The organism is Pectobacterium peruviense, assembly GCF_002847345.1.
GTDB lineage: Bacteria > Pseudomonadota > Gammaproteobacteria > Enterobacterales > Enterobacteriaceae > Pectobacterium > Pectobacterium peruviense.
The window spans coordinates 114519-229861 of record NZ_LXFV01000013.1 but is presented as its reverse complement, the minus strand read 5'-3'; the positions used below and the strand labels follow the sequence as shown (position 1 = coordinate 229861).

The window sequence follows — 115343 nt, the reverse complement described above, 5'->3', positions numbered from 1 at the left end:
TCGGTCGGCCAACAACGCCGCTGTCAGCCGTAGTGAAAGCGACGCTGAAATAACGCCTCAAAGTAATGTTAAAAAATCGGCTCAGCGGTAATGCTGGGCCGATTGCTTTCTATTGTTAGTATGTACTCACAATCAATAGTCGGCTTTTTTATCAGGATATTGGGCGATTCTTTTGCTCTGGGTTGCTAATGTTTTTCCTCATTTTGTCAGTAAGCAGATTGCCGACAGGTTGTTCGATGAATTGATAAAGCAACCAGCCAGCGATAAGGCTAACCGCCCCGGCGGCTATGATTAGCTGCACCGCGCCTATCACATCGTATTGATTGCCATCGGTCCATTCATTTAGCAAGCGAAGCACTAAGAAATGGATCAGGTAAAAACAGAAAGAAATGCTTCCTAACCATTGCATTGATTTGGCATGTAAAAATGAACGTTTCCCTTGTAGATCACTCACCGTAAGTGAGCCTATCAATAATGTCAGCGGAATGAGAGTAACCAAATTAAAGCTAAGCAGGAACGGTATAAAAAGATCAATACAATATGTCAATGTGGTCAGTATCATACTGGTGGTAACTGAAACACGAATCCACCTTCCTTCTTGGATAATACGTGACAGTAATATACCAATGGTGAATTCAAAAATACGTGTTGGCGGGAAGGTATAGGAAAACCACCATTGAATTTCACCCACCTCAAAAGGCCAACCCTCAACCAGTGGGGCGGTGGGCAATAACGTATAGATTGCACCATTAGCCGCGATTAAAGCGACATAGCACAACATTATGGATATCCATAAGGATTCAGTCGGTATTTTTTTGACTATATTGAGTAAGAATGGATAAGTAATATAAAGAAAAAAAATAACAGATAGGAACCAACTGGGGACGTTTCCGCCAATATAAATATCACCTTGCGGTATCCATGTCTGTATCAATAATAAATTGGGTAACCAGACATCAATGCGCCCAATGCTTATTATACCAAGGCTTATAAGTAGTATAATAATGAATATGCTTACAGGGTATATCTTTGCGAATCGTTTTTTATAGAATTGGATCGGACTGCTAACTGATGGCGATGACCAGTTCATGACAAACCCACTCAGGATAAAAAAGAACGATACACTTACCCACCCAGCCTTACTGAGGACAAAGGAGTAGGCTTCACCGACAGATTCATCTGAGAACAAGTTCAACATATTCCCAATCGATGTATGAAAGAGGTACACAAAAAGGGCAGCAATAATTCGAGTACCGTTCAGCGATGGTAAATTAGGTAGATGCCCTTTTGATGTTCTCTTTATAATTATATTATTCTGATAATAATGTGAATTTTCCTTTTTTACTATGAGGTTACTATCCATTTCTTTCTCCTATTCAAATTCGATGCGAAAAAATGAGAAAAGATAGCTTTCATGAATATACAAATAGAAAGGTGTCTATGAATTTATTTTTGCTGAAGAAATAAGAAGACTAATTCCCCCCTGATTGATTATAAATAATGCCCGCTCGATGAGAGAGTAAAAATTAATTCTTCAATGAAGGAACTGGGTGTGGATTGCCAGATAGCCGCGATAGCAACGCTAGCATTTCTTTTTGTGGCGAATATATCCGCGATCTTTAACTGAACAGGGTCTATCAGCCAACTGCTGACCGAGAGAGTATCCTGTTAATTCAGCAATGTTGAGATTATCAAACCGCACTACGTGTTCAATATCTCCCTTCATCTGGTTCAATGTACCCTGTACAGAGCGACTACACTGAGTATCGACTTGTAGTGGGCGCAAATAACCTTGGGCAACGTTGAGTTGCATTTCATCCGCACCACACTTGAGAAGCGTATTGATGAATGCATCAACAAAGTGGTTGTTCAGCTCTACGAAATCCTTCTTGATCAATGCTGGGAGTACTAAAGGAAATCGGGTGGTGTCATGCACCAGCAACACACAATTCCGGCGCTGTAAGGTGATCAGATTTCCGTGCCAGTTGCTCAGCGGGTTGATATCTATTGTTGGCTGTATAAAGAGCCACTGACTACGAGGCGTCACGGCAAGTTGACCACTGTCATCCAGTGGCAACCTTTTGAACAACTTATGTGTGGCATGAAGTTGAATCATCTTATCACCCCCCGTTCTTCTGTTTCAGTCAGTTGCGTAACGCGTAAGTGGATGAGGGTAGATTAAGCGATCACTTCCCAATACAAAAACTCGAAAAGATACGGCCTAATAGGTCGTCAGAGGTGAATTCACCGGTGATTTCACTCAGGGACTGCTGTGCCAGTCGCAGTTCTTCTGCCAGCAGTTCGCCTGCGTAGGCGCTCACTAATTGCTCTTTGCCCTGAATCAAATGCTGTGCTGCCAGTTCCAGTGCCTGTAGATGACGGCGTCGTGCCAAAAAACCGCCTTCCGTGTTGCTGGTGAACCCCATGCTTTGCTTGAGGTGATCGCGCAGCGTGTCCACGCCTTCACCCGTGCGGGCGGAAAGTCGAATAAGTGAGTGAGTATTTACATCTTCGATGCCGAGCGTTTCACCAGTTACGTCAGCTTTGTTACGCACCACGGTAATTGGCAGCGTTTTTGGCAGGCGCGCCATAAATTCGGGCCAGATCTGCTCAGGCTCAGTTGCCTGCGTCGTGGTGCCGTCTACCATGAACAGCACGCGATCGGCCTGTTCAATTTCCTGCCAGGCACGCTCGATACCAATGCGTTCGACTTCGTCGCTGGCATCGCGCAGCCCGGCGGTGTCGATGATATGCAGTGGCATGCCGTCAATATGGATGTGTTCACGCAATACGTCGCGCGTAGTTCCCGCGATAGCGGTGACAATAGCGGCTTCACGACCGGCTAACGCATTGAGTAAGCTAGATTTACCGGCATTAGGACGACCCGCAATCACGACCTTCATCCCTTCACGCAGCAGGCTACCCTGATGCGCTTCGGCTCGGACGGCATCCAGATCGGCCATCACGCCATTTAGCTGCGCTTCAATTTTGCCATCGGAGAGAAAGTCGATCTCTTCATCCGGGAAGTCAATGGCAGCTTCGACGTAGATTCGCAGGTGAGTAAGTGCTTCCACTAACTGATTTATACGGGTAGAAAATACGCCTTGCAGAGAGTTTAGCGCTGAGCGAGCGGCTTGTTCCGAGCTGGCGTCAATCAGATCGGCGATGGCTTCTGCCTGCGCGAGATCGAGCTTGTCATTTAGGAAGGCGCGTTCAGAGAATTCGCCGGGACGCGCAATGCGCACATCGGGCAGCGTCAGAACGCGTTGCAGGAGCAAATCAAGAATAACCGGACCGCCATGGCCCTGAAGCTCCAGCACGTCTTCACCCGTAAAGGAGTTCGGGCCGGGAAACCAGAGGGCAATACCTTGATCAAGCGTGGTGCCGCTGGTATCACGGAACGGCAGATAATCGGCGTGACGAGGTTTAGGAAGCTTACCCAGAACAGCACGTGCCACCTCTGCGGCTGCCTGTCCTGAAACCCGTAAAATACCCACGCCTCCGCGTCCCGGTGGCGTGGCTTGGGCGACGATGGTGTCGGTATTGCTCATGATATTCTCTCTGCGTTGATGCCTGTCTGTCAGGCTATTTTACGTATCGTTAGGGGATAAAACAGCTTATAAAAAAATAAGGCGGTCAATGACCGCCTTACTCTTTCTATCGGTTAGCCATCAACCGGATTATTTTTTCTCGCGGCTATGCAAGCCACGTTTTTCCAGACCGCGGTAGATCAACTGCTGCTGGAGAATGGTAACCATGTTGCTGACGATGTAGTACATCACCAGACCTGACGGGAACCACAGGAAGAAGACGGTAAAGATGACTGGCATGTAAGTCATGATCTTCTGCTGCATTGGGTCGGTCACGGTGGTTGGTGACATCTTCTGGATGAAGAACATCGTCACGCCCATCAGGATCGGCAGAATGTAGTACGGGTCTTGTGCAGACAGGTCATGAATCCACAGCGCGAACGGCGCATGGCGCAGCTCTACGGAACCCATCAGCATGTAATACAGCGCCAGGAAGATTGGCATCTGAATTACCAGCGGCAAGCAGCCGCCCAGCGGGTTCACTTTCTCTGACTTATACAGCGCCATCATTTCCTGACTCATGCGCTGTTTGTCATCACCAATACGCTCACGCATTGCCTGCAATTTAGGTTGCAGTAAGCGCATTTTCGCCATAGAGGTGTATTGCGCTTTCGTCAGCGGATACATCACACCACGCACGATAAAGGTGATGGCAATGATGGAGAAGCCCCAGTTGCCGATGAAACCGTGCAGGAATTTCAGCAGCTTAAACAGCGGCTGAGAAATAAACCACAGCCAGCCGTAATCCACTGTCAGATCCAGATGCGGTGCGACAGCAGCCATCTTGTCCTGAATTTCCGGGCCGACCCACAGGGTAGCGTTCAGATTTTGTTGACTGCCAGCGGCAACAACAACGGGCGCAGCCTTGAAGCCAATCGCAGCCTGACCGTTACCCAGCTTACTGGTATAGAACGTGTTCGCGCCAGTCGTCGTCGGAATCCACGCGGTTGCGAAGTACTGTTGCAGCATCGCCACCCAACCACTGTTGGTCGTGATGTTCAGGTTTTCGTCCATGTCGCTGAAGCTGTACTTTTTGTACTTGTCTTCGCTAGAAGAGAACGCCGCGCCACGATAGGTGTGCAGTGCAAAGTTGCTGCTGCCTGTATCGCGGTGCTTAGGCAACTCCGTAGACTGTTTTAACTGACCGAACAGCGTGAGTTCCAGAGGCTGAGCGCTGGTGTTATTGACGCTATAGTCAACGTTCAGTGCGTAGTCGCCACGTTTCAGAACAAACGTTTTGGTATAGGTCACGCCGTCCGCTGCGGTGTACGTCATCGGAATGCGCAGTTCGCTCTGGCCATCAGCCAGCTCGAAGCTATCTTGTGTGGCGGTAAACAGCGGACGTGGACCGTTAGCCGGGTTGTCTGGGCCGTTTTTGCCGGTCAAACCGCTCTGAGCCTGATAAACAAACTCCGATGTGGTTTCCAGCAGATGGAAAGGCTTATCTGAACCTAATGTGTCTGGGTAAGCCAGCAAGTGTGCTTGCTCGACGTCGCCGCCACGCGTGTTGATTGTCAGCGCCAGAACATCAGTTTTCACCGTGATCAGTTTGCCTTGACCGCTAGCGGGTACACCCTGGTTGGTAGCATCACCGGTTACTGCGTTCGTCGCCTGCTGTATGGTCTGCGTGGTTGCTGGCGGATTTTTATCCGTCTCCCAAGCCTGCCAAAGCATAAAGGTTACGAATAGCAGAGCGATGAGAAGAAGATTGCGTTGCGAATCCATCGTTAATGTTCTCTGTTATTGTCGGTTTTTGGCGGTACGGGATCATCACCACCAGGGTTCAAAGGATGGCATTTTAATACGCGTTTAAGCGTCAACCAACAGCCTTTTATCATGCCGAACCTGCGTATTGCTTCAATACCGTATTGCGAACACGTTGGCCGGAACCGGCAATGCGGTCCGAGTAACGGGCTGATAACGAGTTGATAACCGCGTATCAACCCGATCAGCAGTCGGGAGCCAAACGACAGTGCCGACGCCATAGTTTTTCCAATGCTTCCGTCAGAGTGCGGTTATCCAGTTCAGACACCCCCTTTTTCACCAGCACCACAAAATCCATTGAAGGCAATGAATGTTGATGCAGGCGAAAGCTTTCGCGCGTCAGGCGTTTAATCCGATTGCGTTCATGAGCACGTTTTACATGCTTTTTGGCGACGGTAAGACCGATGCGGGGATGCCCCAGCGAGTTCAGGCGGCCGAGGATGGTGATTTGCGGCGTGCCAGCCCGTTGTGGTTGCTGGAAGACGAAAGTGAAATGACTGGGAGTTAACAAACGTAACTCCCTGGGAAATGCTAGCTTAACCACTCGGTGGGTTAGCTTTTGTTACTTAGAAACAGACAGACGAGTACGGCCTTTCGCACGACGGCGGGCCAGAACTTGACGACCATTTTTGGTGGCCATACGAGCACGGAAACCATGGCTACGGTTACGCTTCAATACGGACGGTTGGAAAGTGCGTTTCATGGCGATTTCTACCTAAACTTGGATAATTATAACTTTACAGTAAACGCGTTTGGCTGTTCGGCGTGAAGATGACCGACGCCTCAATCGCATATCACAGCTATATAACGGAAAGAGGCAGGATTGTAATAATTGTACAGTCCTGAGTCAATTAACATCACACTTAACACGCCAGCTATTCCCATTATTTTTGGTATTTCTGCCTGGCAGAGCACAGAAAAGGCGTAGACGCGCGGGCAGGGAATTATACGGACTCTATTGCAAAGCGCAAGGATCCTTCAACGATCTGTCCCGCAAGATCATGATCGATGTCACCGTAACGATCGTGTCTCCGAGGGTATGCTTGGGTGCGCTTCATATAGGGTGGGTAAAATGTGCGCTAGCCGCCCCTCTGCCGTGTTGCAGGGAGTCACGATAAGAATAGCCTGTGGATAAAAAGGATCGAAACTGTACAGAAGGGGAAGATCTCTTTGGCGGATTAGGTTATGATCCGCGGTTCCGTTAGCGATCCTTTTGACGGGATCGTCGGAGTAAACCGCCGCGCTACGTGGTGTGTCTGCTGTCTGAATTGTGAATGAAACAATCGTGTATGACGCAGGCGCCAAAAAATCATGAGTCACATAAATAACGTCTTATTCTTTTCTTTTTGATCGTTCTTGTTCGAGTGGAGTCCGCCGTGTCACTTTCGCTTTGGCAGCAGTGTCTTGCCCGTTTGCAGGATGAGTTACCTGCCACAGAATTCAGTATGTGGATACGCCCGTTGCAGGCGGAGCTGAGTGATAACACTCTGGCGCTCTACGCTCCCAACCGCTTTGTGCTGGATTGGGTTCGTGATAAATACCTAAATAATATCAATGTCCTGCTGAATGATTTCTGCGGGATGGATGCCCCTTTACTGCGTTTTGAAGTGGGGAGCAAACCGCTGGTTCAGGCCATAAGCCAGCCCGCGCAGTCGCACCATAATCCTGTTAGCGTTGCACGACAACAGCCAGTACGCGCGGCACCGGTGCGCCCAAGTTGGGATAACTCGCCGGTACAGGCAGAGCATACCTATCGTTCCAATGTGAACCCGAAGCATACGTTTGATAACTTCGTTGAGGGTAAATCGAACCAGTTAGCCCGCGCAGCGGCACGTCAGGTGGCTGACAACCCAGGCGGCGCCTATAACCCGCTGTTTCTTTATGGCGGCACTGGCTTGGGTAAAACGCACCTGTTGCACGCAGTGGGGAACGGCATCATTGCCCGTAAACCTAACGCGAAGGTGGTCTACATGCACTCCGAGCGTTTCGTGCAAGATATGGTGAAGGCGTTGCAGAACAATGCGATTGAAGAGTTCAAACGCTACTACCGTTCTGTTGATGCACTGCTGATCGATGATATTCAATTCTTTGCTAATAAAGAGCGTTCGCAGGAAGAGTTCTTTCATACCTTTAACGCGCTGCTGGAAGGCAACCAGCAAATCATTCTGACGTCTGACCGCTACCCGAAAGAGATCAACGGTGTGGAAGATCGCCTGAAATCCCGATTCGGTTGGGGATTAACGGTCGCGATTGAACCGCCAGAGCTGGAAACCCGCGTGGCGATTCTGATGAAAAAGGCAGATGAAAATGACATTCGCCTGCCTGGTGAAGTCGCATTCTTTATTGCCAAACGCCTGCGTTCTAACGTGCGTGAGTTGGAAGGCGCACTGAACCGCGTTATCGCGAATGCCAATTTTACTGGCCGCTCGATCACCATTGATTTTGTGCGTGAGGCGCTGCGCGATCTGCTAGCGTTGCAGGAAAAACTGGTTACTATCGACAATATTCAAAAGACTGTGGCGGAATACTATAAAATAAAGGTAGCCGACCTGCTGTCTAAACGTCGTTCCCGCTCGGTGGCGCGTCCGCGCCAGATGGCGATGGCGTTGGCGAAAGAACTGACGAATCACAGCCTGCCGGAAATCGGCGATGCCTTTGGCGGGCGTGATCATACGACGGTGTTGCATGCCTGCCGCAAGATTGAGCAGTTGCGTGAAGAAAGCCACGACATCAAAGAAGATTTTTCCAATTTAATCAGAACTCTATCGTCATAACACTATGAAATTTATTGTTGAACGCGAACGTCTGTTAAAGCCATTACAACAGGTCAGCAGCCCGCTGGGCGGCCGACCGACTTTACCGATTCTGGGCAACCTGCTGATTCAGGTAACGGAAGGCGCGCTGTCGCTGACTGGTACCGATCTGGAAATGGAGATGGTGGCGAAAGTGGCGCTGACGCAGCCGCATGAGCCGGGTGCCACGACCGTCCCTGCCCGTAAACTGTTTGATATTTGCCGGGGTCTGCCGGAAGGCGCGGAAATCACCATCATGCTGGATGGCGATCGCATGCTAGTGCGTTCTGGCCGCAGCCGTTTTTCGCTGTCCACGTTACCCGCAGCGGATTTCCCTAACCTCGACGACTGGCAGAGCGACGTTGAATTCTCCTTGCCGCAGGCGACGATGAAGCGTTTGATTGAAGCGACGCAGTTTTCGATGGCGCATCAGGACGTTCGTTACTACCTCAACGGTATGTTGTTTGAAACCGAAGGTGAAGAGCTGCGCACGGTCGCGACCGATGGTCACCGTCTGGCGGTCTGTTCGATGCCGGTTGGACAATCTTTACCCTCACATTCGGTGATCGTGCCGCGTAAAGGTGTGATGGAGCTGGTGCGTCTGCTGGATGGTGGCGATACGCCGCTGCAGCTTCAAATCGGCAGTAACAACATCCGTGCGCATGTCGGTGATTTTATCTTCACATCGAAGCTGGTAGACGGTCGTTTCCCTGATTATCGCCGCGTATTGCCGAAGAACCCAGATAAAACGCTGGAAGCGAGCTGTGACTTGCTTAAACAGGCTTTCTCCCGTGCGGCGATTTTGTCGAATGAAAAATTCCGCGGTGTGCGTCTGCATCTGATTCAAAATCAGCTCAAAATTACGGCTAACAACCCAGAGCAGGAAGAAGCGGAAGAGATTCTGGATGTGCAGTATGACGGCACCGAGATGGAAATCGGCTTTAACGTCAGCTACGTATTGGATGTGCTGAACGCGCTGAAGTGCGAAGGTGTGCGTTTACTGCTGACTGATTCCGTTTCCAGCGTGCAGATTGAAGATAGCGCCAGCCGGGCGGCGGCCTATGTTGTCATGCCAATGCGGTTGTAGAATTATCGGGCTATTTTACTTGCCCATTTGCGATTGGGCAGTGCTCGCAATCCTCACGTACTCTGTGTACGCTCCGGTTGCTGTGCGCTGGCCGCACGCAACTGGCCTGCGACAATAACGCCCTCCCATATAAGATATCTGCAACATGGCCCTCACTCGTCTTCTCATTAAAGATTTCCGCAATATCGAAGCGGCCGATTTGGCGCTAGTTCCCGGCTTTAATTTTTTGGTCGGCGCCAACGGCAGCGGTAAAACCAGCGTGCTGGAAGCGATTTATACGCTAGGGCACGGGCGGGCGTTTCGTAGCATCCAAACTGGGCGGGTGATTCGTCACGACCAACCGGAATTTGTGTTGCATGGTCGGATTGACGGCACGGAAACAGAGCGCTCGGTTGGGTTAAGCAAAAACCGTCAGGGCGACAGTAAGGTGCGGATTGACGGCAGCGACGGCCATAAAGTCGCTGAGTTGGCGCAACTGTTACCAATACAGCTGATCACTCCTGAGGGATTTACCCTGCTCAACGGTGGACCGAAATTTCGGCGTGCCTTTCTTGATTGGGGTTGTTTCCATCATGAACCTGGTTTTCTTGTCGCTTGGAGCAACATGAAACGCCTGCTGCGCCAGCGAAATGCGGCGCTGCGTCAGGTGAGCCATTACGGGCAGCTTAGAGCCTGGGATCAAGAGTTGGTGCCGCTGGCTGAACGTATCAGCGAGTGGCGTGCGCAATACAGCGCCGCGATTGCGAATGATATCGCCGCGACCTGTACGCAATTTTTACCTGAATTTTCTCTCAGTTTCTCTTTCCAGCGTGGCTGGGATAAAGAAAGTGAGTATGCAGAACTGCTGGAACGGCAGTTCGAACGCGACCGTATGTTAGGTTATACGGCGCTGGGGCCGCATAAAGCCGACTTCCGCATCCGCGCCAGCGGCGTGGCAGTTGAGGATATGCTGTCCCGTGGCCAACTCAAGCTGCTGATGTGTGCGCTGAGGTTGGTTCAGGGTGAATTTCTCACCCGTCAGAATGGGCTACGCTGCCTGTATCTGATCGATGATTTTGCTTCCGAACTGGATAGTACCCGCCGCCGTTTGCTGGCTGAACGGTTAAAAGCCACCCATGCACAGGTATTTGTCAGTGCGGTTAGCGCTGAGCAGATAGAGGACATGATTGGTGAAAAGGGCAAGATGTTCCGCGTGGAACAGGGTAAAATAACGGTTCAATCACAGGACTAAAATGAGCGAGAAACGTTGATGTCGAATTCTTATGACTCCTCAAGTATCAAGGTATTGAAAGGGCTGGATGCGGTACGTAAACGCCCAGGTATGTATATCGGCGATACGGACGACGGTACCGGCCTGCATCACATGGTATTCGAGGTTGTGGACAACGCTATCGACGAAGCACTCGCTGGCTATTGTAAAGACATTATCATCACCATCCATGCCGATAACTCGGTGTCGGTGCAGGATGATGGCCGTGGTATTCCAACCGGCATTCATGAAGAAGAAGGGATCTCCGCTGCTGAAGTCATCATGACTGTGCTGCATGCGGGCGGTAAGTTCGATGATAACTCGTATAAAGTCTCCGGCGGCCTGCACGGCGTAGGGGTTTCCGTGGTTAACGCCCTGTCGGAAAAACTGAAGCTGGTTATCCACCGCGAAGGGAAACTTCACGAACAGACCTATAAACACGGCGTGGCGCAGGCTCCGCTGGCGGTCACGGGTGAAACCAACAGAACCGGTACGACGGTGCGTTTCTGGCCGAGCCACGAGACGTTCACCAACGTGGTGGAATTCGAGTATGAAATTCTGGCCAAGCGTCTGCGCGAGCTGTCGTTCCTGAACTCAGGTGTTTCTATCCGCTTGATCGACGAGCGCGAGAAAGATAAAGCCGATCATTACCATTATGATGGCGGTATCAAGGCGTTCGTTGATTACCTGAACCGCAACAAGACGCCAATCCACCCGAACGTGTTTTATTTCTCGACGATGAAAGATGACATCGGCGTGGAAGTGGCGTTGCAGTGGAACGATGGTTTCCAGGAAAACATTTACTGCTTTACCAACAACATTCCGCAGCGTGACGGTGGTACACACTTGGCCGGCTTCCGTGCCGCGATGACCCGTACGCTGAATACTTACATGGATAAAGAAGGCTACAGTAAGAAATCCAAAATCAGCGCGACCGGTGATGATGCGCGTGAAGGGCTGATTGCCGTAGTTTCCGTGAAAGTACCTGATCCGAAGTTCTCCTCACAGACCAAGGACAAGTTGGTTTCTTCTGAAGTAAAAACCGCTGTCGAATCGCTGGTGAACGAAAAGCTGGTGGATTACCTGATGGAGAATCCGTCAGACGCCAAAATCGTGGTCGGTAAAATTATTGATGCTGCACGTGCCCGTGAAGCGGCGCGTAAAGCGCGTGACATGACGCGTCGTAAAGGTGCGCTCGATCTGGCTGGTTTGCCGGGTAAACTGGCGGACTGTCAGGAACGCGACCCGGCGCTGTCTGAACTGTACCTGGTGGAAGGGGACTCAGCGGGCGGCTCTGCTAAGCAGGGACGTAACCGTAAGAACCAGGCGATTCTGCCGCTGAAGGGTAAAATCCTGAACGTTGAGAAGGCGCGTTTTGACAAGATGCTTTCCTCGCAGGAAGTGGCGACGCTGATCACCGCGCTGGGCTGCGGCATTGGCCGTGATGAGTACAACCCAGACAAACTTCGTTATCACAGCATCATCATCATGACCGATGCTGACGTCGATGGTTCGCACATCCGTACTCTGCTATTGACCTTCTTCTATCGTCAACTGCCTGAAATTGTTGAGCGTGGCCACGTTTATATCGCGCAGCCGCCGCTATACAAGGTGAAAAAAGGCAAGCAGGAACAGTACATCAAAGATGATGAAGCGATGGATCAGTACCAGATTATGCTGGCACTGGACGGCGCGACGCTGCACACCAATGCACAGGCACCAGCGCTGGCGGGTGAACCGCTGGAGAAACTGGTTTCTGAACATTACGCTGTGCAGAAGCTGATTGGTCGTATGGGACGTCGCTTCCCGCGTGCGTTTTTAAACTGTCTGATCTATCAGCCTACGTTGTTTGAAGCTGATTTGGGTGAGCGTGAAAAAGTGCAGGCGTGGGCGGAATCGCTGGTTAGCAGCCTGAACGCAAACGAAGTGCACGGCAGCACCTACAGCTTTGTGGTTCACCACGATGAAGAGCGCGGCGTATTTGAACCGGCACTGCGCGTGCGTACGCACGGTGTGGATACCGATTATCCGTTGGGTGCGGGCTTTGTGGCGGGTGGTGAATATCGCAAGCTGAATCAGCTGGGCGAAAAACTACGTGGCTTGATTGAAGAAGATGCGTACATCGAGCGTGGTGAACGTCGTCAACCGGTTGCCAGCTTTGAGCAGGCGCTGGAATGGCTGGTGAAAGAGTCCCGCCGTGGTCTGACCGTGCAGCGTTATAAAGGTCTGGGTGAAATGAACCCAGATCAGCTGTGGGAAACCACGATGGACCCAACCAGCCGCCGCATGCTGCGTGTGACGGTGAAAGACGCCATTGCTGCCGATGAGCTGTTTACGACTCTGATGGGTGATGCCGTTGAACCGCGTCGTGCGTTTATCGAAGAGAACGCCCTGAAAGCGATGAACATCGATATCTGATTCGGTCTACGTTGTTATCGTTATCTGAGCCAGCTCCCTGCGGAGCTGGCTTTTTTATGGCGAGCTTCCTGCCCGCCACCCTTTGGGCCGTCGCGAGCGACGTTGAAAAACGTTCCCTACGTTTTTTTATGATGAATGTTCCGCTTGCTGCAACGTTGAAAACGCTTTATCAGGCCAACGCACGGCGTTTGGCGCTGCGCATTTCCTGTAGCAGCGTGATGAAAGCAGTGATCAGCATAAAGATGACGGCAGACCAGAAAATGGCGCGAGGGTGACCGTTATCCAGCATCCAACCAAACAGCACTGGCCCCGCGGCTCCGCCCAGATTAAATCCCGTGGAAACAATACCAAACACCCGTCCTTCCGCTCCCGGTGGTGAGGCGGCACGTACCAGCATATCCCGGGACGGCGCGATCATACCGGAGAGGAAGCCCGCGGCAGCTAGCAAAGGCACTAGCACGATGGTCGGTAAGGAATACATGGCAACGATACTGACCAGCACGGCGGTGAGAGCCAGCGCCGCTGTCGCCACTAGCCCGTGGCGTTTGGTTTTATCTGCCAGTGAACCGCCAGCCAATACGCCAAAGGCGCTAGCGAACAAAAAGGCGGTAAGCGCCACGTTAGCCTGTGAAAGCGACAAATCGTAGCCTGTGACTAACGCCGTAACCGAGAAATTCTGGATCGAGCCCGTACTTAAATTTAGCAACAGGAACAAAATCAGCAGTGCCAAAATTGGCAACGTGAAAACAGGTGCGCGCGATTTGCCCGGCTGGGCACTCGTTGCCGCCTGCGCTTTCAACCGGCTGGGTTCATCACGATCCGTCAGAAGCAGTGGGATCGTCAGCAAACCGATGATGCCAGAAATGATGAATGCGCTGCTGATACCAGAAAAAGCGGCAACGGACAGTAAAATTCCGGGGGCGATGGCCGTGCCCAGAAAGCCGGAGAACGTATGCACCGAGAACGCGCGACCCATGCGTTTTTCATCAATTCCGCGCGACAGTAAGGCATAGTCCGCCGGATGATAAACCGCGTTCGCCACCCCAGCGAGCCCCATCGCAGCGATTAACCAGGTATAGCTTTCTGAAAACCCTAGCGAAAGAAAACAAAGGCTTCCAAGCGCTAAACCCGCGGTTAACGTGCGGCGTGCGCCGATGCGGTCCACCATAAAACCAATCGGCGTCTGCACGCAGGCAGAGACAATGTTGAATACGCTGAGCGCAAACCCGAGCTCGACAAAGCTGATATCGCGCTGGGCTGACAGCAGCGGAATGAGTGCAGGCAGCACCATCATATGGAAGTGGCTCACCAGATGTGCCGATGATATTTGCGCCAGTAGCGGTAGTCTTATGAGTTTCATATTATCTTTGCAGCTTACGGGTCTGTAGATTTTATTATCGTGGGAGCTGGCGCAGGAACAGGCAGTCACTCACAGACAAAGGGATCATAAGGTTAGCATACTACTGGTTTCATTCATGTCTAACTGAAGCCAACGTCACATTCGTTTGAGGATTGCTGTCCGCGCTGGGAATAACTCACAGGCTGTTGCCAACCTGTGAGGGGCTATTGGTTGTGAAATACGTTGATTAAGAGAGCTTGAAGACCAGTACTGTTTGCGCGAGCTGTCTGGCCTGTTCTTCCAGCGACGCAGCGGCAGCGGTCGCTTCCTGCACTAATGCCGCGTTCTGCTGGGTGACGCCGTCCATCTCGTGAACGGCCTGCGTGACCTGACTGATTCCGCGCGATTGTTCATCCGACGCGGAGACGATCTCATCCATGATGTCTTTTACCGAGGTTACGGCATGCAGCATGTCCTGCATGGTTGAGCCTGCACTCTGAACCAGTGTGACGCCGCTGTTGACGCGGCTGGCGGACTCCGTAATCAGCGCGGTGATGTCTTTTACGGCACTGGCGCTACGCTGCGCGAGATTACGCACCTCGTTGGCAACAACCGCGAAACCACGACCTTGTTCACCCGCTCTGGCCGCTTCCACCGCCGCGTTGAGGGCCAGAATATTGGTCTGGAACGCGATGCTGCTGATGATGCTGGTAATGTCGGCAATCTTCTTCGAACTGTCGTCGATCTCACTCATGATGTGAACAACCTGACCGACTATCTTGTCGCCTTTCTGAGCGATGTGCGCGGCATTCTGCGCCAGTGTTGTCGCGTTATGGGCGTTATCCGCATTCTGTTTCACCGTTGCCGTAATCTGTTCCATGCTGGCAGCAGTTTCTTCCAGCGCCGCGGCCTGTTGTTCGGTGCGAGAAGCCAAATCGATGTTGCCTGCCGCAATTTCCGTCGCACCATGGCTGACGGATTCGCTGGTTCTAATCAACTGCTCGGCGATATCTCTCAACTGCGTCTGCATGGCGTTCATGGCGTAAAAAATACTGCTGTCGTCTTTCGGCTGTACGGGGATAGTCTGCGTTAAGTTCCCTTGCGCAACGGACAGGGCGATCTGCGCGGCCTGAGCTGGCTCCCCACCGATAGGACGGGCAACCTTGCGGTTAAAGATAATACCCAGCACGCTGGAAACCACCACGATACTCAGCACCATAAGCAGTAGCGCCATGTTGCGCTGCTGTACGGTTTCCGCCATCACCACATTGACGGGGGCGGACAGGCCGAGCATCCAGGGCGTACCGGTATTGCCGATGGTGACCGGCACATACACGTTAAACGCCGGCGTGTTCAGCACGGCATTGTCACGTTCAATCTGATAGGGCTGACCAGTGGTGACATGCTCAAGTAGTGTCGGATCGTTTTCAATTTTTTTGGTCACCCGAGCTTTGTCGGGATGAGAAATATAAGCGCCAGTATGTGACAACAGCTGCGCGTAGCCCGTGCCTTGATAGGGTTTGATGTTGTTGGTGAGCTGTTGCAGCGTATCTAGCGAAAAATCGGCGGTAACGGAGCCGTAAAATTTGTTGTTGATGATGATAGGCACGGCAATGGAGGTCAGTAGTACATCGACGCCGTTGTAAGGGTAGCTATACGGTTCCAGAATGACTTCTTTCTGGAGCTTCTTCGGCAGCAGATAGTAGTCGCCGCTGCCGGGCGTTTCATAATCCACCAAATTATGCAGAGCAACATTGCCAGCGGTATCGCGGTCGACATAGCGGACAAAGCGACCTTGCGGGTCCTGATCGGGTTGGCTAGCGTACTCCCGATCTTTGCCGTCAAACGCATCAGGCTCCCATGCCAGCGACATGGAAAGGAAATCAGGGTGACTCTTCAGCGCATTCTTCAGCAGCGTCTCTGCGGTTTTTCGGTCGGCGTTACCCGCTTCTTGCAGGCTGACAACGCTTTGCACCAGATTACGTGCCGCATGGAGTGCGACATCCAGCTTCTGCTGAATGAGGTAGCTATTGGTATACGCCGTTTGCTCAAGATACTGCTGGGCGATGGCCTTTTGTTGCTGACCAGATTGCCAGATCAACAGACCGATAGTGACAATAAAACCGAGTGCGATGGTGGTGATGCCAGCGAGTAACATCAGCGTACGTGTGCTGAGCTTTTTTTTGAGCGTTGTTGGTGAGGAGTGAATCGGTAGATTGCTGTGGTTAACCGGTAACAGTGTTGTAGACATATGCATAATATCCCCTGGGATATAAGCGCCGATAGGCGCCTTTTTCATAAAATAATCAATCGATTGTCTTCCTTTCTGTTTTTGGGTCATTCCCTTGCGCGACTCGTCATTTTTTGTGATGTAAGTCACAAATAAATTATCGGCGGGAAACCGTATGTCTTTAGGCTATTCACGAAAACGTCATAAAGCGGAATGGTGTCGCAAATCGGTGTCGTGTGGGATCACACCACACCGAATGGGTGAGGGATTAGGCGGCGGGGCCTTTGCTGACGGAATCGCGGATCATCAACTCGCCTTTGAAGGCAGGTGCAGGCACGACGGTTTCCCCCTCCAGCCGACACAGCAGTTTCTCGAGGGTATAGTTGATCATCTCGGCGACAGGCACATGCACGGTAGTGAGCGGTGGGTAGAACCACGAGGCCATCGGTAAATCGTCGAACCCCAGTAGCGAGACATCTTGTGGAATCGCGAGGCCGTGTTCACGCAGCGCTTTTGCCGCGCCGATCGCCATATCGTCATTGCTGGCGACCAGCGCGCTGAATGTGGTCGATCGCTCAAGCAGGGCTTTTGCCGCCGTGTAACCACTGTCATGGGTCCAGTCACCTGACGCAACTAACCTGTCATTATAGGGAATCCCGTTGTCCGCTAGCGCCTGTCGGTAACCTGCCAATCGGCTTGTGCCAGTGGGGGAGTTCGACGATCCGCAGATAAACGCGATATCACGGTGACCCTGCGTAATCAGGTAATTGACGGCATCATGGCAGTGCTGCTGATGATCGGCGCAGATACCGTTATCACCGTGCTGATGCAGTGTGCGGTTCACGACCATGATCGGCTGCTCATGTTGTTCGATAATACTTTCCAGCGCCTCGATAGACAGAAAGCGCGGATAGATAATGACGGCATCGCAGCGTAAATCGAGCAGGAACTGGATCGCTTCCCGTTCTTCTTCCGCGCTGTGCTTGCCATCCGCCATGATGAGCTGCCGTCCGTATTTTTCCGTCATGGTTGCCGTTTGGAACAGCAATTCGCTGAAATAAGGGCCGCTGTATAGCGTATTGGTCACGACCAAACCAATAATTTGCGATTTGCTGGTGGCGAGTTGGCGCGCCAGCAGGTTGGGTCGGTAGCCAATCTCTTCAATTGCCTGAAATACCCGATCCCGAGTGGTTTTACTGACGTAGTTATTCCCTGTCAGCACGCGTGATACGGTGGCCTTGGATACACCGGCTTTTTTCGCTACATCGAGCATGGTTACCATCGTACTTCCCGTTCTCCTGTACTGCCTGATGTCGTCATTATAGGGAAAAATCCTTCTTTTTTATCACCAATAACAAGTGTAGGGATAAAAATATTCCCCGATTGCGCTATTTATGATCGCCTTCAAAAAACAGTAAAAACAATATGAAACCGGTTGCATATTATTTTATGTCTTGCTTGAATAATAAGAAAACGGACGGTGAGGTGCAGTATGAATAAGATTTTACTCTGTTGCGCAGCAGGAATGTCTACCAGCATGCTGGTACAGCGGATGGAAAAGGTCGCCGAGAAAAATGCGATCGCTGTTGAGATAAAAGCCGTAGGTTTTGAAGAGTTTAATGAACTGATTGATGAGTACGATTGCTGCCTGTTGGGGCCGCAGATTAAATATAAACTGCCTGAATTCAAAGCAATAGCCGACGAAAAAGGGAAGCCAATTGCAGTCATTAATATGGTTGATTACGGCATGATGAATGGGGAAAAAGTCCTCAATGATGCCTTGGCGATGATCAATTAGTGTAACGGGAGGAATAATGAGTAAATTAAGCGAGTCATTATTCAGCGTTATCGAAAACCGTATTAGTCCGATTGCAGCAAAGCTCTCCAGCCAACGCCATGTTGTGGCAATTAAGGATGGATTCATTGCATCCATGCCTTTTTTAATTGTCGGTTCTTTTATGATGTTATTCGCCCATCCGCCTTTTAGCCCGAATAGTGAATGGGCTTTCGCACAGTGGTGGCTGGGAATGGTGGAACGCCACGGCGAACAGATCATGATGCCCTACAATATGACGATGGGCATTATGGCGGTGTATATCACCAGCGCCATCGCTTATAACCTGGCACAGAGCTATAAAATGAACGGTTTTATGGCGGCCAGTCTGGCGCTGATGTCGTTTATGGTCGTTGCAGCGCCACAAATCGACAAAAGCCTGCCAGTTGGGTCGCTGGGTGGCGAGGGGATTTTTACCGCGATTATCGTGGCCATCTATTCGACGGAGCTGATGCATTTTTTGCAGAAGCGCAATATTGGCATTCGCCTGCCGGAACAGGTGCCGCCGAAAATTCGCCAATCCTTCGATTTACTCATCCCGATCCTTGCCATCTTCCTGACGCTGTTCCCACTTAGCCTGTTTATGCAGAGCCAGTTCGGCATGCTGTTACCGCAGGCGATTATGGCGATGTTTGCGCCGATTATCTCAGCATCTGACTCGCTCCCCGCCATCCTGATCGCGGTGCTGCTCTGTCACCTGCTGTGGTTTGCCGGGATTCACGGTGCCGTTATTGTCGGCGGCATTTTGCAGGCGTTCTGGCTGACTAATTTAGGGATCAATCAGGAAGCGTTTAACACAGGTGCACCGATCACCAAAATCTTCATCGAACCCTTCTGGCAATTCTTCATTACGGTGGGCGGCTCGGGTGCGACCATGGGGCTGGTCTTTCTCTATCTGCGCAGCCGTTCTGCCCATTTGCGCTCCATCGGCAAGCTGGCCGTGGTGCCGAGTATGTTCAACATCAACGAGCCAGTGATTTTTGGTTCACCCGTCGTGATGAACCCGCTGTTGTTTATTCCGTTTATTACCGCGCCGTTGGTGAACGCCACTCTTGCTTATATTGCGTTAAAAACCGATTTGGTACACCGCGTGATCTCTCTTGCACCTTGGACGACGCCGGGGCCGATTGGTGCTGCCTGGTCTACGGGATGGGACTGGCGGGCGGTGGTGCTGGTGGGGGTACTGATTATCGTGTCGTCCTTAATCTATTACCCCTTCTTCAAAATGTATGAACGTCAGCTGATTACACAGGAAGTGGGTACAGCAGAGGAGGCAGTAAGTGATGCTCGATGAAACCACGGTAATGGAACTGATTATCTATGCGGGAGAAGCGCGCTCAAGCTCGATGGAAGCGTTGAGCGCTGCCAGAAAATACGATTGGGACAAAGTTGAGGAACTGCTGAACATGGCTTCAGTGGCGGCGCGCAAAGCCCATCAAATTCAGACGGCTTTGATCGGTGCTGATGAAGGCAGCGGAAAAATCCCGGTCAATCTGATTCTGGTTCACGCACAAGATCACCTGATGAACGCGATGTTATGCCGTGAGCTGGTGGAGGAGCTGATTCAGCTGCATCGGGAAATCGCCTCCCTGAAACAATCTATCAATGAAACCGTTTGTAAATGAACAACATGTAAACTTGAAATGAGAAGGAAATGAGATGTCTATTGAACAATTACCGAAAGACTTTCTGTGGGGCGGCGCGGTAGCGGCGCATCAAGTTGAAGGTGGTTGGGATCAAGGCGGCAAAGGCGTCAGCATTTGTGATGTCCTGTCCGGCGGTGCGCACGGCGTTGATCGTGTGATTACTGATGGCGTACAGCCTGGTGTCAGTTATCCAAACCATCAGGCGGTGGAGTTTTATTCCCACTATAAGCAGGATATCGCCCTGTTCGCCGAAATGGGCTTTAAATGCTTCCGTACCTCGATTGCCTGGACGCGTATTTTCCCCAATGGCGATGAGCTGGAACCGAATGAAGCGGGTCTGCAATTCTATGACGACCTGTTCGATGAACTGCTGAAATACAACATTGAGCCAGTGATTACGCTGTCTCACTTTGAGATGCCGCATCATCTGGTGAAGCAGTACGGCGGCTGGTTGAACCGCAAAGTGGTGGATTTCTTTGTTCGCTACAGCGAAGTGGTCATGAAGCGTTATCAATCTAAAGTGAAATACTGGATGACCTTCAATGAGATCAATAACCAGCGCAACTGGCAGTATCCGCTGTTTGGCTATTGCTGTTCCGGCGTGATTTTTACCGATCACGACAAGCCAGAGCAGGCGATGTACCAAACGCTGCACCACCAGTTTGTTGCCAGTGCGAAAGTGGTGAAGCTGGGTCATGAGATTAATCCGGATTTCAAAATTGGCTGCATGCTGGCTCTGGTGCCGCTCTATCCGTGGTCATGCCACCCGGATGACGTGATGTTTGCGCAGGAAGCTATGCGTGAACGCCACCTGTTCGGTGATGTGCAACTGCGTGGTTACTATCCGTCTTACATCCTGAAAGAGTGGGCGCGTAAAGGCTATCAGATTGATATGCAGCCGGAAGATGAACAGACGCTGCGCGAGGGTTGCACGGATTATCTGGGCTTCAGCTACTACATGAGCAACGCGGTGCAACTGGCGGCGAAAGGTCGGAAAACGGAAGACGCGATCGCAGGTTTTGACGGCGGCGTGAAAAACCCGCATGTGAAAGCATCGGAATGGGGCTGGCAGATCGACCCAGTTGGCCTGCGCTATACCCTGAACAGCTTCTACGAGCGTTATCAGAAGCCGATGTTCATTGTCGAAAACGGCTTTGGTGCGGTGGATAAGGTGGAAGCCGATGGCAGCATTAATGACGATTACCGCATTGAGTACCTCAAAGCGCATATCGATCAGATGAAGAAAGCTGTTGTAGAGGATGGCGTGGAGCTGATGGGCTACACCCCGTGGGGCTGCATCGACTGCGTGTCGTTCACCACCGGCCAGTACAGCAAACGCTACGGTTTCATCTACGTGGATAAACACGATGACGGCACCGGCACGTTCAATCGCTCGAAGAAAAAGAGCTTTGACTGGTATAAGAAGGTGATCTCCAGCAACGGTGCCGAGCTATAACGGCGATTGAAGGAAACATTTTTCACAGAGCCGTGCTTAACCGCACGGCTTTTTATGTTGCGTGTCATATGCCTGTCACCCTGCCGTATTTCACTAACGACTTCATCGCTGAATCGCGTTAGCATGAAAACAGATAACTTGATGCTGGAAAAACTATGTCTGTAAAACTGATCGCTATTGATATGGACGGGACGTTACTGACGCCCCAAAATCAAATTTCACCTGCGGTAAAAGCCGCGATTGCTGCCGCCAGAGAGAAAGGTGTGCAGGTCGTGCTGGCAACCGGCCGCCCCTACATCGGCGTTGAACGCTACCTGATGGAGCTGGATTTGCAGCAGGAAGGCTGTTACTGCATCACCAACAACGGTGCGCTAGTGCAGCGTACGGTCAACGGTGACTGTGTGGCGCAAACCGCGCTGAGCTTCGACGATTATCTCTATTTCGAAGCGCTGGCCTGCAAATTGGGCATCCATTTCCACGCGCTGGACTTCAATTTCGTCTATACCGCCAATAAAGACATCAGCCCTTACACCATCCATGAATCTCACCTGACCGGGATGCCGTTGAAGTATCGTGCGGTAGAGGAAATGGATCGCAGCCTGACGTTCCCGAAAGTGATGATGATTGATGAGCCAGAGATCTTGGATCGCGCCATCAGCCAACTGCCACCGGAAGCGTTTGAACGCTACACCATCATGAAGAGCGCCGAATACTATCTGGAAATTCTGGATAAGCGCGTGAACAAAGGTGAAGGCGTGAAGATGCTGGCGGAGCACCTCAATATCCCACGCGAAAGCGTCATGACTCTGGGCGACCAGCAGAACGATCTGGCGATGATTCGCTATGCGGGAATCGGCGTCGCGATGGGCAACGCTATCGATGAAGTGAAAGAAGCCAGCCAGTTCGTCACCAAATCCAACATGGAAGACGGCGTCGCCTACGCGATCGAGAAATTCGTGCTGAATGCTTAGAGGTGATAAGAATATCGAAGAACTATAAGGCTACTTTTAACGTAGCCTTATAGGGTAGTTATTATTTCAATTCATTGCTTGAATGTTTTTTATTTCAGCAATGAAATCTACAACACTTTGCAAATCGCTAATGAATGACACTGGATATATTGACTGAACAGAATAAGGAACAACTAACTGAAGTGATTTATTCTTCATTTCTGTTAACTGTTGCTCACTAATTCCTGGTTGTATAGTAATTAGATGCTTACGTCCGATCTTATCTCCTTCGGCCAGAACTTGTCTCCATCTATCCTTGCATGTCGTTTTAGCGCCAAGCAGTCTTAGTTTTTCTTTGGGGAAAAATGGATCATGGTAAGCAGAAAAATCAGGAAAGAGAAAGTCTGGTTTAGATTTATTTTCAGTCGTATTTTTTGACGAACCTTGCTGAAATTTTAACCCATGCAGACTAAATAAATAGTTCAAATGGTTTTCAAACGCAAAGCCAACACGGGACTTGCGTCTATTTTGTACACTTAGGGAAAAATCAATAAAATCATCAACATTATTGCCATTTTCACCAAATCCCTGAGCAAGTTTTTTAGCTACTTCAAAACGTTCGTATGTTCTGAACAATTTTTCTTCTTGCTCCAGCCATAACATTAAGGTTTCATCAGGCTCATATAATGGTTCTCCTGGCATTTTCTCCCTTGCTAAAAAAGAGAATTCTTTTGATTTTGGAAAACCATCAGGAAAACGTCTCAGCAATATTTCGAGTAAGTTATCATTCTTGCTTTCTGATTCTTCAAGCTCTATTCCCAAATCTTCAAATAGCATTCTTACTGGAAGAATAAGAGACTTTCCTTCGATAGACGATTGAGAAAATTCATTACTGATATTATTAATTCCAAATAAATTTTTTAGCTGGAATTCTATAGCAGAACCTGACGGAGTAATAATTATTAACAAATCCTCGTTAATTTTTTTTATAATAAGAAAGAAATCCCCTTCATTCATCATTGAAGATACGGGATTGGTTTTATAATACATTCTATATTCTGGATTTCTATTCTTTTGATTATGGCGGGTATCGTACCATGTTAGCGTATCCTCATAAGAAATGGGATCGCTTTCTTCACCTGATATATAAATAAGGTTAGCATTAAATAATATCTTTTCACCATTTTTTGGAACGGGAAGGTATCGGGAAAATCCTGCTTTTACTAACCCACCAATTTCGTGCTGATTAGATTTTTTAGAATCAACATCGACGGCAGAAAGGTATTTAGCAACAGCGACTTCAAAATGGTTAGATAATTTTTCAAGCATATTTATTATGTATCCCTTTAGTATCTATTTCTACTGAGCCACTTCCAGCACAAATCCATTCTTCTATCCTTTCTGATAGATCTTGAAAAGATAGTCTTTGTTTACCTTTTATAGCACATTCCCAAATAATCATAATATGCCAGTTTTCATTATTGAGTTCTTTGTATATATTATTATCTCTGGTAACATTTTTTCCAATTTTCTCCATCCAAAATTCAGTTCTAGTTTCTGGAATTTTGAAAAGATAACACTCATGATGATGCCAAAAACATCCATGCGTAAAGATAATTTTTTTATACTCATCAATAACAAAGTCAGGTCTTCCAGGTAAATCTTTTACCTGTTTTCGAAACTTTAAGCCTAAGTCCTCAAGGATTTTTTCCAGTTTAACTTCAATGGCTGTATCACAGTTGCGGATCGCCTTCATATTTTTACTACGAATCGCGGGGTTATGAACATCAGCCATTTTTATACCTTACGCGACTTTTTTGCTGTTTTTTGACTTAATTGCATTAGCAATATAAGGCTTTAGCAGTTTTGCAACAGCTGCAAAGACAGGAACAACGACAGAATTCCCAAATTGCCGATATGCTTGGGTATCTGATACAGGGATACAGAATGATTTTTCACCAGGAGACTCGAATCCCATTAAGCGAGCACACTCACGAGGAGTTAACCTTCTTGGTCTATTTTCCAGATTTTTTTCATTATCGAAATCTTTTTCTCCTAGCTCCCGATCCCATCCACGGTCTATCAGTATTTCTGAGCCATCTTTGTGGTAACGAGCTGACAAAGTTCGGGCGACACTATCTGGATTACCAGGTGATACCAAGCCAAACCCAAACCCATTTCCCTTGGCCTGATGTTTTTTTGCGTAATTATATAAATATTTCCACAAAGTCGGAGTAAGGATATATTTTTTATCAACATTTCCGTCGAGTAACTCTTTGATAGTTAATTTTTTATCTGGAAAGAATTTGTTAATTTCTTTCAGATAAAATCCTTTGTGAATGTTGAGATCACGTCTAAATCCCACAAGAACAATGCGTTCTCTATGTTGAGGTAAGAAGTTCTTACCATCAATAACTTTAGGATCATGCGCTCCTGAATGTTCAGCGTCAGCAACCACATATCCCAGTTCATCCAGTGTTTGCATGATGACCCGAAATGTTTTTCCCTTATCATGGCTTTTCAGGTTTTTCACATTTTCTAATAAGAAAATAGGCGGTTTTTTGGCCGCAATAATTCTTGCAACATCAAAGAATAAAGTCCCTTGTGTGTCACATTCAAACCCATGGGCACGGCCTAAAGCATTTTTCTTTGATACACCAGCAAGCGAAAAAGGCTGGCAAGGGAAACCCGCCAGCAATACATCATGGTCTGGGATTTCTCTATCTATGTTTTCATATGCTTCTTTTTCACTGACTGAAGAAGCATTACTTAGTGTAATGTCTCTGATATCAGAGTTAAAAATATGACTTTTGGGGTCACAGTACCAATTCGCTTTGTAAGTTCTGGCTGCATTTTTGTCCCATTCACTGGTAAAAATACATTGCCCGCCAATATCTTCAAATCCTTTTCTTATCCCGCCTATACCAGCAAATAGATCGATAAATTGGAACGAATAGTTAGGATGGTGGGCAGGGGGGGATGGGAGCAAACTGTTAAGCATTTTTACTTCCAGATCGGTCAGTGGCTTTTGTGGCATTTTCCCGTTCAGCCAGCGATTGAGAGTTTCACGAGTCCATTCACTGTGACTAATAGCACGAAGCGCTTCAGAGACATGTTTTTGATCATAAATATCAACAAGTTTTTTGACCAGGTCTTTATCTTCCTTTCTTTTCTGAAGCTGATCTTGCTCATTATCTTTAATTAATTTTTGTGCAATCAGTTCAACATTTTTCATTTTCAACACCATTTAAAAGGGAGATACTAGTGACAGGGTATCACTAAATGGCTCCATTATGAATGAAAAGTTTAAAGAAAATTACATAATGGTTGAAACTAGCTTTGCGCCTTAAAGCCATTTTCAAGCTAAACTCAATGGCAGATCGCATTAATGAAAAATAATTCTATTATTTCTTGATGTTAGTTTATTCGCAGTTACTATAATTCCTTTTCTTAATACCAATTTTTACGGATTTTATAAGAGGTTATATATGTCAAAATCCCCTTTTTATCTTGAAAGGTCATGTATCAAAACATTGTCAGCAGTAGAAGCAGAAAGAAATCGCTCAAATCAGCATGAATTTAATGGTGTTAGAGCACTGAAGAATATTTTTGGATTAGATAGATTTAAACAGGATGCTTTGTTTTTTATAAGAGGTGAGAGTGTAAATTGTATAGAATCTGTTACCTGGTATGATGCCAGAGAAGAGCACAGCACAAGAACAGAACATAGACTATATTTTAGTGGGAATATTGTGATGGATAAGGCTCAGGAAGGAGATAATATTGTAATCGGTTTTGATAAAAATAATAAAATCAATATAATATTAATTAAGAGAGGCACTCTTGAACATAAAGGTAATATACCTAATTGGGAGTGAGTTTGTTTTTTATATAAAATAATAACCCTGAAATTCATTATTCAATAAATACATTAATAAAAATAAAGGCTTCGGCTGGAAATTATTTTAATGCCAGACTCTCCGCTATTTTTTCTTTCATAACCTGAGTGATGTGATTAACCACTTGGCTGCGAGGAATTTGTGGGGGATATACCGCGCAATACGCCATTTTTATATCAGGATTGAAAGGCTTAACGATAACCGGAGAAGGGCTGTTCAGCGCAGTAATAAAATCCACGACCCCGATACCGACGTTTCTTGAAGCCAGCACGCAGCAGTTAACCATTGAGGTTTCGATAGGGTTATGCAGATAGCTCTGTTCTTTTCTGATGGCAATATCGAGCTGTGCCCGTAGCGGCGTGGTTCTGCCCGGCAAAATGGCGCGGGTGCCAGCCAGATCGACAAGCGTAATTTCATCCGCTGTGGCAAGGGGGTGATCCACCGCTAACACCGCGACAGCACTGGCGTCCGCCAGGGGTTCGGCTTCCAGCCCTTTGATGCCCGGCTGGCCAAAAATAAAACCAACGTCATAGTGATTTTCAGAAATAGCATTCGTTATGCGGCTGCTGCTTTCGATGTCTAAAAACAGGGAAAGATCGGGGTATTTCTTGAGTAAAGTAGGGAGAACCTGGTCTGAGCAAAGAAACGAGAGCGCCTGAACGGCAGCGATGCGCAGTATGCTGCCTCTGGCGTGGCGAATTTCATCGGCAATCATCCCGATATGATCCAACCCCAGATAAAGACGCTCCACTTCCCGATATAGCTTCATCGCCTCAGCGCGCGGAATCAGGCCGCGTCCGTCTCTATCGAACAGCTTCAGATTCAGTGCGTCTTCAAAGTCTTTAATGAGCCGACTGACCGCGGGCTGGGTGATGAACATCATGTTGGCGGCAGCGGTGATGCCTCCGGTGAGGATGACTTTATGAAAGGCTTCAACCTGACGGGGATTGATACGCATGCTCGTCACCTTAAAACATAACATTTAGTTATCAATTTAACACAAAATGCAATTTTTCATTATCCAATCTGGCGCATAGACTCACAATCATAAGATTTAATACACTTCATCAGTACTCAATCATGGAATAGAGGGTTAGTGAATGAAGAAATCAACGCTGGCGTTATTGTTTACCGTTTTATTTTCATCTTCACCTTTGGTTTATAGCGCGGACCTGAATATCGGTTTGGCTTCCTCCACCACATCAATGGATCCGCAGTTTTATGTGAGTGGGGCGAATAGCGCAATGGCGCGCAATATTTTTGACGGTTTGGTTGTACAGGATGAAAAACAGCAGATTGCACCTGCCCTGGCAACCAGTTGGAAAGTGATTGACGACAAGACGTGGGAGTTTGTATTGCGTCCTGGCGTTAAGTTTCACGACGGCAGTGATTTTACGGCTAAAGATGTGATTGCCAGCATTAAGCGTGTTGCGCTGGCATCAAAAAACAGCCCTAGTTCTTACGCACCTTACGTCAGCGACATTGCTGAAGTAATAGAAGTTAATCCACTAACGGTGCGGATAAAGACAAAAGAGGCTTCGCCACTGCTGCTGAATAATTTAAGTCGGATTTCCATTTTACCGGCCCGACTTGAGAACGTCCCAACGGAAACGTTGAATTCAGGAACAGATGTGATTGGTACAGGGCCATTCAAATTTGTTTCCTGGGTGCCGGACGACCGGGTAGTCCTTAGTCGTAACGACGATTACTGGGGAGGAAAAGCAGAGTGGGACAACGTTACTGTCCGTGTATTTAAAAACAGTAGTGCACGTGTAGCAGCAGTGTTATCCGGTGATGTGGACATGATTGAAAACGTTCCAACAGCCGACAGCAGTAATATTGAAAAAAATAAGCAGTTAAAAACGATTTCAACACCAGGGAATCGTGTTATTTACCTTCATATGGACCAGCAGCGAGATGAATCACCGTTCGCTAAAGGTCCTGATGGTAAAAACCCATTACTAAAAAAAGAAGTACGCCAGGCGATGTCTTTAGCTCTTAATCGTCAGGCAATCGTCGACCGTGTGATGGAGGGGCAGGCTGTTGTTGCTTCTCAGCTTGTACCGAAGGGGTACCTAGGCTATTCCGCTTCCATTCCTGCGCCGGTTTATAATCCGGAGAAAGCCAAACAGGAACTGGCAGCGGCGGGTTACCCCGACGGCTTCACGCTGACCTTCCACGCGTCGAACGATCGTTATCCTAATGATTCTAAAATTGCTCAGGCCATTGGCCAAATGTTCACACGCGTCGGCATCAAAACCGAAGTGGTTACGATGCCCGGCAGTGTGTACTTCTCACGTGCGTCCCGTCTCGAATTCAGTTTGATTATGGGCGGGGCCGCGATTGAAACCGGGGAAGCTTCTGGAGTATTGGGGCCATTGCTAGAAACCTTTGGCCCCAATGCAGGACAGGGTAATCGTGGTCGCTATTCCAATCCTGTCTTTGATAAAACGCTGAACGAAGCACGTGTCACGCTGGATGAAACCAAGCGTGATGCGCTGCTGGCAGAGGCGATGAACATCGGTATGAACGATTTAGGTGTCATTCCGGTGATGTTCCTGTCCAACACCTGGGCGATGAAAAAGCAGTATACCTATGTGGGCCGTTCCGATGCCTACACGCTGCCGTACTTCGTCCGTTCCGCGAAATAGTTACCTTTCAGTTATGATCCAAAAGGGGTGAGGCTTCACCCCTTATTACCAATAACAAGGAGAGCGGTGTGAATACGTTTAGCGGTGTTTTTCCCTATCTGGTGTCACCCGTCAGGCCCGATGGTCAGGTTGATAAGCCTGTGTTGGCGCAACTCACTGAGCATCTGATTCAATGCGGTGTGCATGGCGTCGTGCCGTTAGGTAGCACCGGTGAATTTGCCTATCTCTCTGCGGCTCAGCGTCTGGATGTGGTCAAAACCGTCATTGAGACGACGGCGGGTCGTGTGCCGGTGATCGCCGGTGTCGCTTCCACAACGATTCAGGATGCCGTTGAACAAACGAAACGCTACGTTGAACTCGGTGCAGATGGCATTCTTGCGGTACTCGAAGCCTATTTTCCACTGAAAGACGAAGGCGTCGAACAGTATTTCCGCGCTATTGCCGAAGCCGCACAGGGCAAACCGGTTGTGCTTTACACCAATCCTCAGTTCCAGCGCTCCGATTTGAGCTTGCCCGTTATCGAACGCTTGAGTCATGTCAGTAATATCCTCTATATCAAAGACGCCTCGACGAATACTGGGCGTTTGCTGTCCATCATTGAACGTACCCGTGGCCGGATGGACGTGTTCTCCGCGTCCGCTCATATTCCCGCCTGTGTGATGCTGATTGGCGGTGTGGGTTGGATGGCTGGCCCGGCGTGTATCGTTCCCAAACAGAGTATTGCTTTGTATGAAGCCGCCCGTGCGGGTGACTGGAACAAAGCAATGGAGCTTCAGCGTCCGCTGTGGCGCATCAATGAAATCTTTGCCCGTTATTCCATTGCCGGCTGTATTAAAGCGGCGCTGCAATTGCAGGGATTTGCCGTAGGCGACCCGTTGCCGCCTCAGCAACCGCTGGATGAAAAGGCGCGTAAGGAGATCGCTGACGTTTTAGCGTCTGTCGATTCCCTCTAACGCAAACCAGATTTGTTATTTTTCACGCTGTAGAGGTGTGGGGTTTTCTGCACCTTGAAATTTGGCAGTACCTATTAAAAAGAGAAAAGGAATCATCAGGGGATGAGCGCGTTACCTATTATTATTGATTGTGATCCGGGGATAGATGACGCCATTGCGTTATTAAGTGCATTTGTGGCGCCAGAGTTGGATATTCGCGGCATTTGCACGTTGTGCGGTAACCAGTCGCTGGAAAAGACGGTGCGTAATGCGCTGCAAATTGTTGAGCTGGGTCAGCGCATGGATATCCCTGTTTTCGCTGGCTGCCACCGGCCGCTGTTGCGTGAACCCATTCATGGCCAGTTTCACGGCGAAAGCGGACTGGGCCAGACGGTGTTGCCCGCACCGCAAAAACAGGCCGAAGCGCAGCATGCCGTGAGTTTTATTATTGAGCAGTGTCGGCAGGCGATAGCTGACGGCACGACGATCACGCTGTGTACGTTGGGGCCATTAACCAATGTGGCGATGGCGCTGCGTATGGCACCCGAGATTGCCGACGGTATTGCGCGCATTGTGATGATGGGCGGCGCGTATCGGGAAGCGGGCAACCGCAGCCTGACATCTGAATTCAATATGATTGCCGATCCGCAGGCCGCGAAGGTGGTATTTGACTCGTCGATTGCCCTTGTTGCGCTGCCGCTGGATGTTACGCATCAGGTGATTTTAACACCGGAATTAGTGGCACGTTTCGTTGCGCTATCTGGGCGAATTTCCGCGCCGCTGGGTGAAATGATGGCGTTTTGGGATCGTAATGATATCCGTCGCTATGGTTCACGCGGTGGTCCGCTACACGATCCGTTGGTCATTGCCTGGGTTCTGGCGCCGCACTGTTTCACGACGGAAAAAGCCAGCGTTTACATTGAGCAGGAAAGTGAGCTGTGCATGGGGCAAACCGTTGCCGACTGGTATGGAAAAACCGATCGTCAGCCGAATGTGGATGTGGTGACAGGGGTTGATGCCAAACAGGTTGTCGAGCTGTTTGCTGACCTATTGAGCCGCTACAGAGAGGGTGTCTGACATGGTTCGAGAGCGCATTATTATTGATACCGATCCCGGCGTTGACGATGCAATCGCCATCTGGCTGGCATTGGCATCGCCCGAATTAGACGTGCTCGGTATCACCGTTGTAGCAGGTAATGTGCCGCTTGAAGCGACGTTGCCAAATGCGTGCAACGTTGTTGGCCTGACGGGCAGAACCGATGTACCCATTTTTGCTGGTGCCTCGCGTCCGCTCATTCGCGATCAGGTGTTCGGTAAGTACGCCCATATCGGCGAATTTTCTTCTGAGTGGGTGCCGCAGAGCACGTTATCGCCGGAACAGGAACACGCCGTCGATTTTCTAGTGCGGATGACGCGTCAGGCCGCTGCCGACAATAATCCGATCACCATTTGTTCACTCGGCCCGATGACGAATCTGGCGTTGGCGCTGTGTTTCCACCCTGATGTCGCACGCGGCATCAAACAGATTGTTTCCATGAGCTGTGCCTTTACCGCGATGGGGAATCGCGTGCCGTGGGCAGACTTTAACGTCTATGCCGATCCGCATGCGGCGGAAATCGTATTTTCCTCCGGTGTTCCCGTTGTCGTCATGCCGTTGGATGTGACCTTTCAGGCACTGATTCAGACAGAACAGGTTGATGACATCGAACGCAGCGGCGGTGCGCCGGGTAAAGCGATGGCGGCACTGTTGCTTATGTTTGACCGTAACGAGGTCGAACGCTTTGGTCGTGAAGGTGGACCGATTCATGATGCGACCGTCATTGCATGGCTGTTGAAGCCAGAGCTATTCAAGTCAAAATACGCGCGTATCGGGGTCGAGGTTTCCGGTAAGACCGCGGGTTACGTGTTCGCCGATTTTTATAACAAGCTGGGTGAGTCTGCGAATGCGCTGGTCATGCGGGAAATCGACGAACAGGGATTTCTTGGGCTGATTGCTGACCGTCTGCGCCACTACGATGTTGATACATTAAACGGTTCTGGGGGGCGCTGATGATAGCCTACCTGCTGAGCCGAATCGGACAAACGCTGCTGACGCTTGCTGTTATGTCGGTGCTGGTGTTTGTGGGTGTTTATCTGGTCGGTAACCCGGTCGATATGCTGTTGGGCGCAACAGCCACGCCAGCGGAACGGCTGGCGGTGATTCAGTCCTTTGGTCTGGATAAGCCCGTCTGGGAACAGTACGGGCTGTTTGTCTGGAACGCCTTTCATGGCGATATGGGCAAGTCTTTTATCTTTAACCAACCCGCGCTGACGCTGATTTTTCAGCGGATGCCCGCGACGCTCGAACTGGCGATGGTAGCGTTCGTCATGGCGCTGGTTGTCGGTATCCCGCTGGGGATTTACGCTGGCCTGAAGCCGGACAGCGCGGTGTCCAAATCCATCATGACCTTCTCCATTCTGGGCTTTAGCCTGCCCACGTTCTGGATCGGGCTGGTGATGATCATGCTGTTCAGCGTGAAGCTCGGCTGGCTGCCCTCGTCGGGCAGGGGCGATACGCATGATCTATTGGGTATCCCGTTCAGCTTTCTGACTCGCGACGGCCTCGAACATCTTCTCCTGCCTGCGTTTAACCTCGCGCTGTTTAAAATCTCGCTGGTCATCCGCCTGATGCGTGCGGGGGTGATGGAATGCCTGCAACAAGATTATGTGCAGTTTGCACGCGCGAAGGGGCTGTCAGAAATCCGTATCGTGCTGGTGCATGTGCTGCGCAACACGCTGATTCCCTTAATTACCGTGCTGGGTCTGGAGCTGGGATCGCTGATCGCGTTCGCCGTCGTCACGGAAACCATTTACGCCTGGCCGGGTATGGGCAAGCTGATTATCGACTCGATTGCTGTGCTCGACCGTCCGGTCATCCTTGCTTACCTGATGATTACCGTCGTGATGTTCAGCGTGATTAACCTGCTGGTCGATTTGCTGTATGTCATGGTCGATCCGCGTGTGCGGCTGGAAGGAGACAAGGGATGACAGGCAATACGATACACCAGCCCGCCGTCGTGCAAAAAACCGTACATCCAGTGATGCGCGTGGTGATGGCGCTGATCAACGATCGGTTGGCGCTGTGTGGGCTGATTATGTTGGCGATTTTTGTGCTGCTGGCGCTGCTTGCCCCACTTCTGTCGCCGCAGAATCCCTACGATCTGATGCAACTCGACATCATGGATGGTCGGCTTGTGCCGGGTTCCTCCAGTATGGCGGGCATGACGTACTGGCTGGGGACGGACGATCAGGGGCGCGACCTGTTCAGCGCCATTCTTTACGGCACTCGCATCAGCCTGATAGTCGGCTTCTCTAGTGCGGTGTTTGCGCTGCTGATTGGTGCCTCACTGGGCCTGATTAGCGCCTACGTCGGTGGAAAAACGGATGCCACGATCATGCGCATCGTGGATATCCAACTCAGTTTCCCTCCCATCCTGATTGCCCTGATCCTGTTGGCAGTGTTGGGGCAAGGGGTCGATAAAATCATTATGGCGCTGGTGGTAACCCAGTGGGCTTACTACGCGCGGACGATTCGCGGCTCGGCGCTGGTGGAACGTCGCCGCAGCTATGTGGACGCCGCGCGCAGCATGGCGTTGTCCAACCGCCGCATTCTGTTTCGCCATATTTTACCGAACTGTCTGGCACCTCTGATCGTCGTCGCGACGATGCGCATCGCTTACGCCATCATGTTAGAAGCCACGCTCTCGTTTCTGGGGATTGGGCTGCCTGTGACGGAGCCGTCGCTGGGGCTGCTGATCTCAAACGGTTTTGAGTACCTGATGTCGGGCGATTATTGGATCAGCTTCTTTCCGGGGCTGACGCTGTTGCTGCTGATTGTGGCGATCAATCTGGTGGGGGATGCGCTACGCGACATCCTCAACCCACGGAATTAATCAGTGGGAACGCCCATGGAAATAAGGGGTAACGAACACATGACAGCGCCGATTATGTCCGTTTCGCATCTGACCACTGCCTTTCAGGTGAACGGCGAGTGGATGAATGTGGTGCGGGATTTATCCTTCACGATTGGCGAGAAAGAAACGGTCGCCGTGGTGGGGGAATCCGGCTCAGGAAAAAGCGTGATGGCGAAATCGATCATGCGCTTGCTGCCACCCGGCCAAAGTCGGACTGAGGGGCAGATTTATTTCGGCGACACTGAACTGTTGTCGCTTCCCAATAAAGCGATGCAGGATGTGCGCGGCAACCGCATTGGCATGATTTTTCAGGAGCCGATGACCAGCCTGAATCCGGTCTTGCCGATTGGCTACCAGATTACGGAAGTGCTGCGCCGTCATCGCGGCATGGGGAAAGCCGAAGCACGCGCCGAAGCGATACGACTGCTGGAAAAAGTACGCATTCCGGCGGCCAAATCACGGCTGAACGAATATCCGCAAAGTTTCTCCGGCGGGATGCGCCAGCGCGTGGTGATTGCGATTGCGCTGGCCTGTCACCCGAAGCTGTTGATCGCCGACGAACCGACAACGGCGCTGGATGTCACCATTCAGGCACAAATTCTGACGCTGATAAAAACCCTTCAGGAAGAAGAAGGGATGTCGGTGCTGTTTATTACCCACGATATGGGCGTGGTGGCGGAAGTCTCTGACCGCACGCTGGTGATGTATCAAGGCGAAATGGTAGAAAATGCCGTCACGCGGGAAATCTTTCATCATCCGCAACAGCCCTATACCCGCATGCTGCTGTCTGCCGTGCCCAAGCTTGGCTCGATGTCCGGCAGCGCATGGCCGCAGCGCTTTCCGCTAGTGGATCTCAAGACAGGCGAGCGCCAGCCAGTGCCGGATGCGGTGAATACGGTGTCGGGCGAGGAACCGGTGCTGACGGTAAAAAATCTGGTCACCCGATTTGATATCCGATCAGGGTTTTTCCGTCGGCTGTCTGGGCGGGTTCATGCGGTGGAGAATGTTTCGTTCGAGCTTTGGCCGGGAGAAACGCTTGCGCTAGTTGGCGAATCGGGCTGTGGTAAATCCACCACCGGTCGGTCGATTATTCGTCTCAACGACGCCGTCAGCGGTGATATTCAGCTTCTGGGAAAAAATATCCTGACGGCGGATAAGCATGCGCTGATCGATTCACGGCGACAGATTCAGATGGTGTTTCAGGACCCGTATGAAAGCCTGAATCCGCGTATGCGGATAGGGGAAGCGATTGCCGAACCGATGCTGCTGCACGGGCTGGCGACCCGACAAAATGTGAATGCGAGAGTCAGCGCTCTGTTGGAACAGGTGGGTTTATCCGGCGATATGGCCACGCGTTTCCCGCATCAGTTCTCTGGTGGGCAGCGGCAGCGCGTATGTATTGCCCGCGCACTGGCGCTGGAGCCGAAAGTGATTATTGCCGATGAGTCGGTGTCGGCGTTGGATGTGTCCGTCAAGGCGCAAGTGATCAACCTGATGCTGGATCTCCAGCAGAAGCTCGGGCTGTCATTCCTGTTTATCTCGCACGATATGGCGGTTGTCGAACGTATCAGCCATCGCGTAGCGGTGATGTATCTTGGCGAAATCGTGGAGATCGGCCCACGTTCGGCGATCTTCGACAATCCGCAGCATGACTACACTCGGCGTTTGATTTCTGCGGTGCCTGTGCCTGACCCGGACACCCGTCCGGTGCGTAATATCACCAATGATGAACTGCGCAGCCCGGTACGCGCCCCCGATTTCCATCCTCCGGCACGCAGCTATAAGCAGGTCGGAGAGGGACATTTTGTTCTGGAGTAGGTGGCACTTAGCCATTATCTGAATTTGCCATTAATGACGGTTCTGTTACATGCGCATTGCGTAGGGTTTGAACCGTCATTCTTTTTCTTCTGATCTCTCTGCTTCCTTTCTTTCTTTCTTTCTTTCTTTCTTTCTTTCCTTATCAATACTGCTGGCGTGCTTTTGTCGCCTTCCCGCCTCGCGCGCTCAATTCCTCTGATGTTGAAATCCGGTAATACATGATGTTGCCAAATTGTATTTATTGTCCGTTTTGTGATCCAGATTGTAGTACAACACGCATTAATGGTACTACAATCAAGCCAAGAAAAGAGGGAATGATGCGGTTATTGTGCAACAGTTCGACGACGTCAGGCGGCATGGCGGGTAAAGTAAGTGCAGTGATATCAATCCGTTTTGTCTCGTTGAGGTGATGATGAATAAGCAGGAATTAAGCAAAACCGACCGCATCATTCTGGATATTGGCCAACAGATCGTTGGTGGGAAATACGCTCCGGGTATGCCGTTACCCGCAGAAGCTGAGCTGTGTGAAGAATTTCAGACCTCGCGCAACATCATTCGTGAAGTGTTCAGAGCGCTGATGGCGAAAAGGCTGGTGGAAGTGAAGCGGTATCGCGGCGCGTTTGTGGCTGCGCGTAATCAGTGGAATTACCTGGATACCGACGTTCTGCAATGGGTTCTGGCAAGCGACTACGACCCACGCTTGATTAGCGCGATGAGCGAGGTGCGTAATCTGGTGGAGCCGACGATTGCTCGTTGGGCTGCCGAACGCGCGACCTCAAGCGAGCTGGCGGTGATTGAAGCGGCGCTGAACGACATGATTTCCAACCATCAGAATCGTGATGCGTTCAATGAAGCAGATATTCGCTTCCATGAGGCGGTGCTGGCGGCGGTGCACAATCCCGTGCTACAGCAGTTAAGTGTCGCGATCAGCTCGTTGCAGCGTGCGGTGTTTGAACGCACCTATATGCCAGACGACGACAACATGCCACGGACATTGCGTGAGCATCAGGATCTCTACGATGCCATTCGGCATCAGGATATTGAAGCAGCAGAGCGGGCGGCGTTGACCATGATTGCCAGCTCGACCAAACGGTTAAAGGACATTACATGAGTGAAAGCTATATCGCCGTTGACTGGGGTTCGACCAACCTACGGGCGTGGCTGTATCTGGATGGCGTCTGTATCGACAGCGTGAAATCTGAAGCGGGCGTCACGCGTTTGAACGGCCAGACACCGCAGCAGGTTTTTCAGCAGATCGTTGCGCCGTGGCAACAGCACAACGTGCCAGTTGTGATGGCGGGTATGATCGGCAGCAATGCGGGCTGGCTTTCCGTGCCTTATCTGGCATGCCCGACTCCTCTGACGGATGTTGCCCATCGGCTGACGCGCGTGGAAGAAGCCCAGCCGCTAGCCGCCTGGATCGTGCCGGGGCTGAGCATTGCGCAGGACGATAACTGCAATGTGATTCGTGGTGAAGAAACCCAGTTGATTGGCGCGTATAGCGAATGTCCTTCCTCTCTTTATTTGATGCCGGGAACCCACTCGAAATGGGTTCGGGCCGATGACAGCACCGTGCTGGATTTCCGCACGGTAATGACCGGTGAATTGCACCATCTACTGATGACGCAGTCGTTAATCGGCGTGGGGCTGACTGAACAGCAGCCGTCTCCCGATGCTTTCCAGAAAGGGCTGGAACTGGGCTTTGCCGACGACAACATTATCCGTTGCCTGTTTGAAACCCGTGCGGCGCATGTGCTGGGGCGTCTGGATAAAAGCGCCGTTAGCGACTGGCTGTCCGGGCTGCTGATTGGCAACGAGGTCTCACAAATGCAGCGCCACTATCAGGTGGCGGCGGGAGATACCATTACATTAATCGGCTCCCCTGCGCTGACAGCGCGCTACGAAAAAGCATTACAACAAGCTGGATTGCGCTGGCAGCAGCTGGACGGCGATCGGGCTTTTCAGGCAGGAATAAGGAGCATTGTTAATGAGTTGGAATACTAATCTTCCCTTGATTGCGATTCTGCGCGGTATCACGCCGGATGAGGTGCTGGAACATATCGCGGCGCTACTGGATGCCGGATTCGATGCGGTGGAGATCCCGCTGAATTCGCCGAACCCGTATGAAAGCATTCAACTGGCGGTGGAGCATTTTGGCGATCGCGCCCTGATTGGCGCAGGAACGGTATTGAAAGCCGAATATGTCGACAAGTTACAGGAAATTGGCAGCAAGTTAGTGGTCACCCCCAATATCTCTCCTGAGGTGATTCGTCGGGCGGTGGGTTACGGAATGACGGTGTGCCCAGGCTGTGCCACCGCGACGGAAGCCTTCACGGCGCTGGATGCGGGTGCGCAATCTCTGAAAATTTTCCCGTCATCGGCGTTTGGACCGGACTACATCAAAGCGCTGAAAGCGGTATTGCCAAAGGACGTTCCCGTCTTTGCCGTCGGTGGCGTCACGCCAGAAAACCTGAAGGATTATCTTAGTGCGGGCTGCATCGGTGCCGGGTTAGGCAGCGATCTGTATCGAGCCGGTCAGTCGGTTGAAGTTACCGCGCAAAAAGCACATGCATTTGTTAACGCCTATAAGGACGCTGTTCAATGAAAATTACCAAAATCACCACGTATCGGCTGCCGCCACGCTGGATGTTTCTGAAGATTGAAACCGATGAAGGCATTGTCGGCTGGGGCGAACCGGTTATCGAAGGCCGCGCACGCACCGTTGAAGCCGCCGTTCACGAGCTGTCTGACTATTTGATTGGGCAAGACCCGGCACGTATCAACGATATCTGGCAGGTGTTATACCGCGCGGGCTTCTACCGTGGCGGCCCGATCCTGATGAGCGCCATTGCTGGTATTGATCAGGCATTATGGGACATCAAAGGCAAGGCGCTGGGTGTACCGGTTTATCAGTTACTGGGCGGGTTGGTGCGCGATAAGATCAAGGCCTACAGCTGGGTCGGCGGCGATCGTCCTTCCGAAGTGATTGCGGGCATCAAGAAGCTGACCGAAATTGGCTTCGATACCTTCAAGCTGAACGGCTGTGAAGAGATGGGCATCATTGATAACTCGCGCAAAGTAGATGCGGCGGTGGCCGTGGTTGCTGAAATCCGCGAAGCCTTTGGTAACAGCATCGAGTTCGGTCTGGATTTCCACGGTCGTGTTGATGCGCCGATGGCGAAAATCCTGATCAAAGAGTTGGAACCGTACCGTCCGCTGTTTATTGAAGAGCCGGTGCTGGCTGAACAGGCGGAATACTATCCTCGTCTGGCTGCACAAACTCACCTGCCGATTGCCGCGGGCGAGCGCATGTTCTCACGCTTTGATTTCAAACGCGTACTGGCTGACGGCGGACTGGCAATTATTCAGCCTGACCTGTCGCACGCGGGCGGTATTACTGAGTGCTTTAAAATTGCTGCAATGGCGGAAGCCTACGATGTTGCGCTGGCACCACACTGTCCATTAGGTCCAATTGCACTGGCTTCCTGTTTGCATCTCGACTTTGTTGCGCGTAATGCCGTATTGCAGGAGCAAAGTATGGGCATTCATTATAATAAAGGTGCCGAGCTGTTGGACTACGTCATTAATAAAGAAGACTTTGCTATGACTGACGGCCATTTCTATCCATTAAATAAACCGGGCCTCGGCGTGGAAATTAATGAAGAGCTGGTTATCGAACGTAGTAAAAATGCGCCAGACTGGCGTAACCCGGTATGGCGTTATCCTGACGGTGCTGTCGCCGAGTGGTAAGACCCGTCATGCCTCAAGCTGCATGGGTGTTGAATAACCGGTAATACATAACGCATTTCCCCGGCGCAATGGAATAGAACAGTCATGGATTATCACGAAATCGATTATTTCGTGAGGGATTACTGTTTTATTTTTTCTGGGTCGGGGAATGTAATCTTCCACTTATCATGAGTACGCCACCACCGGGATTATTAAAATAAAACGCCATTATAAATAGGGAAATATAGTGAGCGGGCGCAGTTATTTATTTCATTAGAAAAAATAAAGCATACCAACTGCTGGTGTTGTTGAACATTAAAAATAGCGGGCAACAAATGTATACCCTAAATAATTCGAGTTTCAGGAAGGCGGCAAGTGAGGGAGTCCCGATGAGCTTACTCAAGTAAGTGATTCGGGTGACTAAGCGAAGCCAACGCACATGCAACTTGAAGTATGACGGTTATGGTAGTCCGTTTAATAAATAACAGGAACATAAGATGGATATGACATTAACTACCCGTCCTACAAAACGGCGTTATTTCACCTTGCTGATGATTTTTATTACGGTCGTCATCTGCTACGTGGATCGGGCCAACCTGGCTGTGGCGTCGGCACATATTCAGGAAGAGTTCGGCATTACAAAAACACAAATGGGTTATATTTTTTCCGCGTTTGCCTGGACCTATACGTTATGCCAAATACCCGGCGGCTGGTTCCTTGACCGCGTCGGCTCAAAGGTTACCTATTTTATTGCCATCATGGGATGGTCGATTGCCACGTTACTGCAAGGTTTCGCCACAGGTCTGGCATCGTTGATTGGTTTGCGTGCCGTGACCGGGCTGTTTGAAGCGCCTGCGTTTCCGACGAATAACCGTATGGTGACCAGCTGGTTCCCTGAGCAAGAACGTGCTTCTGCCGTTGGATTTTATACGTCAGGGCAGTTTGTTGGTCTGGCATTCCTTACGCCATTACTCATCTGGTTGCAGGAAATCCTAAGCTGGCACTGGGTGTTCATTGTTACCGGTGGCGTTGGGATTGTTTGGGCAATGATCTGGCATTTCGTTTATCAGCCACCGAAGAAAAGTAAAGGCATCAATCAGGCTGAGCTGGATTATATTGCCGAAGGCGGCGGTATTGTTGATGGTGATGCGCCGAGCGACAAAAAAGCACGTACGCCATTGACGGCGGCTGACTGGAAACTGGTGTTCAACCGTAAACTGGTGGGCGTATATATCGGGCAGTTTGCCGTAACCTCTACGCTGTGGTTCTTCCTGACGTGGTTCCCTAACTACCTGACGCAAGAAAAACACATTAGCGCACTGACCGCTGGTTTTATGACGACGGTACCTTTCCTGGCGGCGTTCGTTGGTGTGCTGCTGTCTGGATTTGTTGCGGACCGTCTGGTGCGTAGCGGGAAATCGATCGGTCTGGCGCGTAAAACGCCGATTATCTGTGGCCTGTTGATTTCAACCTGCATCATGGGAGCGAACTACACGAACGATCCGGTATGGATTATGACCTTGATGGCCGTAGCATTCTTTGGTAATGGCTTTGCCTCCATCACCTGGTCACTGGTGTCGTCGCTGGCTCCCATTCGTCTGATTGGCCTGACGGGCGGGGTATTCAACTTTGTCGGCGGTCTGGGCGGTATCACGGTACCATTGATTATCGGTTATCTGGCACAGGATTATGGTTTTGCTCCCGCTCTGACCTATATTGCTGGCGTGGCGCTGGTCGGCGCGCTGTCTTACATCTTACTGGTGGGTGAAGTGAAGCGTGTAGGATAACTCTCGTCACTTGCGTGCAGTAGGGTTCGGGCGAAAGCCATAAAAAAACGGACTTTCCTCTTGAGTGAGGAAAGTCCGTTTAATTTTTTGATTGTCTATCGGCAGACATTATTTGTAGATAACGGCGGTGCCGCGCAGTTGGTTGTCACCGGTTGCAGACGTGATGGTGAAGGCACCCGCACCCGCTTTTTCTGCTTTCTGAGCTAACTGTGCTTGCAGTGAATCCAGACTGTGTGCAGTCGCGGTGACTACGCCGACTTTCTCCAGACTCTGTGCCTGTTGTGAAGACACTTGATCGGCCGCGAAAGCACCGAAAGACAGAGTAGAAAGTACGACAGCAGCAGCGAAGAATTTTACGTTTTTCATGTGATGTATCCTGTTCAATGTTGTTTGGAGTGAAAGGTTATTTCCTTTCGATGAAGAGGATACTACGCTGATACTTTGAGGAGATAAAACGGAGTGTTTTGAGAATATTTGTCAATATTTTTGATGTTAATTCTGGCGATAAGATGCACAGTCTCGCTCGCCAGAATGAAGGTTATATCGCCGCCTGCTGAGGTAAGGGCGATGAGGTCGGAGCCAGTACGCGCTCCAGCACGCGGGCTTCCAGTTCCGCTAGCTTCGCCGATCCACGGCGTCGTGGTCGTGGCAAATCAACCGTGATATCCAGCCCCACGCGTCCTTCTTCAATCAGAATAACCCTGTCGGCCAGCGCAATGGCTTCGGAGACATCGTGCGTGACCAGCAGTACGGTAAAGCCGTGCTGGAGCCAGATATTTTCGATCAGGCTTTGCATCTCGATGCGGGTCAAGGCATCCAGCGCCCCCAGCGGTTCATCCAATAGCAGCAGGCGTGGATGGTGAATGAGCGCACGTGCCAGCGCAACGCGCTGTTTCTGACCACCGGACAGCGCCGCTGGCCAGTCGTTAGCGCGATCCGCCAGCCCGACAGAGGTCAGCGCATCCTGCGCTTTCTCACGCCAGTTGCCACGCAGCCCCAGCCCGACATTATCGATCACCTTTTTCCACGGCAGCAGTCGTGCTTCCTGAAACATCAGCCGCGTGTCGTCTTTCGCGCTGCTGAGCGGTGCAGTGCCGGTCAGTAGTTCACCGCTGCTGGCGGCTTCCAGCCCCGCGAGCAGGCGTAGCAGGGTGCTTTTGCCGCAGCCGCTGCGGCCGACGATGGCGACAAACTGCCCAGAAGGAATGCGTAACTGCACGTCATTCAGTACGGTGCGGTGGCCGTAGTGCTTGGTGATGGCATCCAGCGCCAACGGCGTCCCTTTGGTGAGTGGCGACGGCGAATGCGCGTGCGTTATAGAATCGGTAAAAGCGGTCATGATGCGTCCCCCGATGAGGTTTGATAAGCCGGATTCCAGCGCAGCCAAATGCGCTCCAGCCCCTGAGCGCTGACATCAGCCAGCTTGCCGAGCAGGGCGTAAAGGATGATGGCAACTACCACCACGTCCGTTTGCAGGAACTCGCGGGCGTTCATGGCGAGGTAGCCGATGCCGGAGTTGGCAGAAATGGTTTCCGCGACGATCAGCGTCAGCCACATAAAGCCCAACGCAAAACGGATACCGACCATGATGGACGGCAGCGCGCCGGGCAGCACCACCTGATAGAACAGGCTAATGCCGGACAGCCCGTAACTGCGTGCCATTTCCAGCAGGCCGCGATCGATGTTTTTAATACCGTGATAGGTGTTGAGATAAACTGGGAACAGCGTACCCAGCGCGACCAGAAAGATTTTGGCCGCCTCATCAATGCCAAACCACAGAATCACCAGCGGAATCAGTGCCAGATGAGGAACGTTACGAATCATCTGTACTGAACTGTCTAGCAAGCGTTCTCCCCAGCGCGACAGCCCGGTAATAAAGCCGAGCACCAATCCGATACTGCCGCCGATAGCAAACCCGATCAGCGCGCGCCAGCCGCTGATAGCCAGATGCTGCCAAAGCTCGCCGCTATAGATGAGCGACCACCCTGCGGTAATCACCGAACTGGGCGCAGGCAGAATCCGGTTGGATAGCCAGCCGAACTCGACGGAGATCTGCCACGCGACGAGCAGCGTGATGGGGAGCAGAAAAGGTGCCAACCGCTGTGCCAGTGAAGAGAGCGTTCTTGCCATGATCGGGTTCCTCAGCTTTGCGAGACTTTGCGCGGCACATAGCGGTTTGCCACTACTTCTCCCGCATTACTCACGGCATGCAGCGGCGTGGGCTGTTGCGCCAGATCGAGGTGCGGGAACAGCAGTTCACCCACGCGGTAGGCCTCTTCCAGATGCGGATAGCCAGACAGGATAAAGGTATCAATCCCGAGATCGGCGTATTCCTTAATGCGTTCGGCAACCGTCGGGCCATCGCCAACCAGTGCCGTACCTGCACCGCCGCGTACCAGACCGATGCCTGCCCACAGGTTCGGGCTAATCTCCAGCTTGTCCTTTTTGCCGCCGTGCAGAGCAGCCATCCGCTGTTGTCCGACAGAATCGAAACGTGCCAGCGCCGCCTGTGCATCGGCGATAGTTTTTTCATCCAGATGGGAAATCAATCGATCGGCAGCCTCCCAGGCTTCTTCGGTGGTTTCCCGCACGATGACGTGCAGGCGAATACCGAAGCGGACCTCACGCCCCTGCGCTGCCGCTTTAGCGCGGACTTCCGCCAGCTTTTCTTTAACCTGCTCAGGTGGTTCACCCCATGTCAGGTAGAGATCGACCTGTTCTGCTGCCAGATCCTGCGCCGCCTCAGATGAACCGCCAAAATAGAGCGGTGGGCGTGGCTGCTGAACGGGTGGATAAAGCAGTTTGGCGTCTTTTACTTGAATATGTTTACCGGCGAAATCAACGGTTTCACCTTCCAGCAGCCTGCGCCAGATATGGGTGAATTCCGCTGAGGCTTCGTAGCGCTCTTCATGGCTGAGGAACAGCCCTTCGGCGGCCAGTTCTTCCGGGTCACCGCCGGTCACCAGATTGAACAGAGCCCGACCGTTAGACAGCCTGTCCAGCGTGGCGGCCTGACGTGCGGCGATAGTGGGGGAAATCACACCGGGGCGCAGAGCAACGAGAAATTTTAGCCGCTGCGTTACCGGAATCAGCGAGGCCGCGACCAGCCAGGAATCTTCGCAGGAGCGGCCAGTCGGCAGCAGCACGCCGCCAAATCCTTGTCGTTCGGCGGCTTGCGCCACCTGTTGCAGATAGCTGTAGTCAACATGACGTGCGCCCTCGGTGCTACCCAGATAGCGACCGTCTCCGTGGGTGGGCAGAAACCAGAATACGTTAAGACTCATGGTATTAACTCCTTGAACAGTCTTGTTTGGGGTAAACAAAATGTGTGTGGTTAGCGGGCTAAGGCGTTTGGGGATGCCAGACGCGCTCCGCGATATTGACCTTCACCGGCACCAGACGGTTTTCATAAAACAGGTCGGCTGTGGATTGCTGTGCCTTTATCGTGGCGGCATCCAGCGGTTCTATGGTGGTCGGCGGACGATGGTCGAGCGCCGTTTCAATCACTTTTTCCGGCAATCCTACCGCGTTTGCCAACAGCGTGACGCTTTGCGCCCGGTCGCTGATCGTTAAGGCATCGGCCTTGGTTAGTTCGTCCAGTACCTGACGAATAAAGGTGCCGTGCGCTTCGACGTAGGGGCGACCCGCCAGATAGAAGGAACCGGTTTTCTCCAGCCCGCTGCTATCGACCAGCACGCGGACGCCGCCTTCCAGTAACGCGGCGGAATAGTAGGGATCCCAGATTGCCCATGCATCGACATTGCCTTGCTGGAATGCCGCGCGGGCGTCCGCGGGGGTCAGGTAGGTCGGTTTGATATCGGTGAATGTCAGCCCGTCGCGTTGCAGCGCTCGTAGCAGCGTGTTGTGTGCGCTGGAGCCTTTCTGGAAGGCAACTTTGCGACCTTTTAAGTCGGCGACAGTTTTCACCGGGCTGTCTTCTCGTACCAGAATCACTTCGGCCTGTGGTTTAGGTGGCTCCACGCCGACATACAGCAGATCTGCCCCAGCGGCCTGAGCAAAAATAGGGGGGATATCGCCAGTGCCGCCCAGATCGATGCTGCCAACATTCAGCGCTTCCAGCATCTGCGGGCCGGCGGGGAATTCAATCCAGCTGATTTTGGTATTGGGGAACTGCTTTTCCAGCAGTTGGTGTGATTTTGCCAGCACCAGACTGACCGAGCCTTTCTGATAACCGACGCGAAGCTGCGTGGGTACGCTGTCCTGCGCGTAAGCGGTGGACATGAACAGCACCGCGCTGGCAGCCAGAATCGTCGGGATTCGGCGTAGCTGTGCCGTCACGTTCCTCCATAACGGCGTGCGTTTCCCACGTCCTTCCTTGACCGATCGTTTCATCATTAATGGCATGTTTATGATCTCTCCCTTATAACGAAAAATTAAAATGCAGCGAGAAAATTCAACATCAGGTGATAAACATAGCAGGGGCGCGCAAGGCTTTTTAAATCTCAATTTGTCGCTTTTATAGCCAAAAAGAAGAAATGCCTGAAATCAGTACACTTAGCGTAATAAGCGCGGCGATAGTGCGTTTTACCCGTCATTCACCTCTGAAATACGTTTTACATGACCTACCTCACATTGTTTCCGTCAATGTCTACCATTTCGTGAACCTATTCTCATATCTGGATTTTTTTCATGGAAAACGGTTTCCGTTTTGTTTCCAATGATGATGTTTCCATGAACGTGTTTCCAATGGATGTGTTTATTCACGACGCTTTTTATTCATGACGTACGACGGGGTGTTGAAAATGAAAAGGATCATGCTTTGTTGTTCCGCTGGGATGTCTACCAGCCTTTTAATGAGAAAGATGAAGGAGGCGGCCAGCGCACGTGGCCTGGACGTTGAGATTGCCGCCTATGCTGCCCATGAATTTGACGAACAAGTCGGGAAGTATGACGTTGTGCTGTTGGGGCCACAGGTGAAATATATGCTGGCGTCATTCCAGGAAAAAGCTGAGGAAAAAGGCGTGCCCGTGGCAGCGATAGACATGATGGATTACGGTATGCAGCGCGGTGATAACGTGCTGGATTTTGCATTTTCACTGATCGAAAAATCAGGACAACCGCTATGAGTGGCCTCTATCAGTCGATGGTCGATATCATCGAGCAAAAGATTACCCCGTTGGCAGGTGTGGTAGGGCAACAGCGCCACATCATCGCGATTCGTGATGGTTTCATCGCCGCGCTGCCTTTCATGATCATCGGTTCATTTATGCTGGTGTTTATCTTCCCGCCGTTCTCGCCGGATACCACGTTGGGGTTTGCCCGCGCGTGGCTCGATTTCTCTGTTGCCTACCGTGAACAACTGATGCTGCCGTACTACCTCAGTATGGGGGTCATGACCTTCTTTATCTCCGTGGGGATTGGTGCCAGCTTGGGTAAGCATTACAAGCTGGATCCGATCATGACTGGCCTGCTGGCGCTGATGGCGTTTTTGCTGGTGGCCGCGCCTTATCACGATAAGCAGATTTCCACGCAGTACTTCTCCGGTGAGGGGATTTTTACCGCAATTCTGACCGCAATTTATGCGGGTGAAGTGTATGCCTGGCTGAAGAAACGCAACATCACGATTCGCCTGCCGAAAGAAGTGCCGACCGGTGTAGCGCGTTCGTTTGAGATTCTTATCCCGGTGTTGGTGATCGTCGCGACACTGCATCCGTTTAACCTGTTCATCCAGTCCGCGACCGGCATGATTATCCCAGAAGCCATCATGCACCTGCTGGCACCGCTGATTTCTGCATCGGATTCGCTGCCCGCGATCCTGATTTCGGTATTCATTTGCCAAATTCTGTGGTTTGCCGGGATTCACGGCGCGCTGATCGTCACTGGAATTATGAATCCGTTCTGGATGACCAATCTGGCGCTGAATCAGGCCGCGCTTTCGGCAGGCGCGCCGCTGCCGCATATTTATTTGCAGGGCTTCTGGGATCACTACCTGCTGATCGGTGGGGTCGGTTCCACACTGCCGCTGGCCTTCTTATTGCTGCGTAGTCGCGCGGTTCATCTGCGGACGATTGGCCGCATGGGCGTCGTGCCGAGCTTTTTCAACATCAACGAGCCGATTCTGTTCGGTGCCCCGATCATCATGAATCCGCTGCTGTTCCTGCCGTTTATTTGCGTGCCGATGGTCAATGCCGTTATTGCCTATACGGCGACGAAACTTGGCTGGATCGCGCAGGTGGTTTCCCTGACGCCGTGGACGACGCCAGCGCCGATTGGTGCATCATGGGCGGCGAACTGGGCTTTCAGCCCGGTGATCATGTGTCTGCTCTGCATGGTGATGTCGGCCGCGATGTACTACCCGTTCCTGAAAGTCTACGAGCGTACGTTGCTGAAACAGGAGCAGGAGAAACAACAGCAGGCAGCGGGCGAAGCCAGCGCCAGCGCATAAACACGAGTGAAGCAGAGAGGAACGTATGCACGATCATCTTCAGAACGATTTTCGCTTTCCCGCGAATTTTTGGTGGGGTAGCGCCAGCTCGGCACCGCAAACGGAAGGCGAAAGCCTCAGCTATGGTAAAAGCGCTACCGTGTGGGATGAGTGGTTTGCCACGCAGCCTGGCCGCTTTCATCAGCAGGTTGGGCCAGCGGACACCTCCACGTTTTATCAACACTGGCGTGAAGATATCGCGCTGCTGAAAACGCTGAATCACAACACGTTCCGAACGTCGATCTCTTGGGCGCGGCTGATTCCCGATGGCGTTGGTGAACCGAATCCGCAGGCGGTCGCATTTTATAATCAGATCATTGATGAAATGCTGGCGCAGGGCATCACGCCGTTTATCAATCTGTTCCATTTTGATATGCCGATGGTGATGCAACGGCTAGGCGGCTGGGAAAATCGGGCGGTGGTGGTGGCCTACGCGGGTTATGCGGCGACCTGTTTCCGTCTGTTTGGCGACAGGGTAAAACACTGGTTTACGTTCAATGAGCCGGTGGTGCCAGTGGAAGGCGGGTATCTGTATGATTTCCACTACCCAAACGTGGTGGATTTCAAACGAGCCGCGACGGTGGCCTACCACACCATGCTGGCGCATGCGCTGGCGGTGAAAGCCTATCGTGAACAGTCTCAGGGTGGGGAAATTGGCATCATCCTCAACCTGACGCCTTCTTATCCGCGCTCCCAACACCCGGCCGATGTCAACGCTGCCAACATCGCCGACCTGATGTTTAACCGCAGTTTCCTCGATCCTGCCCTGAAGGGGGAATATCCGCAGGAACTGGTCGATTTGCTGCATCGATACGGCCAGCTACCGAACTGTCAGCCTGACGATCGTGCGCTGCTGGCCGACGGTGTTGTCGATCTGCTGGGCATTAACTATTACCAGCCGCGCCGTATTCAGTGTCGCGACAGTCTGGTCAATCCCGATAGCCCGTTTATGCCCGAATGGTTCTTTTCCAGCTATGAGATGCCGGGACGGAAAATGAATCCGTATCGCGGTTGGGAAATTTACGAACCGGGCGTCTATGACATTCTGACTAACCTGCGGGTGAATTACGGTAATCCGCGCTGCTTCATTTCGGAAAATGGCATGGGTGTAGAGAACGAACAGCGTTTCGATGCCAACGGCCAGATTCAGGATGATTACCGCATCGATTTTGTCCGCGAACACCTGAAGCAGGTACACAAAGGCATCGCGGAAGGCAGCAACTGCCTCGGCTACCATATGTGGACGTTTATCGATAACTGGTCGTGGTCGAATGCCTACAAGAATCGCTATGGTTTTGTACAGCTGGATTTGGCGACGCAGACGCGCACGGTGAAGAAAAGCGGGGAATGGTTCGCGACCGTGGCGGCCGAGAATGGCTTTTGACCAAAAGCACACATAAAAAAACGTGGGGAACGTTTTTCAATATCGCTTGCAACAGCCCGTCATAAAAAAACCGGCTTGCCCTGATGAGGAGGCAAGCCGGAAAGAGGGTAATACGTGATGTCTTACTGGTCTATCTATGATGGCTATCGGACTAGGGTAGCTATCGGGGTCAACAACGCTTAGTTGAAGATTACTGCAGAGCCACGCAGCTGATCGTTACCGGTCGCAGACGTGATGGTATAAGCTTTAGCGCCTGCTTTTTCTGCTTTCGCTGCGAGCTGAGATTGCAGTGAGCTCAGGTCTTGAGCGGTAGCGGTAACGACGCCCGCTTTTTCCAGGTTCTGTGCCTGTGAAGGAGATACATATTCAGCAGCAGAAGCACCGAAAGTCATGGTAGCGAGAACAACAGCAGCGGCGATGGTTTTTACGTTTTTCATGATGTCTTATCCTTTTCTGATTTGATTGGTGAAAGGGGGCTGCCCTTTCGATATGAAGAATGTTACGCCGATGCTAATGAATTAAAAAACGGATGTTATTGAGTTAGTCTTTCTATTTTTTTGAATGATATTTATTGATGTTGTTTGTTTTTTTTAAATAAAAAACAATAAGTTATACATAAAACTGAAATTTATTTACAAACTATTGACTGATATTGAATAACTGGGGTGATGTCTTGTCTGTTGAGGTTCAACTAACGTTTAATGCTGTAGGTCATCAACTTACCAATATTAATTGCTGGTCATGTGATGGAAGGTGGCTGGTTTATGACATAAGACCCTATGGATCTTCATTCACAGGGCTGACCATTGAGCGCATACACCTGAAAAACCTGAAAACCGAGGTGATTTATCGGGCGACGGCGGGTGCGCACGTGGGCGTCGTGACCTGTAGCCCGCAGGAACCGCTGCGCTATGTCTTTATTCACGGGCCGGAAAATCCAGATAGCGAGTGGCAGTATGATTTTCACCATCGCCGTGGAACGATAGTGGCAGATCGCCAGCGCGATGAGGCGATCACGCTCGATGCCTTCTCTATTACGCCGCCTTATCAGGCTGGTGCGTTGCGCGGCGGTACGCACGTCCACGTCTTCAGTCCGGATGCTAGCCGTCTGAGCTTTACCTATAACGACCATGTGCTGCATGAGCGCGATCCGGCATTAAACTTGCGCAATGTGGGTGTGGCCGTCCCGCTACAGGGCGTTGCCGTTGAGAAACACCACCCGCGTGAATATGACGGCAGCCACTATTGTGTGCTGGTCAGCAGAACGACGCCGCAGCCGCAGCCCGACAGTGATGAAATCAATCGTGCCTATGAAGAAGGCTGGGTGGGAACCACGGGCTATATTCGACAGGACGGTTCGCGGCAGCGCTGGGCACTGGCGTTTATCGGCGACACGCGTGCAGTGGACGGAACAACCATCCCCGAGATCTTTATCGTCGATTTGCCGGACTCGCTGGAAGATTACGCCAAAGAGGGGGATGCGCCATTAGCAGGGACGGCAACGTCCCTGCCTGCGCCGCCAGCGGGCGTGCAGCAGCGGCGGTTAACCTTTACGCATCAGCGTCGTTATCCTGGATTGGTAAATCAGCCGCGCCACTGGCTACGCGCTTCGCCCGATGGCAGTGAAATTGCTTTTCTGATGCGCGACGAGGCTGGCGTGGTACAGCTATGGACGATTTCTCCGAATGGCGGTGAGCTAAGACAGGTAACGCGCGCGGAACACGGCGTACAGTCAGCCTTTAACTGGCACCCGGATGGCGGTTCTCTGGCATTTGTGTGCGACAACAGCATCATGCTGTGTGATACGAAAAGCGGTGAACTTGTTCGACTGACGGCGCGAACGGACAGCGCACCGAGTGCGGATGCGGTGGTCTTTTCCCCTGATGGGAAACACATTGCGTATATGCGGGAGATTGACGGTTTTAATCAGCTTTTCGTCGTAACGACGGCGTGACTTGTACGTACGGGCTTATAACGAGAACCGCGTCATCAAAGCTGATTATGTGGCGTGGTAGCAAATTGTGAACTGGCGGTCTGGTTTTGCTCTTCGCTATGTGAAATGCGTTCACGCGTCGACAGCTTGCTCTTATCACTGCCTGCACGATAGTAGTCATAGGGCAGCAGCAGCGTGTCAGTAACCGCTGAGAATGGCAAATCGATCACGACCAGCGGCATCATCGCCCAACTGGTATCGTCGTCACGCAGCATATCCACACTGGCGCGAGTGCCGGAATAGTATCCCTGATCGCTTCCTGTATGCGTCATGACGCTGGAGCAACCGCTGGTTGCTACCGCGCCGCTACCGGTAATAATGAAAGAGAACAACGCACTTTTCAGTAAGGTCATATTACCTATCCATTAAGAACCTGCTGCCAGAGCGGGTTCCAGAGCCTGCTTATCTTGAGTGTATGTGATAACGCCCGCTGTGTTAGTGAATATTGCATGAAACGTAGCGATTTTTCTTTTTTGCCTCTTGAAAGTCTGAGGGGGGTCACCATATTGATTACAAGCCGAAAGAAAACGATACGCCGTCAGGGTATCCGTCCCGGCTGTGAGCCTGTCCTTATAGGAAGGCAAAGAATAAATCCTCGCTGCATGTTTAGGAGGCTGTTTTATGCGTAACCCCGATTTTTCCCCACTGTATCGTTCCGCTATTGGTTTTGATCGCCTGTTCAATTTATTAGAAACCGGCCAGACCCAGAGTAACGGCGGCTATCCTCCCTACAACGTCGAGCTGGTTGACGAGAACCAATATCGCATCGCGATTGCCGTCGCGGGTTTCGCTGAGCAGGAACTGGATATCACCGCGCACGACAACTTATTGATTGTCAAAGGTGCCCACGCCGGTGAGCAGGTTGCCCGCAACTACCTGTATCAGGGCATTGCCGAGCGCAATTTCGAGCGTAAATTCCAGCTGGCCGAACATATTCAGGTAAAAGGCGCCAATCTGGAAAACGGGCTGCTGTATATCGATCTCGAACGTATCGTGCCGGAAGCGATGAAGCCGCGTCGGATTGAAATCAAGTAAATCACGCGAATCGCCCGAAACAGCAATGCCATGAATGAACATTTCGTCTGCCGAATGGGGACGACGCCAGCTATTGAACCGTGGCTGGAATAAACTATGCCCACAGGGGCATCATTAATCTCGCTTCTTAGAAGGAGTCATATTATGCGTAACTACGACTTATCACCTTTACTGCGTCAGTGGATCGGTTTTGACAAATTAGCTAGCTCAATGCAGGGCAGCCAAGAACCGATTGATTTTCCTCCGTATAATATCGAGAAGAAAGACGACAATCACTACCGTATCACGCTCGCGCTGGCAGGTTTCCGGCAAAGCGATCTGGATATTGAAGTAGAAGGCCCGCGCCTGACCGTAAAAGGCAGCCCGGCACCGTCCGAGAAAGCCGTGGAATATCTGCATCAGGGGCTGGTGTTTAAACCTTTCACGCTGAGTTTTACGCTGGCCGAGCATCTGCATGTGTCCGATGCCCATTTTGAAAATGGCCTGCTGCACATCGATCTGGTGCGTGATGTACCGGAAGCCTTGCAGCCGCAACGCATCGCCATCGGTGGTGGCCGCCCAGCATTGAACCAGCAATCAGCTGAAGATGCGTCATAACGCGACATAACCTGCGTGTTAGTAAACTAAGAATTAGCCGCGCCCGTATCATTACGGGCGCGGTTTTGTGTTGCCCGCCACGTTTCTCTCCCCAGCATTCTGCCTATACTCGTCATAGAGTATAGCGTCAGTGGCATTTCCCAATAAAAACGTCCGCAAAGGATACGGGTATGAGTGATATCGCACTTACCGTGAGTATGCTGGCGCTGGTTGCCGTTCTGGGGTTATGGATCGGTAACTGGCGGATTTATGGCGTCGGTTTAGGGATTGGCGGGGTCCTGTTCGGTGGGATCATCGTCGGGCATGTTGCCCATCAGTACCAGATTCAACTGAATGATGACATGTTGCACGTCATTCAGGAGTTCGGGCTGATCCTGTTTGTCTACACCATTGGCATTCAGGTTGGGCCGGGCTTCTTTTCCTCTCTGCGGGTATCTGGCCTGCGCCTCAATGCGTTCGCGCTTCTGACGGTGTTTCTCGGCAGTGTGGTGACCGTCATGCTGCACAAACTGCTCAATATTCCTCTGCCTATTATTCTCGGTATTTTTTCCGGTGCGGTGACCAACACACCTTCGCTTGGCGCGGGCCAGCAGATTCTGACCGATCTGGGTTCGAGTACAGCCTTAGTGAACCAGATGGGGACGGGATACGCGATGGCCTATCCGCTGGGGATCTGCGGCATTTTATTGGTGATGTGGCTGATGCGTGTCCTGTTTCGTGTCGCGGTGGATAACGAGGCAAAACAGTTTGAGACCAGTAACGGTCAGCACCATGAACAGCTGCTCACGATGAATGTGTCGGTGACAAATACCAATCTGCAAGGACTGGCGATTCAGGACGTGCCAATTCTAAACCGCGACACGATCGTTTGCTCCCGCCTGAAACGCGGCGAGGAACTGATGGTACCGTCGCCGCATACGCTGATCCAACTGGGCGATTACCTGCATTTGGTTGGCGCAAAAAACGATCTGGAGCAGGCGCGTCTGGTCATCGGTAATGAAGTTGAGACGTCGCTCTCGACGCGGGGCACCGATCTGCATGTTGAACGCGTGGTGGTGACGAATGAGAAAGTGCTGGGACGCAAGATTCGCGAGCTTAACCTGAAGCAAAACTACGATGTCGTGATTTCGCGCCTGAATCGTGCGGGTGTCGAACTGGTCGCCAGCAATCAGGCTAGCCTGCAATTTGGCGATATTCTGAATCTGGTGGGACGGAAAACGGCGATCGATGCCGTCGCGGATATCGTGGGGAATGCGCAGCAGAAGCTCCAGCAGGTACAGATGCTACCCGTCTTTATCGGCATTGGGCTGGGCGTACTGCTTGGCTCTGTGCCGCTGATGATTCCTGGTTTTCCCGTGGCGCTGCGGCTCGGGTTGGCCGGTGGGCCGCTGGTGGTGGCGCTGGTGTTGGGGCGCATTGGCAGCATCGGTAAACTTCACTGGTTTATGCCGCCCAGTGCGAATCTGGCGCTGCGTGAACTCGGCATCGTGCTGTTCTTATCGGTGGTGGGGCTGAAATCCGGCGGCGATTTTGTTGATACGTTATTGAACGGCGACGGCGTGTGGTGGATTGGCTATGGCGCGCTGATTACCATTGTGCCGCTGCTACTTGTCGGCATACTGGCACGCACGCTGGGTAAGATGAACTACCTGACGCTGTGCGGCATGCTGGCGGGTTCCATGACCGATCCACCCGCGCTGGCATTTGCGAATGGGCTACACCCGACCAGTGGTGCGGCGGCGCTGTCTTATGCGACGGTTTATCCGCTAGCGATGTTTCTGCGAATTATGTCGCCGCAGCTTTTAGCCGTACTTTTTCTTACCCTCTAAATGTTATCAGCTGGATAAAAAATAATATTTTCCCGCCGAATAATGGCTATTTGTTTTTTTATTTTTGAATAAATAAATACCTGAGTGAATAAATAAGGAATAGATAACTTACTGTCTGGGAAAGACTTATATTACCACTATTAGGTATAAGGTTTTTTTATCATTGATTTGTCGTTAACTTCGTTAATTTTATGTTCATAAAATGTCAATTATTATTGAATTTTAAGGGTTTTTTATCGGGAAATTAAAACCACGAGAGTTTCTTAAATAAATTAATGAACCACTTTAGTAACTAAAGTAACGCTATTTTGCAGGCGCATTAGAATACTATCTCTCCATTAATCACTAGATTTGATCAGACGAGAGAAGCACCCTGAACCCTTGTTTTCTCGTCTTTTTTTCCGCAGATGATTCCTGTTGCGTGGTTTCAGCAGGGTGACGAAGGAAGAATAACGAAATACCCACTCCTCCGCTCGGGACATCCGTCGTGAATACAGAATTCCGTTTTAATGAAGAGTGGTGTTCCTATGTCTGCGAATAACAGCAGGTTGATAAAGCTTCTAGTTATCCTTTGTATTGCCGGTGGCTTATGGCTATTACCGGTTCCTGATGGCGTTAAACCCGATGCCTGGCACCTGATGGCGATTTTCATTGCCACGGTTGTCGGCCTGATTCTCTCTCCTTACCCGCTTGGCGCGATGGCGATGTTCAGCCTGACTACGGTCGCCATATTAGGGTTATTATCCATTAAAGATGTGTTGGCGGGTTTTAGCGATCCCACTATTTGGATGATCGCCTGTGCCTTCTTTATCTCCCGCGGCTTTATCAAAACCGGCTTTGGTCGACGCATTGGCCTGCTGTTTATCAGTAAGTTAGGGAATAGCTCTCTTGGTCTGGCGTATGGTCTGGTGTTTACCGACCTGATGTTCGCTCCGGCGATGCCTTCCACGTCTGCACGCTGCGGCGGGATCATCACTCCGCTGTTCCGGTCGATTGCCGAAGCCTACGACTCCACGCCGGAAAAAGGCACGCAGCGTCGCATTGGTGCGTTCCTGGTTCAGTCCATTTTCCAGTGTAACGCCGTGACCTCTGCGATGTTCATGACCTCCATGGCGGGCAACCCGATGGTGGCGAAACTGGCTTCTCAGTTTGGTATTCATATCAGCTGGACGGACTGGGCGTTGGCGACACTGCTGCCGGGTTTCCTGTCTTTGGCGCTGATTCCTTACCTGATCTACCGTTTCTATCCGCCTGAATTGAAGAAAACCTCAGAAATGCGTGCGATCGCTGTCGAAAGATTGCGTGAGATGGGCAAAATGACCCGCAATGAGTGGGTAGTTCTGGGCGTGTTCCTGGGTCTGGTGACGTTCTGGGTACTGGGCTCTACGCTGAATATCGACGCGACCCTGACGGCGTTGGCTGGCCTGAGCGTGCTGTTGCTCAGCCGTGCGCTGACCTGGGACGATGTGGTTAGTGAGAAAGAAGCCTGGCACACCGTGGTGTGGTTTGCCGTACTGATGACGCTGGCTGGCCAGCTTAACAAAATGGGTCTGATTGCCTGGCTGGGCGGATTGGCCGGTAATGCGGTCAGCGGAATGCACTGGCTGCCAATGCTGGGTCTGCTGCTGCTGGTTTACTACTACAGCCACTACCTGATGGCGAGTGCGATTGCTCACATCAGCGCCATGTACGCAATTTTCGTCTCTATCGCACTGGCAGCTGGTGCACCGCCGATGTTGACCGTACTGGTGTTCGGTATCTTCAGTAACCTGTTTATGTCCACAACTCACTACTCCAGTGGCCCGGCACCGATTTTGTTCGGCACAGGCTATGTGCCGCTGGGAACCTGGTGGAAGATCGGCTTCTTGGTCAGTCTGGTCATCATCCCTATCTGGCTGGGTGTTGGCGGCATGTGGTGGAAACTGCTCGGTTTCTGGTAACGCATTGATACCCGATGGCTTTCCTGATGCGAGACATTACTAACACGAAAAATGTACCGCAATACGTTAAGCCTGATTTCCTTTCTTCACGCCTACGCCCTGTCCCTGTGACGGGGCGTATGCATCACGACACGCGAAACGCGACGAAACAGTATAAGATAACGGTGTGATGATGTTTGTTTCGGAGAGTGACATGGGCAAGAAAAAGGCACCGCTAAAGCTGGGAACATCGGTGTTTCTGATGGTGTCAGTTGTGCTTGGCGCGGTGTTGCTGGTGGTCTATTCCTTGCTGTTTTTTCGTATTAATCAGCTTTCAGAAGATCATCTGCGGGAAAAAGCCTTTGCTATTGCTCGCACATTTGCGTCCTCTCCCGTCGTTATTGATGAACTTAAAGGGATTGGCCGGCCGGAGGAAGTGCAGATTGCTGCGGAGACGATCCGCCAGCGTAACCAACTGCTCTTCGTCACTGTCACCGATATGGATACGGTGCGTCACAGCCACCCTGAACCGGAAAGAATTGGTGAGCATTTTGCCGGTCGAGATATCTATCCGGCGCTGTTGGGGATGGAAAATACCGCCATCAATCGGGGAACGCTCGATCCTGCGCTGCGGGTATTCACACCGGTGTTTGATAACAACCACAAGCAGGTTGGCGTCGTCGCGTTGGGGATCGCCTTAACCAGCGTGCAGAAGGTGATTAGCGATAACCGTTGGATGATTCCCTGGACGCTATTGGCGGGAGCGCTGGTTGGCTGGCTGGGTACGTTGATTTTGGTGAAAGTCCTCAAGCGCATTATGCTGGGATTTGAACCGTTTGAGATCTCGAACCTGTTTGAACAGCGTAACGCGATGCTCAAACACATTAAGGAAGGCGTTATCGCGGTCGATCAACATGGTCGGATTACGGTAATCAATGACGAAGCGCGACGACTTTTCCGGCAGAATAAACCGCAGGGCAGTGAAACGTCAGCCACGAAGCCAGCCGAACGCGTTAGCGAACAATGGCTTGAACATCTGCACCTGAAACAGGTATTGGAGAGCGGTACGCCACGGCGCGATGAAGAGATTAGCTTTAACGGCCACCTGCTACTGACTAACACCGTTCCTGTTTTTGTGAAAGGCGATATTATCGGCGCAATTGCGACATTCCGTGATAAAACGGAGATCAGCCAGTTGCTGCAACGCTTGAGTGGGATGTCCTACTATGCGGATGCACTGCGTGCGCAGTCGCACGAGTTTATGAACAAGCTGCACGTCATATTGGGGATGTTGCACTTAAAATATTACTCGCAGCTGGAAGACTATATCCTGAAGACCGCCAATAATTATCAGGCGGAGATTGGTTCGATTATTCGTAAAGTGAAATCGCCAGTGATTGCCGGATTCCTGTTGGGTAAAATCAACCGCGCGCGCGATCTCGGCATTACGCTCTCCATCAGTGAGGAGAGCCTGCTGCCGGATACCGATGATGTCGATGCCACGAATGAATTGATTACCGTATTGGGTAATCTGATTGAGAATGCGATGGACGCGATTGATGGGCAGGAAAACTGCGAAATTAGCGTGAGCTTCCATCATCAGAATGGTCGCCTTCACTGTACCGTGGGGGATGACGGCCCCGGCATTTCGCCGGAGAGCCAGACGCGCATTTATGAACAGGGATTCTCTACCAAAGGCAGCGGGCGCGGTATCGGCCTGTACCTGACCAAACAGAGTCTGGAGAAGATTGGCGGCACTATCGAGTTTGAATCAGAACCTGAGGTGTACACCCAGTTTTTCGTTACTATTCCTTATCAAGCAAGGCTGTTTGACCATGATTAATGTACTGATTGTTGATGACGATGCCATGGTTGCAGAGCTTAACAAATCTTATCTGAACCAGGTTTCTGGATTTAGCTGCTATGCGACCGTCCCTACGTTGCAGCAGGCGCGAAACCTGTTGATGCAACCTGACTCGGAAATCGATTTGGTACTGCTGGATATTTACATGCAGCAGGATAATGGATTGGATCTTCTGCCGACTATCCGTGAATTCAGTGAAAAGACGGACGTCATCATCATCTCTTCTGCCAGCGACGTGTATACCATCAAAAAAGCGCTGCACTACGGCGTGGTGGATTATCTGATTAAGCCTTTCCAGTTCTCGCGTTTCGAACAGGCGCTGACGGCCTATCGCGAAGAGGCAAATCTGTTCAAGCACCGCGATTTTGTCGCGCAATCTGATATCGATAACCTGATTCGCCGTACCAGTAGTAGCACTGCCAGTGAACGTAAGAAATTGCCGAAAGGGCTAACCAGCCTGACGCTGCGTACCGTCTGCGAGTGGATTGAGGGCAATCAGGGCATTGAGTTCTCTACCGAAATGCTGGCGAATGCGATTGGCATTTCGCGCGTATCCTGCCGTAAATACCTGATCTACTTGTCTGACACCGGTATTCTGACCACCAATATCCTGTACGGCTCTACGGGCAGACCAGTTTATCTGTATCGCCTGTTGCCAGAAAAGCAGGACTCACTGCGTCAATACTGTGAATGAAGAGCTGTGAATGAATAGCTAGCGGTGAATAAGGCTGGCAGAAATAGAAACGAGGCGGGAGCGATCCCGCCTCGTGTTATTTGTGTCGATGCTAAAGGGATAAAACGTTTATTTAATCTCGAGCAGCGTTCCCTGACGGCGAGAAATGGAGCCATCGGGTAGTACGATGTTGGTATAAGATACGCCGTTTTTGAAGTCGTCCACATGTACCACATGCTGCCCCGCGCGGCGCGACCAGTAAATCATATAAACCCCATCACCGACCTTCGTGGTTGTGATTGCCACATCCGCCTTGTTTTTCCCATCGGGAGACGTAAACGTCATTTCAGACGGTGATTTGAAATCCAGACGGAATTTCTGATCGCCAAAATCGACGTTATAGGATTTGCCAGTGGCGGTGAACTCTGCTGCTGTTGCCAGTGGAACGGCATGAGGGTCGGTTTGCTGAGCTGCAACGGTTGCGCCAATGGATAGCAGGCCGCTCAGTAATAAAACAGAAAGTGTTTTTTTCATTCTTGATGATGCTCCTAATGAGGTGTAGGGATTGCTGCTCGTTATTCGCCTTTGAAACCTTGTTCATCGACATGGCCGTCAGCATCAATCGCAATGAGTATCGCATTAGCGCCTTCGGCAACCTCTTCCGCGATACGTTTGGTATGGCCGTATCCAGAGAAATAAACAACGGCAACGTCCGTCATGGTGTTTCCTTATTCAGGTTGGGATTTAACGGTAATAAGGTATATATTAGAAACCAACATAACAAGAAGTTACCTTGAATCTACTAAGTTTACTCGGGTATACCATGATCAAAAATTCAGCGATTGAGAGAAAGGAAACGGAGGCAGGCGAGCAGCGTTATAACGTTTATTTACAAGGCTGTCCGGCGAGAATGGTGCTTGAACGTCTGGCGGATAAATGGGCGTTGCTGATAGTCGGCCTGCTGAGAACAGGGCCGCTGAGATTTAATCAACTGCGGCGGGAAATTGAAGGCGTATCGCAGAAGGCGCTAAGCCAAACACTGAAGAAGCTTGAGCGGGACGGTCTGCTTTCTCGCAAGGCGTTTCCAACGGTGCCGGTTACGGTGGAATATGCGCTAACCCCGTTGGGTAAAACGTTATCGGAAGCCGTTGAACCGCTGGCCAGATGGGCAGAAGAAAATATCGAAGACGTTTTATTATCGCAGTCGGATTATGATCAGTAAGGTTTCCCCTGATTGGGGGAAACCTTGATACTAGAGAGTGAAATCAGGCAGCCCAACTCAACAGCAGCGTTGCGGCGATGACGGTAGACGCGCCGCCGATACGGGTGGCGATCTGTGCGAACGGCATCAGAGACATACGGTTAGAGGCGGACAGAATCGCTACGTCACCTGTACCACCCAGCCCGCTGTGACACGTGGTCACGATGGAAGCCTCAATTGGGTACATATTCAGATAAGGCGCAATCAGGAAGCTCACTAGCGCCATGGACAGCACCACAGAACCACAGACGATGACGTAACCCACGGAGAATACGGCGACGACGCTCTCCAGTGGAATATACAGCATGCCAAGCCCGATCATCAGCGGCCACACCAGAGAACTCGATACGAACTTGTAAACGCTATGCGCCCCAGTTTCCATGACGGCAGGAATAACGCGTCCGTATTTGCAGAAAACGGCGATCAAAATCATCAGAACTGGGCCAGGGATGTGTACCAGTTTCTCAAACAGGCCGCCGACGATGAAGAAGGCGCAAATCATCAGCAATCCGCCGCCCATCAGGTGAAAATCGACCGGCTTTGGTGCTTCGTTTACGGCAAACATCGCGTTGTCTTCATCGCTGCGAACCAGACGACCCTCACCGTTCAGATCTTTACGGCGCATACCCAAGCGAGACAGCACACCAGCACACAGGATAGCGAAGATGTTACCGACGACGGCAGCGGGCGCTAACTGAGCCACATAAACGTCCGGGCTTTGTCCCAGAATGGCGGAATAGGCTAATGATAACGGCAGGATGCCTTCGCCAATACCGCCACCGATGATTGGCACGATAATGAAGAAGAAAGTGTGATAGACGCTGTAACCGCACAGTTTACCGACCAGCAAACCGGTTGCCAGCGCAGTCGCGGTGCCGATGACCAGCGGGACGAACATACGCACCATCCCCTGAATCAGGATTTTGCGGTTCATACCCAGAATACTGCCGACCACCAGACAAGCGATGACGAAATACAGGAAATTCGCCTCTTTCATCAACAGGTGTACGGTTTTCATGGTGTTGTCATTAAACAGATTAAAATACACCATAACGGAAGGTACCATCAGGCACAGAATCGCCGGGCCGCCGATATCTTTGAACACGGGAATGTTGCTGCCAATATGCGCCAGTAAAAAACCCATTGTCATGATGACGGCGAAACCGCCAATCATATTTCTAGGCAAATATCCCTCGTAGGCAGCGATAGCGACAATAGCGGCAATCGCCATAAAAAGTGCTACAGGAACGGAACCGATTTTCTTTTTAAAAAATCCCCCAATAAATGATTCTTGTGTTTCCAGAGCGAGATCGTTCTCACATAAAATATCAGTTTCAATTTTTTTCATTATATTCACCCTGCTAGGACAGTTGGTACAGAAAGAAATTACATCCCTGCCATTGCGATATTGATAGTGCATCGTTATCGACGTGGATTATTGACTTTTTTCCCACCGATATCGGTGGGATTACTGAGCATTGCTAATGCCCGTGGCGGTGGAATGTTTATTATCAGAAAGCAGAAGGTTCGTTTTTTCGTTTTTTGTCAGTTAGTAACAAAATGGTAAGGAATGATGGATGTTATTTAACAATGAACCATTTCTGAGGGTAATCTAGCATGATGAAATGTTAAAAATAATACGTTAATTACGTATTTGTGAACTTATCAGCAACTCCATTTTAAATAACTTACGTCATTTTTTTGTAATTAAAATAATTTTTTATGAAGGGGGGAGAGGAATTAAATAAGAAGGAGAGGTAAGTCACATGATGAAAAATACCACTTTATGAGAATAAGTAAATAGCGTGTTTTCATTTTAATGAAAATATTTATTTAACTAAAATAGCCAGGTAATTATTGAGCAATATCATTTTATCGCAGGTATATACCCCAAATAATTCGAGTTGCAGGAAGGCGGCAAGAGAGGGAATCCCGATGAGCTTACTCAAGTAAGTGATTCGGGTGAGTGAACGCAGCCAACGCACATGCAGCTTGAAGTATTACGGGTATATGAAGGGATAGCCAGCGAGAGCTGGGTAGTTATACCAGAGAAGCATGAAGGGACAAGAGAGTCCCTATCGGATAGGCTAATACATTATTTTTTCAAACGATAGATGCCATTAAAACGAACGTTCATTCCGCCACATTGACCATTATCTTTCACGATCAAATTGCCGTTAATCAGCTGCATCACGCCCTTGCATTCAAACTCCTCAAGCGAATCACCCCATTGGAGCCTATTGCCGTTTGGTATCGCCGAGGCAGAAATGCCTCCGTAATGGACAATTCGCTCGCCAGAATCTGATGCTCCACCATGCCAGGTGGCCTTGCCTTTTAGATGAAGCGTACCGTTTTTCCCGCGGGTAATCTTTATGCTATGACCATACTCATGCCACGAACCGAGCCAGGCGTTGATGCCTACCGCTTTGATGGCCTGTTTTTCAAGATAAATGGATTCCACCCAACCGACAAATTCGGATTTTTTGCCAAAATGCCACACGCAGGACCACCCGTTTTTTTCCTGCGCCACCAGCACGCTGTCACCTGCTTTCAGGCTGGTTTTACTCTGGCAAACCGCCTTATTATCTGGGCATCCATCCCTTACATCATCATCGTAAAAGTGGACTTTATCGCCATGCGCCGCCGTGATTTTGGCGACAGAGTATTGGTCTGGATAACTAGGAAACCCGCCATTACGGCACATCGTCATCTCATAACCCCAGGCTGCAAAACAGGGAAATGAGGTACATAACAACACAACGCTCACCATTCCTTTCATCGCGCTATTTTCCTTGTCAAAAACACGACCAACACAACAATAAATATTGCTATTTTAATTAATTCTATCAAAAAGTTATCTAGTAGGCAGCATCAAAAAATGGAAGGTAACATTGTGTCTGACATCGGCGAGAAAGGGGGACGCCCATTGTGTATGGCAGATCAAGTAAAAGCAGAATGAGCGTTGCACGGAATAATGTGTGCTTTCGATCAGTCGAAGAGGGAAAAGAAAAGTTTTTTTATGTAGCGTAGATAGTCATTCCTCTGCTTATGGCGTCATGGGAAATATCAGAATTTCTTATTACCTATCAGAATTTTCACCTGTTGTTAACGTTTTTAACAAAAAATAGTGCTCAGATCTTGGACATGTAAGACCAGATGACTATAGTTTTTTTAATGGTGATAATTTCTTTATGTAGCCAATGTATCGGATTTTATCGCTATTTTTTAAGAAAAATGCGGAACATCTATCTTTATCAAGGTGATGAACTTGTATTTTATATTTTAAAGAAATGTAAGGAAAATTTGTAAATCCTTACAGCTTATATTGACGTCACCGCCATCTGTTGAGAAATTGAGGGCGTCATAGGGATATAAGGAGGAAAGCAGCGGCTTGTCTGAATGATTCTACGTCTTCATCCAGCATCCGTGAGCGGGTTGTGGCGCTTCAAGGTATACGTTGTAGTTATTATGACTATATCGAACAGTGTGCGACCATCGGCTGTGGCAATCACCATTCCTCTCCCCATTATTTTGATTTTGCCTTCGGGCGACAGGGTACAGACCGCAGCACATAAAAATACAGGTCTGGCCAACCATACCCAATTAATTTCGAGATGCAGGACAGGACATCAGCGTTGTTAATCTCTGTATTTTTAGCGATCGCGCTTTTAACGATCATGCTTTTAACCACAGCGTTAACGCGTATGCAGCTTGAAGTCGGGCGGGTATAGCACACAACATCATCCACAATGGAGCATAAGTAATGGAAAAATCCCTGGTTAAATCAAGGGTGTTGAAGTTCGGCCTCGGCTTGCTCGCCATGTCCGTCGCTGCAGGCGTTCAGGCAAAAACGCTGGTTTACTGCTCAGAAGGCTCCCCAGAAGGTTTTAACCCACAGCTGTTCACCTCTGGTACAACGTTTGATGCCAGCTCTATTCCTATTTACAACCGTCTGGTGGAATTTAAAGACGGCACCACGGATACCGATCCGGGTTTGGCTGAAAAATGGGATATTAGCGAAGACGGCAAAACCTACACCTTCCATCTGCGCAAAGGCGTGAAATGGCAGGACAGCAAGGATTTCAAACCTTCCCGTGAATTCAATGCCGATGACGTGATTTTCTCCTTCATGCGTCAGCAGGATGCCAACAATCCGTACCATAAAGTGTCTGGCGGTAGCTATGAATACTACCAAGGTATGGGCATGCCTGAACTGGTCAGCAAAATCGAAAAAGTAGACGATTACACCGTCCGCTTTGTGCTGAACCGTCCTGAAGCGCCATTCCTGGCAAACCTGGCGATGGACTTTGCGTCCATCTTGTCAGCGGAATACGCGGACAACATGCTGAAAGCCGGTACGCCGGAGAAAATTGACCTGAACCCAATCGGTACAGGCCCATTCCAGCTACAGCAGTACCAGAAAGACTCCCGCATTCTGTATAAAGCTTTCGAAGGCTTCTGGGGCACCAAGCCGGGCATTGACCGTCTGGTCTTCTCCATTACGCCTGATGCTTCTGTGCGTTACGCCAAGCTGCAAAAAGACGAATGCCAGATCATGCCGTATCCAAACCCGGCCGATCTTGCTCGTATGAAAGAAGATAAAAATATCACGTTGTTGGAAAAGCCTGGCCTGAATGTCGGCTATCTGGCCTACAACGTCGAGAAGAAACCGCTGGATAACGTCAAGATTCGCCAGGCGTTGAACTATGCGGTCAACAAGTCTGCCATCATCGAAGCGGTCTATCAGGGTGCGGGCCAAGCGGCTACCAACCTGATCCCACCGACCATGTGGGGCTACAACAACGACGTTAAAGACTACAGCTACGATCCTGAGAAAGCGAAAGCCCTGCTGAAAGAAGCGGGTATGGCTGACGGCTTCTCTATCGACCTGTGGGCAATGCCGGTACAGCGTCCGTACAACCCGAACGCCCGTCGTATGGCGGAAATGATTCAGTCCGACTGGGCGAAAGTGGGCGTGAAAGCCAAAATCGTCACCTACGAGTGGGGCGAGTATCTGAAGCGTGCGAAAGACGGTGAGCACCAGACCGTGCTGATGGGCTGGACTGGCGATAATGGGGATCCAGATAACTTCTTCGCGACCCTGTTCAGCTGCGACGCGGCAAAAAATGGCTCTAACTACTCTAAGTGGTGCTACAAGCCGTTTGAAGATTTGATCCAACCGGCGCGTGCCGTTTCCGATCACGAAAAACGTATTGAGCTTTACAAGCAGGCTCAGGTTGTGATGCACGATCAGGCTCCGGCGCTGATTGTTGCGCACTCCACCGTGTACGAGCCAGTGCGTAAAAACGTGAAAGGCTATGTGATTCAGTCGCGTGGCGTGCATAGCTTCAACAACGTGACGTTGGATTAATTCAGCCACTAGATTTTCACGGACACTAAAAACCCCGACCTTGCGGTTTCTCGTTAGAGGAGCCGTGGAGGCGGGGTTTCTTGCCCGTTAAATTTTATGGTTGGCTTCCCTACCCGCCACCCTGCGGGCCGTCGCACACGACGTTTAAAATCGCGTCTGGCGATTTTTTAGCTGTGAGCAATGATAAGCCTGATGGCCAATGAGCCAACGGGCATGAATAGAGAGTTCGGGATATGTTGCAGTTCATACTCCGGCGTTTGGGGCTTGTTATCCCAACGTTTATTGGTATCACCCTGTTGACCTTCGCCTTCGTGCACATGATTCCGGGCGACCCGGTCATGATCATGGCGGGGGAACGTGGTATTTCCGCCGAGCGCCATGCGCAGTTGCTGGCTGAAATGGGGCTGGATAAGTCGCTTTGGCAGCAATACATCCACTATATCGGCGGTGTGTTGCAGGGCGATCTGGGGATCTCCCTCAAGAGCCGCATCCCCGTGTGGGAAGAATTTGTGCCTCGCTTCAAGGCGACGCTGGAACTGGGTATCTGCGCGATGATGTTTGCTATCGCGGTTGGGATTCCGGTTGGTGTGTTGGCTGCGGTCAAACGCGGTTCCATCTTCGATCATACCTCTGTTGGCCTGGCGCTGACGGGCTACTCCATGCCTATCTTCTGGTGGGGCATGATGCTGATTATGTTGGTCTCCGTTCAACTCGACCTGACGCCCGTTTCGGGACGCGTTAGCGATACGATTTTCCTCGACGACAGCATGCCACTCACAGGCTTTATGCTGATCGATACGCTGTTCTGGGGCGAAAAAGGCGACTTTATCGACGCGGTTGAACACATGATCCTGCCTGCCATCGTGCTGGGCACCATTCCGCTGGCGGTAATTGTGCGTATGACGCGCTCCGCAATGCTGGAAGTGCTGGGCGAGGATTACATTCGTACCGCCCGCGCCAAAGGGCTGAGCCGCCTGCGCGTGATTGTTGTGCATGCGTTGCGTAATGCGATGCTGCCGGTGGTGACGGTAATTGGCTTGCAGGTCGGCACCATGCTGGCTGGGGCGATCCTGACGGAAACCATTTTCTCCTGGCCGGGGCTAGGGCGGTGGTTGATCGATGCGTTGCAGCGTCGTGATTATCCGGTGGTTCAGGGCGGCGTGCTGCTGGTAGCAACCATGATTATTCTGGTTAACCTGCTGGTGGATGTGCTCTACGGTGTGGTTAACCCACGCATCCGTCACAAGAAATAAGGGGAAGGCTAAGATGACACACGTCACTGAACCTGTTGTAAATAGCGCACCGAAGCCGATGACCCCGCTACAGGAATTCTGGCACTATTTTAAACGTAACAAAGGGGCGGTCGTTGGCATGGTGTATGTCGCCCTGATGCTGATTATCGCCATTGGCGCCAATGTGTTGGCTCCGCACTTACCTGCCGAGCAGTTCCGCGATGCGTTGCTTCGTCCGCCGGTCTGGCAAGAGGGTGGAAGCTGGCAGTTTATTCTGGGGACGGATGATGTCGGGCGTGATGTCCTGTCCCGTCTGATGTACGGCGCACGCCTGTCGCTGCTGGTCGGCTGTCTGGTGGTGGCGCTGTCGCTGGTGCTTGGGGTGATCTTCGGTCTGCTGGCCGGATACTTCGGCGGTGTGGTCGATGCGCTCATCATGCGTATCGTCGATATCATGCTGGCACTGCCGAGCCTGCTGTTGGCGCTAGTGCTGGTGGCGGTCTTCGGGCCTTCGATTGTTAACGCCTCGCTGGCGCTGACCTTCGTGGCGTTGCCGCACTATGTCCGTTTGACTCGCGCGGCGGTACTCGTGGAAGTTAACCGTGATTACGTCACCGCTTCACGCGTGGCGGGCGCGAGCTCGGCACGCCAGATGTTCGTCAATATTCTTCCTAACTGTCTGGCACCGCTAATTGTGCAGGCTTCTCTCGGTTTTTCTAACGCCATTCTTGATATGGCTGCTTTGGGTTTCCTCGGTATGGGCGCACAGCCGCCAACGCCAGAGTGGGGCACTATGCTGGCGGACGTTTTGCAGTTTGCGCAAAGCGCCTGGTGGGTGGTGACGTTCCCCGGTGTGGCAATCTTACTGACGGTATTGGCGTTTAACCTGATGGGGGACGGCTTGCGTGATGCTCTCGACCCCAAACTCAAGCAGTAATAGAGGTAGAGAGATGGCGTTGCTCAATGTAGATAAACTGTCGGTTCACTTTGGTGATGAGGATCTGCCGTTTCGGGCGGTCGATCGTATCAGCTACCAGGTCGAACAAGGCCAGGTCGTCGGTATCGTCGGGGAATCCGGCTCCGGTAAATCCGTCAGCTCGCTGGCGATTATGGGGCTGATTGATTACCCCGGTAAAGTGATGGCCGACAAGCTGGAATTTAACCAGCGTGATTTGACGAAAATTTCTGAGAAAGAACGGCGTAATCTGGTGGGTTCGGAAGTCGCGATGATTTTCCAGGATCCGATGACCAGCCTTAACCCGTGCTACACCGTGGGCTACCAGATTATGGAAGCCATCAAGGTGCATCAGGGCGGTAACCGCAAAACGCGCCGTCAGCGTGCTATTGACCTGCTGACGCTGGTTGGGATTCCCGATCCGGGTTCGCGTCTTGACGTGTATCCACACCAGCTTTCCGGTGGGATGAGCCAGCGCGTGATGATCGCGATGGCGATTGCCTGTCGGCCGAAGCTGCTGATTGCCGATGAACCTACCACGGCGCTCGACGTAACCATTCAGGCGCAGATTATCGAACTGCTGCTCGAATTGCAGCACCGCGAGAATATGGCGCTGATCCTGATTACACACGATTTGGCGCTGGTGGCTGAAGCGGCACACCACATCATTGTGATGTATGCCGGACAGGTGGTGGAATCAGGCAAAGCGGCGGATATTTTCCGCGCACCCCGTCATCCGTATACCCAAGCGCTACTGCGTGCGCTGCCGGAGTTTGCGGTGGATAAAGCGCGTCTGGCATCGCTGCCGGGCGTGGTGCCGGGTAAATATGACCGCCCGAACGGTTGTCTGTTAAACCCACGCTGCCCCTATGCGCAGGACCGCTGCCGTCAGGAAGAGCCTGGGCTGCGCGATATTCCTGGTCGTCAGGTGAAATGTCATACACCGCTGGATGATGCGGGGAGGCCAACCCTATGAGTGAACTGAATGCAACATCGCAGCCGTACTTACTGCATGCGATCGATTTGAAAAAGCACTATCCGGTGAAAAAGGGCTTTTTTGCGCCGGAACGGATGGTGAAAGCGCTGGATGGCGTGTCCTTTACGCTGGAGCGCGGTAAAACGCTGGCGGTGGTAGGGGAATCCGGCTGTGGGAAATCCACGTTGGGCCGCCTGCTGACAATGATCGAAACCCCGTCAGAAGGTGAGCTGTACTATCAGGGTCAGGATCTGCTGAAGTCGGATCCGGTGGCACAGAAACTGCGTCGACAGAAGATCCAGATCGTTTTCCAGAATCCTTACGGATCGTTGAATCCGCGTAAGAAAGTCGGCCAGATCCTGGAAGAACCACTCCAGATCAACACTGAGCTGTCGAAAGCTGAGCGTCGTGAAAAAGCGCTGGCGATGATGGCAAAAGTGGGGCTGAAAACGGAACATTATGACCGCTACCCGCATATGTTCTCCGGCGGCCAGCGTCAGCGTATTGCTATAGCCCGTGGGCTGATGTTAGACCCAGACGTGGTGATTGCCGATGAGCCGGTTTCGGCGCTGGACGTGTCGGTTCGTGCGCAGGTGCTGAACCTGATGATGGATTTGCAGCAGGACCTGGGGCTGTCTTACGTCTTCATCTCGCACGATCTGTCCGTGGTCGAACATATCGCTGATGAAGTGATGGTGATGTATCTGGGCCGCTGTGTGGAGAAGGGCAGTAAAGATGCCATCTTCAACAACCCGCGCCACCCGTATACGCAGGCGTTACTTTCCGCGACGCCGCGCCTGAACCCGGATTTACGCCGCGAACGCATCAAGCTGACGGGTGAACTGCCCAGCCCACTGAATCCACCGCCGGGTTGTGCGTTCAACGCCCGCTGTCAGCGTTGCTTCAGCACCTGCACGCAGTTCCAGCCGCAGTTAAAAACCTACGGTGAACAGCAAGTTGCCTGCTTCGCCGTCGATCAGGATGAACAGGGCACCGCAGTCGCCTAGTTTGCCTTCAACGCCCCCACGCCGCTTTGCCGGGACGTGGGGGTTTTGGTTTTTGCCCCACGCTATTCCGTCATATTCAAAGAAACTTCACCCACCGTCTGCGACTAACCTGAAAGGCCGTTGGCTGGAAGAGTTCGGCTTTATGACCGGGATGCCGATAATGGTGATGGTCGAGCGGGGCAGGGTAGTGATTGAAACCGAAATTAATCTCAGATGCCGCATATGATAAAAAGCAGATAAAATAAAGCCGGAAGGATCGTTGGGATCGCTTCCGGCGTATTGTTTAAATAACTATATATCTTTCTTTTGTAAAACCTACAGGCCAATGACCTGAGTAATAAATATCAGTAATCCTTTCCCACCGATTTCCAAGAGAAAAAAATCTCTCTGTAATAAGTTGCCTAAACGCAAAACAAATTGCATTTCTTGCTGCAACACTAAAATCGTGAGGAGAAGATATAAAATTATCTTTATTAAGCTCTCTTGTCGCAGTTATTACATATTTATTTATCTCTTTGCGCAATTCAATAAGGTCTTTGGGGTTAACTTGCTTTTTATAAAATGGATCATCTTGAGTGGGTGAGGTTGGAAGCCATTCTGTTTTTTTATAGAGCCCTTTAAAATCAGCATCTGATGGTTCAATGAATACTTTTCTTACATTTTCAATGAGTACCACATCTCCTTCATGGAGGTTGTTAACCCCCATGAGAGAGAAAAAGTTAGCAGCTTCTATTTTTTTTATCTCTTCAGTTATGTCAACCATATGGCAGCCTTAAATCGGTTATCGTTCCAGGGGGTAAAGCTTTGCGCCCTTGGTGAATTGTTGTGCGAAGCGTTCCTCCGGCAGCATGAGGGCCGGGTATTCCGGGAAGTGAATGGTTCGGCAATGTTCCATTTGTTGGCATTAAATTCCACCATTTATTTTCACCACCACTTTCCAACGGAATTATATGATGTAGTGTGGCTCCTTTTGGCCATGACATTCCCATATTAGCCTCCCATTGTCTCATTAAATAGTCTTGGTTTTTTACAAACTCTTTTCTAGCCATTTGGTTTTGGAAAACAGTACGCCGCTGAATGACTGGAAGATTATTTCGCAATATTTGAGCCTGTTTTGATGTAATACCACCACCCGTTGAAGCCACTTTATTTGCATCTTTTATAATATCATCAAGTACAGAGCACCCAGCCAACCCAAACGGATCAACCCAGTCCATCGGGTTATGTACGTATCCGTAATTATTCTTCCCACCCAGCACCCCTATAGGGTCAGGCGAGACGTAGCAACCACCGTTCGGGTCATAGTACCGAAAACGGTTATAGCATAGCCAGCCGCCTGTCTGCGCACCAACCGCCCGGCTTGGGTATTGCCGCTGGTTGTGTTTTGGCAGGCAGGCTACCGCCTGCTATGACATAGCTAATTTGTAGTTTCTTATAATATCAGTGGGTTGAATTGATTACATTAGTGGTTGTGGTATCAAAATATGCCTTGGGATATGCCTCGTATAATGACAGCTCAACCCGTTGTTAAAGGCCGCTTGCTGAAAGAGTCGGGGCTTATGACCGAGATGGCGATAATGGTGACGATTGAACGTATGAGCCCGAGATTAATATTTAGCTGATGGTGAAAATAAAATAGCCGGAAGGGTCGTTGAGATCGTTTTCGATATTAATTTAATCGCCATGTTGAAAAGAGTATTAACTTAATTAAGGTTTATTTTTAAATTCTACTCTGATGAGAGTGGATAAATATATTTCTTTAGTGATATTTAATTAATTATTTAACTTTAATGATTTTCATTTTATTCTTTTAATAATATTTCCCCTATAGCTTTTTATCATGCTAACCAAGATAATAATCTTCGACTATTTTATCGATGAATGAATTGATAGCGTAGCTTCCTGCATATTTCAGTGACTAGGAATCATTGCAATAAAATTTATTGTATATGATGAGTTTCTTCAATACACTAATATCATCTTGTGTGGAAAATATATTTTTTCATTTTATTACACCGAGCATTTGGAAGATCCAAAGAGGATCTTCCGGCTATGAATGCTCTTACATATCGCTCAGTATTTCGTCAAGCCAACTACTATTTGGCCGTTCACAAGTTACATGACCACCGAAGCGAAGTGTATCATTAGATTTTACTTTACCTTCATATTCAAAATCAGGCAAAGCAAAAAGATAGCTTATCTTATCAACATTTTTCTTCTCCAAAAGGAGAGATACTTTAGATGTTATAAAATCAAATCCCTCTTCAAGATTTACATTTTTTTTTCTAGATAAGTTACCTAGTTCTCCTTGTTCTTTTCCATACCATATAATAATTGCATGGTCGTAGTCTATGAGTCTGTTTTTTAAATGAAAATCTCTTTCAAATTTACAGTCATTATCATTGATAGCAAAGTTATCCATGATAGCTTCATAATTCGTCGAAACAGAATACCAAATAGCGTATTTTTCCTTACTCATTATCTCAAAACCTATAATTAAAATGGAAGATCAAATGGACCAAATGGAAGCCGTTTACTAGACCATTTTCTCACAGCATTTAGATAACTATTTATATCCGTGGCTTTACCAGCAATTTTAATAAGCTCACTGTGGGCTAATGACGACTGGGTCGTAACACCACCGCTATGCGGTAGAGTATGCGTCCCCATAACACCAAGATCGTCCAAGAATTTGACTTGGCCAGTCGGTGTTCTCCACTTCATATAGTCGTTAAACGACACACCCATTTGTTTAAATTTGTCAGCTTGAGATACAGGTAACCATTCATGGAAACCCCCGCCTTTTGAACCACCAGTTTTACGAAGTCGATCCATGATATTTTCTTTAAACTTTGGATTACTCCATGCGTCCATGAATTGCTTCTGTGTCGAGTTATTCCAGAAGTTCTCAAATCCTGCTTTTCCTCTTCCCCACCCTTTTAAGTACTTACTACATCCAGCTAACCCCAATGGGTCTATTAATTCATTGGGATTCGGCACATACCCATAATTACTCTCCCCACCCAGCACCCCTATAGGGTCAGGTGATACGTAGCAACCACCGTTCGGGTCATAGTACCGAAAACGGTTATAACATAGCCCGCTTTCGGTGTCACGGTACTGTCCGGCAAAGGCAAGTCCCGGGTCGGCAGAGTCTTCCGTGGAGCCTGGTCGTTGGCCCCAGAGGGTGCTTTTCGGTGCCTGCCAGCGCAGAGTGCCGTCGGGTCGGTACAGAGCCTGCGGCTCGCCGTTCTGGCTGCTGGTGACAAAATCGGTTTCCCAGCGTCCGTCAGTATTCTGCCGCTGCTGGACCAGCAGCTCCCAGCCGTTGTGTACCCAGTGGCGGCGGGCAATCTGTTCGCCGTTGCGATAATGCTTCACTTCGGCGATTTGGTCGCCGTCCCACAGGTAACGGATATCGTCCTGCGTCTGCTCACAGCGTTTGCCCGTGCGCCGTCCGAATGGGTCATAGCGGTAGAACCAGCGCTCGCCCGTCGGGGTGTCGACAACCCGGAGCTGGTTACGGCTGTCCCAGCGGTAGTGCCAGACCTGCGGGCGGTAACCCGGCTGAACCACCTGCTTGCGTACCAGCCGCCCGGCTTTATCGTACTGATAGTGAGTATCGTCGTGCTGAGTCAGCCTGCCCGCCTGCCACTCGGTGAGTCGGGCGGTATCCTGCGGCAGACCGTTACGGGTATAGCGGTAGGCTTCCTCGGTGTCCACCGTACGTCCTGCGCCCCCGCTCAGAACGGACAGCACGCGTCCGGTGGCATCCAGACGGTAGCCCTGCGTTTCACGGTTGTGGCGAACGCCAGCCAGATTACCCGCGCCGTCGTACAGGTATTCCCTTGTCTGTGTGGCATGGAGACGTCCGTCCTGCTGCTGACCACTCATCTCGCGTGTCAGCCAGCCCATCACGTCATATTCCCGGTGCTGTACAAATGCTCCGCCGGAACGTGAAGATTCCCGCCCTGCGGCATCATGGGCAAGGGTGAGCTCCGCGCCGTCCGGCAACTGCACCTGTTGCAGTTCACCCGCCGCGCTGTAGCTGAAGGTACTGACCAGCGCATCATCGCTCTCGCCTTCCCAGGCCAGGGTTCGCGTCACGCTGCGTGCGGCATCATCAAACTGTCGGGTAATCAGGGTGCCGTTCAGCCATTCCCGCACCACCCGGTCACGGAGGTCATAGTCCAGTTGGACATGACTGGTAGAGGAGGTGACCTCGGTCAGCCTGCCTGCGGCGTCATAGCGGTAGTGCAGGGTATCGTCCGGCGCCGTTTCTTTGATGAGCAGCCCGCGTCCGTCATACAGGAAGTGTCGGGTTTCACCTTCGCCATTACGGATGGCAATGCATTGACCATCTTCGTCATAGGTGTAGTGGGTGTCGGTCCCCGCCATATCCTGCTCGCGGATGACCCGCGCATCGGCATCCAGCCACCACTGCCAGCGGCTACCATCTGGAGCGATAACGGCGACTAGCTGCTGGCTCTCTTTGTCGTACTCGTAACGCCAGGTGCGCTCTTGCGCATCCGTGCGCGAGGTGAGCAGGTCAAAGGGACCGTAACTCTGACGCCACAGCGCGCTGTTGCCGTCCACATAGCTCAGCAGGTTGTTATGCTTGTCGTACTGACGTTTTTCTTCTTTCTCATCGGGGCGTATCAACTGCTCCGGCAGCGTCCAGCTTGCACGGCGGTATCCCAGACGATATTGCGCCCCGTCAGGCCGTTGCCACTGCACCACTCTGTCCTGTTGGTCATAGCGTAGCTGCTGGGTGCGCCCCAGCGCATCGCTGGCACTCAACAACCGTTGGCGATGATCGTAACGCAGCCGCGCCTGAACCTCTCCCGCCTGATCGCTCACCTGCGTCAGCAGGCCATGGCGATTCCAGGTGAACCGCACTTCACGGGTATCCGGCCCCGTGAGTTTCTCTGGGTTACCCGCATCGTCGAATGCCCATTGCCAGATACGCCCCAGCGGATCGGTGATGCCACATAATCGCTGTGCCTCGTCATAGTCATAGGCCCAGGTATGGCCGCTGCCATCGGTGAAGGCGCTTACCAGACCGCTATCGTCCAGATAAGTGAATTCAGCCACCCGGCCTGCCGGGGAAATTTCACGCAGCAGATTGCCGTGGTCGTCGTAGTCGTAGCGGGTGACGTGTCCTAACGGAGATTTTTCCCAACTCATCAGCGACAGTGCGTTGAAACCAAATTCGCTGCGCTGACCTAATCCGTCAGTCATCACTACGCGATCGTCAAGATAGTCAAAATGCGCCGTCAGATAGCCGTCGGCACAGGTGGTATAAACGCAGCGGCCGTGATGATCATATTCATAACGCGCCCAGGTCTGATCGTTGTCATGCCAGCGCGTGAGCCGATTTTCGTTGTCGTAGTCGTAGAACAGATGATAGGCATGGGCGGCATCGGCTTCGATCAACCGACCCTGTTCGTCCTGTCGGTATTCAGCCAGCAGGGTTTTCTGTGCGGAATCAATACGCTGTATCTGATGCAGGTACTCGCCTCGCCACACCAGCAGCAACTCGATATCGTCACTGTGGCGTATTTTGCGTAGATAGCCTTTTGGATCGCGGATCAGGGTAATACGGTTGTCGTGTGGGTCATGTATAGAAGACAGGAGTAGTCGATCGCCATGAGGCACATCGAATTCGCGCCAGGTGAGGCTGTCACGATCCCATAGGCTAAAGCCCTTTGCCCGTCGGTGTAGAGTAAAAGCCGGATAGAGCGGACAAAATACCGACTGCACATCCTGATGGAAGGTGAAATCGATGTCATATCCCTGCGCCAGCGTGATGACGACATGGGTATTCAGGCCGTCGCGGCTGACCTGTGCCGTTTCGCTCCAGGTGTCATACCAGCCGCGTCCCAGTAGCCCGGTATGGCTGGCGGCAGAGCGATAAGTACGCTCAAAAATCAGGGGAAGTGTCTGCCCCAGTTCAATATCCTGACGCATTTCGATCACATCCCCGCTGGGAATGTAGACCGGATCTTTCAGAAAGCCCCGGGTGGCTTCCCTCATGCGTGCTAACCCTTTGCTGTTTTTAAATCCTTTGCTGGCACATCGAACCGCTCTCCGTAGCCCAACGGCTGTTCTTAACGCCCCCATGCGAATGCCTTTGAGCACCGCAGTTGGCCCGCGCGTAAACAGCTTGCCCAGCCCTTTGAACATGCCTCTGCTGGGGGGAACCAGAAACTCCACTGCTATCAGTATCGCTTTTTCCCACCAGCTGAATTCGTCACTGATCTCCAGACAGGTTTGCTGACCGGAACCAAAAAAGACGGTAGATGCTCCTTCTTTGATGGTGGCGCCACAGACGGTTTTATCGTCAATACGCGCTGCCGGAGAACCGTTGACGTAAACGGTCTCACTGCCCTGTGCAATCAACTGCGGCGAGTTGTGCTTGGTACAGGCGACCGTGTCGACTTCGGCGCGTGAAATCTTTTGCTTCTCTGCAAACACAGTCCCTGAGCCAGAGGTGACGGGCCCAAACGGCGGAGCCCCGCTGTCTACCATGGCGGAAACTTTGCTGGAGACGCTGCTAATCAGCCCCCCCAGCAGACTGACGGCACCAAACCCAACCGCCAGTTTGACTGCCCCCACAACCAGTGCAGCCCCCATGCCGCCCGTCCCGACAACGGCCACGGCAATCGCCCCCGCTACTGCCGCTGCGGCGGCAAATACTACGGCCGCGACGACGGCACCCGCGATGGCTCCCGCCAACGCACCGAGAAAGCTTTTGTGCTTGATGGTCTTGCCCGGTGATGTCGGCGCTTTTCCCTGGCCAGGTTGAGGTCGAGCGGCTGGCGGTGTTGGGCCTTTGCCTGCATGCATAGCACCGACGCGGGCAACACGGTTCAGAATATCACTCAGCATTATGACTCCTTTCAGGAGGTGGCTTTAAAGGTCTCAACCACCGCCAGCATCGCCGTCTTCTGCTCTGTACTGAGCTCGCCCGCTACGGTTACGGTAAACGTCATCAATAACTCACTGCGCACTTGCATCACGACAACCTGATGCATCGGTCCTTCCGGTGACCGCCAGGTATACTCCAGACCGTGTGCAGGTTGCTCATCCAGCGTCAATGTCCACACGCTGCGCTCTTCATATCCTTTCAGGTGTGCCGCAAACTGGGCCAACGTCTGCTGATAAACCGTCTCTGCCGTCAGACCGAAATCAATCGGGGTACGGTTGACAACCAGATTGATGGCATCCCCCGGCAGAACGAAAACATGGAGTGATTCATCGCGCCAATCGGCGGGGATAGCCAGCGTCCCTTCATTCATCTGATACATATTCATCCTTAATTCAAATCGATACGGGTGCCGTTCAGCGTTAGGTTATTTCCGACAATCTCAATATCCCCGCTGTGCTTGATTGAGATATAGCCAGCACCCGTACCAATCTGAATGCTGCCATCTTCGGCATGGATAAAAATATTGTTCGTCACCCTCAACGTTTCGTTGTCTTCCACGACGGTGCTACGGTTTTTCTTCACCACAACCGTTTGCTCCCCCTGGATCTCGGTAACCTGATCGGCAATGACGGAGACCGTCTGATTCTTCTGCACCACCACAGTTTGATCGCGGCCAATGTTTTCGTTGTGATCCACATTCACCGATGTGCTGCGGTTGTTGAGCACGACGGTATTCATGTCCTTCTGGGCATGAATAAACACTTCCTCCTGACCAGCCTGATCTTCAAAGCGCAATTCGTTAAAACCATCGCCCTTGTGAGTCGAGGTGCGCAGCGAGGTGCGTGTTTTATTCGCCGGCAGCGGGTAGGGTGATGGATTAGTGGCATGGAAGGTTCTGCCCGTCACGATAGGCTGGTCTGGGTCGCCTTCGAGGAAGCTGACGATGACTTCATGGCCGATGCGCGGGATGGCGATCAGGCCGTACTGACCACCTGCCCAGCCCTGACTGACGCGTACCCAGCAGGAACTCTGATCATCGCTCGCGCCGTAGCGATCCCATGGAAATTGCAGCTTCACCCGACCATATTCATCGCAGTAGATTTCTTCGCCTGCGGGGCCAACTACAGTGGCAATCTGCGGGCCGTCTACCATTGGCTTGTACGGTAAATCCGCACGCCAGGTGCTTTTGGCACTGATAACCTCAAAGCTGTTGCTGTAGGTCGTCGGTTCGCCGCCGCTTTCTTCTTCCAGCGCCTGAGGTTGTTGTCCGCTGTGGGTGATGGCAACTAGCTGCCAGGCGATATTGAGCGTCAGATTGGGGTGTTCGGTTAAGGTAAAACTGCTGCCCGGCATCAGCTCTGCGGCATTAGATTCGCCCGAGCCGGTCATTGCTCCCGCCCGCAGGGCGTCCAGACGATAGCCGGTAAAGGCTTTGCCGCTCGGATCTTGTTTAAAGCGGCCGGGGTAATCGAAGTGCTGATAGCTTTCGCGCTGGTGCTCCAGCTCGCCACTCATCTTGCTGTGCAGCAGGCCGTAGGCTGGGGTTTTAAAGCTGTAATCTTTGAGGGCTACCTCGGCAGCTCGCACCGCCTCGGCATAGCGGAAGCGGTTTACGTACGCCCCTTCGCTCAACCCCTGTGTGGCAAGGTTGAAAAACAGCTCTGAGCCTTTGGCCAGTGCACCCGCATCGTCGGCAAAGACAAGCCGGTGTTTGCCTTCCTCAAACTCATGGAAGAAGTACAGGCCTTCCTCGGCAGCCAGCCGGGTGATAAAGGCTAAATCGCTTTCCCGATACTGCACGCAGTATTCACGCGCCGCGTGCTCATTACGCAACGCAAAGGCGTAGTCGGTGATGCCCGCTTCTTCCAGCAGTGCGCCGATAATCGCTTCCGGTTTTTGTGCCTGAAAGATACGGGCGTTGGTACGTAGCCCGAGACGCCACAAGGCGGGACGGACTTCTGCCTGATAGCGCGTGCGGCGAAAGCCGGTGTCGCCCTGTGCGAACGCGCTGACAATACCGCTCACTCGTCTTTGGAATTCGCCCTCGTACCACACCAGAAGTTCACAGGGTTGGTCGAGAACACCACCAAAATCGATCCCCGGTAAGGGGCTGGCCAAATTCAGCGACAGGGCAAACGGCTGGTTGAGCGCCTCGCTGAGCTGAAAATCCACCACGGCAAAAGTCGATGCAGGCAATGCCCCGACCTGAACGGTGAATTGTAATCCTGTACTGTTTGCCATCCGTCCTCCTGATGCTGTCATCCACACTCAGACATGGCGTGAGCCATGGCTCAATACAGAAAACCCGGGCAAGCCCGGGTTAAATAGGAATTACGCTTCGACTGGTGCACGCCAGTCATCAGAACCGGACGTACCGGCAACGGTGTGTTCCCAGTCAATTTTGCGGTAGGCCAGTGACACTTCGATCAGTTGGGTGTAGTCCAGCTTCGCTGGATCCTGGCAGTGTGGCATCTGGCAGTTAACGTCAACGATGGTGGCATCGGTCAGAACGGTAGAGAAGAAGTGCTCTTGTTTACCTTCAACCGACGTGCGGTACCACTTCAGCGTCACGGTTGGCAGCATTTCGCCAGACGCCAGGGCGTTGTACATCAGCGGAACGGCTTTGTTCAGCGCGACAGTAAATTTGAACGGCTTGTGCACGCGTTGGCCGGATGGTTGGCCAGACTGCGGGTCGGTCGGTACGGTGACGATGTGTTTGAATTCCTGCACCAGCATTTCGTCTTCGTGGCCTTCCACATAGATGTTGCCGACAGAATCAGATGTGAACGCACCCGCGGTGATGTTGCCCTGAGTTTTACCTTCGATGCTGATATAGCATGGAGTTGGCATAGTCTTGCTCCTTGTTGTTAAACGGAATGAGTTGTTGAACGGGATTAGTAACTTCGTCGTTTACATAGCAATTCATATGCCAGATTTTATGTGTTTGTTTTATATATAAATTTACCTAATTCAAATTTTTCCTAAGCAAAATTTGAGCAAGAAATTGCGCAGACTTCGCGAATCGTTTGCAAACATTGCGTAAAAAGTGATTTACACCAGAAAGTGAGCAAGAAGTTGCTCAGGATGCGTATTTATTCTGAAAGTTTGAGTTAATGACGTGAGATGGCTGTCTCTTTGGAATGGATTAACTATTGATCAGAAATAAATTAATGTTATTACCGATTAAAAATGCAAAAAATAATTATGGGAATTAATCGTTAGCAACCTGATGTTGTGGTCGATAAGAATGGGATGGCAAGAATCGGCAGAGTAAATAATAAAGAAGGAGAACGCTTGACCTTGGTATGTCGAAAGCGGGTGGCAAAACAAGAATAGTGGGGCAGATATTCCTTTGCCCCAGCCGTATTCAGCGTAATGACGATCTGCCGCAGGTGAATTAGCCTTCCTGCATCGCCTTTTCAACTTCTTCTGCCAGAATCGCAATTCCGCGTTCGATTTTGTCCGGCTCCGGCACATAATTCATGCGCATGCATTGATGAGCGTGCGGCCATTCCTGCTCCAGACCGGGGAAGAAATAGTGACCCGGAACCATGAGGACACCGCGTTTTTTCAGGCGCTGGTACAGGATTTCTGTCGTGATGGGCAGATCCTTAAACCACAGCCACAGGAAGATGGCACCTTCTGGTTTGTGAATCAGGCACTGCTCGGGTGACAGATAGCGGCGAATAATGGCGATAGTTTCTGTCACGCGCTGCTGATAGAAAGGTCGTACAACGTCGCTAGATAAGCGCAGCAGATCGCCGCGCTGAATCATCTCATGCGCCAGCGCGGGTCCGATTGCACCTGGAGACAGGCTAATGATGCCGTTCATGTTGCCGATCGCCGAAATCACCTTTTCATCCGCAATCACGATACCGCAGCGCGATCCGGGCAACCCCAGCTTGGACAAGCTCATGCATAGGATGATATTCGGGTTCCACAGCGGTGTGGCATCACTGAAGATGATGCCGGGGAAAGGCACGCCATAGGCGTTATCAATCAGCAGAGGGATATTGTGCTGCTGCGCCAGAATATCCAGACGCATCAGCTCGTCGTCGGTTAGCACGTTACCGGTCGGATTGGTTGGGCGTGATACGCAGACTAGCCCGATATCATCGGTAATCGATAGATGATCGAAATCGACGTGATATTTAAATTGCCCTTCGGGCAACAGTTCGATTTGCGGACGAACGGAAACGAACATGTCTTCGTCCAGTCCAGAATCTGAATAGCCGATATATTCTGGCGCCAGCGGAAACAGCACCTTTTTCAGGCTGCCATCGCTATGGCGACCAGCAAACAGATTAAATAAGTAGAAAAACGCACTCTGGCTGCCATTTGTCAGCGCAATGTTCTGTGGTCCAATCTGCCAACCTAATTCATTACTCAGTAGCTCGGCCAGCGCATTAAGCAGCGTATCCTTGCCTTGCGGGCCGTCGTAGTTGCATAGCGCTTCCGTTAATTTCCCTTGTTCCAGCATCTCCTGACAGAGTTTTTTGAAGTAGCTATCCATCTCTGGAATATGTGCCGGATTGCCGCCCCCCAGCATGATTGCGCCTGGCGTACGCAGCCCTTCGTTCAGATCGTCCATTAACTGAGTGATGCCAGCGTGGCGCGTGAATTTCTTGCCGAAAAGAGAAAATTTCATAGTTTATTTATCAGTGGTCGTACACAGGTTAGCGGCAACCATAGCGCTTGCGCTAATAGGGTGCAATGTGGTCAAAAAACAATCCGGTAATTTTTTATCCTGCTAGTTGTTAATATTTTAGTGTGAAATGCTGATGTTCTCGTTACTGGAAAAATGCGTTTAGGTAGCATGCTTTATTTTGCTGAAACGATGTCAGCTTTTTCCGATTGATATCTCAATAATGATGCAAAAATTGTTTCTATTTACAGGTGATTAGTGAGGTTAGTCAGATAAATAACGCATCAATGCTGAATTTTTCCATCTGGTGATAGCTATCACATTCTGACCATCCGCTGATTTGTAGTCTTTAGCTCGCATTGGCTAAAACAATTCAGCAAAAAGGGATGGTTAACATGAAAAAATTACTGGCTATGGGCATTACGCTGGCACTGACATCATGGCAATTATCAGCACAGACGTTTGTGCTGACAGATGCTGAAAGCAGTGTGGAAAAGGGAAACTGGCAAATCAGCAGTGATACTCTGAAGATCAAGAATCAGCACTTCAGCATTGAGCAAAAAGTCCTGCACGCTGGACGTCAGGAAGGCAGTAAAGTGATTACGATTACCAGTCAGGATGGACTGAAAATTGCTCTCAGCCCGACGCGAGGGATGAACTTACTGCATGCTGCAGGTAAAAACATCCGTTTGGGGTGGGATTCTCCGGTTGATGAGGTCGTCAATCCGAATACCATCAATCTGGAAAGCCGTAATGGACTGGGCTGGCTGGAAGGTTTCAATGAGATGATGGTGCGCTGCGGCTTTGAATGGACGGGGCATCCGGTCGTCAGCGATGGCATGATCTACACCCTGCACGGTCGTGCGGGTAACACGCCTGCCTCAAAAGTGGTGGTGGAAGTCAGCGATAACGCGCCGTATACCATTACGGTACGGGGTCTGCTGAAGGAAAACAGCTTTAAGAAGTCGAATCTAGAAACCTGGACCGAGCTGCGTTACGTCCCCGGCAGCGAGTCGTTTACTGTGCATGATGTGCTGACCAATAAAGCCGACTACCCGCGCGATTATCAGATTATCTACCACAGCAATTTCGGCACGCCGATTCTGGAAGACGGTGCGCGTTTCCTCGCACCCGTAAAAGAGATTTCTCCGTTTAATGATCACGCCAAAACGGGTCTGGCAACCTGGCAAACCTACAAAGGGCCGACAAAAGACTTTGATGAGATGGTGTTCAACATTACGCCGTATACCGATGCACAAGGCAAAACGCTGGCGGCGCTGGTAAACAAAGCGGGAGATAAGGGCGTGTCGATTGCCTTTGATACCCACCAACTGCCGCTGCTGACGCTGTGGAAAAATACGGATACGGAAAAACAAGGCTACGTGACTGGGATCGAACCCGGCACCAACTACGCCTATCCCGTTACGATTGAACGTGAGCAAGGGCGAGTCAAAAAGCTACAGCCCGGTCAGAGCACCACGTTTGAGCTGACGTACAGCCTGTTGAGTAGCGCGGATGCGGTACAAAAAACGGAACAGAAAGTAAAAGCCATTCAGGGAGACAACAAAACCACGCTGACGGAAAAACCGATCGCCGTCGAGTAACCGCCATCTATGCCGACCACTGATGTGGTGGTCGGCCATCTCATATTATGCTCACGCCTAGTCATCATCACGTAACGTCATAATTATCTTTTCTTATTCGTTTTTTCATTTTACGCGTACCTTGAGGAAGGTATTTGTTACGTATTTGATCAGGGGATGAGGATGTCGTTGAAAGATGCGCTGCTCGCGCTTTGTGTCGTGGTGTTATGGGGTGTGAATTTTGTCGTGATTAAAGTCGGGCTAAACGATATGCCGCCTTTTTTACTGGCAGGGCTGCGTTTTTCGCTGGTGGCGCTTCCGGCTATTTTATTTGTTCCTTTCCCACGTATTCCTCTGAAATGGCTGTTGGCTTATGGCATGACAATTAGCTTTGGTCAGTTTGGCTTCTTGTTTCTCGCCATCAAGTTAGGCATGCCTGCCGGGATTGCATCGTTGGTGTTGCAGGCTCAGGCCTTCTTTACGTTGCTGGTTGGCGCGGTATTGCTGTCGGAAAAGCTGCGTTGGAATCATGTCGTCGGCATTCTGGTGGCGGCGATAGGGATGGTGGTGCTGGCAGAAGGGCGCACGGCGCTGCAAATGTCATCCGGTATGACCACGACTACGCTGCTACTGACGTTAGCGGCGGCGTTGTCATGGGCGGTGGGTAACATCACCAATAAGATTATCATGAGCAAAAACAGTGATGTACGCATTATGTCTTTGGTAGTGTGGGGCGCACTGGTGCCTGTCCTGCCGTTTTTCATCAGTTCCTGGCTGTTTGAAGGCAAGGACGTGATTGTCCATAGTTTAACGACCATCCAACTGCCGACGATCTTATCTCTGATGTATCTGGCGTTTGCGGCAACGATCATTGGCTATGGGATTTGGGGAAGCCTGCTGGCACGCTATGAAACCTGGCGCGTGGCACCCTTGTCGCTGCTGGTACCAGTGGTCGGGTTGATCAGCGCCGCGGTATTCCTTGATGAATCTCTCTCGCTATTACAGATTGTCGGCGCGTTGCTAATTATGGTCGGCCTGTTGGTGAATGTGTTTGGCGCACGTTTGCGTGCATGGCGACCTGCACGGCAGTCGTAGCGACGCAGTCGAACAATTTGGATCTGTATTATCTGGCAAGGGAAAACAGCGCCCGTCGGGCGCTGTCGATCATCATTATTCCAGTGCTTTCACCGCCTGACGCATCCCTTGCGCCAAAATATTGTCCAGATTGACGGCCACCTGCTCCACTAAACCTGACCGCTGAGTGAGATCCTCCCCCCAGTGTGCGGTATCTGCGAGTACCTCGTTGACCAATTCATGCACGGTCAGATCGATCCCCACGCGAGGCCATCGTTGGCGGTAGCGGGTGAGCCACTGCTCATCATCCTGTAAAGGGTAGGTTTCGCCTGCTCGTTTTCCACGGTAGAAGGCAATCAGTGCGGCCAGAGCAAACGTCAACCGTGCCGGGAAGCGCCCGTTGCGGTGGCCTGCTAGCAACTGCGGCAGAATACGTGTGCGGAATTTGGTCATGCCATTGAGTGCGATGGAGAGCAACTGATGGCGAATGTAGGGGTTCTGAAAACGTCCGGTGACGGCATCGGCAAATTCACGCAGCTCATTGGCCGGTAAATCCAGCACCGGGATGATCTCTTGATGTAGCGTATTTTCTACAAAGCGACGCACATCGGCATCCTGCATGGCTTCACCGACCGTTTCCAGCCCGCAGAGCCAGGCAACCGGAACCAGAGCGGTGTGCGCACCGTTCAGAATCGCCACTTTACGTTCTTTATACGGCCTGATGTCGTCAACAATACGGATATTCAGCGGGCATTCCGCAAGTTTCAACTCATCCGCCAGCCAGTCGGGGCCTTGAATCACAAAGAGGTAAAAATGCTCGGCGGTATCCAGAAAGGCATCGTGATAGCCCAGTTTCTCTTCCAGCGCTGACGATTCTTCACGTGGGTATCCCGTTACGATTCTGTCCACGAGCGTGGAACAGAAGGTATTTGCCGTCTCAATCCAGTCGATAAACGCCAGTGAGAGTTGCCATTCCTGAGCATAGCGCAGAACCAAGGCTTTGAGCGCCCCTCCGTTATAGTCGATCAGTTCGCAGGGAATGATGACCCAGCCTTTATCGTTCTCACCGTTAAAATGCGTAAAGCGTTCTAGCAGCAGGCGTGTCAGCTTGGCAGGAAAACTGACGGGTGGCGTATCGTTGACGCTGTCGCCAGCATGATAGCTGATGCCCGCTTCCGTGGTGTTTGAAAAAACAAAACGAATGGCGGCGTTATGGGCCAGTGCCAGGTAATCGGCAAAATGCTGATACGGGTTAATCTCGTTATTGACCGAGCGGATCAGGCGCGCCTCGCTAACGGCCTCACCCTGTTCGTTAAGTCCGCGAATGACCGTGGTGTAAAGCCCATCTTGCGTATTGAGCGAAGGCGGAAAATCCGTGTCAATCGGGCGTACAATCGTTACGCCCGTCTGGAGATCGGTCTTCTCATTCAGCACATCCAACTGCCAGTCCACAAAGGCGCGTAGGAAGTTACCTTCACCAAATTGAATCACTGTTGTTGGATAACATGCACCGGGAAAGTCTTTCCGATTCAATGTTTTCATGATTATTCCCTCATCAGAATGTGATGACGCCTTTGATCAGCTCACGGTTGTTAATGACATCCTTTTCATAGATGTCAGCCAATGTTGCAAAGGGGTAACGGTGCGTCAGCATCATTTCTGCGGTGAGTTTACCTTCAGACATCAGGCGGCCTACTTTGGCGAAGTCTTCCGGTGTGGCGTTACGGCTGCCCATCATCGTGGTTTCTTTCTTATGGAATTCAGGGTCGGAGAACTGTAAATCGCCTTTAAACAGACCGACAAACACGATGCTACCGCCGTGGCGGATCAGGTTAATGGTGTTGTTCATCGCATGCTGATTGCCCGTGGCATCAATCACTTTTTCTGCCAGTGAACCGCCAAATTCGGCGCGTAGCTGTGCCTCAAAATCCTCGGCAGAAGGATCGACTACCGATAAACCCAGGTGGGCAATAACGTGTTCACGGCGGGCAGCGCTGGTATCGGCGACAACCACGTGAGCCCCCTCTGCTTTGGCGATGGCTGCCGCGCCGAGGCCAATCGGTCCGGCACCGACGACCAGAACCTGTTCACCCTGTAACACCTTTGCCCGACGAACGGCGTGTGCGCTAATGGCGTATGGCTCGATTAATGCTGCCGCTTGTGGATCGATCCCTTCTGCGAGCAGTAAGTTTGTGGCGGGAACCGCCAGATACTCGCTGAATCCGCCGTCCTGATGTACACCAATCACTGAAATTTTCTCGCAGCAGTTGGTTCGACCGCTCTTACAGGCTGGGCATTGCTGACAGGCTACATAGGGAATGACGGCAACCTGCTGGCCTTTTTTAAAGAGATCTACATTTTTTCCGTTATCGACAACTTCACCACATATTTCGTGACCTAATACGCGTGGATAGCTGAAAAAAGGTTGGTTCCCTCCCCAGGCATGAATATCTGTTCCACAAATACCTACAGACTTAATTTTAATTAATGTTTCACTCTCACCCGGAATAGGTATTTCACGTTTCTTCCAGACGAATTTTTTCGGTTCCTGGCAAATTAATGTATTCATTGTTGACATGATTATTCTCTCCTGTTTTTTGTTTTTTCAGATATTGATGAAAAAAAATATTGATGAGAAACAGGAGGTGTAAATTGTGAATGCGGACTCATAAAAATGTTTTAAATCGGTTTTTAATGTGTGCAAAAAGGAGATCTCTCATGAGCCGTTCGCAAAATTTACGTCACAATGTCATTAATCAGATTATCGATGATATGGCACGCGGTCATATTCCATCGCCTCTGCCGTCGCAAAATGCGCTGGCAGAGATGTATAACATCAGCCGCACAACGGTACGCCATATTCTGGTTCATCTGCGCGATTGCGGCGTGCTTACGCAGGTTAGCAGCGATTATGTGATCGCCCGAAAACCCGACCACGACGATGGATTCACCTGTATTACCGCGCCGATGGATGAGCAAAACCGCATTTTCGAGCAGGCGTTTTTCACCATGATCAACCAGCGTCAGCTCCGCGTGGGTGAGACATTCTCAGAGCTACAACTCGCGCGTGACGCCGGTGTTAGCCCAGTGGTAGTGCGTGAGTATCTTTTGAAATTTGGGCGTTACAACCTGATTCAGAACGAAAAACGTGGGCAGTGGAGCATGAAAGAGTTCGATCAGGCCTACGCAGAACAGCTGTTTGAATTGCGGGAAATGTTGGAGACGCATGCTCTGCAACACTTCCTCAATCTGCCGGATGACGACCCCCGCTGGCTACAGGCTAAAACTTTGCTGGAACGCCACCGCATGTTACGTGACAGCATTGGTAACAGTTTTCGTATGTTCTCGCAGCTCGACCGTAACTTTCATGCGCTTTTACTTTCTGCTGCCGAAAATGTCTTTTTCGATCAGTCTCTTGAAATTATCTCCGTGATATTTCACTTCCACTATCAGTGGGATGAAAGCGATCTCAAACAGCGCAACATCATCGCGATTGACGAGCATATGACCATCCTGAGTGCGTTGATCTGCCGAAGCGATCTGGATGCCACGTTGGCACTTCGTAACCATTTGAATTCAGCTAAACAATCGATGATTCGCTCAATTAACCAGACTGTTCGTACTGACCATTAAAAACCAATTAAAAACCGTAAACCATTATCAGGAGCACGGTTTTATCAAAATAAAAACGCCTGAGAAATATCTCTTATCTATGCTCACGAGAAGTCGACTTTAGTAATAAAAACTCGTGAGTAGTGATTACGTATTTCATTGCTTTTCATTTAAAGCCACTTTACTCAACCCTACGTCGAGTAAAGATAAAATTATAATGTCCAGGAGCCAGGCGTGGAAAAAAATAATATAACGCTAGACCCGCGTTCTTCGTTTGATACCCGTTCTTCAGCACCGCCAGAAGGAATAGTTCAACGCAGTAGTCGAATTAAACGTATTCAAACCACGGCAATGATTCTTCTATTTTTTGCTGCGGTGATTAATTATCTCGACCGCAGTTCTCTTTCAGTGGCTAACTTAACTATTCGTCAGGAATTGGGGCTGAGTGCGACAGAAATCGGGGCATTGCTCTCCGTTTTCTCTCTTGCCTATGGGATTGCACAGCTCCCTTGTGGCCCGTTGCTGGATCGTAAAGGCCCGCGCATTATGCTGGGCCTTGGGATGTTTTTCTGGTCACTGTTTCAGGCGCTGTCTGGCATGGTGCACAGCTTTACTCAATTTGTACTGGTTCGTATTGGCATGGGGATTGGCGAAGCACCGATGAACCCATGTGGTGTGAAGGTGATAAACGACTGGTTTAACATCAAAGAACGTGGCCGCCCGATGGGGTTCTTTAATGCGGCTTCAACTATTGGTGTTGCGATGAGCCCACCCATTCTGGCTGCGATGATGTTGGTCATGGGCTGGCGCGGTATGTTCATTACCATCGGCCTATTTGGCATTTTCCTCGCTATCGGCTGGTATATGTTGTACCGCAACCGTGAGCAGATCGAACTCACCGCTGATGAGCAGACTTACCTGAACGCAGGCAGTGTAAACGCTCGTCGCGATCCGCTGAGTTTTATTGAATGGCGTAGTCTGTTCCGTAACCGCACGATGTGGGGCATGATGCTGGGCTTTAGCGGCATCAACTATACCGCATGGTTGTATCTAGCCTGGCTGCCCGGTTATCTGCAAACGGCTTATAACCTGGATTTAAAAAGCACGGGTCTGATGGCCGCGATTCCTTTCCTGTTTGGTGCCGCGGGGATGCTGGTGAACGGCTATGTCACGGACTGGCTGGTGAAAAGGGGAATGGAACCGATCAAGAGCCGTAAAATCTGCATCATTGCCGGTATGTTGTGCTCTGCGGCTTTTACTTTTGTGGTACCACAGGCGACAACCTCAATAGAAGCGGTGTCACTGATTAGTATGGCGCTGTTCTGCATTCACTTTGCTGGAACATCATGCTGGGGGCTGATCCATGTTGCCGTTGCGTCGCGTATGACGGCATCGGTTGGCAGTATCCAAAACTTTGCCAGCTTCATTTGTGCATCGTTTGCCCCGATCGTGACCGGTTTTATTGTGGACACCACGAATTCTTTCCGTCTGGCTCTGATCATCTGTGGCTGTGTGACGGTATTGGGTGCTCTGGCCTACATCTTCCTGGTTCGCCAACCGATTAGCGATCCCCGTAAGGATTGATTCTCCGCCGCCCCGCATCTTTACCCCCTTCCTTCTGCGGGGCGGTTTTTTGTCACGTTGCTTTATGACGGTGCGTATTGATCGTGCCGTGTCGCAAAGGTGGCACGACATGCTCGCAATTTCTCATGCCTTTCCTACGCTTTTTACTGCCGTTAGCGAGTCTGTTAAACCGCTGCCGTTTGTTGGCGCGGACTTTGCAAGTTAGCTTTGCAAAAGGATAGAGATAAAGCAGTCAGTAAAATCAACGGGATAAAGGGGTCTTCATGAAAATAAAAAACACAACATCGGGAAAATGGCTGTTGTCACTGAGCGTGACGGCGCTGCTGGTGAGTGGAACCGTGCAGGCGGCGTCTGCTCCTGCGGTGGAAGCAAAAAACGGCATGGTGGTCAGCTCGCAGTATCTGGCTTCGCAGATTGGCGTCGATATCATGAAAATGGGCGGCAATGCGATTGATGCCGCCGTGGCCGTGGGTTATGCACAGGCGGTGGTGAATCCCTGTTGTGGCAATATCGGCGGCGGCGGGTTTATGACGCTGCATCTGGCCGATGGGAAAGACACCTTTATTAACTTCCGTGAAACCGCACCCGCGGCAGCCAGTGCCAACATGTATCTGAACGCGGATGGGAGCGTGAAAAAAGACGCGAGCCTGTACGGCTATCTGGCCGCTGGCGTACCGGGAACGGTGTTGGGGCTGGATACTGCGTTGCAAAAATATGGCAAATTGACGCGTGAACAGGTGATGGCGCCAGCGATTAAACTGGCGCGTGAAGGTTTTGAACTCACGCGTGCGGATACCGATATTCTGGACACCACCATCAAACGCTTCAAAGCCGATCCTGAAGCGGCGCGTATTTTCCTGCGTCCTGACGGCAGCCCGTTGCAGCCCGGCGATAAGCTGGTGCAAACCGATCTGGCGAATACGTTGGCGGCGATTTCTGCTAAAGGGCCAGACGCTTTTTACAGAGGCACGATCCCGCAGGCAGTGGAGAAGGCGGCGAAGCAGGGCGGCGGCATTCTGACCGCGGCTGATTTTGCCGATTATCGCATTACCGAAACGGCACCGGTAACCTGTAACTATCGCGGTTATCAGTTTGTCTCTTCACCGCCGCCCAGCTCTGGGGGCGTCACGATGTGTGAAATTCTCAATATTGTCGAAGGTTACGACATTAAATCGACGGGCTTTAACTCGGCAGCCACCATTCATGTGCTGACGGAAGCGATGCGTCACGCTTACATGGACCGCAACACGTACCTCGGCGATCCAGCGTTTGTCAGTAATCCGGTCGAGCGCCTGTTGAGTAAGGATTACGCTGCCGAAATACGCAAGCAAATCGAACCGGAGAACGCGACGCCGTCCAAAAACGTACAGCCGGGAGTTGGCCCGCACGAGCGACCAGAAACGACGCACTATTCCATCGTGGATAATCAGGGCAACGCGGCGTCCACGACTTATACCGTTAACGGGCGTTTTGGTTCGGTAGTGATTGCGCCGGGTACGGGTTTCTTCCTCAATAACGAAATGGATGACTTTACCGTTAAAGTTGGCGAGAAAAACCTGTATGGATTGGTGCAAGGGGAACGGAATTCGATCGCCCCCGGTAAGCGCCCACTTTCGTCCATGAGCCCGTCACTGGTGACGAAAGACGGCAAAGTCTTCATGGTGCTCGGCTCGCCTGGTGGTTCACGCATTATCACCATCACGTTGCAAACGGCGCTGAATATTATCGACCACGGCATGGCACCGCAGGAAGCGGTAGATGCGCCACGTATCCATCACCAGTGGTTACCGGATGAGGTGTATTACGAACAGCGCGGGCTCTCTGCCGATACACTGAACCTGCTGAAGCAGCGCGGCTACAAGATGGTCGAGCAGACTCCTTGGGGCGCAGCGGAGCTGATTCTTGTTGGCTTACCGGGTGCGGTGGGCGTGACGCCAGCGGATTCAGGCAATGACTCGGCGGTATCTGGCAAAGTCCGTGAAGGTTACCTGTACGGTGCAAATGATATCCGCCGCCCAGCGGGGGCAGCGATAGGGTATTGATAAGGGGCTTCAGGAGCTTATTTCGGTAGGCTCCTGAGTTTGCCCGTTCATTGCGGTGGTGTTAAAGCAATCTGATGTGAATGAAAGCAAAATCAGTCGTGGGTTAGTGCCCCCAGACAGTCATCCAGCGCGCCGACCAACCAGTCAATGTCCTGAGTTTGGAACGCCAGCGGCGGGCGCAATTTAAGCACGTTGCCATAAGGGCCTGCGACGGATGTCAGAACACCACGGTCGCGTAGCGCTTCCGTCAGATTTAGCGCCAGCGTTTTATCCGGCGTTTTACTTTCTCTGTCGCTCACCAACTCAAACCCGATGAATAACCCGGCACCGCGCACGTTGCCTACACTGGCGTATTTGTCTTGCAGAGTGGTCAGTTCCGCCAGCAGCTGTGCGCCGACTACGCGGCTGTGTTCCTGAAGTTGCTCATCGTGGATCACTTTTAGCACCGCCTGTGCTGCGGCCATTGCCACCGGATTTCCACCGAACGTGTTGAAGTAGGGGATCTGGTCGCTGAAGGCGGCGAGCACGTCGCTTTTTGCCAGCAGCCCGGAAACCGGGATGCCGTTGCCCATCGGTTTTCCGGTGGTGATGATATCTGGCACCACGTCATGTCGTGCGAAACCCCAAAAGGCGTCGCCGGTGCGTGCGAAGCCGGGCTGAACTTCATCAGCAATGAAAATACCGCCGTTGCGGTGCACGACATCAACCACGGGACGTAAAAAACCGCGTGGGTTGGGATGGACGCCGTCAGAAGAGAAAATGGAATCTGCGAGAAACGCGGCGAATTTGATGCCGTGAGCCGCCATATCGTCGATCTGTTTCTGGATTTCATTGGCAAACCACACGCCCAAGTCCGGCGTATTAACACGATAGGCGTCCGGCGGTGGTACCAGTCGGGTCGTCGCTGCCAGTGGCTGACCGCTGCCTAATGCTGGTGATACACCTGAGGTCAACTCGCTGGTGCCGTGGTAGGCCTCGCGCGTTACGATCACGCCCGTGCCGCCGCTCCAGGCGCGCGCTACGCGGATCGCCAGATCGTTGGCTTCTGAACCGGTGCACATATACATGGCCCGGTTAATCGCCGCCGGTGTGGTGGCGAGGAGCTGCTCCGAATAGTCCAGAATACGTTCGTGCAGATAGCGCGTGTGGGTATTGAGCATCGTCATCTGCTGGTGCACGGCTTCTATCACCGCAGGGTGACAGTGGCCGATGCTGGCGACATTGTTATACACATCGAGGTATTTTTTGCCGTCGGCATCCCACAGGTATTGCCCTTCACCGCGTACCAGATGAACGGGTTTGCGGTAAAACAGCCGATAGGATTCGCCCAATATCTTGCTGCGTTTATCGGTCAGCGTGCGGATATCCGCGCTCAGCGCGTCGGCATGCTCGGCGCGGAAACTGTTGGTATCCATGATGGTTGAACGTGTTGCCATAATCTCTCCCGTTATAAAATGTGCGCCTTAGCGTTAGTTGGCATCGGCGACAAGCGGCTCAAGCAGATGTTCCCGTCGTGCTTTGGTGGTCAGGAAATAGAGGTAGCCGAGCAGCATAAAGGTGCAGAACAGCCCACCGATCACCGGGTTGAACCAGAGCATCGCAATCAGGCAGATGATGGCGCAGACGAGTGCGAACGCGGGGACGATAGGGTAACCGGGCGCGCGATAGCTGCGTGCCATATTGGGTGCGCTGCGGCGCAGGCGAAACAGGCTTAACATGCTCATGATGTACATGACGATGGCACCAAAAACCGCCATGGTAATCATCGCTGCTGTCAGGTTCATGCCTTGTAGGTTAATCCCGTCGCAGAAGATGGCGGCAATCCCGATCGCACCACCAGCCAGAATCGCGCGGTGTGGCGTGTGGAAGCGGGACAGCTTGGCAAGCCCCGGCGGGAGATAGCCCGCGCGCGCCAAGGCGAAGAACTGGCGCGAGTAGCCCAGAATAATGCCGTGGAAGCTTGCGATCAGGCCGAACAGGCCAATCCACACCAGCATGTGCATCCAGTTGGAGTTTTCCCCAACGATGAGCTTCATTGCCTGTGGCAAGGGATCGTTAAGGTCGGAGAGCTGACGCCAATCGCCTACCCCACCAGCCATCACCATCACGCCAATTGCCAGCACCACCAGCGTAAGGATGCCGCTCACATAGGCGCGTGGGATCGTGCGTTTCGGATCCTTCGCCTCCTCGGCTGCCATTGCCGCGCCTTCGATAGCGAGGAAAAACCAGATGGCGAATGGTATTGCTGCAAACATGCCGGAGATGGCACTTGGCGAAAACTCATTCTGTCCCGCCCAGCCGTGCGCCACGAAATTGCTTAGGCTGAAACCCGGTGCGACTACGCCCATGAACACCAAAAGCTCCATGACGGCGAGCAGCGTAACCACCAGCTCAAACATCGCCGCCAGCTTCACGCCAAGAATGTTCAGGCTCATGAAGATAAGGTATGCGCCAACAGCGGCGAATTTGGGATTCAGCTCGGGATATTGCACGTTCAGGTATGCACCAATCGCCATCGAAATAGCGGGCGGCGCGAAAACAAATTCAATCAGCGTGGCCATACCGGCAATCAATCCACCCAGATCGCCGAACGCGAGTCGGCTGTAGGCAAAAGGGCCACCGGCATGCGGGATCGCCGTTGTGAGTTCGGTAAAGCTAAAAATAAAACAGGTATACATGGCGGCAATGAACAGCGTCGTGACCAAAAATCCTAACGTGCCCGCGACGCCCCAGCCGTAGCTCCAGCCAAAATACTCACCAGAAATTACTAGTCCTACCGCGATACCCCACAAATGCAGGGCGCCCAGCGTGGGCTTTAATTTGCTCGTCATCACATTATCCCCGTCAGTTTGCTCATGGTTATTCGGGGCCAGTACGGCAACCCCTGTTGGCTTGTGTAGCGATAATGCCCACGCTTTCCGGTGGAAAACTTGACGCGGGCGTATCGAATGCTGCGCGCTGAAGTCAACTTTTATGGTGGGTATCGCCCCTACGCCATCTGGGGTCAAACATGGGTTCTGGTGCGTCAAGTTTCTCTGTACGACACACGCCATGCTGAACGCTCGTTGACTCGCGTCGGAGTGGAAACCATGAGTGCTAAGCAATATGACACCTTAAATAATGCGGAAATTACCTCGCTGGCGCACCGGGCGCTTGCCTGCTATCCGGCGGCGCTGCAAGGGGAAGTGCGGCTGCTGTGCCGCTCGGAAAATGCGACGTTTCTTGTTACGTCAGCGGGTAAACGCTATGCATTGCGGCTACATCGCAGCCACTATCACCAGAAATCGGAGATTGAAAGTGAGCTGCTGTGGTTGGACGCGCTGCGTGAGACGGGAATTGTGGTTCCAGAAGCAGTACGCGATGCGAGCGGGGAACGGGTGCAGTCGCTGGGTTTGTCGGATGGTTCCTGTCGCTACGCGGTTCTGTTCCACTGGATTGATGGCGAGATGCCGACCACCAACATTGATCCGCGTGCATTCCGGCAACTGGGTGAGATTACCGCTCACCTGCACCAGCATAGCCGTCAGTGGCAAAAGCCTGACGGTTTCCAGCGTATTGTCTGGGATCATCACACGATGGTGAGCGGGCAGAGTCACTGGGGGAGTTGGCGTGACGCGCCGAATCTATCACGTGGCGAACACGGTATTGTCGAGGAGGCTATCGATCGCATGGGGACGGAAATGGCAGAGTTTGGTAAAGCGCCGCACCGCTATGGGCTGATTCATGCCGATCTGCGCCTGACCAATCTGCTTCTGCATCGCGGTGAAACGCGGGTAATCGATTTTGACGATTGCGGCATGGGGTGGTATCTGCACGATCTGGCGGCGGCAATTAGCTTTGCGGAGCATCATCCACGCGCAGCCGAATGGGTTGAAAACTGGCTATGTGGCTACGAACGTGTGGCTCACGTCAGTGATGAAGAACTGGCGTTGTTGCCGACGTTGCTGATTCAACGGCGTATCCAGCTTACCGCGTGGGTAGGGTCGCATGCGGAAACGGAGATGGCGCAGAGTCTGGGGCCAGACTGGGCGAGCCACAGCGTTCGTCTGTGTCGACGTTATCTGGAAACCCACGACCTGCCGCTTGGGGTGGTCTGAATGCACCACAGGCGGGCAGCTTGCGCTATGGTAATGCCTGTTCGCCTCGTGTGTTGTTTGTAATCCATTGATTTTACGTTATTCCGGACTGGTACGAAACTTGCTGATCTCTCCATGGCCCGTTGGCGGGCCGTGTGATACGGCGAGGTGAAAGGCAATGGAAAACGTGACGTACTCTTCGGCGCTGAATGCGGCGTTCTCCCGCAACTGTGGTGTTCTGGCGGCGGCGGCAAGCGGGCTTGGCGACTTTATTCATGATAACGGTGGCGATGCCGATCGTATCTTCGGCATCAGCGGCGTCGATCCTGAGCAACTCGCCAGCCCGACGCTTAGTCTGGGGCTGGTGAATTATTGCCGTGTGATGGAGGAAGCGGCGCGTAATTCGGGCGTTGATAATTTCGGTTTACGCTACGGCAAGCAGTTTAAACCGCAGTCATTAGGCCTGATCGGTTATATCGGTTTATGTTCGGATACGCTGGAGCAGGCGCTGCACAATGTGGTGAAGGCGTTTCCTTGCCATCAGCACGACACGCTGACGCGCATGGTCGATAAAGGTGACTGCTGGCGGCTGGATTATCAAGTCCGGCACGGTGCCATTCTGCACCGCCGTCAGGATGCTGAGTTGACACTCGGTATGTTGCTCAATCTGATTCGCCATGTCTTGGGCAAGCACTGGGCGCCACGCGAAGTGCATTTTGAGCATCCGCGACCTGAAATGTGGCATGAGCACTGTAAGGTGTTCGATGCGCCCGTTTATTTCGACCAACCCTATAACTCTCTGCTTATTCCCAAACACCAACTGGCCCGCACTATGCCGGATCGCGATATGACGCTGCTGCTGGTGATGCAGGATGCCATTCGCCGCCTGAATGAAACGTCGCCACAGCAAAGTATTGTCGATCAGGTGCGCACGCAGGTTCATCTGTTATTGATGCAGAAAGAACCGACGCTGGAAGAGGTGGCGGATAAGGTCGGCTTGTCCAGTTGGTCGCTCCAGCGCCGCCTGCGGGAAGAAGGACTTAGTTTCTCGCTGCTGGTAGACAAGCTGCGCTGTGAAATGGCGACGCACTATCTTCAACAGAAGCAACTGCCGATTTCGGAAATGGCGCTGCTGCTCGGCTATTCCGAGGTGAGCGCCTTTTCCCGCGCATTCCGTCGCTGGTTTGGCATCAGCCCGCGGCAGTGGCGCAAAAGCGAAGCGCTTAATCTTTCCTGATGCTGCTATTTAAAGTCCGCATACGGTGTAAGCGGCTGTGGTGGGCTGTCGAGATCGCCCTGCCAGCCGGAAACGGAGTAGCGCAGGTAGAGGAGGCCGTGACTTGGGGTGTAGTCCTTCGCTTGCTGAATGTCGATACCCACACCCAGCGTCCAGTGTGAACTGAGGCGGCGTTCGACGATGGCGCGAGCCGTGTAGCCGAATCCGGAACTGCTGCTGCCCTGTTCGATGTCGTTTCTGTCGGTGAGCACGGCGTTGCCGAGCAGGCCGACAAGCGGGTAGCGACGCTGGTTTTTGGTGGAGGAACGTGACCATGACACCGACCCACCGAGTTCCCATGACCAGTTTTCTGTCCGCTGCCGATAGTTTACCGGCACGCCCAGCGAGAAATATTGCTGTGGGCTGTAGTAGCCGCCCTGACCGAGTGAGTAGCCGCTTAAGTCTTTCTGGTGGCGCCACCACATGCTGTTCAGACCGACCGTGACGCGTTGGTTATCCTCGTTAATCAGCTTGTAGTAATAGCCTGCCATTGCACGGGCGCGATCGTTATCGGCCACGTTTTTACCCGTAATTTGGTGGACGCTGAAATCACTCCAGACGCCGTGCGCTTCGCCCCGATCGTAACTCAGACCAAGGCTGACACCCGTCGCACGTACGCCACCCCAGGTAATACCCGTGCCTGGATCTTTGGTGCCGCCGAATGCCAGTAATGAGCTGGAGATCGGGCGGCGCGAGGCCGTCGCGGTCCAGCCGATTTGCCGCCAGTCTCCGCGATAGCTTGCACCACCGACGACATCGACCACATCAAAGCCGAGCGGCGTGGTGCCGATATCCGCCGACCAACGGTCGTTCTTCCAGCCTGCGGCAACGCTGGTGCCAGTGGCTTTCTGCGATTTACCGTCGAAACAGTCCCGCGTGGCGCAGGTACCGAAGGTTTCCCGGTAGGCGCCGTTGCTGTCCGTTGAGAAAGAACCCGCGTTCATCTGCACGGTATCGGTGCGGAAGAAGGCGCGGCCATCGTACAGCGGCATATCCACTTGCAACATGGTGTTGTGAGCACTCAGGTCGGAAATCCCGCCTGTTCCGCTTGAACTCCCGTAATCGTGATCGAGAGTGACGATAATATCCTGTTTGCGATACAGATCTGCGGCATCGGCGCGGATGCTGCGTTGTAGCCAATCGTCGCTGCTTTTATTACGTGTCAGTTGGGTGTAGTCATCGTCGCTTTGTGGTAGCTCAGGGGTAATGCCGCTGGCGACCATGGCCTGTTTATAATCCTGTTGTGCCTGCTCAGGTTGCGATTGCTGTTGTTCAACGCGTGCCGCATCGCGGTAGACCAATGCTTTGCCCTGACCGACGGGCTCTTTCTGTGCATCGATTTTTAGCTGACGGAAAAGCGCTGTCGATTTTTGCGAATTCCCTACCGCTTGCCAGGCGTTGGCGACGCGTCGCTGGCCGTTGAGTGTATCAACCGCCTGCGTGGGGAGTTGGTTCAGGCGCTGGCGCGCCTCATCTTGCTGCCCCTGTGCGATAAAGGCATCGATCTCACCCAACTGTGCGTCAGGATTCTGTGGTTCACGCGTGCGGATACGTTGATACTCTGCCAGCGCCGTTGTGTATTCACCCCGAGCCAGCGCCCAGTCTGCCAGTAGCAGATCGATTCGCGTGTCGGCTGGTTGCTGACGCAGGAACGCTATCGCAGCGGGTTCGTCACCCGCATCACGCATCGCTTCTGCTTTCGCCAGCGTGGTTTGTATGAGCAGACGCTTCGACAAATCGCGCATGTCGTCGTTCCACTGTGCCGCAGGTAGCGTATTCAGGTGAGCGAGTGCTTGCTCATCGCGATTGGTGGACGAGAGGTAAAGCGAGTAAACGTAGTTCTTTTCCGCGTTGGCGGGGGGGACGGCGGTCGCACGCTGTACCACACTGTCCGCCTGCTGCGGTTTCCCCCGTTGGCGCAGTACTTGGGCATAGCGATAGGCAAACCAAATATCGTTGGGATCCTGCTGATTAACCTGACGATACTTCTCTTCCGCCAGTGTCCACTGCTGCTGTTCCAGCAACTGATCCGCCTGCTGTTTCAGGATATCGAGTTGCAGAGCGGCAAATGTTTCCCGCATCGTATTCTGCTGGCTGCGCGGCAGGCTGTTGAGGTAAGCCAGCGCTTTCTCCGGCGATTGACGTTGATAAATACCAACCAGACCGCGCAAGGCGTTGTCATTGCTGGGTTCAATATGTAAAGCCTGTTGATAGAGCGGCTGGGCGGCAGCATCATTTTTACTGGCAACGGCCACGTCGCCCAAACCAATCAGCGCATAGGCGTTGGTATTATCCATCTGGCGTGCCTGCTGATATTTCTGTCGCGCCAGCGGTAGGTTGTTCGCTTTTAGCGCGTTGTCGCCTTCCGCAATGGTGATCCAATATTGCGTGCTTTGGATGAGCCCTTCCCATTTACCACTGTTCAGGCGGTTAACATCCGCCTGTAATGCTTTCTGGAACTGCGCCAGCGCTTTTACCCGATCGCCAGCACGCAGGTAAACCAGGCCAATCGCGCCGATCAGTTCAGGGTCGTTTGGCGTGGTAGCCAGCGACTTATTCAACTCACCAAGCGTGGCGCTATTGCCGCCGCCATCTTCAATCTGCGCCAGTGCGCGCAGCCGCCCCTGATAAACAGGATCGGCTAATATTCCCTGCTGACGACTGAGTTCTTTACGTGCGGTTTCTGCCTGCTCGCCTTCATCAAACACGGTCAGAAAACGGTTTAGTTCAGCCACACTTTGTGGCGTGACCAGCATCCGGCTAATAATTTCCAGCCACAGCGATGCTGCCTGACTACGTCCGACGGGGTCGTTAGAAAGCTGTTTCAGTAGAGGATAGGCTTGTTCGCTACGATTCTGGCTAAACAACAAGCGCGCCAGCGCCATGCGCAGCGGCACATTATTAGGGTAGGCTTGATCCAACGTCTCCAGTTGCTTGATTGCAAGAGGTTGCTGGTCGGGCAAGCGTGAAACCAGACGCCAATACTCTACGGCAAGATCGAGCGTTGGCGGATCGCCTTGAAAGAGCGCGTCGTACTGCGCTTTGGCTTCTGCATAGCGTCCGGCGGTAGATAACAAGCGAGCCTGCTGTAATTGTTTACGCGGCTCTTCTTGCGTCAGCGCCAGCGTTATTGCTGACTGACGGTAGATGGCAGAGTCGGGTGCCACCGCTTTTAGCTTTTCCAACTGCTGGCGTGCCTGCGCCTGATCGCCTTGACGCAGCACCAGCCGGAATCTGGCGGCGATAACCTCTGGGCTATCTGGGTCGATCAGCTCCAGTCGATAGAGCGACTGACGCACGATGTCGTCTTTGTTGCTGGCTTCTCCCAAGCGCACCTGCTCCATCAGGAACTGCTCTGGCGACGCGGTTTCCGCGCTGTATGCCTGCGGCGCAGCAACCAGTAATAACGGGAGGAGGCGCAGCCAGTTTACGGTGTTGTTGTGCATTGGCTGCCCCGCGACGGTAAAAGTTGGCCTTGTGACGTGAAGCGGTAGCGCTTCTCATCCCACCCCTGACCGAAGAGCGTCAGAGAAGCAGAGAAATAGGCATCGTCACCCGGTGGATTCGCGGCGAGTCGTTGCCGCTGGGCAGCTAGCGCATCCGGCTGGCGGGATAGCATCGGAAGCAGTGAGGCGGAAAACCCGACTGACCCTTGTCCGGTGACCACGCCTGTCGCGGTGTTCGCTTTTTCGGGCGGAAAACCCTGCTGAATCGTCTGTTGAATCATCGGTTGAAACTGTTTGATCAAGTCGGCTTTCCCTTTACTGCTGTCAGCCATCATCCCTGCCCACAGGTAGACGCGAATGGCGTCATAGCTGCCGATATTGGGTTTGGTGGTATCGGGTTGCCAGCCTTTGCCTTTTTGCCAGATGACCCAATCAGGCGAAAATCCTTTTGGCGCGGTTTCCAGCAGCAGGCGCTGCGTGGTGCGCTGCATGGTTTTCCACGTTTCACCCAGCGGAGCAAAACGAGCCAACAACTGTGGCGGAAGATAGCTCGGGTTTACGCGCCAGCTCTCTTTCTCTGCGAAGCCCACTTTGCCGGGCAAGAGCATCAGGCCCAGCCCTGGAATGTTAACGACCTCTTCCTTGGCGATACGCGCGAGCAGCGCGGTGCCGAGCGTCTTATAACGTGCATCTTTCCATAGCCGACCGGCTTCGAGCAGGTTATAGGCAATCCACAGATCGGCGTCGGATGCGGAGTTCGGATCCAGCACCGCCCACTGCTTATCTTTGCTTTCTCCCCACAGCCAGGCAGGCAAGTTAGCGCGTAAATCGCCAGCGGACAGGTTGTCTTCCGTCCATTTCAGCAACCGCTCAAACATCACGCGATCGTTGGCGACCAGCGCAAAGAACATGGCGTAGCTTTGCCCTTCGGACGTGGTGATCTTATTGGGTGTTGAGGTATCAATCACCCGTCCTTCCTCGCTGATGTAATGCTGCTTGTACTGCTCCCAGGCGGGCCAGTCGCAAACAGCCGCAGTGGCTAGGGAAGCCCATAGCCACAACAGCGTGGGGATCAGGTAGCGCAGCACGCGTGGCATGGTGCGCTAATCCCTTTCATCCGGCGACAGACGGCGGCGGCTGAAGAATTTCAGGCCACGCCACAGCAGCCAGGCAATAATGATAACGGTAAGGGTCGATATGATGGCCAGCCAGATAGGATGCTGTGCCAGCGCGTGCCAGATACGCTCCCACCACGGCAGGTGGCCGACATAATAAACGTCGCCGACTCGCAGATTATTGATGCCCGATTCACGGATGACGGAAACGGAACCAAACAACGAGGCTCTTTTTTCGCTGTCGATCAGCGCGTTGTTGAGTAGCGTATAGCCCTGCGGGCTATCGGCTAATAGTGCGACAACGCTGCGCTGGTCATGGTACGGAGACTGGAAGCCAATAATTGCCGACATTGCTCCGTCACTGCTGACGGTGGTTTTGCTGTCTGGCTTCGCGTCAGATTCGGGCGAGCCCATGTCTGGGATGACGGTCTGACGCGTTGGTTGCTTGATCCAGCTTTGCGTTTGCTCGACCAGCAGGTTGATTTTGCCGTCGTCGTGCAGTTCAGGCGGGATAGCGCCGATCATCAAAATGTCGCTGTCCTGCTTGTCTACCTGTGTCCAGTCATCGCTGAGCTGTACCGCTAAGGCTGGGTAACCGGTTTGTGCTCCAATGTTGCCGATGGCGTTCAGTAGCGCACTGACCTGAGCGGGTTGCGGCTGTTTGTTCACCAGCACCAGCGTTTGTGACAGATCAGCCAGTCGGCTGAACGGGTAGCCTGCATTGGCAAAGGCACGCAGATCTGGCATCGCCATAAAGTGGCGATAACCAGAGAAGTTAATGGTTGAACTGCCGTCGATGACGGCGTGATTCACGACCGGCGTATAGGTTTCGCAACGGTCAGCCGTGCCGCTGGAGAGCAGTGTGGTGTAGTTGAAGTCAAAGCGCAGTTGGTTGGTGGTGCCTAGCTTCAGCGCCGGAATAGACAGGCTCTTGTCGGAATCCCATAACCCCTGCGTGAGTGGCAGGCGCATCAACAGGGAGTTCTGGTCGTGCTCCGGTGCCAGCGAGAAAGCCTGCACGAACTGGTTGTTCAGGTTGATACTCAGACGTGATCCATCCTGAATCTGCGGCGCGGTGTAGCGATATTTCAGACGCATATCGATGCCCTGACTGCGGATAAGGAACAGATCGGGCGGCAGGTTCATGGTCAGTGAAATCGGCCGAGGGACAATACCGTCGGTTTGCAACTGTTCGTTATATTGCTGAAGCTCGGCAAAGGTCATTGGGCGGTCTGTGCGTACCCAATTTGGCGCATCATACGGCTGGCGTGAGGCAAGCTGTTCGACCTTATCGATGGTGACGCTTTGCCCACGGAACAGCGTATTCCCCTGTGCGATGCCCTGCACGGCGGTGAGCAACTCATTGTCATCGCGACCCTGTACCAACAGCAGTTTAACGTGAGGATCGTCAGGGTGGCTGATGATAGATACGGTTGGCCCGTTTACGGCCGGGGTATCGCGTAAGAAATCCGGTCGCTTATCGTTGGTGGCGAAAACAATGCCGTGGCGATCCGGCAATTGGTTGAAGAGGGCAGGGAAGGACTGCCCGCGCCATTGCGCTTTGCTGCCAAACCAAGAGGCGAGCATGGCTGCGGCGCGCTGTTGCACCAGATCCGGCTGGCCGGCAAAGACGATAGGCAATGTCAGCGGACGGGTATCGCGGCTGTCAAAAAACGGTGCAGGGAACGGCGATAGATCGTCCTTCAGCGTCAGCTTCTGGAATTGCAGATTGAGCGAGCTGGCTTTGCTGACATCCAGCCACAGGCTGGTGCTGGCTGGGTTTTCACAGATGTTCTGATAATGACCGACGAAGACCAATTGCAGGCGGTTGAAGTCCGTGATGTAACGCGGATCGATAGGAATACGGACGCGATTCGATTTACCCATCTGCTCTTTGCCAATTGCGGTGACGCCCATCAGCTCATTGTTCAGGTAAACCTTGATATGAGACTCGGTGGGGATTAGCGCCGGCGACGGGGTAAATTCAAGATCGAGCGAGGCCTGCGTCACCACTTCGTCACTACGAACGCCGAATTCAATCTGCCCGTCGGGATTGATACCGCGTAGTGCAAAGTTGCCCGGAGCAGGCGCGATTTGCGCAAACGGTATCACCACGTTACGCAACGCAGCGTTGGCTGATGGTTGCACCAGCGGGATGGTGGGCATGCTCGTCGCAGGTGTAGCCATCGCTGGTGTTGCGGTGGCAGCAGTGGCGGGCGGCTGAGTGGCGCCTCCCGCGGCCGGTGTTTGTGCGTGCGGCGCGGTGACAGCCTGAGATAATGAGCTGACGCCTAAAGCCAATGCGGTGAACCAGATTATTTTTTTCGTCATCGTGTCATCATCAATGTTAAGGGTCTTTTTCTTTGTCGGGAAAAAGACCGTTGATCACGGCCTGTGAATGGCAATCAAGCCACTGTCTTTTCTGTAAACAGGTTCTCTTGTGCAAATCGTGTTTCATGGGTAGGCGGTGCCTTACCCTGATGTACGGCTTTTTCCGGCAGCGCAGCACTCGGCTGTTCTGTTGCGGTGCGTCTCCCTACATAGCGCGGGATGAATGACACTACCCACACCACGATGTTGAGGAAGGCGAGGATAATATTGCGTATGACGGGCGGTGCGTAATCTGCCAGACGCAGGTAGCCGCGAAAGCCGAGTGCCAGTACATCCACCAAACTTTCAACCGGTTTATCCTGAGGGAAACTGTCTTGCCAGAGCGCCCAGGTATCGGCGCGCGCAAAGGTACATTGAATGAAATCAATATGCTGGCGGATGGTCAGGTTGATCATCCGCAGGCCAATCTTGTTGTCGAACGCGCGAGTGACGCTGAAAGGGAAGGCGTACTCTTGCTGGCCGCGTTTTAGCAACAGCGAAACGTTATCTCCAACCTGAAGAATGCCGGATTCGCGGGCTTCAACGCCCACACCGCCATCAGAGTAGTCGCGCAGGACACAGGGGAAAAGATGACCATCGGCGCGAAGGATGGACGCGGACATCGACATCTCCACGCGGTGTGCCTGACGCACCTGCTTGGCTTCGACCGCAACCGCGACGGCACCGCCTAAAATCGTCATGTTGTACACGACCCAAAGCAGGCTGATGAGCACCGTCATGATCTCTTCCGACGGCCCATAAATCAGACGCCAGATGCCATACGCCACCCCGGCGATATTCAGCAGCACCAGTACCAGATAAGGCCGCGTAATCACCCAGTCGACATGCTGTTCTTCAACGAGCCCACCCTTGGCTGTCACGTTGAATTTCCCTTTGTGCGGGTTAAACAGCGCGACGGTGGTGGGACGAGCGATGTACCACGCCAGCACGGTTTCATAGATTTCACTCCAGAAAGAGTGGCGGTAGCGGCCCTGAATGCGCGAGTTGGTCAGGCTGGCGTGCACCATGTGCGGCAGTACGTAGAGCGCAATCGCCAACGCGGGGGCGAAAATGATGTAAGCGTGCATCAGGAGAAATGCCAGCGGCGCGGTCAGGAAGATCAGCCGGGGAATCCCAGACAGAAAGTGCATCATGGCGTTGGCATAACACAAGCGCTGCCCTAGCTTCAGCCCTTTGCCGAACAGCGGGTTATCCAACCTGAAAATTTGCACCATGCCGCGCGCCCAGCGAATACGTTGCCCGATGTGGGCTGAGAGGCTTTCGGTCGCCAGTCCAGCCGCCTGCGGAATGCGAATATAGGCTGAGCTGTATCCACGACGGTGCAGGCGCAGCGAGGTGTGGGCATCCTCCGTCACCGTTTCGACGGCGATGCCGCTAATCTCATCCAGCGGTTTACGCCGCAGGATGGCGCAGGAACCGCAGAAGAATGTGGCGTCCCACATGTCGTTACCGTCCTGAACCAAACCGTAGAACAGCGTGCCTTCGTTGGGTGTGCGGCGGAAGCGTCCCAGATTGCGTTCAAACGGGTCGGGTGAGAAGAAATGGTGTGGCGTTTGTAACATCGCCAGCTTTTTGTCTTTGAAAAACCAACCCATGGTTAATTGCAGAAAGGAGCGGGTAGGGACGTGGTCGCAGTCGAAAATGGCGACGAACTCGCCTGTTGCCTGCTTCAGGGCGTTGTTGATATTCCCGGCTTTGGCATGCTCGTGTGTAACGCGGGCGATGTAATGGACGCCAACCTCCTCTGCGAAGGCTTTAAATTCGGCACGACCGCCGTCATCCAGAATATAAATGTTGAGCTTGTCTTTAGGCCAATCGATACCCAACGCGGCATATACCGTCGGTTTCACGACGCTCAACGGTTCATTGTAGGTTGGAATCATGAGATCGACGGTCGGCCACGTTTTGCTGTCTTCCGGCAGCGAAACAGGGTGGCGGTTGAGCGGCCAGATCGTCTGGAAATAGCCGAGAACCAACACGACCCAGGCATAGGTTTCGGCTGCCAGCAGCAATAGACCGCAGACCAGACTGACAGGATCGTCCCAGTTCAGCGTTTCGGTGTAGCGCCACCACAGGTAACGGCAGGAGACCGTGAAAGAAAGGGCGATCATCATGAGCGTCGGCATGCGTCCTGGCATATTGCGAACGAGCATGGCAATGCCCCACAGCAGCGTCATGAAAATAAATTGCGATAGCAAATCAAATGGCTGTGTGATGCACAGCAGCGCCAGTGCCGCACACAGCAGACTCAGCGTTACCGTCACTAGCGTCTGTACGCGGCTTGTCTGGATGGTGTCTGATTCACCGTCTTCGCGATCGTCAGTATTCGCATGGCTAAAGCGGGTAAACAGCTCTTGCTGCGCATTCATATAGCGTTGCCGCCAGCGCGGTAGCGCAGAGAAGTAGTTACGGCGCGATGTGGGTAACTGGCCATTTTTGATGGTCAGCAGCCAAATACCCTGCGTCAGATAGCGAAGCACATCCGCTGGGCGTGGGCGCTGAGGCGAAATGTGTGGGAACCAATAGGCGCGCTGCGCTCGAATCTGTTGCCAGCCGTCAGACTCCAGCCGCAGGAAGATCCAGCCAAGTATCGCAAACAGCGTGGCGAAAAAGGCGGCAAATGCGGAGGCACCCTTCTGGCGATAGCCACGGTAGCGCTGCTGTATCGCCTGTCTGGCGGGCGGAACGAGGAATAAGCGCAGGATGCCACTCATACGCCGCTTTCCTTGACGTGAATCAGGCACCAGTTTGCTAGCGTCATGATCTCTTCCGCTGCCACGCTGTCTGGGCGGCATTCGCCCAGCGGTTGTTTCAGCATCAGTGATTCTGACAACGCTTCGTCACGGTGTACCACTAGCGGCAGCAGATGCGAAAGCGTGTGCAGCCAGAGCTGGTGCAAATCCTGCTGAAGCGTACTGAGGGTGGAAAATTGATTGACCAGAAAATGGCACTGACGCGGTAACGCCTGTTGATGTAGGCGTGAATGGCAGTTGGCATCCGCCACCACCACCTGAAAAACGGTATTTGCGGTGGCCAGCGCCTGCCGTGTCAGCGGGCTGTTGTCCGCTGGTACATCGATCAATACCCAGCGATGCCGTCCCGAAGCGCTGAGCTGTGTCAGATGGTTTTGCCACATCGCGGGGTGCTGTTGGTAATGTTGTTGCAGTGTCGCGATTTCCTGCGTGTTCAGGCGGCCAAACGGCAGAAAATCCAGTCCGGGGAGATATTGCATGGCGCCGGTTTGCCAGGGTGCGCCGTCGGCTTCTGCCCGTGCCCAGCCGCGGCGTTGCTCAAACGGCATATTAAAGTTAATGCGTAGCAAATTGTCCGGTGAGAAATCAATCACCAGTGCGGATTCGCCCAGCCGTTGGAAGGCCCATCCCAATGCTGCGGCTATCGAGGTTGTCCCCACGCCTCCACGGATTCCCTGCAATGCAATAACGGGCATCGTCAGTCGCTCCCAGCCGGTTCTTTTAATTCATCCAGCAACGGCCAGCGAGCCATCATTTGGCTCAGACGCGCCTGACGGGCGATATCGATATAGTTTATTTCAGGTAAAGAAAAAGCCTGACTGAGCACCCGTAAGTCGTCATCGGATCTTGCATTTTCGGTTAAATCGGCGCGTGCGCTGGTATCTATACGAGTCGGTTCGTTATTCATTCCATGCCTCTGAAATAGGCTATCCATTATCATTGAGATCGATAAAGGGAAACATCTGAATGGCAGATGTAGGGGTTCTTTGATTGTGTCCACACCAGATAGTCTTGCAGATGAAGGCTTAAGCCTTTAAGCCTCGGCTGTCTTTAATAATGTAGTCAGGTGTGCCAATTAACTATAGCAACGAATTGGTGTTTGTAATGTTGAACGCTAAAAATAGTAAAAGAGGGAATTTATTAAGGAAACGCAATAATTAAGGGGACGACATTGTGATCCTACAAGGGGCTGCTAGAGTTTATTTTGATTGGTTAGTTGCCGCCATTAACGGAAAAGAAAATCAGTCTATGAAGCAGAACTTTTCATTAGGTATTCGTCACCTTTGGGATGAGCTGGCTACGCTCCAGCAGGCTGGCTTTTATTGGGTAAATATTGATCGACAGGTTGATGCTGCATTATTTTGCCAGCAGGTCATACATAGCCAAAATAACGACGCGAGAGTGGCGTTAATAGGCTGTGGGGAACGATCTGACGCCCTGCTGACGGCGTTGTTTACTAAAGAAACGAATACTACTGAATTAAAACAATTACCCTGCTATGTAATTCCTGAAAATAAAGCCGCATTGCTGAATTTAACCGATGATTTAATGCGTGCATTGCGCCCAAAAAATCGGCTGTTGGTGCTTTATGCACCGGCTAGCCTATGGCGGGATATTTCTCCGGAGAGGCTACAGCGCTGGGTGGATGATACGGCGGCATGGCTACATCAGCGCCAGTGTACGCTGGTGGTTCTCAGTCATAGCAGTGGCGTGACCCGTCTGAAAAATATGCTGATCTCCCAACATCGCGGGCTTTACGGTTTGGCCAGCCTGCAATGGCAGCAGGATCGCGCGCAGTATCTGGTGTCATGGTGGGCAACGGAGAGAGGCGTACGGGCGAATAAGGTGCAGATGTTGCAACCCGATAATGACGGCTGGCAAATGCTGGCGGAAGAAGAGCCAATCCTCACGCCGTCTCTGAATGACGATGGGCTCTTTTTGATGGAAAAGAGCGTGATGGAAGGTGCCCCTGCGCTGTCAGAAAATTGGCAGCTACTGGACGACAATGCCATCTTGGTACAAACCGGCATGCTGACGAATGCCGCCACTCTCGTTTTTGCACTCAATCAAACCAGTCAGGTGGATACACTTGTCAAACAGGTTCATAGCCTGCGGCGGCAGCGTGGCGAATTGCTGAAGATTGTGGTGCGGGAAATGAAGCCCTGCCTGCGCGCCAGCGACGAGCGCCTGTTATTGGCGTGTGGCGCAAACCTTATTGTCTCCCATTCAGAACCGCTATCTCGCTTCCTGACGCGGGTTGAAAGCGTGCAAGGGCAGCGCTTTACTAAACATGTTCCTGTCGATGTCGAGGTTCTGCTGACCACCATGCGGCCGCTGCAGATTAAGGGTTACCAGCCTCCTGAGACATTTCGGCAGTCTGTGCAGATGTTGATTGATAGTACGTTGATGCCTGAAGGCAGCAAAGGCGTGCTGGTGGCATTGCGTCCTGTACCGGGGGTGCGAGCGGCGCAGGTGTTGACGCTGTGTACGCTGAGGCGTTTTGGTGATGTCGTCACGATCGCGCAGGGTCGTCTGTTTTTATTCCTGTCCAATTGTCGTCTGAATGAATTGGATATCGCGTTGAAATCTATCTTCCGTCTGCCAGTGGATGAAGTGTTCAGCAATCGGATTGTGTGGTCACAGGATTTACAGATTCTGGCGGAGATCAAATCGTTGGCGCAGGACAGCACGTCCGGGCGGGAACAGCAGATTAACGATTATGTGCAATTGCAGCAGACTGAATCTGCACCGCGCAGTCAGACAGCGCGGCGTGAACCTATTGCTATTGATTTGTTGGAGCCTGATTTACTGACTCGTGCACCGGGAGAACTATCATGATGAACCTGATTGATATCGTTCAACTGGTGTTATTGAGTGCGGTCATCTTCTTTACGCTTGGCTATCTGGCACACCGTGTGATCCCCCACTGGCTTCAGTATTGGAAAAACAGGCTTTTGTCGCCGCGCTATCTGAAGCCTGCGAGTGTCTGGATGCGTAGCCCTTCTTCAACAAAGACGGTCTCAACCAAGCCGACTTCAGCAGAGACTAAAAAATAAAATGGACGAAAAAACACGTACGCAAGAACAGCAGAACCTATGGCGTTATTGGCGTGGTCTCGGTGCCTGGAATTTGTATTTTTTGCTGAAGTTTGCCCTGTTATGGTTTGGGTACCTGAATTTTCATCCGCTACTTAATCTCGTGTTTCTGGCGTTTCTGCTGTTTCCTATCCCCAATGTCACGCTGCACCGCTGGCGTCATATTATTGCTATCCCGCTCGGTATCGGGCTTTTTTACCACGATACCTGGCTGCCGGGCATCAACAGCATCCTTAGTCAGGGAACGCAGGTTGTTGGCTTTAGCGCCGCTTATTTGCTGGAGCTGTTAAATCGCTTCATTAACTGGCAAATGGTCGGTGCAGCGGTGGTGATTACCGTGGCTTATCTGTTTTTCGCGCAGTGGATTCGCATTACGGTGTTTACCGTAGCGGCACTGGCGTGGTTAAACATCGTCAATCTGGCGGGTCCCGCGGTGTCGCTGATGCCAGCGACATCGACGGCGTCCACAACATCGGCAGCGGCTTCCCCAACTGGTGGAGGCACTGCGCTGCCCGAGGCGACATTACCGCCAACGAACGCAAACCTAACGGCGTATCTCAATCAATTTTATACGCGAGAAAAAGCGCGAACCACGGCGTTTCCCGCCACGCTGCCGCAGGATGCGCAGCCTTTTGATCTCCTGATTATCAATATCTGTTCGCTAGCATGGTCGGACATAGAAGTGGCGCAGTTGGAAAATCATCCGCTGTGGAGGAAATTCGATATCCTGTTCCGTCAGTTTAATTCCGCTACCGCGTATAGCGGGCCGGCGTCAATTCGCCTACTGCGGGCAAGCTGTGGTCAACAGTCCCACACTGATTTGTACCAGCCGGTGAATCAACAGTGTTACCTGTTCAGTAACTTGGTGAAGCTGGGCTTTGAAGAACAACTGATGCTCGATCATTCCGGTGTCTTTGGAAATTACCTGCGTGAGGTGCGTGAAGAGGGCGATATTCAGATCCCGATGCTGTCGCAGGAGGGCATTAGCCACCAGATTACCTCGTTTGACGGCGAGCCGATTTATAACGATCTGGAACTGTTAAACCGTTGGCTAGGCGAGCGAGGTAAAGCGACGACGGCGCGTAACGCCACCTTCTTTAACCTGATTCCGCTGCATGACGGTAACCGCTTTGTTGGAAGTAATCAGTCGGCTGACTATGCGCCACGCGCGAAGATTTTGTTTGATCAACTGGATGCGTTTTTTGACGAGTTGCAAAAGTCTGGTCGCAAAGTCATGGTGGTCGTTGTGCCGGAACACGGCGCGGCGCTGGCCGGGGATAAGATGCAAATGTCTGGGCTGCGTGATATTCCCAGCCCGAGCATCACGCATATTCCTGTCGGCGTGAAGCTGTTTGGCATGCAGGCACCGCATCAGGGCGATGCGCTGGAGATTACGTCCCCGAGCAGCTATATGGCGATTTCGGAACTGGTAGCGCGGATGGTGGATGGCAAAGCATTCACCGCGCCTTCTGTAGACTGGCAAACGCTAACGAGCGCACTGCCGCAAACGGAAGCGATCTCGGAGAATGAGAACGCTATCGTGATGCAATATCAGGGAAAACCCTACATTCGTTTGAACGGCGGAGACTGGGTGCCTTACCCGCAATAACGTCAACCGCCATAACATAGTGCCAATCGTTTAAGCATCGAGATACACGGGGCGACAACAGGGGGGAACCTCCTCCTGTGTTTCCCCTAAAAACGGGCAGTATTAGCCCGTTATCACACGTCCTATCGGGTCGCAGCCCACCCTTCTTCAGCGCTCGTTATCTTCGCTCCGCCTCTAAATAGCCACGCTAGCTTATGCAAGGGATATATCCTATTCTGAGGCCGCGTTACGGCTGTTACCTAAGCTTGCTTAGGATTAAGATGAAATCCCCAGAACATCAGCAGAAAACAGCGTTGAGGCGACGATAAGCTGCCTTATACTATTCACGCGCGTAACTTGCGCGTATCGCGGCGTGCTTTTCGCGCGGTGTATTGCCTGCCTGTTTTTATCGGGTGGGTCAGGTATTCAGGTCTGCATAAAGGTTGACGGAGAAAGCGCTTGCGGCTCAGACGTTCATTAACGATTAAACAGATGACAGCCGTGTCTGCCGTGGCACTGGTGACGATCAGCCTGTTTATCGTCATACAGCTCTTTCACTTCGTTCATCAGCGCCGTGAGGATTATGCCAAGCAGTTGGAAAGCATCGCCTATTCCGTGCGTCAACCGCTGACGGATGCGGTGTTACAAGGGGAGGTTCAGCGAGCGGGTAATATTCTGGATAGCTTGCTGCCGGTCGCCTTTCTTAGCCGGGCAGATGTACTGCTGCCGGATGATTTCCAGACGCTGCACGCCAATTTCCCGAAAGAACGTCCGGTGCCGGACTGGATCGCCCGCGTTTTTAAGCTGCCGATCCGCATTTCTATTCCGCTCTATTCGCCGCCGCAGACGCAATATTCAGCTCCGCTTGCGCATCTGGTCTTGCAGGCGGATTCCTACCGGATGTATCAATTTATCGTCAGCACGTTTTCAACCATGCTGGCGACGTATCTGCTGCTGGCATTGATTATGTCGATCGCCATTACCTGGTGCATTAATCGGCTGCTGATACACCCGCTGCGTGGGATTATTGTCGAATTACAGAATCTACCGCCGGATGCCGTGCTTCACCGTCCACTCACGCTGCCACCTTGGCATCAGGATGATGAGCTGGGCGCGCTGGTGCGCAGCTATAACCGCAATCAACAACTGCTGGAGCAGTCACTCTCTTCCAGAAATACCGATGCGGGGTTGCCGGATAAAGCGCATTTCATACGACGCCTCGAACAGCGTTTGGCCGATGGCATCCCGTTCAGTCTGTTGGTTTTTGGGCTAGATTCCTCAGCCAGCCAGAGCGATATGGCCACGTTGGCTAAGCAGCTTCACGCCGTGATCGAAGAACAAAATGAGGCAGGGCTGATCTATCTGGCGCGCCTCGATTGTGATGAGTTTGCCATCATCGGGAAGACGTTGGGATCAACTGAGCAAGCGCAGGACTGGGCGCAAAACGTGATGTTGGCGATTAACTCTCCCTTTTTACCAGCGGACTCCCAGCCTGCACGGGCTATCAGCGCCGGTATTCTGACGATTACCGACCCTCGACCCGAGGAGGCGGCGCTGTTCTTGTCGCAGACGCGTTTTGCCATGCAACTGGCGCGGCGCGATAAAAAATGCGGTATTCATCATCTCACCACGCCTTCCTGAGCCTTCACAGGTAACGGAAATGTTATTTTTCGTAGATGTGTTTCCTGAACGCGACTTCCCCGTATGGCGGGGCTTTGAGGACGTTAATCGAAGTTTCCCCGCTGCAAAAATGTGCATCTGTTACAGATAAATTGCACTAATGTTTCTTTATAATTCCTGCTGACGTGATTCAGCTCTTGTTTTTAACCTGTTGTTCACAAACTAAACTTATAAAACATTCTCAGCTTGTTATTGCAATGTTACTTTTCGGCGCAATCACAGGCGGCATTTTCGTACCCTATTCCCCTCCTGTGTTTTCCCCACCATAGGACGTATGTATGAAAACATCAATTTTTAAAAGTCTTTATTTTCAAGTTCTTGCCGCCATTACGATAGGGATACTGTTGGGGCATTTCTACCCCCAGCTTGGTGAGCAAATGAAGCCGTTGGGCGATGGGTTTGTTAAATTAATTAAAATGATTATTGCGCCGGTTATCTTCTGTACGGTAGTAACCGGTATCGCAGGCATGGAAAGTATGAAGTCGGTCGGTCGTACTGGTGCGGCCGCCCTGCTGTATTTTGAAGTTGTGAGTACGATTGCGCTGATTATTGGCCTGGTCGTGGTCAACGTCGTACAACCTGGCGTAGGTATGAACATCGACCCGAGTACGCTTGATGCGTCCGCGGTGGCGGTTTATACCCAACAGGCTTCGCAACAAGGTTTGATTCCGTTTCTGATGGACGTGATTCCGGCGAGTGTGGTCGGTGCATTTGCCAGTGGTAATATCTTGCAGGTTCTGCTGTTTGCTGTGATGTTCGGCTTTGCGCTGCACCGCTTGGGGCCAAAGGGCAAAGTTATTTTTGATGTAATCGATAGCTTCTCCAAGGTCATTTTCGGCGTCATTAACATGATCATGAAATTAGCTCCTCTGGGTGCGTTCGGTGCTATGGCTTTCACCATCGGTAAATATGGTGTCGGTACGTTGGTGCAGTTGGGGCAACTAATCCTCTGCTTCTACATCACCTGTATTCTGTTTGTATTCCTGGTGTTGGGCAGTATTGCGAAAGCAACGGGCTTCAGTATCTTCAAATTCATTCGCTACATACGTGAAGAACTGCTGATCGTGCTGGGCACGTCCTCTTCTGAATCCGTGCTGCCACGTATGCTTGAGAAGATGGAGAAGGTCGGTTGTAAAAAATCGGTCGTCGGCCTGGTTATTCCTACGGGGTACTCGTTCAACCTTGATGGCACCTCCATCTATCTGACGATGGCGGCAGTGTTTATCGCTCAGGCGACTAACAGCCACATGGATATCTGGCATCAGATCACGTTGCTGGTTGTGCTGCTGCTGTCTTCTAAAGGTGCAGCGGGCGTAACGGGAAGTGGGTTTATCGTGCTGGCAGCAACGCTGTCTGCCGTGGGTCACCTGCCTGTTGCCGGTCTGGCGTTAATTCTGGGTATTGACCGCTTCATGTCAGAAGCCCGTGCGCTGACCAACCTGATTGGTAACGGTGTTGCAACCATCGTGGTAGCAAAATACTGCCGTGAGCTGGATGAGAAGAAACTGAACGCTGAGCTGTCCGGTAACAATAAGAACGATAACGCGGCTACGCCGACGGCGCAGTCGTAATTCCAGTAAGCCGTTATCGTTCCAGCGTACTGTTCTATGTCCTAGATAATTCCCTGCGGGTTCTGCTCCGTGGGGAATTTTTTGTCTGTAAGCTTTTTGTCTGTAAATGTTTTGTTTATAAACACGTCGAATCAAACCGTTTTCCTCTCTATTCTTAATCGGCATGAAACGTAAAAATATTGTTAAATATGACTATTTTTACCTTTTTTGCAGATTATTTCGCCTCTTGAAGTGACATAGACAAAAGCGCGCTGTCCAATGGAATGGTACACTTCGCGTCTTCAATTTTTTCCGTGATATATCCACGAGAGTGTGCGGTGGCAGACGCAAGGCCGCCATAATGATCAACAATAACCACATTATTATGTTGGATAGCTATTAGTAGGGGTTCACATGCAGGGCACCAAAAAGGCGCTTTTCGTTGGTGGTTTGTTGCTGGCGGTGATCAGCAGCAGCGTGCAGGCTGAAACACTACAGCCCGATCCAGCCTGGCAGCAGGGTAAACTGAATAATGGTTTTACCTGGCAGTTATTAACAACGCCACAGCGCCCCGGCGATCGGGTTGAGCTGCGTCTGGTTGTTAATGCCGGATCGTTGCTGGAAAACGCCCAGCAAGTGGGCTTTGCACATTTCCTTCCTCGTCTGGCCTTAGCGCCTGGCGATAAGCTGTCCGCAGCTCAGTTACCGTCCATGTGGATTCGGGATGCTAACGGCTCGCGCGTCCTGCCTCCGATAATTATTTCGTACGACTTCACGTCGTATAACCTGAGCTTGCCGAATAACCGCCCCGAACTGCTGAAAGAAGCGCTGACGTGGCTGGCTGAAAGTGCAGGGCAGATGACGTTCGACGAAAAAAGCCTACATGCCGCGTTGAAGGTTCCCGATCAGGTTGTCACCTTTCCGGTTAACTCACAGGATCCGAGCTGGCGCTATCGCCTGAAAGGGTCGCCACTGCTGGCGCACGATCCTGCTCAGGACGTCAAATTGCCGCTGAATGGCGAGCAGCTCCAGCAATTTTATAAAACCTGGTATACGCCAGATGCGATGACGCTTTATATCGTCGGTCATGTGGATAATCGCAGCGTGATCGAGCAGATCGGTAAAGTGTTCTCCCCGTTGGAAGGGAAACGCGAAGCGCCAGCACCGGTACCGACATTAAGCCCGCTGCCGCCGCAGGCGATCAGCCTGATGAATAACAACGTCCAGCAGGATACGC

At 51.8% G+C, this 115343-nt stretch carries 94 protein-coding genes and 2 pseudogenes (2 of these 96 cut by a window edge); 53 read left to right on the top strand and 43 right to left on the bottom strand.

The annotated features are described in order from the left end of the window. Positions 1–53: the 3' portion of an SDR family oxidoreductase gene (locus A0G03_RS12160; RefSeq protein WP_048263349.1), read on the top strand. 799 nt of this gene lie to the left of the window's left edge; only the last 53 of its 852 coding nucleotides appear in the window; its start codon lies off the left edge, out of view; the stop codon is at positions 51–53. A gap of 98 nt (positions 54–151) precedes the next feature. On the opposite strand, the gene A0G03_RS12155 is transcribed toward A0G03_RS12160, so the two are convergent. From A0G03_RS12155 to rpmH, 7 genes are all read right to left on the bottom strand, one after another. Next, entirely contained in the window at positions 152–1363 is a 1212-nt protein-coding gene (locus tag A0G03_RS12155; protein WP_048263347.1) for an acyltransferase family protein, read from the bottom strand. Positions 1364–1582: 219 nt separating this feature from the next. Beyond that, positions 1583–2116, bottom strand: coding sequence for a DUF6933 domain-containing protein (locus tag A0G03_RS12150; RefSeq protein WP_223250589.1), 534 nt, complete (start codon positions 2114–2116; stop codon positions 1583–1585). Between the two features lie 70 nt (positions 2117–2186). Continuing rightward, positions 2187–3551, bottom strand: coding sequence for a tRNA uridine-5-carboxymethylaminomethyl(34) synthesis GTPase MnmE (gene mnmE, locus A0G03_RS12145; protein WP_048263345.1), 1365 nt, complete (start codon positions 3549–3551; stop codon positions 2187–2189). Between the two features lie 129 nt (positions 3552–3680). Further along, positions 3681–5315: a membrane protein insertase YidC gene (gene yidC / locus A0G03_RS12140; protein WP_048263342.1), complete on the bottom strand. Its 1635-nt coding sequence runs from the start codon at positions 5313–5315 to the stop codon at positions 3681–3683. A 2-nt stretch (positions 5316–5317) separates the two neighbouring features. Next, entirely contained in the window at positions 5318–5575 is a 258-nt protein-coding gene (gene yidD / locus A0G03_RS12135) for a membrane protein insertion efficiency factor YidD (protein ID WP_010281237.1), read from the bottom strand. Then, positions 5539–5898, bottom strand: coding sequence for a ribonuclease P protein component (gene rnpA, locus A0G03_RS12130; protein ID WP_071531164.1), 360 nt, complete (start codon positions 5896–5898; stop codon positions 5539–5541). The genes yidD and rnpA overlap by 37 nt, the downstream gene beginning before the upstream one ends. An 18-nt stretch (positions 5899–5916) precedes the next feature. Further along, the gene (gene rpmH / locus A0G03_RS12125) at positions 5917–6057 is read right to left on the bottom strand and encodes a 50S ribosomal protein L34 (RefSeq protein ID WP_005976668.1); all 141 of its coding nucleotides are present in this window, start codon (positions 6055–6057) and stop codon (positions 5917–5919) included. A gap of 673 nt (positions 6058–6730) precedes the next feature. Between rpmH and dnaA the strand changes: the two genes are divergently transcribed. The 4 genes from dnaA to gyrB all read left to right on the top strand — a co-directional run bounded on the left by dnaA (position 6731) and on the right by gyrB (position 12900). Further along, positions 6731–8128, top strand: a complete 1398-nt coding sequence (gene dnaA, locus A0G03_RS12120; RefSeq protein ID WP_048263340.1) for a chromosomal replication initiator protein DnaA — start codon at positions 6731–6733, stop codon at positions 8126–8128. A gap of 4 nt (positions 8129–8132) precedes the next feature. Beyond that, a complete protein-coding gene (dnaN, locus tag A0G03_RS12115; protein WP_039307574.1) occupies positions 8133–9233 on the top strand; it encodes a DNA polymerase III subunit beta in 1101 nt (366 codons plus the stop codon). Positions 9234–9378: 145 nt separating this feature from the next. Next, a complete protein-coding gene (gene recF / locus A0G03_RS12110) occupies positions 9379–10464 on the top strand; it encodes a DNA replication/repair protein RecF (RefSeq protein ID WP_048263337.1) in 1086 nt (361 codons plus the stop codon). Between the two features lie 18 nt (positions 10465–10482). Continuing rightward, positions 10483–12900 (top strand): DNA topoisomerase (ATP-hydrolyzing) subunit B, encoded by a 2418-nt coding sequence (gyrB, locus tag A0G03_RS12105; protein ID WP_048263335.1) that lies wholly within the window; start codon positions 10483–10485, stop codon positions 12898–12900. Positions 12901–13069: 169 nt separating this feature from the next. Here gyrB and A0G03_RS12100 read toward each other — a convergent pair whose 3' ends face one another. From A0G03_RS12100 to A0G03_RS12090, 3 genes are all read right to left on the bottom strand, one after another. Continuing rightward, complete coding sequence (locus tag A0G03_RS12100; RefSeq protein ID WP_048263331.1) at positions 13070–14260, bottom strand: MFS transporter; 1191 nt, start codon at positions 14258–14260, stop codon at positions 13070–13072. Positions 14261–14486: 226 nt separating this feature from the next. Further along, on the bottom strand, positions 14487–16490 hold the full coding sequence (locus A0G03_RS12095) for a methyl-accepting chemotaxis protein (RefSeq protein ID WP_048263418.1): 2004 nt from the start codon (positions 16488–16490) through the stop codon (positions 14487–14489). A gap of 247 nt (positions 16491–16737) precedes the next feature. Beyond that, on the bottom strand, positions 16738–17751 hold the full coding sequence (locus A0G03_RS12090; RefSeq protein WP_048263330.1) for a LacI family DNA-binding transcriptional regulator: 1014 nt from the start codon (positions 17749–17751) through the stop codon (positions 16738–16740). A gap of 210 nt (positions 17752–17961) precedes the next feature. Between A0G03_RS12090 and A0G03_RS12085 the strand changes: the two genes are divergently transcribed. The 5 genes from A0G03_RS12085 (at position 17962) to yidA (ending at position 22376) form a co-directional block, all read left to right on the top strand. After that, complete coding sequence (locus tag A0G03_RS12085) at positions 17962–18267, top strand: PTS sugar transporter subunit IIB (RefSeq protein WP_048263327.1); 306 nt, start codon at positions 17962–17964, stop codon at positions 18265–18267. Positions 18268–18283: 16 nt separating this feature from the next. Then, positions 18284–19597, top strand: coding sequence for a PTS sugar transporter subunit IIC (locus A0G03_RS12080; RefSeq protein WP_048263323.1), 1314 nt, complete (start codon positions 18284–18286; stop codon positions 19595–19597). Further along, positions 19587–19928 (top strand): PTS lactose/cellobiose transporter subunit IIA, encoded by a 342-nt coding sequence (locus A0G03_RS12075; protein ID WP_048263320.1) that lies wholly within the window; start codon positions 19587–19589, stop codon positions 19926–19928. The genes A0G03_RS12080 and A0G03_RS12075 overlap by 11 nt, the downstream gene beginning before the upstream one ends. A gap of 34 nt (positions 19929–19962) precedes the next feature. Continuing rightward, entirely contained in the window at positions 19963–21405 is a 1443-nt protein-coding gene (locus A0G03_RS12070) for a 6-phospho-beta-glucosidase (protein ID WP_048263317.1), read from the top strand. Positions 21406–21560: 155 nt separating this feature from the next. Beyond that, positions 21561–22376: a sugar-phosphatase gene (gene yidA, locus A0G03_RS12065; RefSeq protein WP_048263313.1), complete on the top strand. Its 816-nt coding sequence runs from the start codon at positions 21561–21563 to the stop codon at positions 22374–22376. A 66-nt stretch (positions 22377–22442) separates the two neighbouring features. On the opposite strand, the gene A0G03_RS12060 is transcribed toward yidA, so the two are convergent. The 3 genes from A0G03_RS12060 to A0G03_RS12050 are packed head-to-tail and all read right to left on the bottom strand — an operon-like array spanning position 22443 to position 25590. Next, complete coding sequence (locus A0G03_RS12060; protein WP_048263309.1) at positions 22443–23684, bottom strand: type II restriction endonuclease; 1242 nt, start codon at positions 23682–23684, stop codon at positions 22443–22445. Beyond that, positions 23677–24150, bottom strand: a complete 474-nt coding sequence (locus A0G03_RS12055; protein ID WP_048263307.1) for a very short patch repair endonuclease — start codon at positions 24148–24150, stop codon at positions 23677–23679. The genes A0G03_RS12060 and A0G03_RS12055 overlap by 8 nt, the downstream gene beginning before the upstream one ends. A gap of 9 nt (positions 24151–24159) precedes the next feature. After that, the gene (locus A0G03_RS12050; RefSeq protein ID WP_048263305.1) at positions 24160–25590 is read right to left on the bottom strand and encodes a DNA cytosine methyltransferase; all 1431 of its coding nucleotides are present in this window, start codon (positions 25588–25590) and stop codon (positions 24160–24162) included. A 253-nt stretch (positions 25591–25843) separates the two neighbouring features. Here A0G03_RS12050 and A0G03_RS12045 point away from each other — a divergent pair, with 253 nt between their 5' ends. Continuing rightward, positions 25844–26233: a hypothetical protein gene (locus tag A0G03_RS12045; protein WP_048263303.1), complete on the top strand. Its 390-nt coding sequence runs from the start codon at positions 25844–25846 to the stop codon at positions 26231–26233. A gap of 82 nt (positions 26234–26315) precedes the next feature. On the opposite strand, the gene A0G03_RS12040 is transcribed toward A0G03_RS12045, so the two are convergent. Further along, positions 26316–27212 carry a LysR family transcriptional regulator gene (locus A0G03_RS12040; RefSeq protein WP_048263299.1) on the bottom strand — a complete coding sequence of 299 codons (897 nt, stop codon included), beginning with the start codon at positions 27210–27212 and terminating at the stop codon, positions 26316–26318. A gap of 142 nt (positions 27213–27354) precedes the next feature. On the opposite strand from A0G03_RS12040, the gene A0G03_RS12035 reads away from it, so the two are divergent. The 12 genes from A0G03_RS12035 (at position 27355) to A0G03_RS11975 (ending at position 41124) form a co-directional block, all read left to right on the top strand. Then, positions 27355–28905: an ABC transporter substrate-binding protein gene (locus A0G03_RS12035; protein WP_048263296.1), complete on the top strand. Its 1551-nt coding sequence runs from the start codon at positions 27355–27357 to the stop codon at positions 28903–28905. Between the two features lie 68 nt (positions 28906–28973). After that, positions 28974–29858 (top strand): dihydrodipicolinate synthase family protein, encoded by an 885-nt coding sequence (locus tag A0G03_RS12030; RefSeq protein ID WP_048263293.1) that lies wholly within the window; start codon positions 28974–28976, stop codon positions 29856–29858. 102 nt (positions 29859–29960) lie between these two features. Further along, positions 29961–30914 (top strand): nucleoside hydrolase, encoded by a 954-nt coding sequence (locus A0G03_RS12025; protein ID WP_048263290.1) that lies wholly within the window; start codon positions 29961–29963, stop codon positions 30912–30914. A 1-nt stretch (position 30915) separates the two neighbouring features. Beyond that, positions 30916–31887, top strand: coding sequence for a nucleoside hydrolase (locus A0G03_RS12020; protein ID WP_048263286.1), 972 nt, complete (start codon positions 30916–30918; stop codon positions 31885–31887). Further along, positions 31887–32864 carry an ABC transporter permease gene (locus A0G03_RS12015; RefSeq protein WP_048263282.1) on the top strand — a complete coding sequence of 326 codons (978 nt, stop codon included), beginning with the start codon at positions 31887–31889 and terminating at the stop codon, positions 32862–32864. Before A0G03_RS12020 ends, A0G03_RS12015 begins: the two co-directional genes overlap by 1 nt. Further along, positions 32861–33769, top strand: coding sequence for an ABC transporter permease (locus A0G03_RS12010; protein WP_039294453.1), 909 nt, complete (start codon positions 32861–32863; stop codon positions 33767–33769). Before A0G03_RS12015 ends, A0G03_RS12010 begins: the two co-directional genes overlap by 4 nt. A 39-nt stretch (positions 33770–33808) precedes the next feature. After that, entirely contained in the window at positions 33809–35608 is a 1800-nt protein-coding gene (locus A0G03_RS12005; protein ID WP_048263279.1) for an ABC transporter ATP-binding protein, read from the top strand. A gap of 412 nt (positions 35609–36020) precedes the next feature. Beyond that, on the top strand, positions 36021–36719 hold the full coding sequence (dgoR, locus tag A0G03_RS12000) for a D-galactonate utilization transcriptional regulator DgoR (protein ID WP_048263276.1): 699 nt from the start codon (positions 36021–36023) through the stop codon (positions 36717–36719). Beyond that, a complete protein-coding gene (locus A0G03_RS11995; RefSeq protein ID WP_048263274.1) occupies positions 36716–37612 on the top strand; it encodes a 2-dehydro-3-deoxygalactonokinase in 897 nt (298 codons plus the stop codon). The genes dgoR and A0G03_RS11995 overlap by 4 nt, the downstream gene beginning before the upstream one ends. After that, complete coding sequence (locus A0G03_RS11990; protein WP_011095876.1) at positions 37596–38213, top strand: 2-dehydro-3-deoxy-6-phosphogalactonate aldolase; 618 nt, start codon at positions 37596–37598, stop codon at positions 38211–38213. Before A0G03_RS11995 ends, A0G03_RS11990 begins: the two co-directional genes overlap by 17 nt. Continuing rightward, positions 38210–39358 (top strand): galactonate dehydratase, encoded by a 1149-nt coding sequence (gene dgoD, locus A0G03_RS11985; protein ID WP_005976723.1) that lies wholly within the window; start codon positions 38210–38212, stop codon positions 39356–39358. The genes A0G03_RS11990 and dgoD overlap by 4 nt, the downstream gene beginning before the upstream one ends. Before the next feature lie 476 nt (positions 39359–39834). Continuing rightward, a complete protein-coding gene (locus A0G03_RS11975; protein ID WP_048263271.1) occupies positions 39835–41124 on the top strand; it encodes an MFS transporter in 1290 nt (429 codons plus the stop codon). 108 nt (positions 41125–41232) lie between these two features. Here the strand turns inward: A0G03_RS11975 and bhsA (A0G03_RS11970) are convergent, their stop codons facing one another. The 5 genes from bhsA (A0G03_RS11970) to A0G03_RS11950 form a co-directional block, all read right to left on the bottom strand. After that, the gene (bhsA, locus tag A0G03_RS11970) at positions 41233–41490 is read right to left on the bottom strand and encodes a multiple stress resistance protein BhsA (protein WP_048263269.1); all 258 of its coding nucleotides are present in this window, start codon (positions 41488–41490) and stop codon (positions 41233–41235) included. A gap of 172 nt (positions 41491–41662) precedes the next feature. Then, the gene (ssuB, locus tag A0G03_RS11965) at positions 41663–42463 is read right to left on the bottom strand and encodes an aliphatic sulfonates ABC transporter ATP-binding protein (protein WP_011095873.1); all 801 of its coding nucleotides are present in this window, start codon (positions 42461–42463) and stop codon (positions 41663–41665) included. After that, positions 42460–43254, bottom strand: a complete 795-nt coding sequence (gene ssuC / locus A0G03_RS11960) for an aliphatic sulfonate ABC transporter permease SsuC (RefSeq protein ID WP_011095872.1) — start codon at positions 43252–43254, stop codon at positions 42460–42462. The genes ssuB and ssuC overlap by 4 nt, the downstream gene beginning before the upstream one ends. Before the next feature lie 11 nt (positions 43255–43265). Beyond that, positions 43266–44408 (bottom strand): FMNH2-dependent alkanesulfonate monooxygenase, encoded by a 1143-nt coding sequence (gene ssuD / locus A0G03_RS11955; protein ID WP_048263266.1) that lies wholly within the window; start codon positions 44406–44408, stop codon positions 43266–43268. 58 nt (positions 44409–44466) lie between these two features. Beyond that, positions 44467–45489 (bottom strand): sulfonate ABC transporter substrate-binding protein, encoded by a 1023-nt coding sequence (locus A0G03_RS11950; RefSeq protein WP_039294417.1) that lies wholly within the window; start codon positions 45487–45489, stop codon positions 44467–44469. Positions 45490–45887: 398 nt separating this feature from the next. Between A0G03_RS11950 and A0G03_RS11940 the strand changes: the two genes are divergently transcribed. From A0G03_RS11940 to A0G03_RS11930, 3 genes are read left to right on the top strand one after another with little or no spacing between them, the layout of a single operon-like run. Continuing rightward, positions 45888–46211 (top strand): PTS sugar transporter subunit IIB, encoded by a 324-nt coding sequence (locus tag A0G03_RS11940; RefSeq protein WP_072062079.1) that lies wholly within the window; start codon positions 45888–45890, stop codon positions 46209–46211. Further along, positions 46208–47530: a PTS cellobiose transporter subunit IIC gene (locus A0G03_RS11935; RefSeq protein WP_011095868.1), complete on the top strand. Its 1323-nt coding sequence runs from the start codon at positions 46208–46210 to the stop codon at positions 47528–47530. Before A0G03_RS11940 ends, A0G03_RS11935 begins: the two co-directional genes overlap by 4 nt. Positions 47531–47555: 25 nt before the next feature. Further along, complete coding sequence (locus A0G03_RS11930; protein WP_048263260.1) at positions 47556–48953, top strand: glycoside hydrolase family 1 protein; 1398 nt, start codon at positions 47556–47558, stop codon at positions 48951–48953. A gap of 179 nt (positions 48954–49132) precedes the next feature. Here A0G03_RS11930 and bhsA (A0G03_RS11925) read toward each other — a convergent pair whose 3' ends face one another. Next, on the bottom strand, positions 49133–49390 hold the full coding sequence (gene bhsA / locus A0G03_RS11925; protein ID WP_011095866.1) for a multiple stress resistance protein BhsA: 258 nt from the start codon (positions 49388–49390) through the stop codon (positions 49133–49135). A gap of 236 nt (positions 49391–49626) precedes the next feature. Here bhsA (A0G03_RS11925) and A0G03_RS11920 point away from each other — a divergent pair, with 236 nt between their 5' ends. Then, complete coding sequence (locus tag A0G03_RS11920) at positions 49627–50907, top strand: YidR family protein (protein ID WP_189315269.1); 1281 nt, start codon at positions 49627–49629, stop codon at positions 50905–50907. 35 nt (positions 50908–50942) lie between these two features. Here the strand turns inward: A0G03_RS11920 and A0G03_RS11915 are convergent, their stop codons facing one another. Further along, a complete protein-coding gene (locus tag A0G03_RS11915; RefSeq protein WP_048263255.1) occupies positions 50943–51299 on the bottom strand; it encodes a YceK/YidQ family lipoprotein in 357 nt (118 codons plus the stop codon). 268 nt (positions 51300–51567) lie between these two features. Between A0G03_RS11915 and ibpA the strand changes: the two genes are divergently transcribed. The 6 genes from ibpA (at position 51568) to dcuR (ending at position 58884) form a co-directional block, all read left to right on the top strand. Beyond that, complete coding sequence (gene ibpA / locus A0G03_RS11910; protein ID WP_005976748.1) at positions 51568–51981, top strand: small heat shock chaperone IbpA; 414 nt, start codon at positions 51568–51570, stop codon at positions 51979–51981. A gap of 144 nt (positions 51982–52125) precedes the next feature. Continuing rightward, complete coding sequence (gene ibpB, locus A0G03_RS11905; RefSeq protein WP_011095863.1) at positions 52126–52578, top strand: small heat shock chaperone IbpB; 453 nt, start codon at positions 52126–52128, stop codon at positions 52576–52578. Between the two features lie 170 nt (positions 52579–52748). Further along, positions 52749–54407 (top strand): putative transporter, encoded by a 1659-nt coding sequence (locus tag A0G03_RS11900; protein ID WP_048263252.1) that lies wholly within the window; start codon positions 52749–52751, stop codon positions 54405–54407. Positions 54408–54934: 527 nt separating this feature from the next. Continuing rightward, complete coding sequence (locus A0G03_RS11895; protein ID WP_011095861.1) at positions 54935–56347, top strand: anion permease; 1413 nt, start codon at positions 54935–54937, stop codon at positions 56345–56347. Positions 56348–56540: 193 nt separating this feature from the next. Beyond that, the gene (locus tag A0G03_RS11890) at positions 56541–58169 is read left to right on the top strand and encodes a sensor histidine kinase (protein WP_048263249.1); all 1629 of its coding nucleotides are present in this window, start codon (positions 56541–56543) and stop codon (positions 58167–58169) included. Beyond that, positions 58162–58884, top strand: coding sequence for a two-component system response regulator DcuR (dcuR, locus tag A0G03_RS11885; RefSeq protein ID WP_048263247.1), 723 nt, complete (start codon positions 58162–58164; stop codon positions 58882–58884). The genes A0G03_RS11890 and dcuR overlap by 8 nt, the downstream gene beginning before the upstream one ends. A gap of 108 nt (positions 58885–58992) precedes the next feature. On the opposite strand, the gene A0G03_RS11880 is transcribed toward dcuR, so the two are convergent. Both A0G03_RS11880 and A0G03_RS11875 read right to left on the bottom strand, forming a co-directional pair. Beyond that, on the bottom strand, positions 58993–59397 hold the full coding sequence (locus tag A0G03_RS11880; protein ID WP_048263244.1) for a MoaF-related domain-containing protein: 405 nt from the start codon (positions 59395–59397) through the stop codon (positions 58993–58995). Positions 59398–59456: 59 nt separating this feature from the next. Further along, positions 59457–59582: pseudogene (locus A0G03_RS11875) on the bottom strand (NADPH-dependent FMN reductase); the annotation flags it as partial. A gap of 104 nt (positions 59583–59686) precedes the next feature. Between A0G03_RS11875 and A0G03_RS11870 the strand changes: the two are divergent. Next, entirely contained in the window at positions 59687–60085 is a 399-nt protein-coding gene (locus A0G03_RS11870) for a winged helix-turn-helix transcriptional regulator (RefSeq protein ID WP_048263243.1), read from the top strand. Positions 60086–60128: 43 nt separating this feature from the next. Here the strand turns inward: A0G03_RS11870 and A0G03_RS11865 are convergent, their stop codons facing one another. Together A0G03_RS11865 and A0G03_RS11860 are read right to left on the bottom strand one after the other, a co-directional pair. Continuing rightward, the gene (locus tag A0G03_RS11865; protein WP_048263239.1) at positions 60129–61472 is read right to left on the bottom strand and encodes a 2-hydroxycarboxylate transporter family protein; all 1344 of its coding nucleotides are present in this window, start codon (positions 61470–61472) and stop codon (positions 60129–60131) included. 747 nt (positions 61473–62219) lie between these two features. Further along, the gene (locus tag A0G03_RS11860) at positions 62220–62903 is read right to left on the bottom strand and encodes a hypothetical protein (RefSeq protein WP_053075328.1); all 684 of its coding nucleotides are present in this window, start codon (positions 62901–62903) and stop codon (positions 62220–62222) included. A 984-nt stretch (positions 62904–63887) separates the two neighbouring features. Between A0G03_RS11860 and dppA the strand changes: the two genes are divergently transcribed. The 6 genes from dppA (at position 63888) to A0G03_RS11830 (ending at position 69891) form a co-directional block, all read left to right on the top strand. After that, the gene (dppA, locus tag A0G03_RS11855; protein WP_048263237.1) at positions 63888–65495 is read left to right on the top strand and encodes a dipeptide ABC transporter periplasmic-binding protein DppA; all 1608 of its coding nucleotides are present in this window, start codon (positions 63888–63890) and stop codon (positions 65493–65495) included. A 233-nt stretch (positions 65496–65728) separates the two neighbouring features. Beyond that, complete coding sequence (gene dppB / locus A0G03_RS11850; RefSeq protein ID WP_048263235.1) at positions 65729–66748, top strand: dipeptide ABC transporter permease DppB; 1020 nt, start codon at positions 65729–65731, stop codon at positions 66746–66748. A gap of 13 nt (positions 66749–66761) precedes the next feature. Beyond that, positions 66762–67664 (top strand): dipeptide ABC transporter permease DppC, encoded by a 903-nt coding sequence (gene dppC / locus A0G03_RS11845; protein WP_048263233.1) that lies wholly within the window; start codon positions 66762–66764, stop codon positions 67662–67664. A gap of 13 nt (positions 67665–67677) precedes the next feature. Continuing rightward, positions 67678–68658: a dipeptide ABC transporter ATP-binding protein gene (gene dppD, locus A0G03_RS11840; protein ID WP_048263231.1), complete on the top strand. Its 981-nt coding sequence runs from the start codon at positions 67678–67680 to the stop codon at positions 68656–68658. Beyond that, positions 68655–69665: a dipeptide ABC transporter ATP-binding subunit DppF gene (dppF, locus tag A0G03_RS11835; RefSeq protein ID WP_048263229.1), complete on the top strand. Its 1011-nt coding sequence runs from the start codon at positions 68655–68657 to the stop codon at positions 69663–69665. Before dppD ends, dppF begins: the two co-directional genes overlap by 4 nt. After that, positions 69640–69891, top strand: coding sequence for a SymE family type I addiction module toxin (locus A0G03_RS11830; RefSeq protein WP_080965274.1), 252 nt, complete (start codon positions 69640–69642; stop codon positions 69889–69891). Before dppF ends, A0G03_RS11830 begins: the two co-directional genes overlap by 26 nt. Positions 69892–69948: 57 nt before the next feature. Here the strand turns inward: A0G03_RS11830 and A0G03_RS11825 are convergent, their stop codons facing one another. The 8 genes and pseudogenes from A0G03_RS11825 to A0G03_RS11790 form a co-directional block, all read right to left on the bottom strand. Continuing rightward, positions 69949–70428, bottom strand: a complete 480-nt coding sequence (locus tag A0G03_RS11825; RefSeq protein ID WP_048263227.1) for a hypothetical protein — start codon at positions 70426–70428, stop codon at positions 69949–69951. A gap of 415 nt (positions 70429–70843) precedes the next feature. Next, a pseudogene (locus tag A0G03_RS22115) lies at positions 70844–70993 on the bottom strand (RHS repeat-associated core domain-containing protein); the annotation flags it as partial. A 734-nt stretch (positions 70994–71727) separates the two neighbouring features. Then, on the bottom strand, positions 71728–72144 hold the full coding sequence (locus tag A0G03_RS11815; RefSeq protein WP_048263223.1) for a hypothetical protein: 417 nt from the start codon (positions 72142–72144) through the stop codon (positions 71728–71730). Positions 72145–72161: 17 nt separating this feature from the next. Continuing rightward, on the bottom strand, positions 72162–76556 hold the full coding sequence (locus A0G03_RS11810) for an RHS repeat-associated core domain-containing protein (RefSeq protein ID WP_101749509.1): 4395 nt from the start codon (positions 76554–76556) through the stop codon (positions 72162–72164). Between the two features lie 11 nt (positions 76557–76567). After that, on the bottom strand, positions 76568–76975 hold the full coding sequence (locus tag A0G03_RS11805) for a DUF1795 domain-containing protein (protein ID WP_048263412.1): 408 nt from the start codon (positions 76973–76975) through the stop codon (positions 76568–76570). An 8-nt stretch (positions 76976–76983) separates the two neighbouring features. Next, complete coding sequence (locus tag A0G03_RS11800; protein WP_048263222.1) at positions 76984–78837, bottom strand: type VI secretion system Vgr family protein; 1854 nt, start codon at positions 78835–78837, stop codon at positions 76984–76986. A gap of 90 nt (positions 78838–78927) precedes the next feature. Beyond that, positions 78928–79446, bottom strand: a complete 519-nt coding sequence (locus tag A0G03_RS11795; RefSeq protein ID WP_012822145.1) for an Hcp family type VI secretion system effector — start codon at positions 79444–79446, stop codon at positions 78928–78930. Between the two features lie 547 nt (positions 79447–79993). Beyond that, entirely contained in the window at positions 79994–81244 is a 1251-nt protein-coding gene (locus A0G03_RS11790) for a valine--pyruvate transaminase (RefSeq protein ID WP_048263220.1), read from the bottom strand. Positions 81245–81636: 392 nt separating this feature from the next. Here A0G03_RS11790 and A0G03_RS11785 point away from each other — a divergent pair, with 392 nt between their 5' ends. Continuing rightward, on the top strand, positions 81637–82845 hold the full coding sequence (locus A0G03_RS11785) for an aldose 1-epimerase family protein (RefSeq protein ID WP_048263218.1): 1209 nt from the start codon (positions 81637–81639) through the stop codon (positions 82843–82845). A 162-nt stretch (positions 82846–83007) separates the two neighbouring features. Beyond that, positions 83008–83919 (top strand): EamA family transporter, encoded by a 912-nt coding sequence (locus A0G03_RS11780; protein WP_048263217.1) that lies wholly within the window; start codon positions 83008–83010, stop codon positions 83917–83919. 75 nt (positions 83920–83994) lie between these two features. Here A0G03_RS11780 and A0G03_RS11775 read toward each other — a convergent pair whose 3' ends face one another. Then, entirely contained in the window at positions 83995–85440 is a 1446-nt protein-coding gene (locus A0G03_RS11775) for a tagaturonate reductase (RefSeq protein ID WP_048263215.1), read from the bottom strand. Between the two features lie 13 nt (positions 85441–85453). Beyond that, positions 85454–86476, bottom strand: a complete 1023-nt coding sequence (locus A0G03_RS11770) for a zinc-binding alcohol dehydrogenase family protein (RefSeq protein WP_048263213.1) — start codon at positions 86474–86476, stop codon at positions 85454–85456. Between the two features lie 140 nt (positions 86477–86616). Between A0G03_RS11770 and A0G03_RS11765 the strand changes: the two genes are divergently transcribed. From A0G03_RS11765 to ggt, 3 genes are all read left to right on the top strand, one after another. Next, the gene (locus tag A0G03_RS11765; protein ID WP_048263211.1) at positions 86617–87531 is read left to right on the top strand and encodes a GntR family transcriptional regulator; all 915 of its coding nucleotides are present in this window, start codon (positions 86617–86619) and stop codon (positions 87529–87531) included. Between the two features lie 213 nt (positions 87532–87744). Then, positions 87745–89094 carry an MFS transporter gene (locus A0G03_RS11760; protein WP_039294366.1) on the top strand — a complete coding sequence of 450 codons (1350 nt, stop codon included), beginning with the start codon at positions 87745–87747 and terminating at the stop codon, positions 89092–89094. 263 nt (positions 89095–89357) lie between these two features. Then, the gene (gene ggt / locus A0G03_RS11755; protein WP_039294363.1) at positions 89358–91136 is read left to right on the top strand and encodes a gamma-glutamyltransferase; all 1779 of its coding nucleotides are present in this window, start codon (positions 89358–89360) and stop codon (positions 91134–91136) included. A 92-nt stretch (positions 91137–91228) separates the two neighbouring features. On the opposite strand, the gene A0G03_RS11750 is transcribed toward ggt, so the two are convergent. Continuing rightward, the gene (locus A0G03_RS11750; RefSeq protein WP_039294360.1) at positions 91229–92572 is read right to left on the bottom strand and encodes an aspartate aminotransferase family protein; all 1344 of its coding nucleotides are present in this window, start codon (positions 92570–92572) and stop codon (positions 91229–91231) included. A gap of 33 nt (positions 92573–92605) precedes the next feature. Further along, positions 92606–93967: an ethanolamine permease gene (gene eat, locus A0G03_RS11745; protein WP_048263209.1), complete on the bottom strand. Its 1362-nt coding sequence runs from the start codon at positions 93965–93967 to the stop codon at positions 92606–92608. A gap of 258 nt (positions 93968–94225) precedes the next feature. Between eat and A0G03_RS11740 the strand changes: the two genes are divergently transcribed. Beyond that, the gene (locus A0G03_RS11740; RefSeq protein ID WP_048263410.1) at positions 94226–95233 is read left to right on the top strand and encodes a phosphotransferase enzyme family protein; all 1008 of its coding nucleotides are present in this window, start codon (positions 94226–94228) and stop codon (positions 95231–95233) included. A 157-nt stretch (positions 95234–95390) separates the two neighbouring features. Next, the gene (gene qhpR / locus A0G03_RS11735; RefSeq protein ID WP_048263208.1) at positions 95391–96449 is read left to right on the top strand and encodes an AraC-like transcriptional regulator QhpR; all 1059 of its coding nucleotides are present in this window, start codon (positions 95391–95393) and stop codon (positions 96447–96449) included. Positions 96450–96454: 5 nt separating this feature from the next. On the opposite strand, the gene bcsC is transcribed toward qhpR, so the two are convergent. The 6 genes from bcsC to bcsR form a co-directional block, all read right to left on the bottom strand. After that, the gene (bcsC, locus tag A0G03_RS11730) at positions 96455–99934 is read right to left on the bottom strand and encodes a cellulose synthase complex outer membrane protein BcsC (RefSeq protein ID WP_048263206.1); all 3480 of its coding nucleotides are present in this window, start codon (positions 99932–99934) and stop codon (positions 96455–96457) included. Next, positions 99916–101031: a cellulose synthase complex periplasmic endoglucanase BcsZ gene (bcsZ, locus tag A0G03_RS11725; protein WP_048263205.1), complete on the bottom strand. Its 1116-nt coding sequence runs from the start codon at positions 101029–101031 to the stop codon at positions 99916–99918. The genes bcsC and bcsZ overlap by 19 nt, the downstream gene beginning before the upstream one ends. A gap of 6 nt (positions 101032–101037) precedes the next feature. After that, complete coding sequence (gene bcsB / locus A0G03_RS11720; protein ID WP_048263203.1) at positions 101038–103380, bottom strand: cellulose biosynthesis cyclic di-GMP-binding regulatory protein BcsB; 2343 nt, start codon at positions 103378–103380, stop codon at positions 101038–101040. A gap of 74 nt (positions 103381–103454) precedes the next feature. Further along, entirely contained in the window at positions 103455–106154 is a 2700-nt protein-coding gene (bcsA, locus tag A0G03_RS11715) for a UDP-forming cellulose synthase catalytic subunit (protein WP_048263202.1), read from the bottom strand. Beyond that, positions 106151–106888: a cellulose biosynthesis protein BcsQ gene (gene bcsQ / locus A0G03_RS11710; RefSeq protein WP_048263200.1), complete on the bottom strand. Its 738-nt coding sequence runs from the start codon at positions 106886–106888 to the stop codon at positions 106151–106153. The genes bcsA and bcsQ overlap by 4 nt, the downstream gene beginning before the upstream one ends. A 2-nt stretch (positions 106889–106890) precedes the next feature. Beyond that, positions 106891–107100 (bottom strand): cellulose biosynthesis protein BcsR, encoded by a 210-nt coding sequence (gene bcsR / locus A0G03_RS11705; protein WP_048263198.1) that lies wholly within the window; start codon positions 107098–107100, stop codon positions 106891–106893. 341 nt (positions 107101–107441) lie between these two features. Here bcsR and bcsE point away from each other — a divergent pair, with 341 nt between their 5' ends. From bcsE to A0G03_RS11675, 6 genes are all read left to right on the top strand, one after another. After that, positions 107442–109031: a cellulose biosynthesis protein BcsE gene (gene bcsE, locus A0G03_RS11700; RefSeq protein WP_048263196.1), complete on the top strand. Its 1590-nt coding sequence runs from the start codon at positions 107442–107444 to the stop codon at positions 109029–109031. Continuing rightward, complete coding sequence (gene bcsF / locus A0G03_RS11695; protein WP_080965276.1) at positions 109031–109249, top strand: cellulose biosynthesis protein BcsF; 219 nt, start codon at positions 109031–109033, stop codon at positions 109247–109249. Before bcsE ends, bcsF begins: the two co-directional genes overlap by 1 nt. A gap of 1 nt (position 109250) precedes the next feature. Continuing rightward, positions 109251–110897, top strand: a complete 1647-nt coding sequence (gene bcsG / locus A0G03_RS11690) for a cellulose biosynthesis protein BcsG (protein WP_048263189.1) — start codon at positions 109251–109253, stop codon at positions 110895–110897. A 471-nt stretch (positions 110898–111368) separates the two neighbouring features. Then, positions 111369–112517, top strand: coding sequence for a HAMP domain-containing protein (locus A0G03_RS11685; RefSeq protein ID WP_048263408.1), 1149 nt, complete (start codon positions 111369–111371; stop codon positions 112515–112517). A gap of 317 nt (positions 112518–112834) precedes the next feature. Further along, positions 112835–114127, top strand: coding sequence for a dicarboxylate/amino acid:cation symporter (locus A0G03_RS11680; protein ID WP_048263187.1), 1293 nt, complete (start codon positions 112835–112837; stop codon positions 114125–114127). 393 nt (positions 114128–114520) lie between these two features. Beyond that, positions 114521–115343, top strand: the 5' portion of a protein-coding gene (locus A0G03_RS11675) for a M16 family metallopeptidase (RefSeq protein WP_048263185.1). It continues 674 nt past the right edge of the window; 823 of the gene's 1497 nt are visible here — the first part of the coding sequence; its start codon is at positions 114521–114523; its stop codon lies beyond the right edge, outside the window.

What these genes read in the sequence shown, in the direction of transcription:
- A0G03_RS12010 (WP_039294453.1), top strand. Translation starts at nt 32,861, where the DNA reads ATGACAGGCAATACGATACACCAGCCCGCCGTCGTGCAAAAAACCGTA.
- A0G03_RS11865 (WP_048263239.1), bottom strand. Translation starts at nt 61,472, where the DNA reads ATGAAAAAAATTGAAACTGATATTTTATGTGAGAACGATCTCGCTCTG.
- A0G03_RS11775 (WP_048263215.1), bottom strand. Translation starts at nt 85,440, where the DNA reads ATGAAAACATTGAATCGGAAAGACTTTCCCGGTGCATGTTATCCAACA.
- A0G03_RS11880 (WP_048263244.1), bottom strand. Translation starts at nt 59,397, where the DNA reads ATGAAAAAAACACTTTCTGTTTTATTACTGAGCGGCCTGCTATCCATT.
- bcsF (WP_080965276.1), top strand. Translation starts at nt 109,031, where the DNA reads ATGAACCTGATTGATATCGTTCAACTGGTGTTATTGAGTGCGGTCATC.
- bcsB (WP_048263203.1), bottom strand. Translation starts at nt 103,380, where the DNA reads ATGACGAAAAAAATAATCTGGTTCACCGCATTGGCTTTAGGCGTCAGC.
- A0G03_RS11825 (WP_048263227.1), bottom strand. Translation starts at nt 70,428, where the DNA reads ATGGTTGACATAACTGAAGAGATAAAAAAAATAGAAGCTGCTAACTTT.
- A0G03_RS11915 (WP_048263255.1), bottom strand. Translation starts at nt 51,299, where the DNA reads ATGACCTTACTGAAAAGTGCGTTGTTCTCTTTCATTATTACCGGTAGC.
- A0G03_RS11750 (WP_039294360.1), bottom strand. Translation starts at nt 92,572, where the DNA reads ATGGCAACACGTTCAACCATCATGGATACCAACAGTTTCCGCGCCGAG.
- A0G03_RS11940 (WP_072062079.1), top strand. Translation starts at nt 45,888, where the DNA reads ATGAAAAGGATCATGCTTTGTTGTTCCGCTGGGATGTCTACCAGCCTT.
- A0G03_RS12035 (WP_048263296.1), top strand. Translation starts at nt 27,355, where the DNA reads ATGAAGAAATCAACGCTGGCGTTATTGTTTACCGTTTTATTTTCATCT.
- eat (WP_048263209.1), bottom strand. Translation starts at nt 93,967, where the DNA reads ATGACGAGCAAATTAAAGCCCACGCTGGGCGCCCTGCATTTGTGGGGT.
- A0G03_RS12080 (WP_048263323.1), top strand. Translation starts at nt 18,284, where the DNA reads ATGAGTAAATTAAGCGAGTCATTATTCAGCGTTATCGAAAACCGTATT.
- yidA (WP_048263313.1), top strand. Translation starts at nt 21,561, where the DNA reads ATGTCTGTAAAACTGATCGCTATTGATATGGACGGGACGTTACTGACG.
- A0G03_RS11900 (WP_048263252.1), top strand. Translation starts at nt 52,749, where the DNA reads ATGAGTGATATCGCACTTACCGTGAGTATGCTGGCGCTGGTTGCCGTT.
- A0G03_RS12045 (WP_048263303.1), top strand. Translation starts at nt 25,844, where the DNA reads ATGTCAAAATCCCCTTTTTATCTTGAAAGGTCATGTATCAAAACATTG.
- gyrB (WP_048263335.1), top strand. Translation starts at nt 10,483, where the DNA reads ATGTCGAATTCTTATGACTCCTCAAGTATCAAGGTATTGAAAGGGCTG.
- dppF (WP_048263229.1), top strand. Translation starts at nt 68,655, where the DNA reads ATGAGTGAACTGAATGCAACATCGCAGCCGTACTTACTGCATGCGATC.
- bhsA (WP_048263269.1), bottom strand. Translation starts at nt 41,490, where the DNA reads ATGAAAAACGTAAAATTCTTCGCTGCTGCTGTCGTACTTTCTACTCTG.
- A0G03_RS11765 (WP_048263211.1), top strand. Translation starts at nt 86,617, where the DNA reads ATGAGCCGTTCGCAAAATTTACGTCACAATGTCATTAATCAGATTATC.
- bcsE (WP_048263196.1), top strand. Translation starts at nt 107,442, where the DNA reads ATGAAGCAGAACTTTTCATTAGGTATTCGTCACCTTTGGGATGAGCTG.
- A0G03_RS11890 (WP_048263249.1), top strand. Translation starts at nt 56,541, where the DNA reads ATGGGCAAGAAAAAGGCACCGCTAAAGCTGGGAACATCGGTGTTTCTG.
- dgoR (WP_048263276.1), top strand. Translation starts at nt 36,021, where the DNA reads ATGAATAAGCAGGAATTAAGCAAAACCGACCGCATCATTCTGGATATT.
- A0G03_RS12155 (WP_048263347.1), bottom strand. Translation starts at nt 1,363, where the DNA reads ATGGATAGTAACCTCATAGTAAAAAAGGAAAATTCACATTATTATCAG.
- A0G03_RS12055 (WP_048263307.1), bottom strand. Translation starts at nt 24,150, where the DNA reads ATGGCTGATGTTCATAACCCCGCGATTCGTAGTAAAAATATGAAGGCG.
- A0G03_RS11680 (WP_048263187.1), top strand. Translation starts at nt 112,835, where the DNA reads ATGAAAACATCAATTTTTAAAAGTCTTTATTTTCAAGTTCTTGCCGCC.
- A0G03_RS11975 (WP_048263271.1), top strand. Translation starts at nt 39,835, where the DNA reads ATGGATATGACATTAACTACCCGTCCTACAAAACGGCGTTATTTCACC.
- bcsR (WP_048263198.1), bottom strand. Translation starts at nt 107,100, where the DNA reads ATGAATAACGAACCGACTCGTATAGATACCAGCGCACGCGCCGATTTA.
- dppD (WP_048263231.1), top strand. Translation starts at nt 67,678, where the DNA reads ATGGCGTTGCTCAATGTAGATAAACTGTCGGTTCACTTTGGTGATGAG.
- A0G03_RS11895 (WP_011095861.1), top strand. Translation starts at nt 54,935, where the DNA reads ATGTCTGCGAATAACAGCAGGTTGATAAAGCTTCTAGTTATCCTTTGT.
- A0G03_RS11860 (WP_053075328.1), bottom strand. Translation starts at nt 62,903, where the DNA reads ATGAAAGGAATGGTGAGCGTTGTGTTGTTATGTACCTCATTTCCCTGT.
- mnmE (WP_048263345.1), bottom strand. Translation starts at nt 3,551, where the DNA reads ATGAGCAATACCGACACCATCGTCGCCCAAGCCACGCCACCGGGACGC.
- A0G03_RS12050 (WP_048263305.1), bottom strand. Translation starts at nt 25,590, where the DNA reads ATGAAAAATGTTGAACTGATTGCACAAAAATTAATTAAAGATAATGAG.
- A0G03_RS12060 (WP_048263309.1), bottom strand. Translation starts at nt 23,684, where the DNA reads ATGCTTGAAAAATTATCTAACCATTTTGAAGTCGCTGTTGCTAAATAC.
- A0G03_RS11770 (WP_048263213.1), bottom strand. Translation starts at nt 86,476, where the DNA reads ATGTCAACAATGAATACATTAATTTGCCAGGAACCGAAAAAATTCGTC.
- A0G03_RS11795 (WP_012822145.1), bottom strand. Translation starts at nt 79,446, where the DNA reads ATGCCAACTCCATGCTATATCAGCATCGAAGGTAAAACTCAGGGCAAC.
- A0G03_RS12070 (WP_048263317.1), top strand. Translation starts at nt 19,963, where the DNA reads ATGTCTATTGAACAATTACCGAAAGACTTTCTGTGGGGCGGCGCGGTA.
- A0G03_RS12085 (WP_048263327.1), top strand. Translation starts at nt 17,962, where the DNA reads ATGAATAAGATTTTACTCTGTTGCGCAGCAGGAATGTCTACCAGCATG.
- dppB (WP_048263235.1), top strand. Translation starts at nt 65,729, where the DNA reads ATGTTGCAGTTCATACTCCGGCGTTTGGGGCTTGTTATCCCAACGTTT.
- ibpA (WP_005976748.1), top strand. Translation starts at nt 51,568, where the DNA reads ATGCGTAACCCCGATTTTTCCCCACTGTATCGTTCCGCTATTGGTTTT.
- A0G03_RS12020 (WP_048263286.1), top strand. Translation starts at nt 30,916, where the DNA reads ATGGTTCGAGAGCGCATTATTATTGATACCGATCCCGGCGTTGACGAT.
- recF (WP_048263337.1), top strand. Translation starts at nt 9,379, where the DNA reads ATGGCCCTCACTCGTCTTCTCATTAAAGATTTCCGCAATATCGAAGCG.
- A0G03_RS11685 (WP_048263408.1), top strand. Translation starts at nt 111,369, where the DNA reads ATGACAGCCGTGTCTGCCGTGGCACTGGTGACGATCAGCCTGTTTATC.
- A0G03_RS11815 (WP_048263223.1), bottom strand. Translation starts at nt 72,144, where the DNA reads ATGAGTAAGGAAAAATACGCTATTTGGTATTCTGTTTCGACGAATTAT.
- A0G03_RS11935 (WP_011095868.1), top strand. Translation starts at nt 46,208, where the DNA reads ATGAGTGGCCTCTATCAGTCGATGGTCGATATCATCGAGCAAAAGATT.
- A0G03_RS12090 (WP_048263330.1), bottom strand. Translation starts at nt 17,751, where the DNA reads ATGGTAACCATGCTCGATGTAGCGAAAAAAGCCGGTGTATCCAAGGCC.
- dppA (WP_048263237.1), top strand. Translation starts at nt 63,888, where the DNA reads ATGGAAAAATCCCTGGTTAAATCAAGGGTGTTGAAGTTCGGCCTCGGC.
- yidD (WP_010281237.1), bottom strand. Translation starts at nt 5,575, where the DNA reads ATGGCGTCGGCACTGTCGTTTGGCTCCCGACTGCTGATCGGGTTGATA.
- A0G03_RS11805 (WP_048263412.1), bottom strand. Translation starts at nt 76,975, where the DNA reads ATGTATCAGATGAATGAAGGGACGCTGGCTATCCCCGCCGATTGGCGC.
- A0G03_RS11785 (WP_048263218.1), top strand. Translation starts at nt 81,637, where the DNA reads ATGAAAAAATTACTGGCTATGGGCATTACGCTGGCACTGACATCATGG.
- bhsA (WP_011095866.1), bottom strand. Translation starts at nt 49,390, where the DNA reads ATGAAAAACGTAAAAACCATCGCCGCTGCTGTTGTTCTCGCTACCATG.
- A0G03_RS11810 (WP_101749509.1), bottom strand. Translation starts at nt 76,556, where the DNA reads ATGCTGAGTGATATTCTGAACCGTGTTGCCCGCGTCGGTGCTATGCAT.
- A0G03_RS12005 (WP_048263279.1), top strand. Translation starts at nt 33,809, where the DNA reads ATGACAGCGCCGATTATGTCCGTTTCGCATCTGACCACTGCCTTTCAG.
- ggt (WP_039294363.1), top strand. Translation starts at nt 89,358, where the DNA reads ATGAAAATAAAAAACACAACATCGGGAAAATGGCTGTTGTCACTGAGC.
- A0G03_RS12015 (WP_048263282.1), top strand. Translation starts at nt 31,887, where the DNA reads ATGATAGCCTACCTGCTGAGCCGAATCGGACAAACGCTGCTGACGCTT.
- dgoD (WP_005976723.1), top strand. Translation starts at nt 38,210, where the DNA reads ATGAAAATTACCAAAATCACCACGTATCGGCTGCCGCCACGCTGGATG.
- dppC (WP_048263233.1), top strand. Translation starts at nt 66,762, where the DNA reads ATGACACACGTCACTGAACCTGTTGTAAATAGCGCACCGAAGCCGATG.
- A0G03_RS11800 (WP_048263222.1), bottom strand. Translation starts at nt 78,837, where the DNA reads ATGGCAAACAGTACAGGATTACAATTCACCGTTCAGGTCGGGGCATTG.
- dnaN (WP_039307574.1), top strand. Translation starts at nt 8,133, where the DNA reads ATGAAATTTATTGTTGAACGCGAACGTCTGTTAAAGCCATTACAACAG.
- dcuR (WP_048263247.1), top strand. Translation starts at nt 58,162, where the DNA reads ATGATTAATGTACTGATTGTTGATGACGATGCCATGGTTGCAGAGCTT.
- A0G03_RS12150 (WP_223250589.1), bottom strand. Translation starts at nt 2,116, where the DNA reads ATGATTCAACTTCATGCCACACATAAGTTGTTCAAAAGGTTGCCACTG.
- A0G03_RS11870 (WP_048263243.1), top strand. Translation starts at nt 59,687, where the DNA reads ATGATCAAAAATTCAGCGATTGAGAGAAAGGAAACGGAGGCAGGCGAG.
- A0G03_RS11790 (WP_048263220.1), bottom strand. Translation starts at nt 81,244, where the DNA reads ATGAAATTTTCTCTTTTCGGCAAGAAATTCACGCGCCACGCTGGCATC.
- A0G03_RS11950 (WP_039294417.1), bottom strand. Translation starts at nt 45,489, where the DNA reads ATGCCATTAATGATGAAACGATCGGTCAAGGAAGGACGTGGGAAACGC.
- yidC (WP_048263342.1), bottom strand. Translation starts at nt 5,315, where the DNA reads ATGGATTCGCAACGCAATCTTCTTCTCATCGCTCTGCTATTCGTAACC.
- ibpB (WP_011095863.1), top strand. Translation starts at nt 52,126, where the DNA reads ATGCGTAACTACGACTTATCACCTTTACTGCGTCAGTGGATCGGTTTT.
- ssuD (WP_048263266.1), bottom strand. Translation starts at nt 44,408, where the DNA reads ATGAGTCTTAACGTATTCTGGTTTCTGCCCACCCACGGAGACGGTCGC.
- A0G03_RS11830 (WP_080965274.1), top strand. Translation starts at nt 69,640, where the DNA reads ATGAACAGGGCACCGCAGTCGCCTAGTTTGCCTTCAACGCCCCCACGC.
- A0G03_RS11740 (WP_048263410.1), top strand. Translation starts at nt 94,226, where the DNA reads ATGAGTGCTAAGCAATATGACACCTTAAATAATGCGGAAATTACCTCG.
- bcsQ (WP_048263200.1), bottom strand. Translation starts at nt 106,888, where the DNA reads ATGCCCGTTATTGCATTGCAGGGAATCCGTGGAGGCGTGGGGACAACC.
- A0G03_RS12095 (WP_048263418.1), bottom strand. Translation starts at nt 16,490, where the DNA reads ATGTCTACAACACTGTTACCGGTTAACCACAGCAATCTACCGATTCAC.
- A0G03_RS11780 (WP_048263217.1), top strand. Translation starts at nt 83,008, where the DNA reads ATGTCGTTGAAAGATGCGCTGCTCGCGCTTTGTGTCGTGGTGTTATGG.
- A0G03_RS12025 (WP_048263290.1), top strand. Translation starts at nt 29,961, where the DNA reads ATGAGCGCGTTACCTATTATTATTGATTGTGATCCGGGGATAGATGAC.
- A0G03_RS11995 (WP_048263274.1), top strand. Translation starts at nt 36,716, where the DNA reads ATGAGTGAAAGCTATATCGCCGTTGACTGGGGTTCGACCAACCTACGG.
- rpmH (WP_005976668.1), bottom strand. Translation starts at nt 6,057, where the DNA reads ATGAAACGCACTTTCCAACCGTCCGTATTGAAGCGTAACCGTAGCCAT.
- A0G03_RS12040 (WP_048263299.1), bottom strand. Translation starts at nt 27,212, where the DNA reads ATGCGTATCAATCCCCGTCAGGTTGAAGCCTTTCATAAAGTCATCCTC.
- bcsG (WP_048263189.1), top strand. Translation starts at nt 109,251, where the DNA reads ATGGACGAAAAAACACGTACGCAAGAACAGCAGAACCTATGGCGTTAT.
- A0G03_RS11930 (WP_048263260.1), top strand. Translation starts at nt 47,556, where the DNA reads ATGCACGATCATCTTCAGAACGATTTTCGCTTTCCCGCGAATTTTTGG.
- bcsC (WP_048263206.1), bottom strand. Translation starts at nt 99,934, where the DNA reads ATGCACAACAACACCGTAAACTGGCTGCGCCTCCTCCCGTTATTACTG.
- A0G03_RS12075 (WP_048263320.1), top strand. Translation starts at nt 19,587, where the DNA reads ATGCTCGATGAAACCACGGTAATGGAACTGATTATCTATGCGGGAGAA.
- ssuB (WP_011095873.1), bottom strand. Translation starts at nt 42,463, where the DNA reads ATGACCGCTTTTACCGATTCTATAACGCACGCGCATTCGCCGTCGCCA.
- A0G03_RS12100 (WP_048263331.1), bottom strand. Translation starts at nt 14,260, where the DNA reads ATGAAACTCATAAGACTACCGCTACTGGCGCAAATATCATCGGCACAT.
- bcsZ (WP_048263205.1), bottom strand. Translation starts at nt 101,031, where the DNA reads ATGCCACGCGTGCTGCGCTACCTGATCCCCACGCTGTTGTGGCTATGG.
- ssuC (WP_011095872.1), bottom strand. Translation starts at nt 43,254, where the DNA reads ATGGCAAGAACGCTCTCTTCACTGGCACAGCGGTTGGCACCTTTTCTG.
- bcsA (WP_048263202.1), bottom strand. Translation starts at nt 106,154, where the DNA reads ATGAGTGGCATCCTGCGCTTATTCCTCGTTCCGCCCGCCAGACAGGCG.
- qhpR (WP_048263208.1), top strand. Translation starts at nt 95,391, where the DNA reads ATGGAAAACGTGACGTACTCTTCGGCGCTGAATGCGGCGTTCTCCCGC.
- A0G03_RS11990 (WP_011095876.1), top strand. Translation starts at nt 37,596, where the DNA reads ATGAGTTGGAATACTAATCTTCCCTTGATTGCGATTCTGCGCGGTATC.